This window comes from Streptomyces corallincola (assembly GCF_019104725.1).
GTDB lineage: Bacteria > Actinomycetota > Actinomycetes > Streptomycetales > Streptomycetaceae > Streptomyces > Streptomyces corallincola.
On record NZ_JAHRXF010000015.1, the window covers coordinates 1 to 115343 of the forward strand.

Below are 115343 nucleotides of genomic sequence, written 5' to 3' on the forward strand. Positions count from 1 at the left end.
AGAGGGGACGGGGGTTACTGATCGCTGGCGGGGGCATGGGGGGGCTCTGGCCGAACCTTTGCTCGGGGTAACGGGGGGTGATCGGCGGGGGGGCGGGGGGGGGGGGGGGGGGGGCGTGGGGGGGGGGGGGGGGGGGGGGGGGGGGGGGGGGGGGGGGGTGCCCTGATCGAAAGCAGGGGCGGGGCCGGGCGGCTGGGTGCCCTGATCGAAGGGGAGGCGGGGCGGTCGGGGCGCCCCAACCGGAGGGAGGTGGGGCGTTCGGGGCTCGAGACGCGGGGCGTGTAGCTCGTTCGAGGGACGGTATACGCGATATATCTTGTCTCCCGCGAACGCTTGCGCTATATCTTGATGAACGCCGTTCTGGCGGTGAGCACTGTTCTGCTACGGTGAACACCGTTCATTCGCGGTGCTGTCCGATCAGCCGTCCCTCCCGAGGAGTTACCGATGTCCACCACCGGTGTCGCGTCCGCCGAGACGCCCACCGACGCGCCCGCGCCCTACCTATGGCGCTGGGCCGCGCTCTTCGTCATCCTCGCGGCCGAGGTGATGGATCTCCTCGACGCCGTCGTCACCAATATCGCCGGGCCGTCCATGCGGGCCGACCTGGGCGGCAGCGCCTCCACGTTGCAGTGGCTGGCCGCCGCCTACACCCTGTCGATGGCCGTGGGCCTGGTCACCGGCGGGCGGCTCGGGGACATACACGGGCGGCGCACGATGTTCATGGTCGGAGCCGCCGGCTTCACCGTGGGCTCGCTGTTGTGCGCCGTGTCCGGCTCGCCCGAGATGCTGATCGGCGCGCGGGTCGTGCAGGGCCTGTTCGGCGCGGTGATGCTGCCGCAGGGGCTCGGCATGATCAAGGAGATGTTCCCGCCGAAGGAGTCGCAGAAGGCGTTCGGCATGTTCGGGCCGGTGATGGGCCTGTCCGCCGTGTGCGGGCCGATCCTCGCGGGCTGGCTCGTGGACGCCGACTACTTCGGCACCGGCTGGCGGATGATCTTCCTGATCAACCTGCCGCTGGGCGCCGCCGCCTTCCTCGGCGCGGTGCGCTATCTGCCGCGCGGCCGGTCGGCGGAGAAGCCCCGGCTCGACATCCCCGGCATGCTGTTGGTCTCACTCGCCGCGCTGCTGATCATCTTCCCGCTGGTCCAGGGACGTGAGTACGACTGGCCGGTGTGGACGTTCGTGATGATGGGCGCCGCGGTCGTCGTCTTCGCGGTCTTCGCGCGCTACGAATCCCGGCGCAGCAAGGCGGGTCGAGACCCGCTGGTCGTGCCGAGCCTGTTCCGCAAGCGCGGGTTCAGCGGGGGCATGGTGCTCGGGCTGGTCTTCTTCTCGACCATGCAGGGCTTCATGCTGGTCTTCAATCTCTACACCCAGATCGGCCTGGGGTACTCCCCGCTCAAGGCGGGCCTGGTGATGGTGCCCTGGTCCGGCGGCATGATCGTCGGCTTCGGTCTCGCCCAGGGCGTCGCCAAGTTCGGGCGTGCGGTGCTCCAGGCGGGCGCGCTGGTCATGGCGGTCGGTGTGTCCGGTGTCTGGCTGACCCTGCATCTGGCGGGCAGCGGGGTCGGACCGTGGCAGTTGCTCCCCGCGCTGCTCGTGACGGGTATCGGCATGGGCCTGCTGATGGCGCCCTTCTTCGACATCGTGCTGGCGAGCGTCGAGCAGCACGAGACGGGGTCGGCGTCCGGCACGATGACCGCCATGCAGCAGCTCGGCGGCGCCTTCGGTGTGGCCATCCTGGGCACCGTGTTCTTCGGTCTGCTGGGCGGCGGCATCGGCTCCGCCGTCGGTCACCACGCGGGCACGCTGCGCCGGGAGTTGACGGCAGCGCAGGTCGCGCCCGCCGTGCAGGACAGGATCGTCACCGATCTGCGCACCTGCGCCTCGGACCGCGCGGTCGCCAAGGACCCGGCGGCCACACCGGCGTCCTGTGCCCGGCTGGAGAAGGACACCCGGTCCGCCGTCACCTCTCCGCAGGCCGCGGCCCGGATACCGGTCGCCCTCAGGGACACCGCGACCTCGGCCTTCCAGAGCGGGTTCGGGTCCGTGATGCAGACGGTGCTGTGGATCGTGGACGGCATGCTGGTGCTGACCTTCCTGCTGGCGTTCCTCCTCCCCCGGCACGCGCGCCCCGAGGACGCCGAGGGCCACTGAGGTCCGGGGACCTGGACCGCGGGACCCGGTGGGCCGAGGAGGTTCGCCGGGTCCCGCGCTGACCACCCGGTGGCCCGCGGGGGTGTTCGGGGCGCGTACTGTGCGAGCGATCCGCCCTCGCACCGCCGTATCCCGCTACCGCCGTGTCCCTTGACCGCCGTACCTCGCACCGCCGTATCCCGTACCGCCCCGGAAGGACGAGTCACGTGCTCTCGTCGTACGCAGCCCATTTCGACACGCCCGCCGGGTACTTGGACTTCGCGCGGTTCGGGCCGCCGTCCCGTGACGCGGTGGCCGCCACGGCGCGGGCGCTGGAGGCGTCGGCCCTTGCGGGTCACACCACGGTGGACGACCTGATGCGGGCCGAGGTGACGGCGCGGGACACGGCGGCGCGGCTCGCGGGGACCGACGCGCGGCACACCGTACTGCTGCCGAACGCGTCCACCGGGTTGTTCCACGCGGCGTTCGGCATCCCGGAGGGGGCGGTGCTGGTATCGCGCACCGACTTCCCGGCGAACCACTACCCGTGGCGGCGGACGGCGGAGCTGGGGCGGGCGACGCCCCGCTGGCTCGACCCCGAGCCCGGCGCCGGGGTCACCCCCGGGCTGGTGCGGGCGGCGCTGACCGACGAGGTGGTGGCGGTGTCCGTCAGCGCCGTGGACTTCCGTACCGGGTTCCGGGCGGATCTGGCGGGGCTGCGGGAGGTCGTGGGGCCGGACCGGTTGCTGGTCGTGGACGCGATCCAGGGGTTCGGCGTGGCCGAGATGGACTGGGGGGCGGCCGACGTGGTGGTCGCGGGCGGCCAGAAGTGGCTGCGCGCCGGGTGGGCCACCGGGTTCGCCGCGCTGTCCGACCGGGCGCTGGAGGTTCTTCAGCCGGTGCTGACGGGGTGGACCGGAGTGGAGGAGGTCGGGGTGTTCGACGGGTCCGAGCATCCGGCCGCAGCCGACGCACGGCAGTGGTCGATCACCAACCTGAGCCCGGTCACGGCAGCCGCGTTCGCCGCCGCGCTCGGACTGGTGGAGCGGTACACGGTCGCGGCGATCGAGGAGGCCGTCGCCAGGACGGTGGAGGAACTGACCGAGGTCGTACAGCGGCACGGCGGCCAGGTGCTGTCCCCCGTCTCCCCCGCCCAGCGGGCCGGAATCCTGTCCTTCACCGTGCCGGGAGTCGAGCCAGGCGTGGTGGCAAAGGCGCTGCACGGCGAGGGAGTCACCCCGACGGTTCGGGCGGACTCGCTGCGGCTGTCCCCGCACGCGTCCACTCCCGCCGAGGCGGGCGAGCGGGTGGCAGCGGCGTTGGGTTCGCTGGGGCGCTGACGGAACGCCAGGTGCCAAGACCAGGTCCCTCGCCCCCACCCGGTCCCCGCCCCGCTCCCAGCCCGTCCCCGTCCCTGGTCCCTCGAATCAGATCGGGGCGGCTCAGATCGGGTCGGCTCAGCTCGGGTCGGATCAGGTCGGGTCGGGCTGGCTCTGCTCCGTGGGGTGCGGGGCAGGGGCCGGAGTCTGCTCCGGAGTCGTCAGGTTGCGTACGCCGGGAGAGAGCAGGGCTGCCAGCGTGGCCAGGACGATCAGGGTCGCGCAGCCGAGGAGTGCGGAGGCCGTGCCGACGGTGGACGCGACGGGTCCGGCGACGAGGAGCCCGAGCGGGGCGAAGGCGAGGGAGCCGAACCAGTCGTAGGAGCTGACGCGGGACAGGACCTGTTCGGGGACCTCCTGTTGGATCGTGGTGGCCCACAGCACGCCGAAGACGTCACTGGCGATCCCGGCGCCGAACATGGCGGCGGCGATCAGCCAGACCGGAGCCGCGGCGGCGAGCAGGGTGATCGGCACCGCGGACGCGAAGGTGCACAGGACGGCGACCAGGATGGGGCGGCGCACCCGTACACGGGCGGCGAGGCCCGCACCGGCGATGGTGCCCAGTGCCTGAGCGGCCACGATGACGGACCACGCGCGGGCGCCGCCGAGCCGGTGTTCGGCCATCAGCGGACCGAGTACGCCCGCGTTGGCGTTGAGCGCGGCGACGACGACGGCGTACTGCGCCACGACGGCCCACAGCCACTGCCGGGAGCTGAACTCCCGCCAGCCCTCGCGGAGATCGGTCCAGCCCGAGGTGGTCCCCCGTGGGCGTCCGGCCAGGCGCAGTCGGAAGGTCAGGGCGGCGCTGGCCACGAAGGAGGCCGCGTTGAGCGCCAGCGCCCAACCGGCTCCGACCAGGGCGACGGTCACGCCGGACAGTGCGAGGCCGAGCAGCATCGCGCTGTTGGTGCCCATGCGCAGCAGGCCGTTGGCCCGTTGCAGCCGGTCCCGCGGCACGATCAGCGGGACGATGCCCTCCATCGCGGGGGCGAACAGGGCCGTCGCGGTTCCGGCCGCCGTCGCCAGCAGGCACATCGCCACGAGCGGGGCGTGGCCGGTGAGCGTCATGGCGGCCAGTCCGGCGTATGCGGCGGCTCCCAGCACATCGGCCACGACCATCAGACGCGACCGGGACACCCGGTCCGCGATCACGCCACCCCACAGGACCAGCGCCAACTGCGGGACGGCCTGGCACGCCACGACCAGGGAGAGCCTGCCCGGACCGGCTCCGGGCAGAGCGAGAACGGCGAAGGCCAGGGCCACTCGGGCGAAGCCGTTGCCGAGGACCGAGACGAACCTGGCCGTGGCGAGGAGCAGGAAGGGACGGTCCCGCCGGAGCGGGACGGAGGGGAGGGCTGCGGTCACGAGGCGGGAGCCTACGACCTGCGGCGGAGGCGGTGGGAGGGGGTCACCGCAGATCGGTGGCCCCTACACACAGGACGGCCTGTTCCCACCGGTCGGCCGGTCCCACTCGGGATGGCCCATACGGGTCACCCGTACAGCTCTCTCCTCCGGTCCCCCTGTCCACCCTCCCTGTCCCCCTGTCCCCCTGTGAAGCTCGCAGGTTCGGAGATTCCTGAACGCTGGCAGGCCGGAACCTGCGCGTCAGTTAATGGTTGTGGCGGTCCCGAGCACTGGTTCCGGCGAAGCTGACGGGATCTTAGTTCCGAGTGTTTGCCATGCCGCGTCTGGCTGGCTAACCGGCAGGCCAGTGTGGGTTCGGTGTGCCGTCATCGCTCATGTGCGCCCGTTGCCAGATTTCGTTCCAGTTGAACGGAGTCTCGGGCGCGACCCGGTGCCGTTGCCCGCACGGACATGGCACCAGCGCCCTCGCGCAGCCACGGCACAACTCGACCCAACCGTGCCCGGTCGAGCTCAGCACTCGTGGTCCCTCATCCCCGCAAGCCGGGCAGCCGGGCGGCTCGGCACCGTTCAAAATCGCGTTCTGCCGCTGGACGTAGTCGGTCAGACGCAGCGACGGGTGGCGAACCGGGTCTTCGAACCAGGCGCGGTCGGGGCTTTCCCACCAGTTCCGCAGCCACCACGGCCGAGGGTTCGGTACAGCCCGCTGCCCAGCCTGTTTCTCCACCCGGCGCTGTGCGGCGTACTCGTCTGCCCGCAGGAGCCACAGCACCCGCGCCTCGTGCAGTTCCTCCACCGCCCGCGCCAGTGCGTCCGGGTCCGCCTCCAACCGACGGGGGATCGCGGCGCTGAGCGTGAGGTGGTGGTACGTCGCCCGCAAGCCGTAAGGAGCAAAAACGGTGAGGCAGGTACGCAACGCGAGGTGGCGCCGGTCAAGGGGAAGCCGGGCGTCGAGCACGCGCGCTCGGTGGGTCAGGAAACTGGTCATGGTGTAGGCGCCAGGTCCAGTGCCCGTGCCAGGGCGGCTGTGACGGCGGCAGCATGTGCCGACAGGTGTTGCTCGGCCCAGAACCCGGCAAGACCGAGGAAGTCCTGCACATCCTGCTGGGCGCCCGCGACAAGCCTGCGCATCTGGTCCACCGACAGCTCGATCACCGGGCTGCTGTCCGTCTCGTGGGCGTCGAGCGTCAGCCGGACTTTGTCGCCGAGGCGTTCGGCCATCGAGGACGGATCATGGCCGAAGTAGGAGCAGCCGGTGCCGTTGAGCACCTCCAGCCAGTCGCGCCAGGTTTCCAGGCCGTTGCAGCAGCCCGGCTCGACGAAGACGGTGTCGGTGGCGTCGTCCGTCACCCGGAACCCTCCGGGGGCGAACGGATCAGCATGGTGAGCAGCCCGTGCAGGAAGGTGCCGAGTGGGTCGGTCGGGCACGGTCCGTGTTCCTCCTCCGGCTGGAAGTCGTTGCAGCTGGCGATCTGCATAACCGCTGTGCCGACCTCCGTCGGAGTCAGCTTCCCGTTCAGCACGAGGTAGCCATACGGCTCGTGCTCTTCCACCGGCCAGAGCGCGAAGTCGTTGGCAGCGGAGATCTCCAGAACAGGTTGCATCACCAGCACATGGGGATGATGCCGGACCCACTGGTGCACCGCACCGGGCTTTCGGCTGGCATGGGGCTCGGAGCGGGCCCGCTACATGGGCAGTTTCGCGGTGCGCTCGGGAGAGGAGGCACCGCCACAGGGCATGGGCGGTCTGCGCGATGATCGTGAGAGGCCCTCATCAGCTTGAAGGGATCCCGCCCTTAACGCGGCGAAGGCGGTGTCCACCTTCCTTCGTGTCTCAGCAAGACGCTGGTCTCAGACCCTGGTGACGAGCGCGTGCGTCGGGAGCCGTCCGCGCTGCGGTGCTGTTCGCGACAGTAAGCGGCCGCCAGCGAGAAATGCGTTGCTCTGCCATTTGCCAGCCGTGATCATGTGCCGCATGCGATTCTTTCCCGCTACTGCGGACTCCACCGCCCTGGAGCGCGCCGCCGCGTACCCGGCCGACGGTCCCATCACCGCCCTGACCGCTGAGCGGATCCGCGAGGAGCTCGGTGCCAACCAGTTCCGCCCTGAATGGGTCTGGCTCGCCGAGGACGAGAACGGGCAGGTCCTCGCCCGCGCGCTGTGGTGGGGCCGCGCCGACAGCAAGCGCCCCATAGCGCTCGATTGCCTCCAGGTCCGCTCCACCGTCGCCGATCCGGTCGCCATCGCCACCAGGCTCCTTGACGCCGGGCACGCCGCCTTCGGCGCGCGCCCGCTGTACAACCTCTCTCTCCCAGCGGACTGGAGCAGCCGACCGGAACTGAGCGAGGCGGTGGCCTGGCGTCGCGAAGCGGGCCTGCGTGCAGGGCTGAACCGGGAGATTCAGCGCCTGCGGTACGAGTGGACTCCGGCGGCGGGACTGCCCGAGGCCGGCGATCGGCTGACGTTCCGTGAGGGCAGCGACGAGGAGTTCCTGGAGGCCTTTGTTCGGGTGTCGGCCGACAGCCTGGACCAGGCCACCCGTGACGAGCTGCGCACCAAGAGCGCCAGGCATCTGGCCGAGGAGGACATGAAGTTCTACCTCGACTGCCCTGGCGAGCGCTCCTGGTGGAGGCTTGCGGAGCTGCCCGACGGCACTCTCGCCGGACTGGCCGTCCCGTCGGCGACCCCGTACCACCGCAACGTCGGGTATCTCGGTGTCGTACCCGAGCAGCGCGGCAAGGGGCTGATCGACGAGATCCTTGCCGAGATCACCCGCTTCCACGCGACCGAACGCGCCGAGCGCATCACCGCGACCACCGACACCACGAACATCCCGATGGCAGCCGCCTTCGACCGCGCCAACTACGAGGTGACGGAGATCCGTATGGTTCTGGAGGCTCAGGCGCCCGTATGACGTGCCGCCGGGAACGGCGTTCTACCACCACGAGCCGCGATTCATCAGTAGCCCCGTCAGCGGCAGGGCAAGGGATGAGGCCGCCGGTGCCGTTCCCCTGCCCTGGGTCCGTTACCTCTGTCCGCCCGGGCCGTTCGACTGTGGTCAGGACGGGTTTCGGGGCCAGGGGATGCGGGTGGTCGCCGCTGTGACGACCAGGGCGGAGGCGGCGACGGTGGCCATGCCCAGGGTGAGGCCGCCCGCTCCGGCCACGAATCCAATGAGGGCGGGACCGGCCAGCAGCCCCAGTGTGCCCATCGCCGCCACCAGGGAGAGCGCTTCGGAGCCCTGTCCGGCGGCCGCGACGTAGACGCACGGGGTGATGGCCGCCGCGCCCAGGCCGACGCAGGCGAAACCCAGCAGGGTGGGCAGCACACCGCCGACGGCCAGGGATACCGCGAGGCCGAGACCGGCCAGGGCGCTGCCCGCCCGGACCACGCGGGCGTCGCCCCAGCGGGTGCGCCAGCGGTCCGCGCGGAGCCGGGCCAGCAGCATCATCACCGAGACGACCGCGATGCCCAGGGGTGCCACCGAGGGCGATGCCTTGACCACGTCCTTGAGGTAGAGGGTGGACCAGTCGTTCATCGCGCCCTCGGTGATCGTGCCGAACGCCATCGCACAGCCCATCAGGAGGGTCAGCAGGGACGGCACCGTCCACCGGCGGGCACGGCGGACCGGCCCCTCGCCCGGCATCGGCTCCTCGTCCGGTTTCGGCTCACCGCCCGGCTTCGGTTCCTCCGTCCGCTGCGGCTCGCCCGGCGTCGGCAGGCTCCGGCCCGCCCAGGCCAGCAGCCCGAGCAGCAGTACCGAGGCCGCCGCGAAGTGGACCGGGACGGAGGAGGTCAGGGCGGTGGTCGCCGAGGCCAGCAGGGCGGCGCCGAGGAGACCCGCGCTGAACACCGCGTGCAGCTGGGACATGGCGGTGCGGCCGTAGGCGGTCTCCAGGGCGGCGCCCTGGGCGTTCATGGCGACGTTGAGGCAGCCGACGGCCACCCCGTCGGCCGCCAGGACGACGAGGGCGAGGGGGTAGTTGGGGACGGCCGACAGGGCGAGCAGCACGGCCACCAGGCACAGGGCCGAGAGCAGTGAGAGCAGACGGGCGCCGAGGCGGCGCATCAGGAGGGTGACCAGCGGGAACGACACCGCCGCGCCCACCCCGCAGGCCATCAGCAGGACGCCCAACTCGCCCGCGCCGAGGTCCAGTCGGGACTTCAGCGCGGGCAGGCGGGCCGCCCAGGTGGCGTACTGGAAGCCGAGGAAGCAGAACAGCGCGGCCGTCGCCCACTTCGCGCGCCGGAATCCGGCCAGGTCGCTGCCGACATCCGGTGTGGTCGTCGTCATGCGCGGACCGCCTCCTTCTTCTCCGGTACGGCCACCCGTACCGACATGTAGACCGCGCCGGGGCCGTAACCGGCGGGCAGTGGTGTTCCGGGGTGGGGCTGGTACCCGTTGGCCCTCCAGAAGCGTTCGCGGCCCGCGAGCGCCACGAGGGAGATCGTGGTGTGGCCGAGGTCCCCGGCCGCGCGGGTCAGATGCGCCACCAGCGCGCTCCCCCGGCCGCGGCGGCGCAACGGCGCGCTGACCACCAGATCGTGCAGATGGAGGTTGCCCCCCGCCTCCGGCACCCCGAGCCCCCCGGCCGCCCCGAGGTCCCCGGTACCCCCGGCATACCCGGCCGACTCCCCCGCGCCCCGCACACCCCGGCCGTGCGCCCCCGCGCCCAGCTCCGGGCACCGGAAGCGCGGATACGGCAGGGTCAGGACGTACCCGGTGATCCGGCCGTCCGTCTCCAGGACGAAGCTCGTCGGGTGAGCGGCGTGTGCGCGGAGGGCGGTCTCGCCCTCCGTGAGGGCGGTGCCCGCGTACGCCTCCGCCTCCAGCCGCGCGATACGCGGCCAGTCGGACTCGGTGATCGGGCGTACATGCTCGCCCGCTCCCTCGGGGACGCGGCCCGTCTCCGTGTCGCTCATGTCAGTGCTCTCCTTCCGGGCCCGGTACGCACACGCACGGCAGCGGGCCGATGCCGTTGAAGCCCTGCGTGGTGTAGCTGGGGGCGTACGCGCCCGCCGAGAGGAGCCAGACCGGGTCCCCGGAGGCGAGGGTGCGCGGGACGGGGACGCGGAGGCGGCCGGAGCCGTAGGCGTCGTCGCTGTCGCAGGTGGGTCCGGCGACCACGGCAGGGACGAGGCCCGCCGGGTCCTCGTGGCCGGGGAAGACCATGCGATGGCTCAACTGGTCCATTTCATAGAGGCCGTTGTACTTGCCGACGCTCAGGTAGAGCCAGCGGGCGACGGTGCCGTCCGCGTCGGCGCGCTCGGTGAGCCGGGAGACGTGGGCGCGGACGGCGCCGTGGTCGGCGACGAGGTGGCGGCCGGGTTCCATGACGAAGGCGAGCGGTGCGGGGGCGAGCGCGGTGAGGTGTTCCATGCCCTCGCGGATCACCGCGAAGATCTTGTCCAGGGGTGGTTCGAGCGGGTTGCCGTGCCGGTCCAGGCAGCCGAGCGCGGGCAGGCCGCCGCCGAGGTTGACGTGGTCCGGCGCGATGCCGAGGCGGGCCAGTTCCTCCAGGGCCCCGGCGAGCAGGTCGAACGCCCGCTGCCACGCCTCGCCGGTCATCTGCTGCGAGCCGACGTGCACGGACAGCCCGGCCGGTACGAGCCCCAGCGAGCGGGCGCCCGCGAGCACACGTACGGCCGCCTCGGGCGAGGTGCCGAACTTCCGGCTGAGCCCCCACAGCGCGCCGTCCCCGCTGGTGGCGAGACGGCAGAACACCCGGGCGCCGGGCGCGTGCCGGGCGACTGCGGTCACGTCCTGGACGCTGTCGGTGGCGAAGGTGCGCACGCCGAGCCGGTGGGCGTGCGCGATGTCCGCGTCGGACTTCACGGTGTTGCCGAAGTGGACGCGGTCGGCGGGCACTCCGGTGGCGAGGGCCTGCACGATCTCGGCGGGGCTGGCCGCGTCGAACCCGGCGCCCCGCTCGGCGAGGCGGTCCAGCACCGCGTCCACCGGGCACGCCTTCAGGGCGAACCGGACGTCCACGCCGGGGAGTTCGGCGGTGAGCCGGTCGTACTGGTCCGCGATGCCGTCGAGGTCGTAGACGACGCGGTCCGCCGGGGCGGCGGCCAGGGCGGCGGCGAGCCGGGCGCTGATCTTCTCGGTCACCGGCCGCCGCCGGGGGTGCCGGAGGCGGGCACGGTGTGCCGGGCCGCCTCGACCAGCGCGGGCCACGCCGCCACGAGCAGGGCGTGGTCCTCGATGTCCTGACGGGCCTCCGCAATCAACTGGTCTCGTTGGGAGGCCAGTTGGTCCGCGAGTGCCGCGTACCGGCCGCCGAGTTTGCGGTAGGCGGTGTCGATGCGGTCGAGCCGCCACTCGTTCTCGGCGGTGTCCAGCGCGGTGCTCTCGCGCAGGAACTCCACGATCCGCTCGGGCCGTACGGCGCCGCCCGTGCCGGGTGCTCCGCGTCCGTCGAGCAGCGCGGGACCCTCGGCGGCCATGCGGGCGTAGACGTGGTGGAAGTAGAGCATCGAGAGCAGGAACTTCACGAAGCGTGTCTGGTACGCGGTGAAGCCCGCGTCGGTACGGCGTTCGGGGGTGTGGAAGTTCTCGATGTGCCGGTTGTGCAGGATGCCGGGGAGTCCGGCGTCGTGCACGAGGTGAAGCAGGAAGTAGTCGCTGCCGATGGTGTCGGTGGCCGGGGGCAGCGGGACGCTCTCGTACACGTCGCGGTGGAAGGCGATGTTGCACATGTCCACGCGCATCGGGTCCACGAGACCCAAGGTGACGTGGTCCCCGGTGAACGGGGTGGTGCCCGCGCCGGTGAAGGACTCCTCGACCAGGGCGCGCCGTTCCTCCGCCGAGGTGCCCGGCGCGGCCCACAGACCGACCACGTCGTGGTAGACGCTCTCGTCGCGGCGCCGCATGTCGCTGATGTCCACGGAGAGTTCACCGATGAACGACGCACCGGCCAGGGACACCGGGCGTCCCGCGAGCACGGGTTCGAGGCCCTCGTGCGGGACGGCCGCCATCGCGTCGGCGGCGGGGCGGCCGAGCCAGGGCAGCTCGTGGTGGACGGGGAACACCGGTGCCCCGTGATGGAGTTGATAGCGGCTGTCGGAGTCCCTGCGGTGCACGGAGTCGCAGCCGAGGGCCGACGCCAGCAGGAAGACGCGGTCGGTGCAGGAGCCGTAGGAGACGCCGTCCGGGAGCAACAGCCGGAGCAGGCGCTCCGGTTCGGGGTGCCCCGAACGCTGGATGGTCCGGCGCAGGAAGTCGCGTTGCAGGTCCTCGCCCAGGTGGTGGACGGTGACGCCCTCGGCCGGGTCCAACGCATCCAGGGCGCGAGCGTGTTCGGCGCGGGTGCGGTCGTCGGCGGAGTCCAGCACGAGGAGGCGGACCTCGGCGCCGAAGTGCTCGGCGGCGTACCGGGCTTCGGCGTGCAGGGCGGTGAGGGCCGGAGAGCAGGCCCGGTTGGTGGGCAGCGCGAGGCAGATACGGGTCATGTGCGCGGGCCCCCGGCTTCCGGCTGTATCGTTTCGGCGCCCACACCGGTGTCCACACCGGCATCCACACCCGCGCCCCCGCCAGCACCAGCACCAGCACCAGCACCAGCACCAGCACCAGCAGTGGCCGCGTCCCCGCGCCAGGAGTCCAGTCCCAGCAACTTCCGCCCCAGCGGGTTCAGTTCGGCGGCCCCGTACCGCAGTGCCTCCGGGCGTCGCGCGTCCCCCAGCAGGGTGCCGTTCCACTCGGGGGTGGCCAGGGTGCGCCAGGAGTGGACGCGGGAGTCGCGGAGCGCGGTGTGCTCCTCCAGCGCGGGCATCATCGAGAGGTACTGCACCGCGCGGACATCGTTGTCGGAGACGTTCGGTCCGACTCCGTGCGCGAGGGTGCCGTTGAAGATGAGCAGGTCCCCGGCCTGGAGGTCGGGCTGGACGACGGGGAACTCGGCGCGGTCGGCGCCGGGGCGGATCGGGTCACGCCCGGGCGGCTGGGCGAGGCGCCACTCCTCGAAGCGGCGGAACAGCTCGGGCGCGCACTGGAAGCCGCCGAGTTCGGGGCGGGTGTCGGTGAGCGCGACGATGCCCTGCACCCGCTGCGGCAGCACGGTGAGGGTGGTGTCCACGTCCCAGTGCAGCTCGATGTCGAAGCCCTCGTCGGTGGGTTCGATCAGCGAGCGCGAACGGGTGCGCACGTTGGGCGGGTTGAGGTTGAGGCGGTCCAGGGTGACCCACAGCTCGGGGGTGTCCCAGACGTCCACGAAGGCGTCGTAGACGCGGCGCGACTGGCGGCTGTCCCAGAGCAGTTGGTGCTGGTACGCCTCGACGAAGCCGTAGATGAAGAGGTGCTGGTCGAGTTCGGAGCGGAACTCCGGTTCCTCGTACCAGCTTTCGGGGCGGCCGGGGTCGAGACCCTGGAAGTCCCAGGCGAAGTCGAGGAGGGCTTTGGCCTCACCGGGGGTGATGGCCTCGCGGACGACGACGTAGCCGTAGGTCTGCCAGAAGGCGAAGTCCGCCTCGGAGAGGACCCGCAGGGGCTCGGACTTGGTCAGGTCGCGCAGGGGCGTCGGGGCGAGGTAGGTCTCGCCGTCGGCGCTGAAATAGGGACGGCCGGTGGCCGCGCGGTACAGGAAGGGGGCGGACTGGTGCATTCCGTCACTTTCGTGGTGGTCGGACTGTGGCACGCCCCCAACGTGGACTAGACCAATTGAGGTGTCAACGATTACCGGGCGGTACCCATGCCAAACTGCCGCCCAACTGCCGCTCACCGCCGCCCCGTCGGCCCGTCACTTCCCCTCACCGAGCCGCCCTGCCGGCCTGTCACGTCCCGTCACCCCGCAGCCCTCTCGGCCCGCACGCGAAAGGGGTCGGCACCGGAGATCTCCGGTGCCGACCCCTGCCCGGCGAAGGACGCCGGGACGCGAGGGCGCGGTGCTCAGCCCGCGACCACCGCCTCCGCCGCCGCCACTCCGCACACCCGCGCCGCGCCGTGCGTGGCGATGTGCGGGGTGCCGCGCGGCGGGGCCTGCGGGACGCCCATCTCGACGACGACGGTGTCGGGGCGGGCGGCGAGCAGGGTGTCCAGGGCAGCGCCCATCCAGTCGTGCCGGTGTTCGTCGCGGACCACGGCGACGATCCGGCGCCCGTCGGCGGCGGCGAGCGCCTCGCGGCCCGCGTCGCCGCCGCCGAAGCTGCCGCCGGTGCTGCCGGGCACCAGCCGGGCCAGCTCGTCGGCCGGACCCCAGGGGGTGCGGTCGCCGACGGCGATGTTCGGCGCCGGGTTGAGCTGGGCGACGTACACCGGGCCGGTGACCGGGGTGGCCGGGCCCGGACGGGTGACGGTCAGCGCGCGGCGGGCCGCGATCAGGCCGATCTCCGGTTCGGGCGCGGCGGCGGAGGCGGCCTCGCGGGTGGAGGCGGTCCAGCGGGCGAGTTCGCGGACCCGGCCCGCCGCGTCCGCGAGGCGTTCCTCGGGAAGTTCGCCGGAGCGGACGGCGCCCACCAGCGCGTCGCGCAGGTTGAGCACGGTGGCCTCGTCGCACAGGCCGCCGCCGACGCAGATGGCGTCCGCACCGGCCGCGATGGCGAGGACCACGCCGTGTTCGAGGCCGTAGGTGCCGGAGATGGCGCGCATCTCCATGCCGTCGGTGACGATGAGCCCCCGGTAGCCGAGTTCCTCGCGGAGCAGTTCGGTCAGGACCCGGCGGGAGAGGGTGCCGGGGCGGTCCGGGTCGAGGGCGGGCACCAGGATGTGCGCGCTCATCACGGCACGGGTACCGGCCGCGATCGCCGCCCGGAACGGCGGGAGTTCACGCGCGTAGAGGGTGTCGGCGTCCACGTCGATACGCGGCACGGCGTGGTGGGAGTCCACGTTGGTGTCGCCGTGGCCGGGGAAGTGCTTGGTGCAGGCGGCGACGCCGGTGGACTGGAGGCCCTCGACCCAGGCGCCGGTGTGCCGGGCGACCAGAGCGGTGTCGGCGCCGAAGGCCCGGACGCCGATGACGGGGTTGTCGGGGTTGGCGTTGACGTCGGCGGAGGGCGCCCAGTCGAAGTTGACCCCGCAGGCGGCGAGGCGGCGGCCGAGTTCGCGGGCGACGCTCCGGGTGAGGGCGGGGTCGTCCACGGCGCCGAGGGCGTGGTTGCCGGGGAAGGAGGAGCCGGTGCGCACGTCGAGGCGGGTGACGTCGCCGCTCTCCTCGTCGATGGCGACCAGCAGGTCGTCGCGTTCGGCGCGCAGCGCGCCGGTGAGCGCGGTGACCTGTTCCTCGGTGACGACGTTGCGGCCGAACAGGGCGACCGAGGCGAGGCCCTCCCCCAGCCTGCGGCGCACCCAGTCGGGGGCGGTGGTGCCGTCGAACCCCGGTTGCAGCACGGCGAGCGCGTCGCGGGTCAGGGTGTCGGGGCCTGTGGCGAGTGTGGTCATCGGCGGTGTCATCCCTTCACGGCGCCGTCGGTGAGACCGCTGACTGCCTTGCGTTGCAGGAAGATGAAGAGGATCAGGATGGGCAGCGCGAACAGGGACGAGGCGGCCATCGTGGCGCCCCAGTCGTCGCCGAAGGCGGTGCGGAACTGGGACAGCCACAGCGGCAGGGTCTGCTTGCCGATGTCCTTGTTGAGGATGAGGACGAGCGGGAACTCGTTCCAGGCGGTGATGAAGCCGAACAGCGAGGTGGCCATCAGGCCGGGCGCGAGCAGCGGAAAGATCACGCGGACGAACGCCTGGGTGCGGGTGCACCCGTCCACCATCGCGGACTCCTCCAGCTCCTTCGGCACGGCGGCGACGTAGCCGCGCAGGGTGAGGATGGTCAGCGGGAGGACCATCACCGCGTAGAAGGCGGTGAGCGGGACCAGGCTGTTCAGCATGTCGTTGTCGCGGACCAGCATGTAGATGGCGATGATCATGACTTCCCAGGGCGCCATCTGGGCCAGCATGAAGGTCACGATGAGTCCGCGCCGCCCCTTGAACCGCATCCGGGCCAGCGCGAACGCGGCGAACAGCGCGATCACCAGCGACAGCAGCACCGAACAGACCGTCACCGTGACCGAGTTGAGGACCAGGGTCCAGAAGTGGTCGGCGTGGACGGCCTTGGTGAAGTGGGAGAGCGTGACGTCCGTCGGGAACCACACCGGGTTCTCGGCGATGATGTCGCCGGTCGGTTTGAAGGCCGTGGCGAACATCCAGTAGACGGGGAACACGAAGCCGACGAAGAGGACGACGGCGATCGTGTTGGGCCAGATCCGGCCGAGGGCGGAACGCCTCACAGCTCGTCCTCCTCTTGCTTGAGCACCATGCGCAGGTAGTACGAGGTGATGACGAGCAGCACCAGGATGGTCAGGAAGGAGATCGCCGCGCCGACGCCGAAGTGCTGGTTGCCGACGCCCTCGACGAACGCGTAGATCGGCAGGGTCTCGGTGAGCCGGTCGGGGCCGCCCTCGTTCATGGCGAAGATCTGCGGGAACGCCTTGAAGACCCAGATGACTTCCAGGAACGTCGTGGCGTACAGGAAGGGCCGCAGGAACGGGAACGTCACCGAGGTGAAGCTCTGCCAGGCGCCCGCGCCGTCCAGCGAGGCGGCCTCGTAGAGTTCGCGCGGGATGGTGGTGGTGGCCGCGTACAGGTTGATGGCGACGAACGGGATCGACTGCCAGACGATGAGTACGGTGACCACGGCGAAGGTGGAGAACTGGGTGCCGAGCCAGTTGTAGTCGGCCATCGCGTGCCAGCCGAGCTTGTCCAGCACCCAGTTGGCGACGCCGAAGCGCTGGGCGAACAGCCACTGGTAGACGGTGGTGGCGGCGATGACGGGCATGGCCCAGGCGAGGACCAGGCCGAGCAGGAGCAGCAGCCTCATTCGCCGGCCGAGCCGGGCCAGCAGCAGGCCGATCAGGGTGCCGAGTCCCATGATCAGCACGACGTTGGCGGCGGTGAAGAACACCGAGCGCTCGACGACGTGCCAGAAGTCCGAACCGCCCAGTACCTCGGTGTAGTTGGCGACGCCGTTCCACTCGGTGAGGTGCTGGATGAGCTGCCGGGGGTTGAGGTTCTGGAACGACAGCATGCCGTTCTTGACCAGCGGCCAGCCGAGCAGGACGGCGGTGACCAGCAGGGCCGGGAGCAGGAGCAGATAGGGGGCGGCGGCGCCCCGGCGGGCCGGGGCGGCGGGACCCGCGTGCGCGCCGCCGGGCGGCGGCGCCGCCGTGGCCTTGCGGACAGCGGGCCCCCCGGCCGTGTCCGTGCCTTCGGTCTGCACTGACATTGCGTTGCCATCTCTTCCGTGGCCGGACACCGGCCGTACGAACGGCTGGGCCGGGGGCGCCCACGAGCGGCACCCCCGGCCGGGGTCATCAGTTCTGCTGGGCCAGACGCTTGTTGATCTCGCCCTCGACCTGCTTGGCGGCGTCCGCCGGGGACTTACCGTTGAGCACGGCCGTCATGTAGGACTTGATCGGGTTGGGGGTGTTCTCCACCGCGGCCCACTCGGGGATGAGCGGGGTGGTGCCGCCGCCCGCGGCGGCCGGGGCGGCGGCCTCGGCGACGACGTTGCCCTGGAGGTTGGACTCCAGCGACTCCTTGTTGGGGATGACGCCGTTCAGCTTGGCGAGCTGCCCCTCGAACTGGTCGGAGAGCGCGATCTTCAGGAACTCCTTGGCGAGCGCCTGCTTCTTGCTGCCCTGGGCGACGGCCAGGTTGGAACCGCCGAGGAAGACGCCCTCGGGCTTGTCCGCGGTCTCACCGGGGATGGTGAAGTAGCCGAGGTCCTTCTCGATGGACTTGTTGGCGGCGACCGCGGTACCGGCCTCCCAGCCCATGCCGATGAACGCGCCGGTCTTGCCCTTGGCGAACACCTCGGCCTGCTGCGGGGTGGCCTCGTCCTTGTCCTTGGGGGCCTCGGAGTAGGAGGCGTACTTCTTGTAGATCTCCATCGCGGCGCCCACCTTGGGGTCGGCCAGGTTGGAGACGTACTTGTCGCCCTCCTTCTTCACCAGGTCGGCGCCCTGGCCGATGGTCAGGCCGTCGAAGAAGTACCAGTTCTGGCCGGGCAGGTAGAGCGGCTCGGCGCTGGTCTTCTTGCCGATGGTGGCGAGATCCTTGAAGAACTCGTCCCGGGTCTTCGGGGTGTCCTTGATACCGGCCTGCGCCCAGATCTTCTTGTTGTAGATGACGACGCGGTTGGCGAAGTACCAGGGGGCGGCGTACTGCTTGCCGTCGAACTCCGAGGACTTGGAGACCGACGCGGTCCAGTCGGTGCCGATCTCCTTCTTCAGGTCGCCCAGTTCGGCGAGGCCGCCGGTGACGGCGTAGGCCGGGGTCTGGGTGTTGCCGACCTCCAGGACGTCCGGCGGGTTCGACTCGGAGAGGGCGGTGGTGATCTTCTGCTGGATGCCGTCCCACTTCTGGATCTCGAACTTGAGCTTGGCGCCGGTCTTCTTCTCGAACGCGGCCTGCACGTCCTTGCTCCACGCCGGGGGCGCCGAGCCGTCCATCGTCCAGACGGTCAGCGTCTGGCCCTTGAAGCTGTCGGGACCGGCGTTCTTGCCCGAGTCCTTGCCGTCGTCGCCGCCGCACGCCGAGACGGAGACCATCATGCCCGCGATCACGATCGCGGCAGCAAGCTTGCGCTTCACGTCACCCTCCTTAAGGGATGCCACTTATCCCCCCACGCCCTCGACGGTGACCTGCGTACGACGCTGTTGCACGTAGGGCTCGGGACCTGGCCACTAATGGTGTAGACCAGTACGGTGGAGCTTGGCCTAGACCTTTTGAGGTGTCAAGGGTGGTTCCGGAAGGCGTTGTCGGCCGTTACGAGAAAGTCACCGGAGCCCGCGCGTCCCCTTTCGGCCGGACCGGGCGGCGGTACGGCCGGACGGCACCAGTTGGACTAGACCATAGGGCGGTTGGTCGCTATAACGGGAGCCCCACGACAACGTCCCAGAACCCGACCCACCGAGCCGGGAAGGCAGGCATGGCCACCGACGTCAGCAGCGCCCAGCACCCCACGGGGGCGCCCCGCCGCGCCGCGCGCGTGCCGAAGTACTACCGGATCAAACAGCAGGTCCTCGCCATGACCCGCACCCTGGAACCCGGTTCGGCCATGCCCGCCGAACGCCTGCTCGCCGTCCGGCTCGGCACCTCGCGCACCACGATCCGGCAGGCGCTCCAGGAACTCGTCGGCGAGGGCCGCCTCGACCGCATCCAGGGCAAGGGCACCTTCGTGGCCCAGCCCAAGCTGTACCGCACGCTCCAACTCACCTCGCACACCGAGGACATGCGCGCCCAGGGACTCGAACCGGCCTCCCAGGTGCTGGACATCGGGGAGATCGCCGCGGACGCCTCCCTCGCCGGGCTGCTCGGCATCGAGGTGGGCGGCCGGGTGCTGCGCATCGAGCGGCTGCGGCTCGCGGGCCGCGAACCGATGGCCATCGAGACCACCCATCTCTCGGTCCGCCGCTTCCCCGGCCTGCGCGAGGCACTCGCCACCCGCTCCTCCCTCTACACCGCGCTCGCCGAGGTGTACGGCGTCCATCTCACCGAGGCCGACGAGACCATCGAGACCTCGCTGTCCACCCCGCGCGAGGCGCATCTGCTCGGCACCGACGTGGGCCTGCCCATGCTGCTGCTCTCCCGGCACTCGCACGACGCGGACGGGGTGCCGGTGGAGTGGGTGCGGTCGGTGTACCGGGGGTCCCGGTACAAGTTCGTCGCCGCGCTCAGCCGCCCGGCGGCGGGACGCCCCGCGCGGTGACCGGCGACGAACGGCACGGGGCGCCGGCGCCCGTGCTCGCCGCCGCGCTGGTACGGGCGCGGGAGGCGGCCGGGCTCACCCAGGGCGAGCTGGCCGAGCGGTCCGGGCTGAGCGTGCGCGCCATACGGAACCTGGAGACCGGGCGGACCGCGCGTCCGCGCAGACAGTCCCTGGTGCTGCTCACCGGGGCGCTCGGACTGCCCGCCCGGGAGGCGGGACGGCTGCTCGGCGCCGGGCACCCGGCCACCGCACCGGAGCCGCCCGCCCCGGCGGAACTGCCCGCCGCGCCCCGGCACCGGCTCGCCGGGCGGGGCGCGGTGCTGGCCGACCTGACGGCGCACCTCACCCGGCCCTCGCCGGGGCAGCGCTGGCCGGCCGTGGTCGTCGGGCCGCCGGGCGCGGGCAAGACGGCGCTGGTGTTGCGGGCCGCGCACGAGGTGCGGGGGCGGTTCCCGGACGGGCAGGTCTTCGTCGATCTGCATCCGGCGTCCCGGCTGCCCGTCACCGCCGACACCCTGGTCCGTCGGGTGCTGCGCTCGCTGGGCGGGGTCCCGGCGCCGGAGAGCCCGGAGGAGGCGCGCGCCCGGCTGCGGGACACGCTCAGCAGACGGCGGGCGCTGATCGTGCTCGACAACGCGGACAGCGAGGCGCAGGTACGGCCGCTGCTCGTGGACGACGCGCGGGGTGCCGTACTGGTGGCCGCCCGGTGCGAACTCTTCGCGCTGCCCACCCTGTTACGGCGTCGGATCGGCCCGCTGGAGCCGCAGGACGCCCACCGGATGCTGGCCGCGCAGGTGGGGGCGGAGCGGCTGCGGGCCGAACGGCGGGCCGGTGCCGCCCTGGTGGAGGCGTGCGCGGGGCTGCCGCTGGCGCTGCACATCGCCGGGCTGTGGCTCGCCGCCCGACCCGGCCGGTCGCCCGCCGACCTCGCGGACCGGCTCGCCGACGAGGGCGAGCGGCTGCGCGTCCTGCGCGTTGGGGACCTCTCGGTGTGGTCCAGCGTGACCGCGTACCACCGCGCCCTGCCCCCGCCCCTGCGCACAGCGCTGCGTCAACTACTGCCTGTGGCAAGGGACTTCGGGATCGAGGAGATGACGGCGCACGTCACGCCCGACCGGTCGCACGCGGTGGACCTCCTGGAAGAGCTGCTCCACCGCCAGCTGGTGGAACCCGGCCGCCCGGACCGCGCGGGCCGGGTCCGGCACCGGTTGTACGACGCGGTACGGCTGTACGTGGCGCACGGTGCGGCGGCCCGCAGGACGCGGTGACGAGGGCACGGACAGGTGTCGCGGGCGGGTCGCGCGGGACGGTTCCGGTCAGTCGAGGAAGGCGGTCTCGATCCAGCGGCGGACGGCGCGGGGGCGCATCCGGTGCAGACGGTCGGCGGTGTCCGCGACCTCCTGGGGGCCGCCCACCGAGAGGAACTTCTCGCGGACGAGGTCGGAGTGGGCGGCGCGGGTCTCGGGTCCGGCGGCGCCGACCGGGATCAGCCGGGTGCGGGAGACCGTACGGCCGTCCTTGAGGTGGACGGTGACGCGGGCGCCGGTGGCCTTGGTGGAGCGGGAGAAGTCGCGGCCGTCGGCGCGGGCGGCGCCGACCAGTTCGACCAGTTCGTCCCCGCCGAAGCCGCGCAGCCAGGGGGTGGCGAGGTCGCCCGCCTCCCGTACCGCCTCTCCGAACGGGGCGTCGGACAGGAAGAGTTCGCGGGTCATCTCGGTGTCGTGGGCGAGCCGGACCTTCTTGGCGAGCGCCCAGCGGCCGGGGTCGTCCAGCAGCGGCGCCGAGAAGTCGTCCACGGAGAACTCGCCGGTGAGCAGGGTGGTGGCGACCGGGTAGGGCACGTCCAGGACCAGCGCGCCGAGCGGGGAGCCGGGGCCGGTGACGTACTGCGCGGCCCGCTCCCCCGCGAACAGCGTGTACAGGGACGCCTCCACGACCACGTCGGCCACGTCCTCGGGCCGGAGCGCGCCGAGTTCGCGGTGGATCTCTGCCGCGCAGTCCACGGCCGCGTCGATGCCGGGGCCGCCGGGGTGCATCTTGAACGACAGCGTGTCGGTGTGCCAGCGGCTGCCGAGTCCCTTGGCGACGGCCTGCGGCAGCGGCACGGTGGCGAAGCGGGCGAGGAATCCGTCGCGGTGCTCCATGATGTCCGGCGCCCCGCGCAGCCCGGCGTAGGCGGCGTCGCAGGCGTCCATCGCGGTGCGTACCGGGGTGAAGGTGTTGAACAGGCGGGCGTCGCTGGCCAGGAACGCCCGCATCAGCGGCCAGTTGGGCATGGCGAAGGCCAGCCCGAAGGCGTCCTCGTACAGCCGGGCGGGGGCGCGGTCCACGTGCAGGCGTCCGGCGACGGCCCCCGCGAGATGGGTGTGCACGGCGCTCTGGCCGCGCAGCGGGCCGAGGGTCGCGGAGGCGGTGATGCGGGCCGCGCACTCGTTGGCGGCGACGACCGCCGTCAGCAGCGAGAGCCCGTCCAGTTTGCGGGCGTAGGCGAAGGCGAGCGGGACGGCGACCGTGGAGTTGGAGAGGTGGCCCGCGTAGGCGGTGTCGTCCAGGTTGAGCCAGGAGCCGAGCGCGGCGAACACCCCGGCGGCCTGGCGGGGGTCGCGCTGCATGGGGTGTCCGAAGGCGGCGACCAGTTTGCGGCCCAGGGGGTGCTGGAGTCCGGCGCGGATCGAGGCGATCTGGGAGAGCACCTGGCTCGCGGCGAGTTTCAGCACCCGGCAGGGTATGTCCGCCGGTTTCAACGTGGCTGCCCAGTGCGAGAGTTCGCGCAGCGGGGTGTCGGCGGGTGCGCGCCGCGACGCGGCGGTCCGGGAGGTGTGCGCCCGTGCGGCCCAGTCGTCGCAGAGGGCCCGGGCGACGCTCTCCCCGAGTACGGCGGTCATGAGGCGGCTGCCTTCCTTCGGGTTCGGACACACGGCGGTGGGAGCACCGTCGCCCCGGTGCTCCCACCGCCACGCGGGGGTCAGGCCGCCGGGAGCTTGTCCAGGAAGCCGTAGACGGCCTTGATCTTCCCGGCCTCGTCGGTGACGAGGACGTCGAAGCCGATGGCGACCGGCTCGGTGCCCGGCGCGGTCACCAGGCCCCACTGGAAGCGGGCCTGGTTGTGGTGGGCGTCCACGGTGCCGTGCAGTTCGAAGGAGAGGCCCTGGAACTGCTCGCGGGCACCGGCCACCACGGCGGCGAAACCGGCGTGGCCCTCGACCGCGACGAGCGGGTCGATGTAGGGGGCGTCGGCGGTGAACAGCTCGGCCACGGCGGCGGCCCGCTTGTCGGCGTCGGCCTCGTTCCAGATGTCGAGGTACTGCGAGACGGTGGTGGTCAGGTCGCTCATGCGGGTGTTCTCCTCATTCCTTGCGGTGGGCAGTGCGGGATGGATGGCTCACGGGGTCTTCGGAGGAGGGAGTCCTCAGTCGGCGGGTGCCCACACGGGCAGGGCGCCGGGCAGCACCTCGAAGGTGGCCTTCGCGCCGATGCCGTGCTGGTACTCCCCGTCGTGCTCCAGCGGGAGCCGGCCGCCGTCGGTGCGTTCGACGACGATCGTGCGGCCCCGGGCGTACACGGTCGCCGGGTGGTCCATGTGGGAGGCGTCCAGGGTGAGTCCGGGCACGTCGGCGGCCGGGACGTCGCCGCCGATGACGCACACGTCGAGCAGGCCGTCGTCCAGCAGGGAGTCCGGCAGCACGAGGAAGAGACCGCCCCGGTAGCGCCCGCCGCCGACGTTGGCGAGGACCGTCGGGCCCTCGTGCACGACCCGGCCGTCCACGGTGACCCGGCCGGGGTACGGCGGGTAACCGGCGGCGGTGTCGGCGAAGGCGCGGGCGTAGCGCTCGCGGCCGGTCAGCGGGAGGGCCTTCGCGGTGATCAGCGCGTCCGCTATGACGCCCGAACAGGCGCCCAGATAGACGTGGTTGCGGGTCTCGGCGAGGCGGGCCAGGTCCAGGCGGCGCAGACGGGCGGTGCCGCCGACCCCGCCGTCCGTGAGGACCGCCTTCAGCGACTCCGTCCAGGGCCGCTCGCCCCAGAGCATCTTGTACCCCGAGTTCCCGGTGCCGCCGGGGACGACCGCGAGCGTCGCGGTGCCCGTCACGGGCACCAGCCCCTGCACAGCCTCCCGGACCGTGCCGTCGCCGCCGATCACCACCACCAGATCCGGTGCCCCGTCGGGCCGCTGCAACGCCCGGCGCACGGCACACGTCGCGTCCCCCGGCGCCGTCGTCAGGTGCACCTCCGTGCGCTCCATGTGATCCGCGCACAGCCGTGCCACGTCCTCCACCAGCTCCGGGGAGTGCGTCCCCGACGCGGGGTTGGCGATGACGAGGGAGCGGGTCGGGGCGGTCTCTGCCATCGGGAACTCCTTCGTCGAACGGTCCGGTGTCCACTGTGCAGGGGGGCGCTGACGTGGGGCTGACACGGCGAGTGAGCTGATGTTCGGGGGCTGCCCGGGTGTGCGAACGCACAGCGCCGCGGAGGCTGCCCGGCAGGCCTCCGGGAACGCGAGGATGCGCGCGACCGGCCGGGGATCACTCCCAGGCGGGGGGTTCCAGGATCTGGAGGACTGCCGCGGCGAAGCTGAAGCCCTCGCCCGCGGCGAGCAGGAGGACGAGGTCACCGGAGGCCAACTCACCCTGGAGGAGAAGGTGTTCGAGGCCGATGAACTGGTCGGCGACGCCGACGTGGCCGATGCGGCGGCCGAGGTCCCAGGTGCTCTGCTTCTCGGTGAAGCCGAGGAGCTCGTAGTTCTCGGGCGACTGACCCCGGTGGATGTGGGGGACGACGACGCGGGCGATGTCCTCGGTGGTGGCACCGGCGTCCGCGAGGACACCGGCCGTGATCTCGCCGAGCGCGTGCTCGTACCGCTCCCAGGACCCGGCCGCCTCGGGCGTCACCGCGTGCTGCATGCCCCGTTCCCGCAGCCGGAGCGGGAGTTCGCGGCCGGGGGCGGTGCCGAAGGACTCCAGGCCCCGGTTCCAGCGCTCCAGGGAGTTGTCCGCCGCCGCGCGGACCGCGACCACGCGGGCGAAGCCCCGGCGGCCGGAGACCAGCAGGGCGCCGCCGCCGTCCGCGAAGATGAAGTTGTCCTGGAGGTTCCACCGGTCCACCCACGGCTCGGCGAACCGGTCGCCGCTAGTCAGCAGGGCCGCGGAGGTGAACCCGGCGCTGATCTGCCCGGCCGCGAGGTACAGCGAGCCGAGTCCGGCCGCGCAGCGCTGCTGCACCTCGAAGCCGACCGCCGCCGTACCGACCGTCTCATGGGCGACGTACGCGGCGACGGGCCACATCTCGTGCCCCTGGTAGCCGCAGAAGGAGTGCATGACCAGGCCGACCTCGGCCGGGTCGATGCCGCCGCGCGCGAGGGCGAGCCGTCCGGCGCGCACCGCCATCTCCGGGCCGGAGGCGTCCTCGGAGACGGCGACGGACTCGTAGCCGAGCGCGCTGTTCGCCGGGCCGACCAGTCCGGCCGCGACGGCGTCCGCCACCGGCCGGGCCTCGGGCAGCCAGGACCCGGCCGCCGCGACGAACACGTCGGAGGTGAGTCTCATGCCTCTCCCCCTCTCCGGGCCACGGCCCGCTGGAGCCGGTGGGCGAAGTGGGCGGTGACCGACTGGGCGTGCGTGTCGATGTAGAAGTGGCCGCCGGGGTACTCGGTGTGCCCGAAGTAGGACGGGGTGCGGTCGGACCAATGGGTCATCGCGTCGGCGTGTTCCTGGAGCGGGTCGGAACGCCCGCCGTAGGTGGCGAGCGGGCAGGCGACGGAGGCGCCGTCGTCGTCGTAGTCGGCGGCGACGCGCAGGTCGGCGCGGAGCGCGGGGACGACGAGGGCCAGCATCTCGGGGTTGTCGTAGATCTCGGCGGGGAAGGAGCCCAGCTTCTTGATCCACTCGACCATCTCGGTCTGCGGCATTCTGCTCTGTTCCTCGGTGGGCTTGAAGAAGCCCTCGGGGGACCAGCCGGACGCGCCTACCATGACCGGGCTGGGCCCGCCGTCCTCCTCCATGCGGATCGCGAGCCGGAACGCGAGCTGCGCGCCGAGGCAGTGCCCGAACAGCGCGAACGGGCGGTCGTCCAGGTCGTCGAGGACGGCCTCGTGCAGGGCGTCGAGCAGCGGCCAGAACTCCTCGTACGTCTCCTCGTCCCGGCGGTTGTGCCGACCGGGCAGGGTGACGGCCTGCGGGGCGATGTCCGGCGGGAGGAGCCGTTCCCAGTCGCGGTAGATGATGGCGCCGCTGCCCGCGTGGGGCAGCAGGAAGAGGCGGACGGAGGCGTCGGGCGAGGGGTCGGCGGGGTGGAACCACTGTCCCGCGCGGGACATGTCCTGGCCGATGGAGGCGATGGCACTGGTCACGGCTGGGTGCTCCCCACGGTGGTCGGGGCGAGGGCGCGCACGGCGGGCAGCAGCACCTCGGCGATCTCCTTCAACTGCGGCTCCGGATCGAGCGATCCGACCCGGATCACCAGGTGCCGGGCTCCGGCTCGTACGTACCCGCCGAGCCATTCGGCGCACTTCTCGGCGCTGCCCCAGGCGTACGCCTGGATGGTGCGCATCTGGTCCAGGGAGCGGCCGTAGTAGTGCGCGATGTAGTGCTCCAGCTCGGCACGGGCCGCGCCCTCGTCGGCGTTGACGGTGACCGTGGCGTACAGCGCGGGTGTCACCGCGTGCGCGCCGCGTCCGGCCTCCTCGGCGAGTTCGGCGATCCGGCGGCGGGCGCGGCCGTACGCCTCGACGTCGGGCAGGAAGGGCAGCCAGCCGTCGTAGCGGGTGGCGGCGCGGGCGAGGACCTTCGGGGTGTCGCTCCCGGCGAGCCAGAGCGGGGGGCCGCCGGGCACGGCGGGGGCGGGCAGCCGGTCGAGGTGGTCGGCCTGCCAGAACCGGCCCTGGAAATCCGCGGGTTCGCCCTCCTCGCCGGAGGCCCAGGCGGTGCGCCACAGCGCGGTGATCTCGTCCAGGCGGCCCACCCGGCCCTGGAAGGCGGCGCCGACGGAGGCGAACTCCTCCTCGGTCTCGGGCATCGGGAAGCCGGAGCCGAGCCCGAGGATGAGCCGTCCGGCGGCGACGTGGCTGAGGCTGGCGGCCATGTTGGCGCCGATCAGCGGGTGGCGCAGGGCCGGGGTGAGGGCGGCGGTGCCGACCTGGATGCGCTCGGTGGCGGCGGCGGCGGCCGAGAGGACCACCAGCGGGTCGAGGCGGGGGCGGGCGGTGAGGGAGTCACCGGCCCACAGCGAGTCGAAGCCGAGCGTTTCGGCGCTGCGGGCGAAGTCGAGCAGCGGGGCGGCGGCGTAGGTGCCGTTGATGGCCTGCTCGCGGGTGGGCAGCAGGACACCGATGCGCAGCGGGTGCGGGTCCGTCGCCGGCCGCGGGTCGGTCGCGGCCGGGCGGGCGGTGCCGCGCGCTCCGGGCTCGCCGCCGGCGGCGGAGGTGGAGGGCATGTGCTTCCTCTCGTTCTGATCCGACGTGCCGTTCGGATCGGACGTGATGTGTGGATCTGAGGTGCCGGGTGGATCTGAGCCGCTGGGTGGAGCTGACGCGCCGCGTTGATCCGGCGCGCCCCGCCCCGACCTGGCCTGACGCGCTGTCAGGCAATGCCCGCCTTCACGGAGTTGGGAGCGGCCAGCCGCTCCCGTACCGCGCGCCGGAGGATCTTGCCGGAGGGGTTGCGGGGCAGCGCCTCGACCACGTGGTAGGCGCCGGGGATCTTGTAGTCCGCGATCCGGCCGCGCAGGGAGAGCAGGAGTTCGCGCGGGGTGGCGGAGGTGCCGGGCCGCAGGACGACGGCGGCGTGGACGCTCTCGCCCCAGCGGTCGTCCGGGAGTCCGACGACGGCCACGTCGGCGACGGCGGGGTGCGCGGCGAGCGCCTTCTCCACCTCGGCCGGGTAGATGTTCTGCCCGGCGACGATGATGGTGTCGTTTATCCGGTCGCACAGGTGCAGATAGCCGTCCTCGTCGAGGTAACCGGCGTCGCCCATGTGCAGCCACTCCCCCACCAGGGTGCGGGCGGTGGCGTCGGGCAGGTTCCAGTAGCCGAGCATCCGGGCCGGGGTGCGTACGCAGATCTGGCCGATGGCGCCGGACGGCAGGGTCGCGCCGTCCGGGCCGACCACCTTGACCTCGTTTCCGGGGCAGGGCAGACCGACCGAGGTGAGCCGGGTGGAGCCGGTGTGGTGCGCCTCGGGCGGCAGGCAGACGGCGACGCTGCCGGTCTCGGTGCTGGCGTAGATCTGCGCGAACGCGCAGCGGAAGGTCTCCAGGCACTGCTTGAGCAGCGTCTCGGACATGGGCGCCGCGCCGTAGGCGATCTTGCGCAGGGAGGCGAACGCCTCGGGGGTGGCGCCGCGTTCGGCGGCCATCGCCTGGAGCATCGCGGGGGCGGCGAAGGTGGTGGTGACCCGGTGTTCGCGGATCAGCCGGACCGCCTCCTGGGGGTCGAACTGCGGCATGACCACGTTGGTTCCGCCCGCGTTGAACGTGTGCAGGAACCAGCCGATGCCCGCCACCCCGAACCCCGGCAGGGAGATCAGGCCCACGTCCTCGGGCAGCCAGTCGATCCACTCCACGCCCCGCTCCCGCCCGGCGTGCGGCAGCGTGAAGAAGCTGCGGTGGGCGAGGACGGCGCCCTTGGGCAGCCCCGTCGTACCGCTGGTGTAGATCTGGATCACCGCGTCGTCGGGGCCGGTGCCGGGGGTGAGGTCGGTCTCCGGCTGGTCGGCGGCCCAGGCGGGCAGTCCGGCACCGCGCTGCGGTTCGCCGTCGGCGTCGGTGCCGTCCACCCTGATCACCCGCCGTAGACCGCGCAGTTGGTGCCGTACGGTGGCGACGGTGTCCCAGAACTCGTCGTCCACGAAGATCAGCGCGGCGCCGGAGTCGCGCAGGATGTGGTCCACCTCGCCCGGTGTGAGCCGCCAGTTGACCGGCACCAGCACCGCGCCCGCCTTGGCGCAGGCGATCATCACGAGGTAGTAGTTCGCGGACTCCCGGCCCAGGTAGGCGACCCGGTCGCCGCGCCCGACCCCGGTGGCGCGCAGGGCGTGCGCGGCGCGGTTGCTGTCCCGGTGCAGTTTGTCGTACGTGGTGACGCGGCCCTCGCAGACGATCGCGGGGTGGTCGGGGCGGGCGCCCGCGTGGGCGCGGGCGGAGTGGTGGAGCGTCCAGCGCTCCCGGCGGGTTGCGGTGTCGGTCATGAGGAGTGTCCTCCGGTCCATCGGGCGGGCGGTCACGGCGGGGTGCACGGCAGGGGTCACGGCGGGGGTGTCCTCGCCCCCGGCGATCCGTCAGCAGGGGCCCAGCCGTTCGCCGAGGAAACCGGCGAGCCGTCGTACCGTCGGGTGGTCGTGGGTGAGCGAGGCCGGGAGGGGCAGCCGGAACGCCTGCTCCAGACCGGACTTGACCTGCTGGGCCATGAGCGAGTCCAGGCCCAGCGACACGAACTCGGTATGCGGGTCGAGTTCGTCGCCCTCCTCCAGGTGGAGCACGGCGGCGACCCGGTCACGGACCACGGCGGTGACGGCGGCGGCCCGTTCCGCGGGCGGCAGCGCGGTGAGCGCGGCGAGGTCGAGCCCGCCGTCGTCCTCGGGTGCCTGCCGGGCGAGTCGGTCGAGGAAGAGGTCCCCGGTGACCCGTCCGGCCATGTAGCGGTCCCAGTCGAAGTCACCGACGACGCGCTGCCCGCCGGACCGGTCCCAGAGGGCGGCCAGGGTGTTCAGCGCGCGGGTGGGCGAGAACAGGTGGACGCCGCCGCGTTCCAGTTCCCCGATCAGTACGTCGTCCATCCGGGCGGACATGCCGACCCGCGACCAGGAGCTCCAGTTCAGGGCGAGTCCGGGCAGACCCCGGCGGGCCCGCCAGTCGGCGAGGCCGTCGAGCGCGGCGTTGCCCGCCGCGTAGTGCCCCTGGGCGACGAAGCCGCCGAGCACCGAGGAGACGGAGGAGTAGACGACGAAGAACTCCAGGTCGGGGAAGGCGTGTTCGGTGGCCTCGTGGAGCAGCCAGCCGCCGTACGCCTTGGCCGCGAGCTGGCCCTCGATGTCCTCCCAGGTCAGCTCGGAGATCAGCCGGTCCTCGTACGAGCCGCCCGCCGCGTGCACGATGCCGCCGAGCGGACGCGGGCCGTCCTGGAGGTGCCGGACGAGCCGGGCCACGTCCTCGGGGCTGCCGAGGTCGGCGCGGACGATGTCGGTCTCCGTGGTGGTGGAGAGTTCCGTGAGCAGGTCGGCGGCCTCGGGTGCGGGCCTGCCGCTCCGGCTGACCAGGGTGAGGTGGCGGGCGCCGAGCCCGGCCAGCTTGCGGGCGGTGGCCAGGCCGAGACCGCCGAGACCGCCGGTGACGAGGTAGGTGCGGTCGGGGCGGAGCCGGTCCGGGGTCCGGTCGGCCGGGGCCGGGCGGGCGGCGGCGGGGTCGTCGGGCAGTGCCACCCAGGCGGGTACGGCGGGCCCGGTCAGTGTGGTGCGCAGCGCCTCGCCGGTCTCGTCCAGCGCGAAGTGCCGTGCGCCGTCGCCCGGTTCGGGCAGCGGAGCGTGCACTACGGAGGCGGCCGGGACGGTGAGTGTGGAGCGGAACGTGCCGTCGTGCCGGACCAGGACCTCGTCGCCGGGGGCGAACCCGGTGCCGGGGGCGGCGGTGAGGACCGTGCCGTGGGCGCTGCGGCCGAGGAGGGGCGGGAGTTCGTCGTCGGCGGACCCGCGGGGGGCGGTGCCGTCGGGGGCGTACGGCTCCCGTTCGGGGGCGCCGGAGGCGGCGGGCCGCCCCGGCGATCCAACCCCTGCCGATGCCGGTGCCGCCGAGTCCGCCCCGGCCGACTCCGCGGACTCCGCCCGCTCCGACTCCGCCCGCTCGGCGCGTGAGGTGTCCAGTGCCTCCCGCGCGTCCTCGGCGGTGAGTCCGACGAGCCGGACCCGGACCCGGACCTCGCCGGTACCGGGGGCGTGGGTCTCGGCGGGGGCGAGGGCCAGGTCGGACAGGTCGCCGGACTCGGCGGCGCGCAGCTCGAACTCGCCGGTCCAGGGCAGCGGTTCGTCCCCGGCGAGCAGTCGTCGCACATAGCGGCGGCCGGGCCGGTGGGCGATCTGGAACTCCCCGGCCGGTGCGGTGCGCCACTCGTCGGGCAGCGGGGTCAGCTCGCTGCCCGGCGCGAGGTCGAGCAGCGTGGCCCGGATCTGCGGGTACTCGGTGAGCAGCACCCGGCCGAAGCCCCACAGGGTGGCGGCGGCGAGATGCCCGCCGTCGCCCGCCGGGTCGCCGGGCAGCGCCTGCGCGCCCTGGGTGACCAGCCACAGCCGGGGCGGCACGGACAGCCCGGCGGCGTCCAACGCGCCGACCACGGCAAGGATTTCGCGGTAGTTCTGCTCGCACTCGGCACGCAGCCGGTCCACGGACATGGGGTCGGTGCCGGTCCGCCAGATCCGGCACACATCGGTGACGGTCGGGTCGGCCAGGGCGTCCTTCAGTCCGGCGGGGTCGGCGAGCCAGGTGACCTTCAGGCCCGGCTCGCCCGCGAGTGCGGCGGCGCGGGCCGGGGTGCGGTCCAGCAGGACGACGTGCCGGGCCGGGCCGGGGTTCCCGGTGGCGGGCAGGGCGCGGCGGACCCACTCGGGCCGGTGCAGGAAGCGGCGGCGCCCGGTGCGGTTGTCGGGGCGGGTCAGGCGCACCCCGAGGAGTTCGGCGACCGGGTCGCCGTTCTCCAGCAGCAGCACGTCCGCGAGGCGCCGGTCCTGTTCCTCGCGCACCCGGGCGAGGACGCGCAGCCGCTCGCCGCGCGGCTTGCGGAAGTGCCGTACGGACGCGACGGCGCGGGGGACGAACACCGGGCCCTCGGGGTCGAGGACGACCAGGGCCTGGGCGGCGGCCTCCAGCAGGTCGGCGGGCACGTGCTCGACGGCGGAGGCGTCCCGGCCGGTCAGCTCGCCGGTGACGAGGCCGCCGTCGTGCCGGGCGACGCCGCGCAGCAGCCGCATCCGGTCGCCCTGCGGGCGGCCCACGGAGGCGAGGTCGGTGTAGATGTCCCGGTCGTCGATGTGCTGCTCGCCGGACGGGAGTTGGGCATCCAGTTCGAGCAACTCCGGTGCGGGTACCGCCGGTTCACCGTCGGAGGCGACGCGGGCGGTGGCGTGGATGTTCTCCTCGCCGCCGACGACCGTGAACACCTGGACCTCGGCGCCGCCGTCGGGACGGGGACGCCAGCGGCTGGTCAGCACGGTCACCGTCTCGGGGGCAAGCTCCAGCGGGGCGTGCAGCTCCAGGTCCCGTACGGCGGAACGGGTGTGGCCGCGCACCGCGTCCTGGAGGGCGAACAGCAGGTCCACGAAGGCACCGGCGGGCAGGACGGTACGGCCGCCCTCGGTGAGGTCGGCGAGCGCGCCCAGTTCCTCGGGGGTGAACTCCGCGGTGAACTCCCTTACCCCGCTGGCAAATCGCTCCTCGGCGCCGAGCAGCGGGTGGCGGGCGGCGCCGTTCGCGGCGGTGCGGCGCGGGGTGGCGGTGGGCAGCCAGTACCGCTTGCGCTGGAAGGCGTAGGTGGGCAGGTCCACGCGGGCGGGGACGGGGCGGCCGGCGTGGTAGCCGGTCCAGGAGACGGGGAGCCCGGCGGCGTAGTAGTCCGCGAGGGCGGTGAGGGTGGTGGCCGTGGTGGTGTCGCGGCGGCGCAGGCTGGCCAGCCACAGGTGGTCCTCGACGGTGACGCCGCGCCGGGCGAGCGCGGTGAGTCCGGCCTGCGGGCCGATCTCGATCAGCGCGTGACGGCCGCGCCGGGCGACGGCGCGGATGCCGTCGAGGAAGCGGACGGGCTCCCCGATGTGCCGCACCCAGTAGTCGGGGGTGCCGATCTCCCGGAAGCGGGCGAGGCGACCGGTGACGTTGGAGACCAGGCCGATCGTCGGCTCGCGGAAGGTGATGCCGTCGAGGGCGGCCCGGAACGCGTCGTACACCTCGGCCATCAGCGGGGAGTGGAAGGCGTGCGAGACCGTGAGCCGGTCCACCCGCACCCCGCGTTCGGTGAGGATGCCCACGACCTCGTCCAGGGCGGCGGTGGCGCCGGACACCACGGTCTGGTCGGGGGCGTTGATCCCGGCGACGGCGAGGTCGGCGCGGCCCTCCAGCAGCGGGGCGACCTCCTCGACGGGCGCGGCGACGGCGGCCATGCCGCCCTCGGCGCGGACCGCCTGCATCAGCCGGGCGCGGGCGGCGACCAGGGTGACGGCGTCGGGGAGGTCGAACAGGCCCGCGACGGCGGCGGCGACGACCTCGCCGATGCTGTGCCCGATGAGCACGTTGGGGCGTACGCCCCAGGCCAGCCACTGCTGGGCGAGCGCGTACTCCAGGGTGAACAGGGCGGGCTGGGTGAACTCGGTGCGGTCGATGGCTCCGGGGTCGTCGGCGGTGCCGAGCAGCAGCTCGCGCACCGAGCGGCCCAGGTGCGGGGCGAACAGTTCGTCGCAGGCGTCCACCCGGTCCCGGAACACGGGGAGTTCGGCGTAGAGCGCGGCGCCCATTCCGGCGTACTGGGAGCCCTGGCCGGTGAACATGAACGCGGTCTTGCGGATACCGGACGGGCCCTCGTGCTCGGCGCCCGCGGCCCGGTCGAGCAGCCGGGCGAGCGCGGCCCGGTCCGCGACCGGGGCGGCGACGCGGTACGGGTGGTGGGTGCGGGTGGTGTTGGCGCTGTGGGCGACGGCCTCGACGGTCAGCTCGGGGTGCTCGTCGAGCAACGCCCGGTAGGAGGTGGCGAGTTCGGCGAGGGCTGCGGCGTTCTTCGCGGAGAGGGTGAACAGCGGGGCGGCGCCCTTCTCGGTGTGCGCGCCGATGCCGGTGTCCGCGGCGTCGTCGGTGGGCGCCGCCGGGGTCCGGGGTGCCTGTTCGAGGACGACCGCGCCGATGGTCCCGGCGAAGCCGAAGCTGTTGACGACCGCGCGCCGCACCTCCGCCTTCCACGGCTCGGGCTCGGTCGGCACCCGCAGCGGGTAGAGGTCCCAGGGGATGCGCCCGGAGGGGTTCTTCAGGCCGACGTGCGGATAGACGGTCTCCGCGCGGAGCTGGAGCACGGTCTTGATGACGCCGACGATGCCGGAGGCGGGCTCCATGTGCCCGAGGTTGGTCTTGACCGAGCCCACGAGCACCGGGTCGTCCTTGGTGCGGGTGTCCACGAACACGTCCCCGATGGCGCCGAACTCGATGGGGTCGCCCAGCGGGGTGCCGGTGCCGTGCGCCTCGACGTAGCTGATGTCCTCGGGGCCGAGGTGCGCGGCGGCCAGGGCGCTGCGGATGACCTTCTCCTGCGCGGGCCCGTTGGGCACGGTGAGTCCGGCGCTGTCGCCGTCCTGGCCGACGGCGGTGCCGCGCACCAGGGCGAGGACGCGGTCGCCGTCGCGTTCGGCGTCGGAGAGCCGTTTGAGGACGACGACGCCGCAGCCCTCGGCGCGCGCGTAGCCGTCGGCGGCCTCGTCGAAGGTCTTGCAGTGGCCGTCCGGGGCGAGCATCTGGGCGTTGGAGAACATGACCGGGATGCGCGGGTGGTGCAGGGCGTTGACGCCGCCGCACAGCGCGAGGTCGGTCTCGCCGCCGCGCAGCGCCTGCACGGCGAGGTGCAGCGCAACCAGGGACGACGAGCAGGCGGTGTCCACGCTCATGCTCGGGCCGCGCCAGCCGAGGAAGTACGACAGCCGCCCGGAGAGCGGGAACATGGTGATGCCGGAGGCCAGATGGCCGTCCAGCTCCTCGTAGGGCAGCGCGTCCAGCTCCAGGGCGTAGTCGATGGAGCTGGCGCCGATGTAGACGCCGCCGTTGCCGCGCCGCAGCGGGGCCGGGTCGATACCGGCGTGCTCCAGGGCCTGCCAGGCGGTCTCCAGCAGCAGCCGCTGCTGGGGGTCCATGTAACGGGCTTCCTTGGGCGAGATGTTGAAGAATCCGGCGTCGAACAGGTCGATGCGGTCGAGGAACCCGCCACCCGAGGCGATGATCTTGCCCTTGTCGTCGGGGCCTTCGGGGGTGAAGGCGTCCACGTCCCAGCGGTCGCGCGGGATGGGTCCGATCCCGCTGCGTCCCTCCGCGAGGAAGGCGTCGAACTCGTCGGGCGAGCCGCTTCCGCCGGGGAACCGCAGTCCGATTCCGACGATGGCGACCGGCTCGGGGGGCTGTTCCGAGTGGGAGAGCGGCATGGCGGGGCTCCTCAAGCTTCCTGGACGGCCTGGGTCAAGTGGTCCACGAGGTGCGCGATCGTCGGCTCGTTGAAGAGGACGTTCACGTTGATCGACAGGTCCAGGAGCTGTTCCAGGCCCTGCCGTATCTCGGTCAGCCGCAGCGAGGTGAGGCCGAGGTCGAAGTAGCTGACGTCGAGCGGGATGTCGTCGGCGTCGTCGATGAGCAGGACGGTCTGGAAGCGGGCCAGGACGAGGGCCTCGATCTCCTCGGCGCGTTCGCCGCGCGGCAGCTCGCGCAGCCGTTTCAGGGTGCTGTCCACAGGTGGCATGCGGTCATGCAAGCAGCGCCGGCTGACGCACCGCTGACGGCCGGTTCCATGCGGCCGACGGCCGGAAACCGGCGGCCCGGCAGGGGTGGTACCGGGGGTGGGGCGGGTGTGGTGCGGGGTGCCGGACGCGGTCAGTCGGGTGTCAGCGCCGGGTCAGATTCCGCTGCCACGCTCCAACTGCTTCAAGAAATCCACACGCCACACCCGAAAGGCTGACGATGCTTCTCGAAGCCGCGCAGGAGGACGGTGCCGAGGCACCTTCCGCATTCAAGAGCTACGACCTCTACATCGCGGGCAAGGACGTCGCAGGTGACGGGTGGGTCTACACCGTCAGCGGGCGGTCCCTGCTGGAAGACGTGTTCACCAGTGTGAGCCTGAAGCGCTCGCTGGAGCAGGACCCGGAGTCGGAGGCGGCCAAGCACCCCTACGTGGTGGGGCGTTGCGCCATCGCGGACGACTCCGCCATCGACCTGGCCTCGCAGGCCGCCGCCGCCGCGGCCCCCGACTGGGCGGCCGTGCCGCTGGAGCGGCGGATGGAACTGGGCACCCGGTTCCGCGAGGAACTGATCAAGCACCAGGACGAGTTCCTCCGCATGCTGGTAGCGGAGTCCCACCCGGTGAAGCTGGCCCGCTGGGAGCTGAGCTGCCTGCTGCAGATCTACTCCCCCGGCTCCCTCCGCTGGTACGCGAAGCAGATGCGGGTGGAGAAGGAGTACAACGGCCGCAAGCTGATCCTGCACCGCCAGCCGGACGGGGTGGTGGCCTTCAACCCGCCGCAGAACGCGCCCCTGCCGTCGGCGGCGCTGTCCGTGCTGGCGCTGATGGCGGGCAACGCGGTGGTGGTGCGCGCCCCGCGCAGCATCGCGCTGTCCACGATGTGGCTGCTGCGGGAGATCGTCGCCCCGCTGCTGGAGGAGATCGACGCACCCGCCGGGGTCCTCAACGCCGTGTGCTCCAACCCCAAGCAGACGATGGACCGCTGGATCGCGGACCCGCTGATCGACGACATCTTCTACATCGGCGGCAGCCAGGAGGGTCTGCGCTTCGAGCAGAGCTGCGTGGCGCACGGCAAGAAGCCGATCCTCGAACTCGCCGGGAACGACGGCATCGTGGTCTGGAAGGACGCCGACGTGACCTGGGCGGCCGAGGCGATCACCGAGGCGTTCTACGGCTCCGGCCAGATCTGCATGGTGCCCAACTACGTACTGGTGCACCCGGAGTTGGCGGACGCGCTGATCGCGGAGGTCAAGGAGCAGGTCAAGGGCATCCGGCCGGGCCTGCCCGAGGAGGAGGACGTGCTGCTGTCGCCGGTCCGGCGCAGTGAGCGCTTCTTCCGGCTGCTGCGGCAGGCGCTGGACAACGGCGCCGAGCTGGTCACCGGAGGCAACCGCATGGAGGTGGACGGCACGGTCTCCGAGACCGGGGTGTTCCTCCAGCCGACGGTGGTCCGGGTGGACGGCCTGGACCGGGCCCGTACCTACGACGTGGTCCGCGAGGAGACGTTCTTCCCGCTGGTGCCGATCGTGGTGCCCGAACGGGACAACGACGACGCCCTGCTCGAATCGTTCCTGCAGTTCGTGAACAGCAACGACTACGGGCTGCGCAACTCGCTGTGGTCGCGCTCGGACCACATCATCGAGACCTTCGTGCGCCGGGTCGTCAACGGCGGTCTGCTGAAGGTCAACGACTCCCACATCGGCTTCCTGCCGTATCTGCCGAGCCACGGCGGCACCGGCCGCACCGGCGGCGCGTTCGGCGAGGCCAACTACCCGATGCTCAAGACCTCCCACGTGCAGGGGGTCAGCATCGCCCGCGACGTCAGCCCGTACGACGCGGTGTTCGGCGCCTGACCGGTCCGGCGCCCGCACTCCCGGCCCGCCCGCCCCTCTCGAAGTCCCGGAGGTCTCCGTTGCGTTCCCTCGATGCTGCCCGTGCCGTCTGCGAGCGGTTCCACCCCGGTCTGCTCAAGGAGCTGGAGCAGATCCCGTACGCCGAGCGGGAGCGGCCCGGCGGGCCGGTGATCGACCTGTTCCGCATCCACGGCGGGGTCGGCCTGCTCATCCCCGAGTCCTACGGCGGCAACGGCGCCGCCCCGCTGGAGGCGCTGCGGGTGCAGCTCGCGCTCGGCGCGCTGTCGCCGTCGCTGGTCGCGGCGGTCTCCATGCACCACTTCACCGCCGCCATGCTGTACGCGCTGGCGGTCAAGGCCGGACGGCTCACCGCCGAGCAGACGGATCTGCTGCACCGGATCGTCCCCGAGCAGCAGGTGATGGCGTCCGGCTGGGCCGAGGGCCGTACCGCGCAGAACATCCTGAAGCCCGCCGTCACCGCGCGGCCGGTGGAGGGCGGGTTCCTGCTCTCCGGGTCGAAGAAGCCGTGCAGCCTGTCCGGTTCGATGAACCTGCTCACCGCGTCCATAGCGATCCACGGCGAGGACGGCGGCGAACCGGAACTGGCGCTGGCGCTGGTCCCGGCGGACGCGCCCGGCATGAGCGTGCACCCGTTCTGGGGCAACGAGCTGCTGGCCGCGGCCGAGAGCGACGAGGTCCGCCTGGCGGACGTGTTCGTGCCCGCCGGGATGGTCGTGCGGGCCGGTGCGGACGACCCGACCCGGCTGGACGACCTCCAGTCCGCCGGGTTCGTCTGGTTCGAGATGCTGATCTCCGCCGGGTACGCGGGGTCGGCCGCCGCGCTGGTGGAACGGGTGCTGGAGCGGAAGCGGGGCAGCGCCGAGGAGCGGGCCGCGCTCGCCGTGGACATGGAGGCGGTGCTCGCGCTGCTGGAGAACGTGGCCCGCGCGACCGGTCCCGAGCCGGGCGACGAGGAGTCGGTGGCGCGGGTGCTGGTCGCCCGGTACGCAGTGCAGAAGGCGCTGCCGGACCTCACCGCCCGCGCGCTGGAACTGCTCGGCGGGCTGGACTTCATCTCTGGGTCGGCCGCCGCACAGGCCGCCGCCGCGACCCGCGCGCTGGCCTTCCACCCGCCCTCGCGGGCCGCCGCCGCCGACCCGCTGCTCGCGTACCTCGCGGGCGGACCGCTCGTGCTGGCCTGAACCCTCCCCCCACGAAAACGACTTGGAGTCCCACGTGACCGTCATCCAGGACGCACCGGCGGAGCCCGCCGCCGCCGACGCCGAGGCGGAGGTCCTCCGTCTGTACCGGGCGCACCTCAGCAAGGGCCGCGCCACTCTCGCCGAACTGTTCGGCAGCCACATGGAGACCGCCTCCGAGGGCGCGTGGCTCACCACGGCCGACGGCGAGCGGTTCCTCAACGCGGGCGGCTACGGCGTGTTCATCATGGGCGCCCGCCACCCCATCGTGATGGAGGAGGTGGAGCGGCAGCTGCGCACCCACCCCACCGCGACCCGCATCCTGCTGGAGCCGACGGTGGCGTACGCCGCCGAGGCGCTGGTGTCCGTGATGCCGCCCGGTCTGGACCGGGTGCACTTCGCGCTGTCCGGCGCGGAGGCCGTGGAGACCGGGCTGAAGCTGGCCCGCGCGAACGGCTTCAAGCGGACCGTGTCGATGCGCGGCGGCTACCACGGCAAGACGCTGGGCGCGCTCTCCGCGACCGCGAAGGACGTGTACCAGGCGCCGTTCCGCCCGCTGGTCCCCGACTTCCTGCACCTGCCGTTCGGCGACGCCGACGCGCTGGAGGAGGAGCTGCGGGCGCACCCCGGCGAGACCTGCGTGATCCTGGAGCCGGTCCAGGGCGAGGGCGGGGTGATCATCCCGCCCAAGGGCTACCTCAAGCGCGTCGAGGAACTGGTCCGGGAGTACGAGGGGTTCCTCATCCTGGACGAGGTGCAGTCCGGGTTCGGGCGGCTCGGCGAGTGGTGGGGCGCGGACGTCGAGGGCGTCGTGCCGGACGTGCTGCTCACCGGGAAGGCGCTCGGCGGCGGGGTGATGCCGGTGTCGGCGGCCGTCGCCACCCGCAAGGCGTTCCGCCCCTTCGACAAGGACCCCTACGTCCACACCGCGACCTTCTCCGGGCAGCCGGTGCTGATGGCGGCGGTGCGCGGCGCGGTCCGCGCGGTGAAGGAGGAGCGCCTGGTCACCCGTGCGATGGACCTGGGCGCCCGGCTGCTGCCGCGGATCACGGAGGTCGCGCGGCGCAACATCCCCGAACTGGTCGTGGACGTCCGCGGACGCGGCCTGCTGATCGGCGTGGAGCTGGTCGAGGCCGGACTCGCCGGTGAGCTGCTGATCGAACTGTTCAACCACGGCGTGGTCGCCAACCACTCGATGAACGGCAGCTCGGTGGTGCGGTTCACCCCGCCCGCCGTGCTGTCCGACACGGACGCGGACTTCCTCGTGAACTCCTTCGACCTCGCCACCCGCGACCTCGTCCGGGGCGCGGCCAAGATGCCGGAAAGGCGGTAACCGATCGTGCGGCACGTCGAACTGGAAGCCCTGGTACCCGCGGAGCAGGCCGAGCAGGTCCTGCACGCCGTGCGGCGCTGGGAGCGCTATCCCGAACTCGCCCCCCACGTCAACGCGACCACCGTGCACGCCGCGTGGCCCGAACCGAAGGCGTCCTCCAGCTGGGAGCTGCACTTCCGCAGCGGCCTGCTGCGCTGGACCGAGGACGACACGGTGCTGCCGGAGAGCGGTGAGATCCGGTTCGAGCAGTCCGACGGGGACTTCGACTCCTTCACCGGGGTCTGGTCGTTCCGGCAGGACGGCGCGGACGTCGCGGTGCGCTTCGACGCGGACTTCGACTTCGGCATCCCGAGCCTGGAGGGCATCCTCGACCCGATCGCCGAGCGGGTGATCAAGGAGACGGTGGCCTGGGCGCTGACCGGGCTCTACCCCGAGGTGCGCGTCCTGGGCGGCATCGAGCTGACCGAGCCCGCCGTCGCGGGCGCCTGAAGCACCCGGAGAGGCACGGAGCTGAACTCATGGACCAGGCGAACCCCTTCGAGACCCCGCGCACGTACTCGCTGCACCGCGCCGAGTACCTGGTGGGCCTCGCCGTCACCACCGGAATGATCGTCTACCACTTCGGTGACATCCGCTGGCTGCCGGCGATCGGACTCTTCCTCTACATCGACCTGATCGGCTACATCCCCGGCGCCATCGCCTTCAAGCGAAGCGGCGGGCGGCCGATCCCCAAGGCGTACTACGTCCTCTACAACGTGATGCACAGCCTGATCACCCAGGGCGCGGTCGCCGCGCTGTGGTGCTGGCTGGTGAAGCCCGAGTGGGCGCTGCTGGTGCTGCCGTTCCATCTCTTCGGCGACCGGGGCCTGTTCGGGAACTTCATGAAGTCGTTCGCGCTGCCCTTCGAGCCGGTGCGCCAGCCGGGCTATCTGCGGCTGCTGGACGACCTGGGCCTGAAGCACCCCAAGCCGGTGGGCCATGTGATGGACCCGGTGCCGGTCGGGCACGTGCCCGCGCGGGCGGCCGGCCCGGTCGCGGAGCGGGCGAAGGAACCGGAGGCGGTGCGATGACCACCGCCACCGGTGTCCGGCGCCCGGTCCGGCAGGACCCCGACGAGCGCCGCCGCGCCCTCTACCACCTGGCCTCCCCGGTGTCGGTGCTCACCACCGGCCCCGAGGACCGGATGCACGGCACCACCGCCAGCACGGTCACCCTCGTCTCGCGCTCGCCGCTGCTGGTGGGCGTGGTGCTGCGGGCCGGGTCGTCGTTCGCGCGGCTCGCCGCCGCCGAGGGCCGGTACGCGATCAATGTGCTGGGCGCCGAACAGGCCGACGTGGCACGGCGGTTCGCGCACAGCGGGCGCCCGGACGGGAACGCGGCGTTCGACGGGCTGGCCTGGACGTCCGACGGATACGCGCACGCCCCGCTCATCGCGGGCGCCCTCGCCCACTACGTGTGCCGGTTCCACACCGCGCACACCGCGGGCGACAGCGAGCTGCTGCTCGGGTACGTGGTGCGGGCCACCGCCGACCGGGGTCTGCCGCTGTTCAGCTACACCGGCGGGCTGTACGCCGGTTCCCTGCGCCCGGCGAAGGAGGCCGCCGCATCATGACCGCACCCGTGGCACCGGAGGCGGACTGGGAGAAGGCACCCGGTCTGCTGGACGGCGCGAAGGAACTCACCCTCGGCCCCGAGGAGTGCGACCTCGCCTACTGGTTCACCTCGGTGGCCCAGGGCACCCTGCGCGACCGGGGGGCGACCGGCCACCACGCCGACGCGCTCACCCCGGACTTCCTGAAGAACCCCGGCCCGCTGCGCGAGGCGCTGGTGCTGGAGTTCGGCTTCCGCGCGCTGGCCGAGGAACTGGCCACCCGGCTGCTCGGCCACTACGTCTCCCGCGCGCCGGGCATCCCGGAGATGGAGTTCTACGCCACCCAGCTCATCGACGAGGCCCGGCACGCACGGGTGTTCCGCCAGCACCTGGTGGACCTGGGCGTCCCGCAGAAGACGCTCCTCGCGGAGATCGACGCGATGGCCCGCGACTACCGGGCACGCGTACTGGACCCGGTGGTGGACTTCACCCTGGACATCGTCCGCGACCAGGGCGACTTCGCGGGCGGGGTGGCGGTGTTCGCCATCATCATCGAGGGCGTCCTCGCCCCGGCCGCCGAACTGAGCGAGCGCAAGTGGACCCCGCTGTCCCCGGCGACGGGGGAGATCTCGCGCGGCACCGCCATCGACGAGATCCGCCATCTCACCGTGGCCAGCACGATCCTGCGCGACCACGTCCGCGCCCACCCCGAGTACGAGCCCCGGCTGCTGGAGATCCTCCGGTCGGGCGTGCGGCTGTGGGACGAGATCCCGGACCGGGAGTTCGTCATCCACCGCGAGGAGCTGTTCCAGCAGGGCATGCACGCGCACGCCGACCTGATCGGCGACTACGAGGTGTGGCCCGGCGTCAAGCTGCTGGACACCACCGCCGAGCAGCGCTACGACATGGCGGAGCAGTGGACCGACGAGATGGCCGAGGTCCGCATGGCGTACATGGGCCTGCCGCTCGGGGTGCTCTCCTCGGAGGGCGGCGCATGAGCACCGGCCGGGCGGCGGTCGTCACCGGCATCGGGTCGTACGTCCCGCCGAACGTGGTGACCAACGACGACCTGGCCGGGCGGCTGGACACCTCCGACCACTGGATACGCACCCGCACCGGCATCGCCCGGCGCAACGTGGTCTCACCGGGCACCTCCACCGGGGACCTCGCGGTGGAGGCGGGCCTGAGGGCACTGAAGTCGGCGGGCGACGAGCGGGTGGACGCGGTGGTGCTGGCCACTACCACGCCCGACCAGCCGTGCCCGGCGACCGCCCCGCAGGTGGCGACCCGGCTGGGGCTCGGGCAGGTGCCCGCCTTCGACGTGGCGGCGGTCTGCTCGGGGTTCCTGTACGGGCTGGCGTCGGCGGCCGGGCTGATCGCGTCGGGGGTGGCGGAACGGGTGCTGCTGGTGGCGGCCGACGCCTTCACCACCATCATCGACCCGACCGACCGCACCACCGCCGTGATCTTCGCGGACGGCGCGGGCGCGGTGGTGCTGCGGGCCGGGGAGCCGGACGAGCCGGGCGCGGTCGGCCCGCTGGTCCTCGGCAGCGACGGCGAGCTGAGCCATCTCATCGAGGTCCCCGGCGGCGGCTCCCGGCAGCGGTCCTCCGGCCGTCCGGCGGCGCCGGGGGACGAGTTCTTCCACATGCTCGGCCGGGAGACGTACCGGTTCGCGGTCGAGCGGATGACGGCGACCTCCCTGGAGGCCGCCGGGCGGGCCGGGTGGCGGCTGGACGAGGTGGACCGGTTCGCCGCCCACCAGGCCAACGCCCGCATCCTGGACGCCGTCTCGGACCGGCTGGGCATCCCGGCCGACCGGCGGCTGAGCAACATCGAGACGGCCGGGAACACCGGTGCCGCCTCCATCCCGCTGCTGCTCGCCGAGGCCACCGCCGAGGGCAGGCTCGCGGCGGGGCACCGGGTGCTGCTCACCGCGTTCGGCGGCGGGCTGGCCTGGGGCGCCGGAACCCTGGTCTGGCCCGAGCTGCAAACGATCTGACCGACCGTCACCCCTGTTGTAACCCAACTCAGCGGTACGCGCGGCGCGTACACCCCGAAAGGAACCGACATGCTGGAGCAGCTCAAGGAAATCCTGTCCAACAAGCTCAAGGTGTCGCCCGAGTCGATCACCCCGGACGCCACCCGTGAGGACATCGAGCTGGACTCGCTGGCCGTGGTCGAGCTGTCGCTGCTGCTGAAGTCCGAGCTGGACCTGGACATCAGCGACGACGACCTGCTGGAAGCCGAGACCGTGGCCGACATGGTCCGGCTGATGGAGGAGCGGAGCGCGAAGGTCTGATGGCAGCGATGGACATCGCCGTCACCGGACTCGGCCTGGTCACCCCCGGTGGTATCGGGGTCGGGCCGAGCTGGGCGGCGGTCTGCGACGGCAGGCCGGCCGCCGCCCTCGATCCGGACCTGGCGGACAACCCCGTACGGATCTCCTGCCGTGTCCCCGGTTTCGATCCCGAGGCACTGCTCAGCGCACGCCGGGCGCACCGCCTGGACCGGTTCGTGCAGTTCGCGCTGGTCGCCGCGCACGAGGCGGTGGCCGACGCGGGTCTGGACCCCCGGACCTGGGACGGCGCGCGGGTCGGCGTGGTGCTCGGCTGCGCCGACGGTGGCCCGGGCACCGTCGAGAAGGAACACCACGTGCTGCGCGAGCAGGGCGCGGACCGGGTGTCGCCGCTGCTGCTGCCGATGCAGCTGCCGAACATGCTGGCCGGTCAGACGGCCATCGAGTTCGGGGCGACGGGACCGAACCTGGTGGTGGCGACCGCCTGCGCCTCGGGTGCGACCGCCATCGGCACGGCCCGTGACCTGCTGGCGCTCGGCCGGTGCGACATCGTGCTGGCCGGTGGCAGCGAGGCCATGATCACCCCGCTGGTCATGGCCGGGTTCGCGCAGATGGGCGCGCTGTCGAAACGGCACGACGACCCGGCGTCCGCGTCCCGTCCGTTCGACGTGGACCGGGACGGTTTCGTCGCCGGTGAGGGCGCCGGAATCCTCGTGATGGAACGGGTCGCGGACGCCCGGGCCCGCCGGGCGCACGTGCACGCCCGGATCGTCGGGTACGGGGCCACGGCCGACGCCCACCACATGACGTCGCCGCACCCGGACGGCGCCGGTATCGAGGCGGCCGTGCGCGCGGCCCTCGCCGACGCGGGCGCCGACCCGGACGACGTGCAGCACGTCAACGCCCACGGGACCTCGACCCCGCTGAACGACCTCTCCGAGGCCCGGATGATCCGGCGGACCCTGCGCGGGGACCCGCTGGTCACCTCCACGAAGGGAGTCACCGGTCATCTGCTCGGCGCGGCGGGCGCGGTCGAGGCCGCGTTCGCGGTGCTGAGCGTGGAACGCGAAGTGATCCCGCCCGTCGCCAACCTGGTCATGCCCGATCCCCGGATGGAGATCAAGCTGGCCCAGACCCGCACCGAGATGCCCGTGGACCTGGCGCTGAGCAACTCGCTCGGTTTCGGCGGGCAGAACACGGCCCTGGCCATCGCGCCCGCCTGACCCGCTCCGGTCCACCCGCCGGGGTGCACGGACAGCCGCCCGCCGGTCCCAGGCGGGCGGCTGTCGCCGTCTCCCCACCCCCCGGCCGATCCGTCAACTCCCCTTTTCCTCCTTGGAGTTCGTTATGTCCACCCCTGGCTCACCGCCCGCCGCCGGACGGCTCGGCACCGGGCACATCCTCTTCCTGATCGTCGCCGCCGCCGCTCCGCTGTCCGCGATGGTCGGCACGGTGCCGCTGGCGTTCGCCTTCGGCAACGGCGCGGGCGTGCCCGCCGCGTTCCTGTTCGCGGGCGTCACCCTGCTCTGCTTCTCCGCCGGTTACGCGGTCAGCGCCCGCCGCACCGGCGGCTCGGGCGGCTTCTACGCCTCCGTCGCCGACGGCCTCGGGCGTCCGCCCGCGGTCGCGGCCGGGTACGTGGCGCTGCTCTCCTACACCTGCGCGACCATCGGACTGGCCGGTGCGCTCGGCTACTTCACGCATCTGGTGTTCGCCGCGCACGGCATCACGGTCGCCTGGCAGTGGTGCGTGGCCGTCGGCCTGGCGCTCACCGCGGTGCTCGGCTACCGGGAGATCGCGCTCAGCGCACGGGTGCTGGCGCTGCTGATGCTCGGCGAGATCGGGGTGCTGGCCGCGCTGGACGGGGCGATCCTGTTCCGGCACGGCCTGGACGCGCTGCCCGCCGCCTCGTTCACCCCGCACATCGCGACCGGGCACGGCGCCGGGGTCTCGCTGATGTTCGCGTTCGTCTCCTTCATCGGCTTCGAGTCGGCCGCGCTGTACGGCAAGGAGGCGCGCGACCCCCGGCGCAGCGTCCCGCGCGCCACCTACGCGGCCGTCGTGCTGATCGCCGGGTTCTACGCGCTGACCAGCTGGCTCGCGGTCGGCGCGGTCGGCACCGGCCGGGTCCGGGAGGTCGCGGGCAAGCAGATGGGCGACCTGTTCTTCACCCTGGGCGACGACTTCCTCGGTACGGCGGGCAGCACCGGGCTCCAAGTGCTGCTCTGCACCAGCCTGTTCGCGGCGACGCTGGCCCTGCACAGCGCGGCCGGCCGGTACGCGCAGGTGCTCGCCGAGGACGGGCTGCTCCCGGCGGGGCTGGCGGCCGGGCACCCCCGGCACGGCTCCCCGCACCGGGCGAGCCTGGCGCTGAGCGCGGTCACCGTCGTGGTGGTCGCCGGGTTCGCGCTGGCCGGGCTGGACCCGTACGCCGATCTCACCACCAGCATGCTGGGCCTGGGCACGCTGGGCATCGTCGCGCTCCAGGCGCTGGCCGCGCTGTCGGTGCTGGGCCTGCGGCTGCGCGCCGGGTCCGGGCACTGGTGGCGGGAGACGCTGGCGCCGCTGCTGGGCTTCGCGGGGCTGGCCGCCTCGGTGTGGCTGGTGGTCGGCAACTTCGACATGCTCACCGGCTCGCCGTCGCGGGTGATCGCCCTGCTGCCCTGGCTGATCGTCGTCGTCGCGCTCGGCGGGCTGCTGTACGCCGTCCGGCTGCGCGCCGTACGCCCCCTGCGGTACCGCCTGCTCGGCACCCGCCACCTCGTCCCCGCCGGGCCGGAGCCCGTCCCGGCCGCACCCGCCGCCCTGTCAGGAGAGTCCCGTGCATGACCCGAATGAGCTGATCGCGGCCGGTGACGAGGCCGTACGCCGTCTCGCGCGCCGTCGGCACACCCTCGACCTGGCCGCCGTGGACACCGCGCTGCGTGCCCGCTCGGCGTCCCAGGGCGAGGTGACCCGGCTGCGCACCGAGCTGAACCGCACCGCGAAGATCCGCCGTTCCGGGCCGCCCACCGAGGCGGAGAAGGAGGCGGCCCGCGCGCTGCGCGCCGAGGTGCAGCGGGCCGAGTCCGCCGCGCGGACGGCCTCCGCCGAGCTGACCGAGCTGCTGCTGGGCATCCCCAACCTGCCGCTGGACGCGGTGCCGGACGGCGACTCGGAGAAGGAGGCGGTGGAGGTACGGCGCGGTGGCCCCGAGCCCCGCCCGGCCGAGGGCGCCCGGCACCACGCCGACCTCGGTGAGTCGCTCGGCATCCTCGACGCCCCGGCCGCGGCCCGGCTGTCCGGCGCCCGGTTCGGCCTGTCGCGCGGCGCGGGGGCCCGGCTGGAGCGGGCCCTCGGTGACTTCTTCCTCGACCTGCACACCCGCGAGCACGGCTACACCGAGCACGCGGTGCCGTTCCTGGTCGGCCGGGACACCATGACCGGCACCGGGCAGCTCCCCAAGTTCGAGGAGGACCTGTTCCGCACCCAGGTGGGCGACCGGGAGCTGTTCCTCATCCCGACCGCCGAGGTACCGCTGACCAACCTGGTGGCCGGACGGCTCCTGGACGCCCGCGAGCTGCCGTACGCCTTCACCGCGCGCACCCCCTGCTTCCGCGCGGAGGCGGGCGCCTACGGCCGGGACACCCGGGGTGTGCTGCGGCTGCACCAGTTCGAGAAGGTGGAGCTGGTCCGGATCTGCGCGCCCGAACAGGCGCAGGAACAGCTGGAGTTGATGGTGTCGCAGGCCGAGGAGTGCCTGCGCCGCCTGGAGCTGTCGTTCCGCACGGTGCTGCTGCCCGCCGGGGACATGGGCTTCTCGGCGCGGATGACGTACGACATCGAGGTGTGGCTGCCGGGCGGCGGGGCGTTCCGGGAGATCTCCTCGGTGTCCGACTGCGGCACCTTCCAGGCCCGCCGGGCGGACATCCGGGTGAAGGGCGCCGACGGCCGCAAGACGCCCGCGGCGACCCTCAACGGCTCGGCGCTGCCCATCGGGCGGACGGTGGCCGCGCTGCTGGAGCAGGGCGCCCAGGACGACGGTTCGGTGCTGCTGCCCGAGGCGCTGGTCCCGTACACCGGGTTCCGGCGCATCCTGCCGGGCGGTGCCACCGCGTAGCGCGCGGGCAACGGGAAGGGGCGGGAGCTTCACGGCTCCCGCCCCTTCCCGTTGCCCGTGGCGCCGGGGCCCGCGGGTCAGGCGCCCATCATGTGCACCCCGCCGTCCACGTGGACGATCTCGCCGGTGGTGCGCGGGAAGAAGTCGGACAGCAGGGCGACGACCGCGCGGGCCGCCGGGTCCGGATCGGTCAGGTCCCACCCGGCCGGGGCGCGGCCGGTCTCCCACACCTCGGCGAGCTGGGCGAAGCCGGGGATGGACTTCGCGGCGACCGAGCGGAGCGGCCCGGCGGCGACGAGGTTGGAGCGGATGCCGCGCGGCCCGAGGTCACGGGCGAGATAACGGCTGGTGGACTCCAGCGCGGCCTTGGCGACGCCCATCCAGTCGTAGTGCGGCCAGGCCACGGCCGCGTCGAAGGTCAGCCCGACGACCGAACCGCCGCGCGGCTGAAGCAGCGGCAGGCAGGCGGTGGTGAGGGACTTCAGGGAGTACGCGGAGACCCGCACCGCGGTGGAGACGTCCTCCCAGGCGCCGTTGAGGAAGTCGAAGGCGCCCTCGGGCCCGTACGCCACGGAGTGCACGATCCCGTCGAGCGAGTCGGCGTACGCCCCGATCCGCTCCGCGAGGGTGTCCAGGTGCCCCTGGTCGGTGACGTCCAGCTCGATCACCGGGGCCGGTTTGGGCAGCCGGGCGGCGAACCGCTCGACGAGGGAGAGCCGTCCGAACCCGGTGAGCAGCACCTCGGCGCCCTCCTCCTGGGCGATCCGGGCGACGTGGAAGGCGATGGAGGCGTCGGTGACGACGCCGGTGACCAGAACGCGCTTGCCCGCGAGAATCCCGCTCATACGGCCCGCACCCCCTGGGGCGCGGCGGCGACCAGCGGGGAGTCGTGGTCCTGCGGGCCGACCGCTCCGGCACCGCCGGGCGTGCCGAGGGCGGCGAAGAACACGGCGTTGGAGTCGGCGTGACCGGCACCCCACTCGGCGGGGAGGTCGTCGGCGTAGTAGATGGCGTCCACCGGGCAGACCGGTTCGCAGGCGCCGCAGTCCACGCATTCGTCCGGATGGATGTAGAGGGCGCGGCGGCCCTCGTAGATGCAGTCCACGGGGCATTCCGCGACGCAGGAGCGGTCCTTGACGTCGGTGCAGGGCGGGCCGATGACGTAGGCCATCGTCAACTCCTCGGGTGGATGGGGGGTTTCACTGGACCGGGGCGCCGGTGGTGCGTTCGCCGAGGAACAGCACGGTCGCGGCGAGCACGGCCATCGCGGCGGCGATCACCCCGAACAGCGCGCCGGGGCCATGCGCCTCCAGGACGGGCAGCAGGACGAACGGCAGCGCGGCGGCGCTGAGTTTGGACAGCGAGTAGGCGGCGCCGGAGGCGGTGGCCCGGATCGCGGTGGGGTACTGCTCGGACAGGTAGACGTGCGAGACGCTGGAGAAGACGTTGCTGAACAGGGTGTAGGCGAAGCCGCAGGCGACGATGAGGGCCGCCGACTCCGCGTAGGCGAAGCCGAGTCCGGCGACGACCATCGCGGCGGAGGACAGCGCGACCAGCGTGCGTCTCTCCATCCGGTCCACGACGGGCAGCACCAGCGCGGAGCCGACCGGGTAGCCGAGGAAGGACAGCGCGGTGAAGCCGAGTCCGGCGACGATGCCGTACCCCTTGGCGGCGACGATCTGCGGGGCGAGGGTGCCGAAGCCGTAGTAGCCGACGACCGACAGCACGCAGAACAGCCAGAGCACCAGGGTGCGGCGGAGCAGCGCGGGCGCGAACACGTCCTTCAGGCGGCTGTGCGCGGGGGCGGCGGCCGGAGCGGCGGCGGGCGGGTCGAGCGGCAGCCCGCGCACCGCGGCCTCCGCCTCCATACGGGAGACGATCCGCTCGGCCTCCTCGGTGCGGCCGGTCGCGGCGAGCCAGCGCGGGGACTCCACGAGCTGCCGCCGCAGCACCCACACCACGGCGGAGCCGAGCGCGCCCAGCACGAACAGCCAGCGCCACCCGGCCACCCCGAGCGGGGTCAGCGGTACGAGCCACAGCGCGGCGAACCCGACGGCGGGCACCCCGCAGAAGGCGAGGGTGTACGCCCAGGCGATGAACCGGCCCCGCTTGCGCGCGGGCAGCACATCGGCCAGGTAGCAGTCGGAGAGGGCCTGTTCGGCGCCGATGCCGACGCCCGCGAGGAACCGGGTGACGATCAGCCAGGTGGCGTTCGGGGAGAACGCGCCGAGCAGTGAGAACACCGAGTAGATGGCGAGGTTGATCAGGAAGGCCCGGCGGCGGCCGAACCGGTCCGCGATCCGGCCGAGCGTCAGGGAGCCGATGAACTGGCCGACGAACACGGAGGCGAGGACGAGTTTCAGCGAGGTCGCGCCGAACGCGAAGTCGCTCTGGAGCACTTTGCCGATGGTGCCCGACAGGTTGTTCTCGAAGGTGTCGAAGAACAGGCCGATGCCGATCACGGCGGTGAGTCTGCGGTGCAGCGGGGTGATCGGCAGCCGGTCGAGACGGGCTCCGATCGGCGCGGGAGCGGTGACACCGCCCGCCGCTGCGGTGGTCTGGGACATGGGGCGGGCTCCTCTTCAGGACACTTCAGGGCATGTTCGGGGGTGCGCCGCGCGGGGCGGGCAGGGAGACGCCCGGACCGCGGGCGGGTCCGGGCGTGCGGCCCGGAGGCCCGGTGTGGGGGATGTGGGGGGGGGTGGGGAGTGCGTGGGGGGGGGACGGCGGGGGTGGTCAGGCGGCGGCTTCCGTCTCCCGGCGCCGCAGCTGCTCCTCGACGTCACCGCGCCGCACCGGCGCGCTGACCTCGTGCAGATAGGAGGCGACCTCGCGGTACGACGCCCAGAACCCGACCTCGTGGTACGGCACGCCGCGTTCGGCGCAGTAGGTCATGGTGAGTTCGCGGGCGCGGCCCAGGTTCTTCTGCGGCATGGCCGGGAACAGGTGGTGCTCCACCTGGTAGTTGAGGCCGCCGTAGAGGAAGTCGATCAGCAGGCTGGGGCGGATGTTGCGGGAGGTGAGGACCTGGCGCTCCAGCCAGTCGAGGGTCTCCTCGTCGCCGTCGCGGACCTCCATGCCCTTGTGGTTGGGGGCGAAGATCATGCCGAAGTAGACGCCGAGGGCCGCGTGCTGGACCAGGACGAAGGCGACGGCGAGCACCGGGGAGAGGAAGGTGAAGACGAGACCGAGGTAGACGGCGGCGCGCAGCACGATCAGGAAGGTCTCCAGCGCGGGCCGCTTGGTCTTGCCCTGCGCGATGGACAGCGCGGCGGTGCGCAGCATCTTGAAGCCTTCGAGGACCAGCAGCACGAAGAACAGCGTGGACTGGTAGCGGACCACGAACTTCTGGGTGCCCTTGCGGGTCGGGTACTGCTTGAGGTCGAAGATGGCGGTGCGGCGGCCGATGTCCGGGTCCATGTCAAGGTGGTTGGGGTTGCTGTGGTGCCGGTTGTGGTGGTTGACCCACCAGCCGTAGCTGACCCCGTTGACGAGGTTGGCGTGCACGTACCCGACCGCCGAGGCGGCCTTCTTGCTGCGGAACATGGCCTTGTGCCCGGCGTCGTGCCACATGAACGCCGACTGGCCGCCGCACAGGCCCATCCACAGCGCGGTCAGCAGCTGCCACCAGGAGTCGCCCAGGGTGAAGAAGGCGGCGAACCCGATGAGCAGCAGGGCGGTGTTGAGGGCGAGGCGGCCCACGTAGTAGCGGGGGTCGAGGTCGAGCAGCCCTTCGGCCTTGACCCGCTTGAGCAGTTCGGCGAAGGTCGCCGAGGCACCGGTGCGCGGTCCGGCCGCGCCGCCGCCGGCGGCGGCCTGCGCCAGGGCCTGTTGAGTGTGCGGACGCTGCATGTGTCGCTCTCCTTGGCAGAAGTGCCCGGATCGGGCGGCGGCGCCGCTGCCCCGCGGCCTGCGGGCGCCGCGATTCGGCAGGGCTCCGGCAGGCGGTCGCCGTCGCGGGGGGCGGCACCCCGGCGGGGTCGTCCGGTGGGGCGGACGGCGCCCGTGGGGTGCCGGTGCCCGCCCGGCGGGACCAGGGGGACGGGGGCACAGTGCGGTGCTCCCGGCCCGGCCCGGACCGCCGGGCGAACGTGTGTCCAGCGTTCCGTGGAGCGCTGATGTGGCACTGATGCCGGTCTGATCGCGCCCGGCGCCTTCCCGGACGCCCCGGTCCCGCGCGCGCCGTTCGCGCGCGGCGCCGGTTCTCAGGCGGCGGCCTCGGCGCGCAGCCGCTCGTCCAGGGCGCGGACGGCCGCGTCGGCGGACTCGGCCACCGCCGCGTCGTCGGGGGCGCCGATGACGGCCATCAACTGCTCGACCACGGCGTGCTGGAGTTCCTCGGTGGCCTGGCTCATGACGGGTCTCCTTCTCTGTGGTCCTCTCCGCCGGTCACGTTGCGACGGAGTGTCGGATGCGAACTGATGGAACGTCAGAACGCGTTGCAGGCACGGAAGATGTGCGCGAACCCGGGCAGGGACGCCTGCGTCCCGTCGAAGGCGACGTACTCGGGGATCACCTCGTCGGGCGCCCACTTCTGCTTGTACGACAGCTGCGTCTGCGCCGGGTACAGTGCGGCGCCCTCGGCCCACAGGGCGTGCATCAGCCACTGGAACGCCGGGCTGTGACCGTCGAGTTCGTACCCGGCGTCGAGTCCGGTGAACGGGGTGAAGCCGAAGTGCAGCCAGGCGACCCCCTCGGCGCGGAACACCTCGATGGCGTGCGCGTTGATGGCCTCCATCAGGCCCGGCGAGCCCTCGGGGACCCGGCGGCTGAGGTCGTGCATCCACCCGGCCCGGCTGCCGTACACCGGGGAGTACGAGATGTAGGCGACCGGGGCGCCCTCGATGGTGCCGACGAACAGACGGCGGTGGGCCTGCGCGTCGCCGCCGATCTGGCCGACCAGGAACTCCAGTTGCTGCGCACCGCCCTTGGAGCCGAGCCACGCCTTGTCGATGGCGGCGATGCCGTCCTGCCAGTCGGCGGCGGCCACCTCCTGGATCTGCAGACCGTTGCGGTGGGCACGGGAGATCTTGTTGCGCAGCTGCATGAACCTGGTGCCGCGCAGCGTGAAGTCCGCGAGCCGCACCGCCCAGGACGCGCCGACCTGGTTGACGGTGAACCCGAGCGCCGCGTACCGCTCGGCGTCGGCACGCTGGAGCTGTACGCCGACCAGGGTCAGCCCCTCGTCCCGGACGTACGCGCGGAACGCGTCGAGCAGGGTGCCGTAGTCCTCCCCGGCGGCGAACGGGCCGCCGAACTGGACGGCGTACCCGCCGGTGCGCCGGTAGACGATCACACCGTCCGCGCCGGGGACGGTGAACGTACTGTTCCCGCTGTTGAGCGTGAGGAACGAACTCGGGTTCTCGCTCGCCGTGTGGGTGCGCACGGCGTCCAGGACCGGGCTGTCCGAGACGGTTTCCGTGGTGGTCGCGGTCATTCGCGTACCCCTTTCCGGAGTGAATTCCAACGAAGGGAGTACAGCACCGACACACTGTCCGGGAAAAGGCCCGCAGGGAATTCGTTGCGCACGTCAGAAGCGTGTCAGTATTCCGTCAGCGCGCACTGCCAGAGTGCTCCTCGTGAACGGCGCGGAAATCGGGCCGGACATGGGGAGAGGTGCCCGGAGCGGCTGATCGGGGACCTGGTGCTCTCACGGGAGCACCGCATGAGGTCGGGCCGGAGACGGCCCGCGCAGGTTCGAATCCTGCCCTCTCCGCCGACGCGACAGGAGAACCTCAGGAAAGCACCAGAAAAGGGAGCGGCCACGGCACCGGAATTCCTCACAGGAATTCCGGGCGACCCTTCCCGCACCGTTCGGGAAATCTTCTCCGCTGTCCGCCGGTGTGCCGGGAGGCGGCCGGGTGCATTTCACGGCTCCGCCGGTCCACCCCCGTCCCGGCGGAGCCGCCACCCCGGCGGGCCGTCCGGCGAGGACGCCCGCCGGGGCCGGTCCGTGTTCTCCGGGTTCCCGGGGTCACGGGTTTCCGGGGTGACGGGTTCCCGGGGTTCCGGCACTGTCGCGCGGCACGGCGCAGGACAGGACGCACGTTCGCCAGAACCGTCACCGAGGGGGCAGACATGCTGAGGTTCTCCATTCTCGGCGCACTCCAGATCCGTACCGCCGCCGGTCCGGCGGACGTCGCGGGCGATCTCCAGCGCACCCTGGTGCAGTCGCTGCTGGTCAGCGAGGGGCAGCCGGTGTCCGGGGAGGCGCTGGCCGAGGAGATGTGGGGCGACCGGGTGCCCGACAACCAGGCCAACGCGCTCCAGGCGCATGTCAGCCGACTGCGCCGCAGACTCCGTGAGCTGGAACCGGACCGGCCCGCTGCACGGGTCACCATGCACCCGGCGGGCTACCGGCTGGTCGTCGGCGAGGGCGAGCTGGACGCGGCCGAGTTCACCCGCGCGGTCCGGCTGGCGGAGTCGGCGGCGCCGTCCGACGCGGAGCGGGCCGCACGGCTGCTCGGGGACGCGCTGGCGATGTGGCGCGGCCCGGTGTTCGGCGGGTTCACCGCCGGGACGCTGTGCCAGCTCGCGGGCGCCCGGTACGAGGAGTACCGGATGCGGGCGATGGAGCTGCGGTTCGACGCCGAACTCCGGCTCGGGCGGCCCGCGTCGCTGCTCGCGGAGCTGCACGAGGCGCACACCGGGCATCCGTTGCGCGAACGGTTCTGCGAACAGCTGATGATCGCCCTGTACCGCGCGGGACGGCAGGCGGACGCCCTCGACGTGTTCCGCCGGATGCGCCGCCTGCTCGACGACGAACTCGGTATCCAGCCCTCCCCCGCGCTGCGCCGCGTCGAGCACGCGATCCTCTCCCACGACCCCGCCCTGACCGGCGACCTCCGCCGCCTCCAGCCGGTCTGACGGCACCGGGCGGGGCCGCGCCGGACAGGGATCGCGGCCCGTGGGCCCGCCGTCAGTCCACCGTCAGCCCGCCCTGTCACGGTGGACGGGCAAGGCGACCGGAACAACCCACCCCCCTATCTTCGGAGGCCCCATGACCACGAGCCAGACCCCGGCGCGGGCGGCCACGCGCACGCCCGGCCAGGGCGCAGCGGCCCGCCCGTTACGGACCTTCCTCGCGCTGGACGCGGCCGTCACCCTCGTCAACGGCCTGGTCTACCTGCTCGCCGCCGGACCGGTCGGCGAGCTGCTGGACCTCGGCACCGGACTGCTGCGCGGCATCGGCGCGTTCCTCACCGTCTACGGCCTGCTGGTCGCGTGGCTGGCGAGCCGCCCGGTGCCGAACACGTTCGCCACCAAGGCCGTCATCGAGGCGAACGCCCTGTGGGCGGTGGCGTCGGTGCTGACCGCCGTTCTCGGCTGGTTCGGCCCGAACACCGTAGGCACGGTGTGGACCGTGCTCCAGGCGCTGGTCGTCGGCGCGTTCGCGGTGCTCCAGGCGAACGGGCTGCGCAGGCTCGGCGGCTGACGAACCGTACCCGTACGGGGCGTTCCCGTCAGGCGCGTCCCGTGAGGAACGTCCCCAAGGAAGCAGGGCAGACATGAGGTCCCACGTCGAGGAGTTGGCGGGCATCCGCGCGGGTGTGCTCGCCGGACCGGGTGAGAAGGCGACCGCGGCGCAGCGCGCCAAGGGCAAGCTGACCGTGCGCGAGCGGATCGCGCTGCTCCTCGACGAGGGGTCGTTCCAGGAGGTCGAGCAGCTCCGGCGGCACCGGGCGACCGGCTTCGGCCTGGAGGCGAAGAAGCCGTACACCGATGGTGTCGTCACCGGCTGGGGCACGGTCGAGGGCCGTACGGTCTTCGTCTACGCGCACGACTTCCGCATCTTCGGCGGCGCCCTCGGCGAGGCGCACGCCGCCAAGATCCACAAGATCATGGACATGGCCATCGCGGCGGGCGCCCCGCTGGTCTCCCTCAACGACGGCGCGGGCGCCCGCATCCAGGAGGGGGTGACCGCGCTCGCGGGCTACGGCGGCATCTTCCGCCGCAACACGGCCGCGTCCGGGGTGATCCCGCAGATCAGCGTGATGCTGGGCCCGTGCGCGGGCGGCGCGGCCTACAGCCCCGCCCTCACGGACTTCGTGTTCATGGTCCGCGAGACCTCGCAGATGTTCATCACCGGACCCGACGTCGTCAAGGCGGTCACCGGCGAGGAGATCAGCCAGAACGGCCTGGGCGGCGCCGACGTGCACGCCGAGACCTCCGGCGTCTGCCACTTCGCCTACGACGACGAGGAGACCTGCCTGGAGGAGGTCAGGTACCTCCTGTCGCTGCTCCCGCGGAACAACCGGGAGACCCCGCCGCCGGTCCCCTGCGACGACCCCGCCGACCGGCGCTGCGACGCGCTGACGGACCTCGTCCCGGAGGACGGCAACCGGCCGTACGACATGACGCGGGTCGTCGAGGAGATCGTGGACGACGGGGAGTACCTGGAGGTGCACCAGCGCTGGGCGCGGAACATCATCTGCGCGCTGGCCCGCCTGGACGGCCAGGTCGTCGGCATCGTCGCCAACCAGCCGCAGTCACTCGCGGGCGTCCTGGACATCGAGGCGTCCGAGAAGGCGGCGCGCTTCGTGCAGATGTGCGACGCGTTCAGCATCCCGATCGTCACCCTGCTCGACGTGCCGGGCTTCCTGCCGGGCGTCGGCCAGGAGCACGGCGGCATCATCCGGCACGGCGCGAAACTGCTCTACGCCTACTGCGACGCGACGGTACCGCGCATCTCCCTGATCCTGCGCAAGGCGTACGGCGGCGCCTACATCGTCATGGACTCCCAGTCCATCGGCGCCGACCTCACCTACGCCTGGCCCACCAACGAGATCGCCGTCATGGGCGCCGAGGGCGCGGCCAACGTCATCTTCCGCCGCCAGATCGCGGACGCCGAGGACCCCGAGGCGATGCGCCAGAAGATGGTCAAGGAGTACAAGGCCGAGCTGATGCACCCGTACTACGCGGCCGAACGCGGCCTGGTGGACGACGTGATCGACCCCGCCGACACCCGGTCCGTCCTGATCGGGGCGCTGGCGATGCTGCGCACCAAGCACGCCGAGCGCCCGGCACGGAAGCACGGCAACCCCCCTCAGTGAGGCAACTCCCCTGATCCAGACGGAGGTTCGCATGTCCCCCACATCCGCACCGGCCCCCCTGCCGACGCCCGTCCCCCCGATCCGGGTGGAGAAGGGCGAGGCCACCCAGGAGGAACTGGCCGCGCTCGCCGTCCTGTTGTTCAGCCGCGCCGCCCTGCCCGACGACGGCACCGAGCCCGCCACCCCGGGTACGACCTCCTGGCGCCCGCACGCCTACCACGCACCGCACAGCTGGCAGCGTTCGTAGGAACCACCGGGCTCCACCGCACGGCACCGGGCGGCCGGCGCATCCCCGTGCGCCGGCCGCCCGGAGGTCCGGGGTGGTGCGGTCACTGCTGGACGAGCGTGACGTCCCGCTGCTGGGCGGCGTGGAACGAGGGCAGCAGGAGCACACCGCCGGAGCGGAGTTCGGTGACGGTCGCCTCCACGTGTGCGGCGCCGGACTTCACGGCGTCGGCCGAGACCCTGCCGGAGTTCTCCCAGCGGTGCTCGGCGCCGTCGCAGCGCGCGGCGGTGCCGCCGATGCCGTGCTGCACGCGGGGGTCGCCCTGGCTGACCGAGGAGCTGACGAAGGCCAGGCCGGTCGCACCGGTGCAGCGGTACGTGCCGGAGAGGGTGACGGTGCCGTCGGCGGCGATCCGGCCGGTCGGATCGACGGTGACCGTCTCACCGGGTCCGGCGGCGGCCGGGGCGACGGCGGCGGCGCACAGCAGTGCGGCGGCGCCCAGGGCGGCGGCGAGAGCGGGGCGTACGGGCATGGGAGACCTCCCGGTCCGGGGTGTGGGGGCCTCCACTGCTACCGGCTGCGCGGGCCGCCGCCGGTGACCGTCACCCATGCGGTGGCGCGTCGGCGGCCGTCCGGGCGTGCGCCCGCCGGGCCGGGGTCACGGCAGCACGGCGAGTCCGTCCAGTTCGACCAGCGCCTCGGTGTCCCAGAGCCGCGCGACCTCCACGACGGCCATCGCGGGGTAGTCCCGGCCCGCCAACCCGCGCCAGATGGCACCCAGTTCGCGGGCGTGGGCGCGGTAGGCGGCGAGGTCGGTGGTGTGGACGGTGACACGGGCGAGGTCGGCGGGGGTGCCACCGCACGCGGTGAGCGCGGTGAGCAGGTTGCCGAGGGCGCGGGCGAACTGTTCCGGGAGGGCGGTGCCGGTGATCGTGCCGTCGTGGTCCAGCGCGGTCTGTCCGGCGAGCAGCACGATGCGGGTGCCGGTGGCGACGACGGCGTGCGAGAAGCCGGTGGGCGGGGAGAGGGCGGGCGGGTTGACGCGGTCGGCGGTCACCGGGCCTCCTCGGCGTGACGGGCGTACAACCGCTTGGCGATGATGTCCAGTTGGACTTCGCTGGCGCCCTCGTAGATGCGCGGGGCGCGGACCTCGCGGTAGAGGTGTTCGAGGAGGTGGCCGGTGCGCAGGGCGCGGGCGCCGTGCAGTTGGACGGCGCTGTCCACGACGTACTGCGCGGTCTCGGTGGCGAGGAGTTTGGCCATCGCGGCACGGCCGGGGACGCCGGGTCCGCCCGCGTCGTGGGCGGTGGCCGCCGCGTAGACGAGCAGCCGGGCCGCCTCGGTGCGCAGCGCCATCTCCGCGACCCGGTGGGCGACGCTCTGGAGGGCGCTCAGCGGGCCGCCGAAGGCGTCGCGGCGGGCGGTGTGCGCGACGGTGGCGTCCAGCGCGGCCTGGGCCATGCCGACCGCGAACGCGCCGACGCTGGGCCGGAACAGGTTCAGGGTGGTCATGGCGACGGCGAAGCCCTGTCCCTCGGTGCCGAGCAGGTCGCCGGGGCCGACGGGGACGCCGTCGAAGTCGAGGGTGCCGATGGGGTGCGGGGAGAGCATCTCCAGGGCGGCGCCGGTGAGTCCGGGCCGGTCGGCGGGGACCAGGAAGGCGGTGACGCCGCGCGCGCCGGTGCCGGGCGCGGTGCGGGCGAACACGGTGTACAGGTCGGCCTCGGGCGCGTTGGAGATCCAGCACTTGGTGCCGGTGAGCCGCCAGCCGCCGTCCCGGTGGGGTACGGCGGCGAGCGCGAGGGAGGCGGCGTCGGACCCGGCGTCCGGCTCGCTCAGCGCGAACGCGGCGACCGCCGTGCCGTCGGCCACCGGGGGCAGGACGCGCGCCCGCTGGGCGGGGGTGCCGTACGCGTGCACGGGATGGGCGCCGAGGCCCTGGAGGGCGAGCGCGGTCTCGGCGCCGGTGCAGCACCGGGCCAGGGACTCGCGCATCAGGCACAGATCGAGCGCACCGGAGGTGAACAGCTTTTTCAGCAGACCGAGTCGGCCCAGTTCGGCGAGCAACGGCCGGTTGACGCGGCCGGGTTCGCCCTTCTCGGCGAGCGGGCGCAGCCGCTCGGCGGCCAGTCGGCGCAACTCGGCGCACCAGGCGGTCTGTTCGGCGTCGAGCGCGAACGCGGACACGGCCGTCCTCCCTCCGGGGCCGGACCCGGCGACCGCCCCCACCCCGACGTTATCGCGGAGCGTTGACTGCCGTCACCAACGCGATACGCTCGAACGCGCGTCACCGGCCGGAGGGGGAACCGGGCGCCGGAGGTCTCCCGCTCGCGCGCCGCCGCCCGTCCCGACATCCGTCACGGCCAGCAGGGGGCGAACCCGTCATGCATGTCACGGCCCACCTCGACACCTTCGCGCGCGACCACCTCCCGCCGCCGGACGAGTGGCCGGACCTCTGCTTCGACCTGCCGGAACTCGCCTATCCACAGCGGCTGAACTGCGCGGCGGAACTCCTCGCGGACACCCCGCCGGACCGGCCCGCGTTCCGCACCCCGGACGGGGAGGTGTGGACGTACGGCGGGCTGCGGGAGCGGGTGGACCGGATCGCGCACGTGCTCACCGCCGGGCTGGGCGTCGTGCCCGGCAACCGGGTGCTGCTGCGTGGTCCGACCACCCCGTGGCTGGCCGCGTGCTGGCTGGCGGTGCTGAAGGCGGGCGCGGTCGCGGTGACCGTGCTCGCGCAGGCCCGCCCGCGGGAACTGGCCACGGTGTGCCGACTGGCCCGCATCGGCCACGCGCTGTGCGACGCGCGGGTGCTGGACGGCCTGCTGAGGGCGGAGGTGCCGGGGCTGGCCGTCACCCCCTACGGCGGGGACACCCCGGACGACCTGCTGCGCCGCCCCGCGCCGGACACCCCGTTCCCGGCGGTGGCGACGGCCGCCGACGACGTGGCGCTCATCGCGTTCACCTCCGGCACCACCGGCCGCCCCAAGGGCTGCGTCCACTTCCACCGGGACGTGCTGGCCGTCGCGGACACCTTCTCCCGCCATGTGCTGCGCCCGGTGCCGGACGACCTGTTCGCGGGCAGCCCACCGCCGGGCTTCACCTTCGGCCTGGGCGGTCTGGTGGTGTTCCCGCTGCGGGCCGGAGCGTGCGCGCTGCTCCTCGAACAGGCTTCCCCGCGGCACCTGTTGGCGGCGGTCGCCGAGCACCGGGTGACGGTGCTGTTCACCGCGCCGACCGCGTACCGCACGATGCTGGAGACGCTGGACGGGTACGACGTGTCCTCGCTGCGGCGCTGCGTCTCGGCGGGCGAGAACCTCCCGGCGGACACCTGGCACGCCTGGCACGAGCGGACCGGGCTGCGGCTGATCAACGGCATCGGCACGACCGAGCTGCTGCACATCTTCCTCTCGGCGGCCGACGAGCGGGCACAGCCCGGTACGACGGGCGTTCCGGTGCCGGGCTGGCGGGCCCGGGTGCAGGACGCGGACGGCGCGCCGGTGCCGGACGGGGTGCCGGGGCTGCTCGCGGTGCGCGGCCCGGTCGGCTGCCGCTATCTCGCGGACCCCCGGCAGCGGGAGTACGTGCGGGACGGCTGGAACATCACCGGGGACACCTGTGTCCGCGCATCCGACGGGCGGTTCCGGTTCGTGGCCCGCGCCGACGACATGATCGTCTCGGCCGGGTACAACATCGCGGGCCCGGAGGTGGAGGACGCGCTGCTGCGCCATCCCGACGTGGCGGAGGCGGCGGTCGTCGGCCGCCCGGACGAACGGCGCGGGCAGGTCGCGGTGGCCTACACCGTGCTGCGGCCGGGCGCGCGCACCGGCGAGGACGCGCTGCGGACCTTCCTCGCGGCCGAGCTGGCGCCCTACAAGTGCCCGCGCGTCTTCGTGTTCCTGGACGCGCTGCCGCGCACGGCGACCGGAAAGCTCCGGCGGTTCCTGCTGCGGAGCGAGGGTGACCAGCGGTGACGGTGCCGGGCAGTCGTATCGACGGCCTAAAATGATCAACGTGTCCGAGCAGCACGCCCCCAGGTCCCTCATCGTCACGCTGTACGGCGCGTACGGCCGCTCCGCCCCCGGTCCGGTACCGGTCGCGGAGCTGATCCGGCTGCTGGCCGCCGTCGGGGTGGACGCGCCGTCCGTACGGTCCTCGGTGTCCCGGCTGAAACGCCGGGGCCTGCTGCTGCCCGCCCGCACCGCGGCGGGCGCGGCCGGGTACGAACTCTCGGCCGAGGCACGGGAGTTGTTGGAGGACGGCGACCGGCGCATCTATCCGTCCGGCGCGCCGGAGGACGTGGGCTGGGTGTTGGCGGTGTTCTCGGTCCCGGAGTCGGAGCGGAACAAGCGGCATGTGCTGCGCTCCCGGCTGTCCGCGCTGGGCTTCGGCACGGCGGCGCCCGGCGTGTGGATCGCCCCGGCGCGGCTGTACGAAGAGGCCCGGCACACGCTGTGCCGACTGAAGCTGGACGCCTACGTGGACTTCTTCCGGGGCGAGCACCTGGGTTTCGCGGCCACCGCCGAGGCGGTGGCCCGCTGGTGGGACCTGGCGGCCGTCGCCCGGGAGCACGAGGACTTCCTCGCCGCGCACGCGCCCGTGCTGGAGGCGTGGGAGCGGCGCCCGGACACCCCGCCCGAGGACGCCTACCGCGACTATCTCCTCGCGCTGGACTCCTGGCGCCGACTGCCGTACGCCGACCCCGGTCTGCCCGGGCGGCTGCTCCCGGCGGACTGGCCGGGCGCGCGCTCGGCACAGGTGTTCCGGGCGCTGCACGAGCGGCTGCGGGACGCGGGGGCCCGGTTCGTGACCCCGCGCCCGCCGGGCTCGTAACCCCGGAGGACTCGGGTTTCGCGGCCCGGGGCCACCGGGACCGTCCGGCCCTCCGGTGGCTCAGCTCCTGAGCGGCACACGGGGCCCGGGGGTGTCCGTGCGGCCGGTGCGGGGGCGCCTGCTGCCCGCGCGGTACGGGTCCGGCCATACGGCGCCCGGCCCCTCGTAGCCCTGCTCGGCGGCGGCGTGCAGGGTCCAGTTCGGGTCGTACAGATGCGGGCGGGCCAGGGCGCACAGATCCGTGCGCCCGGCCAGGATCAGGGAGTTGACGTCGTCCCAGGAGGAGATCGCGCCGACCGCGACGACCGGGACGCGTACCTCCTGGCGGATGCGTTCGGCGAACGGCACCTGGTACGACCGTCCGAACGCGGGCCGTTCCGCGGAGACGACCTGGCCGGTGGAGACGTCGAGGGCGTCGGCGCCGTGCGCGGCGAAGGCGCGGGCGATCTCCACGGCGTCGTCGGCGGTGTTCCCGCCCTCGGCCCAGTCGGTGGCGGAGATCCGTACGGTCAGCGGGCGTTCCTCCGGCCAGACCGCGCGGACGGTGTCGAAGACCTCCAGCGGGAACCGCAGCCGCCGCTCCGGTGTGCCGCCGTAGGCGTCGGTGCGGAGGTTGGTGAGCGGGGAGAGGAACCCGGACAGCAAGTAGCCGTGCGCGCAGTGGAGTTCGAGCAGATCGAATCCGGCGCGGGCGGCCCGTAGCGCGGCCTGCCTGAACTGGTCGCGGATGTCCGTGAGTTGAGCGCGGGAGAGTTCGCGGGGCAGCTGTCCGCCGGGCCGGTAGGGCAGCGCGGAGGCGGCGGCCAGTTGCCAGTTGCCCTCGGGCAGCGGTTCGTCCATGCCCTCCCACATGCGCCGGGTGGAGCCCTTGCGGCCGGAGTGCCCGAGCTGCACGCCGATGGCCGTACCGGGGGCGCTGCGGTGCACGAAGTCGGTGACCCGCCGCCACGCCTCGGCCTGCCGTCCGGTCCACAGTCCGGTGCAGCCGGGGGTGATGCGGCCCCGCTCGCTGACGCACACCATCTCCGTCATCACCAGCCCGGCCCCGCCGAGCGCGCGGGCGCCGAGGTGCACGAGGTGGAAGTCGCCGGGCAGGCCGTCGGTGGCGGAGTACAGGTCGGTGGGCGAGACGACGACCCGGTTGCGCAGGGTCAGGCCGCGCAGCCGGAACGGGGTGAACATGGGCGGGGTGCCGGGCGGGCAGCCGAACTCCCGCTCCACGGCGTCGGTGAAGGCGGGGTCGCGCAGCCGGAGACCGTCGTGGGTGACCCGGCGGCTGCGGGTGAGCAGCCCGAACGCGAACCTGCGCGGCGGCTGGTCCACCCGGCGGGCCAGCTCCTCGAACCACTCCAGGCTGGCCCGCGCGGCCCGCTGGGTGGAGGCGACGACCGGCCCGCGTTCCGCCTCGTACGCGGTCAACGCATCGGCGGTGGAGGGGTGTTCGCGCAGCCGGGCGGTGAGTGCGACGGCGTCCTCGACGGCGAGCCGGGTGCCGGAGCCGATGGAGAAGTGCGCGGTGTGCGCCGCGTCCCCGAGCAGGACGACGTTGCCGTGCGACCAGCGCGCGCAGGTCACCGTGCGGAACGTCCGCCAGTGGGGGTCACGGGTGCGCAGCGGGCGTCCGCCGAGCGCGTCCGCGAAGATCTTGGCGCACCGCTCGGCGGACTCCCGCTCCCCGGCGCGGTCGAACCCGGCGGCCCGCCAGACCTCCTCGCGCATCTCGACGATCACGGTGGAGGCGTCCGCGCGGTAGGGGTAGCCGTGCAGCTGCATCACCCCGTGCTCGGTCTCCGCGATCTCGAAGCGGAACGCGTCGAGGGCGAAGTCCGCGGCCATCCAGACGTACCGGCACCGGTGCTGCTCGGTCCGGGACCGGAACACCTCCGCGTACGCCTCGCGGGTCGCGCTGCCCGCGCCGTCGGCCGCTATCACGAGGTCGTGCCCGGCGGCCAGCCGGTCGGCGTCCGGGGCCCGGTCACCGAAGCGCAGCCCGACCCCCAGGGAACGGCACCGCTCGTGCAGGATCTCCAGCAGCCGCCGCCTGCCGAGCGCGGCGAACCCGTGTCCCCCGGACCGCAGCCGCACCCCCCGGTGCACGATGTCGATGGCGTCCCAGCGCACGAGGTCCCGGCCCAGGGCCGCGTACACGACCGGGTCGGCGTGCTCGATCCCGCCGAGCGTCCCGTCGGAGAGCACCACCCCGAACCCGAACGTCTCCGCGGCCGGGTTCCGCTCCCACACGGTGACGCTCCGGGCCGGGTCGAGCCGCTTGAGCAGCGCGGCGGCGTAGAGCCCACCGGGACCGCCGCCGATCACGGCGACACTCCGGGCGGGGCCGTCGGGCGCCCGCCCGGTCACTTCGGGGCCCGCTTCCCGGTGAAGGCCGCGTGGAACTCGGCGTAGTCCTCGCCGGTCATCAGCAGGGCCTGGGTGGCGGCGTCGAGTTCGACGGCGGCGGCGAGCGGCATGTCGAGTTCGGCGGTGAGCAGGGCCTTGGTCCGGGCGTGGGCGAGGGCGGGGCCGTCGGCGAGGCGGCGGGCCAGGGCGTGGGCGCGTTCGTCGGCGCGGCCCTCGTCGGTGACCTCGCCGAGCAGGCCGATCCGCTCGGCCTCGGCGGCGCCGACCGGTTCGCCCAGCATCAGCAGCCGGGTGGCATGGCCGAGCCCGACCACACGGGGCAGCAGATAGGCGGCGCCCATGTCACCGCCGGAGAGGCCGACGCGGGTGAAGAGGAACGCGAACCGGGTGGTGGGGTCCGCGATCCGGAAGTCCGCCGCGAGCGCGAGGACGGCACCGGCACCGGCGGCCACCCCGTGCAGGGCGGCGACCACCGGGAACGGGCACTCCCGCAGCGCCCGGACGACCTGCCCGGTCATCCGGTTGAAGTCGAGCAGCGCGGCGGTGTCCAGGGCCAGCGTGGCACCGATGATCTCGTCCACGTCCCCGCCGGAGCAGAACCCGCGCCCCTCCCCGGCCAGCACCAGCGCGCGCACCGCCCGCTCACGGGACAGCTCCGCGAGCAGGTCCCGCAGGTCGGCGTAGGCGCCGAAGGTGAGCGCGTTGAGCTTGGCGGGGCGGGCGAGGGTGACGGTGGCGACCCCGTCCTCGACGCGCACCCGCAGATGCTCCCAGTCGGGGGTGCGGGCGGCGGAGCCGGTGAAGGGACTCATGGCGTGCGGACCTCCTCGGGCGACGGTGCCTCACGGAGCGCGACGGTGCGCCATCCAGAAGTTAACACGCGTTTGTGACTGTCGTCACGAGTGCGCGACAGACCGTACGCCCGCCGCACCGCCGCCGCACCGCCATGACAGCGCCGCCGGGCAGCCGCCGTACGACCCCCGGCGCCGCTCCGGCCGGGTCACATGTGTCACAGCACGGCGACGGACGGGTCACAGCGCGATCCGGGGTGCGGAGCCGGTCGTACTGGTGGGTAGGCACGGGCTGCCGGGGCCGTCCGCACCGGCCGGTGCCCATAGGCGGCCTTCACGGCCGGGCCCGTACCATTCCCCTAGCCGAAAGCAGGGCAGCCTGCTCCATGAACGGAATCACCGTGCACGATCACCCCGTCGAACCGGCCTCCTGGCGCATCGCCCTGCCGCACACCGCCGCCGCGGTGCCGGTGGCGCGCGCGCTGGTCCGGTCGGCGCTCGCCGAGGTGGGACACACGGCGGACCGCGACACCGCCGAGCTGCTGACGGCGGAACTCGTCGCCAACGCGGTGGAGCACACCGCCGGGCGCGGTCCGATAGAGCTGGTGGTCGAGGTGCGGGCGACCGGCTGCCAGGTCGAGGTGCACGACCCGGACCCGTCGCCGCCCGGCCATCTGACCCGCCCGGTGATCGAGACGCCGGACGTGTGGCAGGAGGGCGGGCGGGGCCTGCTGCTGATCCGCTCCCTCAGTTCGTCCTGCGGTCACCGCCCCACCCCGTCGGGCAAGGCGGTGTGGTTCACCCTTCCCGCGCTGCCGGTGCGGCGCCGGGCGTGACCGTGCCGCCGGGCCCGGCCATCGTGGAGTGCCGACGGCCGTAGCCGAGGTAGACGAGCAGCCCGACGACCAGGAACACCGCGAACTGCACCCAGGTGTGCCAGCCGGTCTCGTACATCAGGTAGAGGCAGCACGCGATGCCGAGCAGCGGCGAGAGCGGGTACAGCGGCACCCGGAAGCCGCGCGCGAGGGCGGGTTCGCGGCGGCGCAGCGCGAACACCACGACGTTGACGACGGCCATGACGGCGAGGGTGCCGATGGTGCACAGGTTCACCGTGGCGTCCAGCGGCACGAACGCGGCGATCACCGCGAAGACCCCGGAGACGACGAGGGTTCCGGCGACCGGGGTGGCGGTGCGCGGGGAGACCTTCTCGAAGACGTGCGGGACGAGTCCGTCGCGGGACATGGACATCAGGATGCGGGTCTGGCCGTAGGTCACGGCGAGCACCACGGAGGCGATGGCGACGACCGCGCCGAACGCGACGACGGCGCCGCCGAGGTCGGAGCCGGTGACCGAGTCCACCACGTAGGACAGCGCGGCCGAGGTGGTGGCGACCTTGTGGCTGCCGACGGCGCCGATCGCGGCGAGCGCGACCGCGCAGTACAGCAGCGTGACCAGGCCCATGCAGACCAGGACGGCGACGGGGATGTCCCGGCGCGGGTTCTTCGCCTCCTCACCGGCGGTGGTGATCGCGTCGAAGCCGATGTACGAGAAGAACGCGGCGGTGGTGCCCGCGCCGATGCCACCGAACCCGGCCGGGGAGAACGGCGTGAGGTGGCCGTGCTGGAACGCGGTGAAGCCGATGGCGCAGAACGCGACCAGTACGACGAGCTTCACGGCGGCCATCACGGCGGTCGCGCGGGCGCTCTCCCGCACCCCGCGCACCAGCAGCACGGCGGCGAGCGCGATCACCAGCACGGCGGGCAGGTTGACGACACCGCCGTCACCGGGCCCGGCGGACAGGGCGGCGGGGAACCGCCATCCGACGAGGCTGTGCAGCAGCTCGTTGACGTACTGGCTCCAGCCGACGGCGACCGCCGAGATCGACACGCCGTACTCCAGCAGCAGGCACCAGCCGACCAGGAAGGCGCTGGTCTCGCCGAGCCCGGCGTAGGCGAAGGAGTACGAGGAGCCGGAGACCGGGATGGCGCCGCCCAGCTCGGCGAAGGAGAAGGCGGTGAAGACGCAGGTGATCGCGGCGAGCACGAAGGAGACGACGACGGCCGGACCGGCGCTCGCCACGGACTGGGACAGACCCACGAAGATGCCGGTGCCGACGACGGCGCCGATCCCGAAGCAGATCAGCTGGAAGAGGCCCATCGTCCGCTTCAGGCCGTGGCCCTCGCGGTCGGCGCCGGACTCCGCGACGAGGAGGTGGGGGGACTTGATGCGTGGAGCGGGCATTGCGGGTGGTGCTCGTTTCTGGTGGCGCGGGGCACGGTCCGGGGTCGTCCGGACCCGTCCTGGGCGGCACGGCACGGGGTGGGGTGGGCCGGCCGCCGGTCAGGATACGTGCCGGTGGTGAGACGGGAGGTAAGACCCGCTATCGGGCGGCGAGGGTGGCGACCAGGACCGCCTTGATGGTGTGCATACGGTTCTCCGCCTCGTCGAAGACGACGGAGTGCCCGGACTCGAAGACCTCGTCGCTGACCTCCAGCTCGGTCAGGCCGTGCCGGGCGTGGATCTCCCGGCCGAGGGCGGTGCCGAGGTCGTGGAAGGCGGGCAGGCAGTGCAGGAAGCGGACGTCGTCGTTGCCGGTGGCGCGCAGCACGTCCATCGTCACGGCGTACGGGCCGAGCAGCGCGATCCGCTCGTCCCAGACCTCCTTGGGCTCGCCCATCGACACCCACACGTCGGTGGCGACGAAGTCGGCGCCGCGCACGCCCTGGCGCACGTCGTCGGTGAGCGCGATCCGGGCACCGGAGACGGAGGCGAGCCGCCGGGCCACCTCGACCACGGTCGGCGCGGGCCACAGCACCTTCGGCGCGACGATCCGGACGTCCATGCCGAGCAGGGCGCCGGTGACGAGGTAGGAGTTGCCCATGTTGTAGCGGGCGTCCCCGAGGTAGGCGAACGCGGTCCGGGAGAGCGGTTTGGCGGTGTGCTCCGTCATGGTGAGCACGTCGGCGAGCATCTGGGTGGGGTGCCACTCGTCGGTGAGCCCGTTGTAGACGGGCACGCCCGCGTGGGCGGCCAGCTCCTCGACCACGCCCTGCCCGTGCCCCCGGTACTCGATCGCGTCGTACATCCGGCCCAGCACGCGGGCGGTGTCCTTCACGGACTCCTTGTGTCCGATCTGCGAACCGGCGGGGTCGAGGTAGGTGGTGTGGGCGCCCTGGTCGGCGGCGGCGACCTCGAACGCGCAGCGGGTGCGCGTCGAGGTCTTCTCGAAGATCAGCGCGATGTTCCTCCCCGTGAGGTGCCGGGTCTCGGCACCGGCCCGCTTGGCGGCCTTCAGCTCGGCCGCCAGCTCGACCAGACCGCGGAACTCCCCCTCGGTGAAGTCCAGTTCCTTGAGGAAGTGGCGGCCCGCGAGGGCGGTCGGGACGGTCGCCATGAGGGCACTCCAGGGGTACGGGGAAAGGATCGTGGAATACTATACGCCGCCCAGTATTTCTATACGGTCACCGGGTCGTCTCACACCGGGTCCCGCTCCACCGGACAGCTCATGCAGCGCGGGCCGCCCCGCCCCCGGCCGAGTTCGCTGCCGGGGATCTCGATCACCTCGATGCCCTGCTTGCGCAGATGGGTGTTGGTGGTGGCGTTGCGCTCGTAGGCGACGACGACACCGGGTTCGACCGCGAGGACGTTGCAGCCGTCGTCCCACTGCTCGCGCTCGGCCGCGTGCACGTCCTGGGTGGCGGTCAGCACCCGGATCTCCCCGAGCCCGAGCGCGGCGGCGATGGCCCGGTGCATGTGCTCCGGCGGATGGTCGGTGACCTTCAACTCCTTCTCCCCGACGCCCGGTTCGATGGTGTACGAACGGAGCATGCCGAGTCCGGCGTACTGGGTGAAGGTGTCGCCGTCGATCATCGTCATCACGGTGTCGAGGTGCATGAAGGCGCGGGCCTTCGGCATGTCGAGGGCGACGATGGTGTGCGCGGAACCGGCCGCGAACAGCTTGTGCGCGAGCATCTCCACGGCCTGCGGGGTGGTCCGCTCGCTCATCCCGATCAGCACGGCGCCGTTGCCGATCACCAGCACGTCACCGCCCTCGATGGTGGAGGGGTAGTCGGCCTGACCCCGGGACCAGACATGGAACGGCTCGGCGGCGAAGAGGGGGTGGTGCCGGTAGATCGCCTCGAAGTGCACGGTCTCGCGCTGCCGGGCGGGCCAGCGCATCGCGTTGATGGAGACGCCGTCGTAGATCCACGCCGAGGTGTCGCGGGTGAAGAGGTGGTTGGGCAGTGGACCGAGCAGGAAGTCGTCCAGTTCCATCACATGGAAGCGGACCGAGGTCGGCTCGGCGTGCCCGGCCAGGAACTCCCGCTTGGTCATGCCGCCGACCAGCGCCTCGGCCAGTTCCTCCGGCGGCATCGCCTCGAAGGCGGCGCGCAGATGATCGGTGGCGAGGGGGCCGTACTCCTTCTCGTCGAAGACCCGGTCCAGCACCAGGGTGCGGGCCTCGGGGACGGCGAGCGTCTCGGTGAGCAGGTCGCCGAAGAGGTGGACGGCGACCCCCCGGTCGCGCAGCACGTCGGCGAACCCGTCGTGCTCGACGCGCGCCCGGCGCACCCAGAGCAGGTCGTCGAAGAGGAGCGCGTCCTTGTTGCTGGGCGTGAGCCTTTTGAGCTCCAGGTCCGGGCGGTGCAGGATCACCCGGCGCAGCCGCCCGGCCTCGGAGTGGACGTGGTATGCCATGCCTCCATCCTGGCCGGAGCCGACCGGGTTCACGCCCTTCTCGGCCGTTTCCGGCACTTCTTGTTCTCGTCCTCTTGACGATAAACGGCCGTCCCGCTTATCGTCTCTACGACGAAAAGCGAGGGGTTCTCTCATGGCCGACATCACCCGGCGCCTGGGCTGGCGCCATCTGCGGGGCGCGCCGACCGCGCACGTCCGGCACCACCGCTCCGGCACCCTGGCGCACGACGGGCCGGGTCTGAGCTTCTGGTTCCGGCCGCTGGCCGCCGCGCTGTCGGAGATCCCGGTGGACGACCGGGAACTGGCGATGACCTTCCACGCCCGCACCTCCGACTTCCAGGACGTGGCGGTGCAGGCCACGGTCACCTACCGGATCGCGGACCCGGCGGTCGCCGCCGCCCGGCTGGACTTCTCCATCGACCCGGACACCGGCGCCTGGCGCGGCACCCCGCTGGCCCAGCTCGGCACGCTGCTCACCGAGAGCGCCCAGCAGCACGCGCTGGCCGTCCTCGCCCGGACCCCGCTGGCCGAGGCGCTGGTGAACGGCGTGACCTCGGTGCGGGAGCGGGTCGCGGCGGGACTCGGCGCCGAACCCCGGCTGCCCGCCACCGGCATCGAGATCGTCGCCGTACGCGTGATGGCGCTGCGGCCCGAGCCGGAGGTGGAGCGGGCGCTGCGCACCCCGGCCCGTGAGCAGATCCAGCAGGAGGCCGACCGCGCGATGTACGAACGGCGGGCGGTCGCCGTCGAGCGGGAGCGGGCCATCGCGGAGAACGAACTCGCCAGCAAGATCGAACTGGCCCGCCGCGAGGAGCGGTTGGTCGAGCAGCGCGGCACCAACGCGCGCCGCGAGGCCGAGGAGCAGGCCGCCGCCGACGCGGTCCGCGCGACCGCCGAGGCCGAGCGCACGGTACGGCTGGCCGACGCGGAGGCGTCCCGTTCGGTACGGCTCGCGGAGGCGGAGGCCGCCCGCGCGGTCAAGCTGGCCGAGGCGGACGCTGCCCGGACGGCCGCCCTCACCGAGGCGGAGGCGGCGCGCACCCTGAAGCTCGCCGAGGCGGACGCCGCCCGCACCGTACGCGCCGCCCGCGCCGAGGCCGAGGGCGCCCGCGAGACCGGCGAGGCACGCGCACGGGCCCAGGCGGCCTGGCTGGCCGTGCACGCGGAGGCGGGCGTGTCCGGCGAGGCGGTCCTCCGGGCGCTCACGGCGGCCCGGCTGGCGGAGAACCTGCCGCGCATCGAGAGCGTGACGCTGTCCCCGGACGTGCTGACGGGGCTGCTGAACCGGCTGGGGGCGGGGACGGCCGACTCGGCCGACTCGACTGCGGGAGAAGCGAGTTCGAGCAACTCGGCGCCGGATGGGACCGGTTCGGGCGATACGCGTCCCGCCGGAGACTCCCGGTGAGCCTCGCCCCACGCGCCGTACTGGTCCACCGGACCACGGAGTACGAGGAGTTGGTGGCCCGGCACGGGACGCACGGGCAGGCCGCGTTCTTCCTGTCCTCGCGGGGCCGGGACATCACGGAGGTGGCCGCGCGGCACGAACGGGACGGGCGGGCGCTCGCGGAGGTGGCCGCCGCCGTGCCGCTGGACTGGCGGCAGACACGGGTGGAGCGGGCCGACCTGGACCGCTTCCCGTTCGCCCCGGAGGACGTGGTGGTCGTCGTCGGGCAGGACGGGCTGGTCGCCAACGCGGCCAAGTACCTGACGGGTCAGCCGGTGGTCGGGGTGGACACCGACCCCGGCCGCAATCCGGGCGTGCTGGTCCGGCACCGGCCGGGCGACGCGGGGAAACTGCTGCGCGCCGCCGGTGCGGCCGGGGCGCGGGTGGACGAGCTGACGATGGTGGAGGCCGTCGCGGACGACACCCAGCGGCTGGTGGCGCTGAACGAGATCTACCTCGGGACGCCCGGTCACCAGACCGCCCGCTACCGCCTGGGCCTCGACGGCGACGGGGGTGTCGCCGAGGCCCAGGCGTCCTCCGGGGTGCTGGTCGGCACCGGCACCGGGGCGACCGGCTGGCTCCGCTCGCTCTGGCAGGAGCGGGGCGGCCCGGTGGCGCTGCCCGCGCCGACCGAGGACCGGCTGCTCTGGTTCGTCCGCGAGGCGTGGCCCTCCCCCGCCACCGGCACCGCCCTGGTCGCGGGGGACCTCGCCGCCACCGCGCGGCTCACCCTCACCGTGGAGTCCGACCATCTGATCGCCTTCGGCGACGGCATCGAGTCCGACGCGCTGCATCTGACGTGGGGGCAGACGGTCCGGGTGGGGGTGTGCGGACAGCGGCTGCGGCTCGCGGTGTGAGGGGGGGCAGGGGGCGCGCGGCGGAGGCGAGGGACGGGACCGGGGCCGCTGCCCGGCGCGGCCGTAGCGGCGCTCGTGACCCAACTCACCTGCCCCGGGCGTCGGTTCGCGCCGGGGTGCGCGGCGCACCGGGCGGGGGCGAACGCCGCACGGCGACCCCGTACGCCCTACCGGAGATCACCGGCGCCCGGAAATGATGAGCGCACCGCACAGAGACCCGATGAGCCGCGCCCCCCTGCCCCACGCCGGGCGGACGGCACGGCGGAAGGAGCTCGGATGTTGCTTCTCGTCTCCCCGGACAGTGTCGAAGAGGCCCTCGACTGCGCGAAGGCCGCCGAACACCTGGACATCGTCGATGTGAAGAAGCCCGACGAGGGTTCGCTCGGTGCCAACTTCCCCTGGGTCATCAGGGAGATCCGCGCCGCCGTCCCGGCGGCCACCCCGGTCTCCGCCACCGTGGGCGACGTGCCGTACAAGCCGGGCACGGTGGCCCAGGCGGCGCTCGGCGCGGTGGTCTCCGGTGCCTCGTACATCAAGGTCGGGCTCTACGGCTGCACCACGCCCGAGCAGGGCATCGACGTGATGCGGGCGGTCGTCCGGGCGGTGAGGGAGTACAGCCGGGAGGCGCTGGTCGTGGCCTCCGGGTACGCCGACGCCCACCGGATCGGCTGCGTCAACCCGCTGGCGCTGCCGGACATCGCGGCCCGCGCCGGGGCGGACGCGGCGATGCTGGACACCGCGATCAAGGACGGGACGCGGCTGTTCGACCACGTCCCGCCCGGGATGTGCGCCGAGTTCGTGCGGCTGGCGCACGCGGCCGGGCTGCGCGCCGCCCTCGCGGGCAGTGTCCGGCAGGCGGACCTGGGCGCGCTGACCCGGATGGGCACGGACATCGTGGGCGTGCGCGGCGCGGTCTGTGAGGGCGGCGACCGGAACGCGGGGCGCATCCGGCCGCATCTGGTGGCCGCGTTCCGCGCGGAGATGGACCGGTGGGAAACGGCCCGCCGGGACGGGGCGGACCTGTCCGCCGAGCCGGTGGTACCGCCCGGCCCGGCGGACCCCGCCGCTCCCGTGTCCCCCGCCGTTCCCTCCGTCGGCTGACGCCCGGAACCGGGATGCCGGAAACCGCGCGCACGGCCGCGTCGTTCGCCGTCATCGATCCGGCCACCGGCGAGCCCTTCGCCGAGGCCCCCGACCGGCGGCCGGAGGAACTGGACGCCGTGGTGGACCGGGCGCACCGGGCCTGGACCGGCTGGCGTGCCGACCCGGCCGCCCGTACCACCGCGCTGTACGCGGCGGCCGACGCCGTGGAGGCGGCCGGAGACCGCCTCGCCCCGCTGCTCACCCGTGAGCAGGGCAAGCCGCTGGCCGAGTCGTACGCGGAGGTCGCCCGGACGGCGGCCCGGCTGCGGTACTTCGCGGAACTGGCCCCGAGAACGCGGCGGATCAGCGACGGGCGGCCGGTGCGCGGCGAGGTCCGCTGGCGTCCGCTCGGTCCGGTGGCGGCGATCGTGCCGTGGAACTTCCCGCTCCAACTCGCGGCGGCGAAGTTCGCGCCCGCGCTCGCGGCGGGCAACACGGTGGTCCTCAAGCCGTCCCCGTACACCCCGCTCGCCACCCGGCTGCTGGGTTCCGTACTCGCCGCCGTCCTGCCCGAGGACGTGCTGACCGTCGTCACCGGCCGCGAACCCCTCGGCGCCCGGCTGGTCTCCCACCCCGGCATCCGGCATGTCACCTTCACCGGCTCGGTGCCCACCGGGCGGGCCGTCGCCGCGGCGGCGGCCGGCTCCCTCGCCCGCGTCACCCTGGAACTGGGCGGCAACGACGCGGCCGTGCTGCTGGACGACGTGGCGGTGGAGGCGGTCGCGGACCGGCTGTTCTGGGCCGCGTTCCGCAACTGCGGCCAGGTCTGCATGGCCGTGAAACGCGTCTACGTCCCGGCCCGGCTGCACAGCGAGGTGGTCGAAGCCCTCGCCCAGCGGGCCACGTCCGTCGTCGTCGGACCCGGACTGGACCCGGACACCCGGCTCGGCCCGGTCAACAACGCGCCCCAGCTGGCCCGCGTGGAGCAGCTCACCCGGCGGGCCCTGGCCGACGGCGCCCGGACGGCGGCGGGCGGTCACCGGATCGACGGGCCGGGCCACTTCTTCGCGCCGACGATCCTCACCGGCGTACCCCCGGACAGCCCGGTGGTGACCGGCGAGCAGTTCGGCCCGGTGCTGCCCGTGCTGCCGTACCGGACCCTGGACGAGGCGGTGGACGCCGCCAACGGCACCGGGTTCGGGCTGGGCGGCTCCGTGTGGGGCACCGACCTGGACCGGGCCGAGGCGGTGGCCGACCGGCTCGAATGCGGCACCGCCTGGATCAACCACCACGCCGAACTCTCCCTCGCCCAGCCCTTCGCCGGGATCAAGGACAGCGGGGTCGGCGTCGCGGGCGGCCCCTGGGGGTTCTACGGCAATCTGCGGCCGTTCGTCGTGCACCGCCCGGAGGAGACATGACGACGCGCTTCCGGGCGGCGGTGCTGCGCTCCCGCGAGGACCCGTTCGGCGTCGAGGAGGTGATCCTGCGCTCGGGACCCGCCGAGGGCGAGGTCCTGGTGCGGATCGCGGGGTGCGGGATGTGCCGTACCGATCTCGCGGTCCGCAGGTCGGGAGGGCGCAGCCCGCTGCCCGCGGTGCTCGGCCACGAGGGCGCCGGGGTCGTGGTCCGCACCGGTGGCGGCCCGGACACCGCGGTCGGCGTCGGTGACCATGTCGTCCTCAGCTTCGACTCCTGCGGGCACTGCCGGAACTGCCGGGGCGCGGCCCCCGCCTACTGCGACTCCTTCGCCTCCCTCAACCTGTTCGGCGGCCGGAAGGAGGACACCCCGCGCCTCACCGACGCGGCCGGGCGGCCGCTGGCCCCCCGCTGGTTCGGCCAGTCCTCGTTCGCCGAGTACGCGCTCGTCCCGGCCCGCAACGCCGTACGCGTCGATCCCGCTCTGCCCCTGGAACTGCTCGGGCCGCTCGGCTGCGGGTTCCTCACCGGCGCCGGAGCGGTGCTGAACACCTTCCGCGCCGGACCCGGTGACACCCTGGTGGTGCTCGGCGCGGGCGCGGTGGGACTGGCCGCCGTGATGGCCGCCACCGCCTCCGGCGCGTTCATCGTCGCCATCGACCACAACCCCCAACGCCTCGCGCTGGCCGAGCGGTTCGGCGCCGTGCCGCTGTCCTCCGGCACGATGGGACTGCCCGAGCGCGTACGACGGCTCACCGACGGCGGCGCCCGGTACGCCCTGGACACCACCGCCTCTCCCCCGCTGATCAACGACGCGCTCCGAGCGCTGCGCCCCACCGGCACCCTCGGCCTGGTGGCCCGGCTGCACACCGCGCTGCCGCTCGAACCGGGCACGCTGGACCGGGGGCGTGCCGTCCGCCACCTCTGCGAGGGGGACGCCGTGCCCAGCCTGTTGATCCCCCGGCTGACCGCGCTCTGGCAGGCCGGGCGCTTCCCCTTCGACCAGTTGATCCGCACCTACCCGCTGTCCGGCATCGACGAGGCCGAACGCGACTGCGACGCGGGCCGCGTGGTCAAACCCGTACTGCTCCCGGAAGGAAGAGACCGATGAGCGAGACGTACGACATCACGGACCCGGCGCGGACGGAACGGGACGGCACGGACGGGGTGGACGGGGTGGACGGGGTGGGCGGCACGGACGGGGTGGACGGCGGTGTGGGTGTCACCGCCCTGCTGGTCGCCGCCGCGCGGGCGATCGAGACGCACCGCGCCGACAGCCTGGCCCGTGACGCGTACGCGGAGCACTTCGTGCGGGCTGCCCCGGTGTGCGCCGGGTGGCCGGTGCGCGTCGAGGAGGTGCCGGACGGGGACGCCGATCCGCTGTGGGGCCGGTTCGCCCGCTACTTCGGCCTGCGCACCCGCGTCCTGGACGACTTCCTCCTCGGCTCGACCGCCGCCGGTGCCGCTCAGGTGGTGCTGCTGGGCGCCGGGCTGGACACTCGTGCCTTCCGGCTGGACTGGCCGTCCGACTGCGTGGTCTACGAGATCGACCGGGCCGGTGTACTGGCGTTCAAGCACCGGGTGCTGGACGGGCTGGCGGCCGGGCCGCGGGTGAGGCGGGTACCGGTGCCGGTCGATCTGCGGGACGACTGGGTCACCGCGCTGACCTCCGCCGGGTTCGACCCGGCCGCGCCGAGCGTCTGGCTGGCCGAGGGGCTGCTGTTCTACCTTCCGGCGCCCGTCGAGACGTATCTCATCGACACCGTGCACCGGCTGGCCGCCGGGGGCAGCGCGCTGGCGTACGAGGCGAAGCTGGAGAAGGACCTGCTGGCGTACCGGGACAGCGCGATCTACACCGCGACCCGCGCGCGGATCGGCATCGACCTGCTGGACCTCTTCGACAAGGGGCCGCGGCCCGACTCGGCGGGCGCCCTGGCGGCGCGGGGCTGGACCACCACCGTGGAGACGCCCTTCGACCACACCCGCCGCCACGGCCGCGGCCCCCTCCCCGAGCCGGACGACGCGCTGGAGGGGAACCGCTGGGTCTTCGCGCGCAGACCCCGGCCGTGACGGACGCGTCCGGCCGGAGCCGGAACCCCCGGATTCGCCACCGGGGGCCACCGGGGGCCACCGGGGGCCATCGGTCCATGACCGGGCCCCGCCGGTCTACAGCCGGGGGTCCACCGGCTCCGACTCCAGGGCCAGGACGCCGAACACCGCCTCGTGGACCCGCCACAGCGGCTCGCCGTCCGCGAGCCGGTCCAGGGCCTCTAGGCCGAGGGCGTACTCCCGGACGGCCAGCGAGCGCTTGTGGTGGAGGAAGCGCTGCCGCAGCCGGTCCAGGTTCTCCGGGCGGGTGTACTCGGGGCCGTAGATGATCCGCAGGTACTCCCGGCCCCGGCACTTCACACCGGGCTGGACCGGACGGCCCTGCTCGGAGCGGACCAGCGCGCCGAGCGGTTTGACGACCATGCCCTCACCGCCCCGGCCGGTCATCTCCAGCCACCAGTCCACGCCTGCGCGGACCGACTCCGGGTCGCCGGTCTCGACGTACAGCCGACGGGTGGTGTGCAGCAGACCGGTGGGGTCGTGCTCCACCAGCCGGTCGATCAGCGCGAGTTGCTCGTCGTGCGGGAGCCCGGCGAGGCTGCGGCCCTGGACCGCGAGGAGCTGGAACGGGGCGAGCCGGACGCCGTCCAGGCCGTCGGTGGTCCAGCAGTAACGGCGGTAGGCGTCGGTGAACGCCGCCGCGTCGGACGCGCGTTCACGCTGCCGCTCCAGCAGTCCGGCCACGTCGGCGCCCCGCCCGGCGGCGGCCTCCAGTGCGGCGAGCGCGCCGGGGAACACCGCCCCGGCCGCCGCGCCGACGGCCGCGTACTGACTGCGCAGCAGCCCCGAGGCCTTCAGCGACCAGGGCATCAGCTCCGCGTCCAGCAGCAGCCAGTCGGTGTCCAGCTCCGCCCACAGCCCGGCGCCGTCGAGCGCGGCGCGCAGTCGGCCGAGGACCTCCTCCGTGACCGCCGCGTCGTCGAAGAACGGGCGCCCGGTGCGGGTGTAGAGCGAGCCGGTGGGCCCGTCCACGCCGAACCGCTTCCGTGCGGTGTCCGCGTCCCGGCAGACCAGGGCGACGGCCCGCGAGCCCATGTGCTTCTCCTCGCACACAACCCGCGCGACCCCGTCGGCCGCGTACTGCGCGAACGCCTCCGCCGGGTGCTCCAGAAAGCCGTCCTCGCGGGAGGTCGGGGTGGGCGCCATCGTCGGCGGGAGGTACGGCATCAGGCGCGGGTCCACGGCGAAGCGGCTCATGACCTCCAGGGCCGCCGCCGCGTTCTCCTCCCGGACCGCGACCCGCCCGGCGTGCCGGGTCTCCACGCCCCGGCGGCCGTACACGTCCGCCAGGTCCAGCGGGCGGCCCTGGTGTCCGCCGGGCGCCTCACTGCGCAGCGGCCGGGCCGGTTCGTACCAGACCCGCTCGGCGGGTACGTCCACCAGCTCGCGCTCCGGCCAGCGCAGCGCGGTCAGCCTGCCGCCGAACACGGCACCGGTGTCGAGGCAGATGGTGTTGTTGAGCCACGTGGCCTCGGGCACGGGTGTGTGGCCGTACACCACAGCGGCCCGGCCCCGGTACTCCTCGGCCCACGGGTAGCGCACGGGCAGCCCGAACTCGTCGGTCTCGCCGGTGGTCTCGCCGTACAGCGCGTGCGAGCGGACCCGGCCGGACGTACGGCCGTGGTACTTCTCGGGCAGACCGGCGTGGCAGACCACCAGGCGTCCGCCGTCGAGGACGTAGTGGCTGACCAGGCCGTCGAGGAAGGCGCGGACCTCGGCCCTGAACTCCTCGCTCTCGCCGTCCATCTGGGCGATGGTCTCCGCGAGCCCGTGGGTGTGCTGGACGTTGCGGCCCTTGAGGTGACGGCCGTACTTGTTCTCGTGGTTGCCCGGCACGCACAGCGCGTTCCCGGACGCGACCATCGACATCACGCGACGCAGCACGCCCGGTGTGTCGGGGCCCCGGTCCACGAGGTCTCCGACGAACACGGCGGTACGGCCGTCGGGGTGGACGCCGTCCGCATACCCCAACTCGGCGAGCAGGGACTCCAGTTCGCTCGCACAGCCGTGGATGTCACCCACGATGTCGAACGGGCCGGTGAGGTGGGTCAGGTCGTTGAACCGCTTCTCGGTGACGACGGTGGCGCGCTCGGCCTCCTCCTCGCCGCGCAGCACATGCACCTTGCGGAACCCCTCGCGCTCCAAGCTCCGCAGGGAGCGCCGGAGTTCGCGGATGTGCCGCTGCACGACCCGGCGCGGCAGCTCGGCCCGGTCGGGGCGGCCCGCGTTGCGGCGGACGCACACCTCCTCGGGCATGTCGAGCACGATGGCGATGGGCAGCACGTCGTACTTCCGTGCCAGCTCGATCAGTTGACGGCGGCTGTCCTGCTGGACGCTGGTGGCGTCCACGACGGTACGGCGGCCCGCGGCCAGGCGCTTGCCCGCGATGTAGTGCAGCACGTCGAAGGCGTCGCCGCTGGCGCTCTGGTCGTTCTCGTCGTCCGCGACCAGGCCCCGGCAGAAGTCGGAGGAGATCACCTCGGTGGGCTTGAAGTGCCGTTTCACGAAAGTGGACTTGCCGGAGCCGGAAGCACCGACGAGGACGACGAGGGAGAGGTCGGTGACGGGCAGCACCCGTCCCGGTGCGGACTCGGTCATGCGGCCTTCGCCTCCTTCTCGCCGGTGGGGCGGTTCTCGTGGGTGGGGTGGTTCTCGTGGGCGGGGTGGTCGCCGGTGGGGTTCCTGCCGCCGGGTCCGTGCTCGTCGGTGCGGTGGAAGACGGCCAGCTGGGTGGGCGGGCCGACCTCGGGGTCGTCGGGGCCGACGGGCTCGAACTCGGCCCGGTAGCCGTGCCGTTCGGCGACGGCCCCGGCCCAGGCACGGAACTCGGCGCGGGTCCACTCGAAGCGGTGGTCGCCGTGCCGGGTGTGTCCGGCGGGCAGCGACTCCCAGCGGACGTTGTACTCGACGTTCGGTGTGGTGACGACGACCGTGCGGGGGCGGGCGTGCCCGAACACCGCGTACTCCAGGGCGGGCAGCCGGGGCAGGTCGAGGTGCTCGATCACCTCGCTGAGCACGGCGGCGTCGTACCCCTTGAGCCGGTTGTCGGTGTACGCCAGCGAACCCTGGACGAGGGTGACGCGGGACGCCTGCCGTTCGCCCATGCGGTCCAGCTTCAGCCGCCGTCCGGCGATGGCGAGGGCGCGCACGGACACGTCGAGTCCGACGATCTCGGTGAACCGGGGCTCCTTGACCAGCGCGCCCACCAACTGCCCCTGTCCGCAGCCGAGATCGAGCACCCGGGCGGCGCCGCTCGCACGCAGGGCGGCGGTGATGGCCTCCCGGCGCAGCACGGCCAGCGGAGTCGGCTTCTCCTCCGTCTCGGTCTCCTCCGCGACCGCGTTGTCCAGGGCCTCGACCTCACTGTCGTCGGACTCGGCCAGCCGGACCAGCTCCAGCCGCTCCAGCGCGGTGCGGGTCAGCGCCCAGCGCCGGGACAGGTAGCGGTCCGCGATCAGCTTCTGCTCCGGGTGACCGGGCAGCCAGCCCTCACCGGCACGCAGCAGCTTGTCCACCTCGTCCGGGGCGACCCAGTAGTGCTTGGCGTCGTCCAGCACCGGCAGCAGTACGTACAGATGGCGCAGCGCCTCGGCCAGCGTCAGGGTGTCCGAGGCCAGGGTCAGCCGGACGTAACGCGAGTCGCCCCACGCGGGGAACTCGGCGTCCAGCGCGACCGGTTCGGCCTCCACCGTCCACCCCAGCGGCTCGAACAGCTTCCGTACGAGGCCGGGCCCGCCCTTCGCGGGCAGCGCGGGCACCTCCACGGTGAGCGGCAGCGGCGCCGCGGCACGCTCCGGCAGCGCCCTGCACACGCCGCGCAGCGCACTGGAGAAGACGGCGCTCAGCGCGACGGCCAGCAGCGAGGACGCCGCGTACGGGCGGTCGTTCACGTACTGCGCCAACGCCGCGTCGGGCGCTCCGCCCCGCTCCTTCTTCCGCCGGACCAGCGCCACCGGGTCCACTTCCAGCAACAGCGCCGCCGTGCACGCCTCGGCATCCGCCCGTGGATAGAAGACGTGCGCCGTCCCGTGGGACGTGCTGAACATCTGCGCCTTCCCGGGATGCTTGTGCAGCAGGAACCCGAGGTCGGTCGCGGGGCGGTCGGCTGTACCGGTGGTGGAGATCGTCAAGAACACGAGGCGATTCTGCACGGGGGGTGCGCGTGCCGACCAGTGCTTTTCAGCTCCCGGGCCGCGCGCGGGCGTGCCGTGCCCGCGGCCCACGGCACCGCCGTCACAGTTGCTTCCGCGCACGCAGCTCCGCCACGTACCCGAGCCCGATGGCCGCGAGCGCGGCGCTGAGCGCGAGGGCGGCGGCCAGGGCGTTGGCCCAGAAGATCCAGGGGTCGCCGGGGTAGCTGGTGCCGTCGTCGAGGACGCAGTCGAAGCGGAGCGGCAGCCAGGAGTGCCGCTGTCCCACGACATGACCGGCGCGCGGATCGTCCCGGCACTCCTGGGCGGGAGTGGAGTCGGCCCCGTGGGACGACTGGCTCACCGCCGCCGAGACGGAGAAGGCACCGGTGAGATAGGCGATCAGGGCACCCGCGGCACCCGCCCACGCCCACCAGCGCAGCAGATCCGTCCGCCAGTCGGGGCGGCGGCCGGGCAGCGCGACGGAGACGGCCTTGCCCAGGACGACGAGCGCCCACACGGGCGCGAGGAACTGCGCACCGGAGCCGAGCAGACCGAGGACGACGAGGAGCAGCGAGTCAACCATCGCCCGAGGGGATCAGCCCCGCCGCCCAACTACCGTGGTGGAGGCCACAGTTCCGGCCACAGTACGGTCACAGAGGCGGCGGGGTGGCGTCCTGCGCTACGCCAGCTGCGACTGCACCTGCCCGGAGATCAGCTCCAGGTGGTCGAGGTCGTCCAGGTCGAGGATCTGGAGGTAGATCCGGCGGGCGCCGATCTCCGCGTAGCGGCCGATCCTGTCCACCACCTCGGCGGGTGAACCGGCGAGACCGTTCTCCTTGAGTTCGTCCACCTCGCGGCCGATGGCGGCGGCGCGGCGGGCGACCTCCTGGTCGTCGCGGCCGACGCAGACGATGAGGGCGTTGGAGTACACGAGGTCGTCGGCCTTGCGCCCGGCCTCCTCGGCGGCGGCCCGCACCCGCCCGAACTGCCGCTCGCTGTCCTCGATGGAGGCGAACGGGATGTTGAACTCGTCGGCGTACCGCGCGGCGATGCGCGGGGTGCGGGAGGCGCCGAGGCCGCCGATCAGCACCGGGATCTTCGGCTGGACGGGCTTGGGCAGCGCGGGCGAGCCGGTGAGGTCGTAGTGGGTGCCGTGGAAGTCGTAGGTCTCCCCGGCGGGGGTGCCCCAGAGGCCGGTGACGATCTCCAGTTGCTCCTCCAGGCGCGCGAACTTGTCCTTCGGGAAGGGGATGCCGTACGCCCGGTGCTCCTCCTCGAACCAGCCCGCACCGATGCCGAGTTCGACCCGGCCGCCGGACATCTGGTCCACCTGCGCGACCTGGATGGCGAGCACACCGGGCAGCCGGAAGGTGGCGGCGGTCATCAGCGTGCCGAGCCGGATACGGCTGGTCTCGCGGGCGAGTCCGGCGAGGGTGAGCCAGGCGTCGGTGGGTCCGGGCAGCCCGTCGCCGTCGCCCATGCGGAGATAATGATCACTGCGGAAAAAGGCGTCGAACCCCAGGTCCTCGGTGGCCTTGGCGACGCTGAGGAGGGTGTCGTAGGTGGCGCCCTGCTGGGGCTCGGTGAAGATGCGGAGTTCCATACGTCCATCCTGCACGCCGGGCCCGCCGTCAACGGCACCGGTACCGCCGGGCGTGGCCGTCCCCGGTCGGGTGAATTCCGCCCGGCGCCGCACGGGCCCGCCCGCCGGACGAGTGACCGGCCCCGTCGATGATCGTTGGCCCGCTTGGTGCCGGACCCCTCCGGCACTCGCGCCGCGCGGCCCCCGCCGTCGGCGCGCGCCGTCACACCGGCCCGGCCCCCGTCCGGGCCCGCGCCGGAGGCCGAGGAGTCCGTCGTGTCCGAAGAGCCCGCCCCCACCCAGAACACTCCCCGCCCGAAGGGCCTCCTGGAGCAGATGGAAGAACTGATGGCGGCCCTCAACGCCGACCTGTCCGACCTCCAGCTGAAGTCGGGCTTCCCGCCCAAAGCGCCCCAGGACGCCTGAGCCGCCGCTCACCGGAGCGCGGGGCCCGCGCGCCTCGGCGGGCGCGATCCCGGTCAACTCGACCTCGTGACCGGCCGCTTCGCGCGTCTCACGGACGGCGGGGTCCGGCGGCGACTCCCCGATGTCCACGCGAGCGTCGGGCAGCGCCCACCTGCCGTTGCCGGCACGTCGCCGGGGCAGGACGCGTCCGGCGGTATCGACCACCCGGCGTCCCACTCCGGAGCCGCCCGGCGGGGGGTCACACCTCGGACGGACTGTCCTTCGCCTCCCTCGCCGACGCCTCCTCCCGGGCCGCCAGCCTGCGGAGCATCTCCATCACGCGGTCGCGCGACTCGTCGGCCGCGTCGATCGCCTCCATGCACTGCCAGTAGGTGGTCTCGTCGGCGGCCGAGCTGGCGAGGCCGACGAGGGCGATGCCGACCTCGCCGAGCAGGTTGCCGAGGCAGAGGAGGGTGCGGCGGGGGTCGTCGAGCCGGGTGAGGCGGGCGGCGAGCATCTGGGCGGGGTCGAGGTCGGGAGGGTCGAGGACGCCGCAGCCCCGCCCGGCGAGTTCGGTCAACCCCAGTGCCTCGCCGCGCAGTTCGGGCGGACCGGAGACGGCGAGGCGGCTGCCGATCGCCTGCGCGAGGGCCTGGGCCTGCCAGACCTCGGTCATCATGTCGCGCCCGTCCGCGCCCGCCACGAGCGCGTATCTGCTCGTCTCGATCAGCCGTACCGCGTCCATGCCCTGTCCCCGTCCCGCCGCCGTCCCTCACCGCACACTGCGTGAACTCCCCTGTTCACTACCCAGCGTGAGGGCACCCGAGACGAAAAGCCAGAGAATTTCGGAAATCACCGGACAACAATTCGGATGCGCCCCAGGCGTCAACTGCGGAGCGTCACAACGGAGTCGTACGGTCCACTCAGGCGGGTTCCGCCGCGAGGCCGGGCGCGGACCCGGCCGCCGCCCCACCCGTCACGCCCCCTCCTCCCCGCCCCGTACCGGAAACCGCTTCTCGTTCCGGTCGATCTTGGCCGACAGCGCCGCCAGCGGATCGACGTCCAGCACGGCGCAGAACTGAAGGAGATAGGCGAGCACGTCGGCCACCTCGTCGCGCACCCGGTGGGCGCTGTCCGGGTCGTCCATCACCCGGGCGGACTCCTCGGGGGTCAGCCACTGGAAGATCTCGACCAGTTCGGACGCCTCCACGCTGAGCGCGGCGACGAGGTTCTTGGGCGTGTGGTACGGCTGCCAGCGGCGCGCCGCCACGAACTCGGTGAGCCTGCGCTGGAGTCCGGGGAGATCGAGGTCAGAGTGTTCCGTCACGCCCCAGGTGTACCACCGTGACCCCCTCGGTCCCGGCCGCCCAGGAGGCGTCACTGACCGCCGCGACACAGCGGACGTGCCCCCGCTCACCCATCCTGGCCGCCGTCCGCAGCAGCGCGGCCCGCTGCACCGGGTCCAGGCTCCGGTCGAACCCGTCGGCCAGCACCGTGAGGGTGCGCAGCGCGTCCGGCACCTCGCCCGGACCGTCCATGTCCAGCACGCCGGGACCGGTTAGCAGGACCAACGCCAGTGCCACGTAACGGAGTTCGCCATCCCCCAGGCGGGCCAGCTCGGTCCGCGCGCCGTGCCCCCGGTCGAGCAGGGCACGTACCGTACCGTCGGACAGCGGCTCGGCCAGCAGGTCGGCCACCGGGGCGGCGCAGCCCGCGTCCAGGCTCTCCACCAGCAGGGCGTGGCGGCGTCCGCACTCGCTGCGGGTGCGCCACAGCACGTCCGCGAGGTTGTCGCAGCCCGCCATCAGGCGGCCGGTGCCGGTGGGCACGGGGGCGTGCATGTACTCGGGGCGCGGGTCGCAGGGGAAGACCGAGCGCAGCGCGACCACCATCTGTTCGGCGGCGGCCAGCACCCGCCGCTGCCCGTCGGTCTTGCCCGCCACCCGCAGCGGCAGCAGCGCGGTGCCCAGCCGGTCGTCCGGCAGCGGGGCGCGGGTCACCGGGGCGGCCCCGGCGGTGTGCCACGCGGCCTGCACCGCGCGCCGCCCCGGATCGCGCAGCGCGGTCTCGAACAGGACGACCCCCCGCGCGCTCAGCCGCTCCCCGACGATCCGCAGCTCGGGCTCGGCCTGTACGGCGATGTCCAGCCGGACCGGTCCCTCCGCGCCGTCCGCCGTACAGCCGATCCGGAAGCCGCGCCTGCCCTGCGCGTCGGGCCGGGCCCGGTCGGGAATCCGGGCGGCCGGGTCGGGGAACGCCTCCACCAGCGGCGCTCCCCCGCCGAGCCGGGCCAGCGCCTCGTACGCACCGAGCGCGGTGGACTTGCCACTGCCGCTGGGCCCCGCGAGCAGGGTGACGGCGCCGAGCGGGAACTCGGCGCGCCGGTGCCCGGCGTAGGCGGAGAGCCGCAACTCGGTGATCCGGGCCCGGAGATCGGGCGCACCGGGCGGCCCGTCGGCCACCACCGGGGCGCCGATGTCCGGCATGGGCCCCGGCACCCTGCTGTACTGCGCGGGAACGACCGGCTCGCCCGTACCGGACGCCACGGGTCCGGCGGGCGCGGAAGACACGACCATGAGCGGACGGTACGGCTCCGCCCGCCCGCCGAACCGTTTCGCCGCCTCCGCCTTCCTACGAACGGGCGACCGGCGGACCCGAAAACCTCCCGCACGCCCGCGCGCGGGCCTCAAGAGGAGCGCAAGATGCGCGGGGCGCACGGGGAGCGGGGGTGCACGGGGTGCGCGGGGTGCGCGGGGTGCGCGGGGTGCGCGGGGTGCGCGGGAAGCCTGCGAAGCGTGCGACGGCGCGTACGGACGACGAGAGGCGCACGAACGCGCTCCGGTCACCCCCGGCCTGCCCGCCCCGGTCACCCCCCGGCCTGCCGCGCCCAGGACTACCCCGCCCCCTCCATCAACCCGCTCACCTCGGTCCCCGGCGGGGTCAGCAGGAACACGTTCCGGTCCACCCGGTGCATCCCGCTGCCCAGACCGAAGACGACGCCCGTGCTGAAGTCCAGTACCCGCTTGGCGACATCGCCCTCCGCGCCGGACAGGTCCAGCAGGACCGGCACCCCGGACATCAGGGTCAGGGCCACGTCGCGGGCGTCGGCGAACACATTGACCCGCATGACGACGAACCGCCGCCGGGTCTCGGTCTCGGCGTCGGGGAGTGAACGGTGTCCCACGGCCGACGGCCAGGCGTCCCTGCCGCGCAGCGGCACCACCTGGGCGAGCCCCTCCCACTGTTCGTCGGTGACGTCGTAGCGGCTCACCGGTTCCCCCCGACCTGACTCGCACTCCATGCCTGCACCAGCCAATTCTTACGCCAAGTCACCCGTTCAGCCCAACAACGACACGGTCCGCCACTCCGTAGGGGCGTCACTTCCACCCCACACCGGAACACTTGTGCGGATAGATCCGGTTCTTACCCCCCTCTCAACGGACTCTTCACGAGGCGTCACACCCCGCTCACCACCCGCCACTAGCGTCCGGTGCCGTGCATGCGGCAGAGACACGGGTGACGACCCCCGCCCGGCGACCCCGGTGGGCGCTGCCCGCGACCGGTGAGCGCGGTGGCGGCGATGGTGCGGCGCCCGCGCAGTGGCACCGGGTGCTGACGCTGCTCGCGGTGGTGAGCCTGTTCATCGGCACCCGCTCGGTGTGGACCGAGGCGTCGGTCCACCGCCTCGCGCTCGCCGCCGTGATCTCCGGCTGCTACGCCGCGATCCTGGCGACGGGCGTGCTGGCGCTGACGGTCCGCCGGACCCGGTCGCTGGCCCGCGTCGATCTGCTGGTGCTGCTGACCGCCCTGACCCTGACCGGCTGCGCCTGGGCGCTGGCCCACGCGGGCGGCGACGAGGCGGCGCTGACCACGCAGGCCGCGCGCCAACTGGCCGCCGGACGACCGGTGTACGGGCAGCCGTGGCCGTGGCTGTTCCACGGCCGGAGCATCGCGCTGACCCCGACGATGAGCGGCGGCTACGACTACACGTACGGCTATCCCCCGCTCGCCCCGCTGCTGACCGCGCCGCTGCTGTGGACCGGGCACGGCGGCACGCCCGCGACGGCGATGGCCACGCTGGCGCTGGGGGTGGGCGCGGTGCTGCTGTGGCGGATGCTGCCGGTGCCGTGGCGGTCGGCGGCGACCGCCGTCTGCCTGGGCTTCGGCTTCCTGCCGTCCTACGCCCGGCAGGGCTACCCGGCGGTCCCGGCGCTGGCGCTGCTCGTCCCGGTGGTGGTCGGCTGGCCGCGCATCGGGCGCGGCGGGCGACTCGGCCGGGCGGGGATCGCGCGGGCCGTCTGCCTGGGCGCGGCATGCGCGGCCCAGCAACTCCCCTGGTTCGTCACGCCGTTCCTGCTGGCCGGGCTGTACGCGGTACGGCGCGGGGAGTCCGGCGGGCGGGTCGCCACGCGGATGCTGCTGCGCTTCGTCGGGCTCGCGGCAGGCACCTGGCTGCTGATCGACGCGTACATCGTCGTACGGGAGCCGGGGAGCTGGCTGCGCGAGGTGGCGCTGCCGCTGACCCAGGACGCGATCCCGCACGGGCAGGGCCTGGTGGGCGCCTCGTTGTACTTCACCGGCGGCGGCGACCGCATCGCCTGGTACGGGCACGCGGGCATCCTGCTGGCGCTCGCGCTGGTCGCCCTGTCGGTGCTGTTCGCCCGGAGCCTGGGTCCCGCCGCGACCGTGCTGCCCTGGTGCGCGTTCTATCTGGCGACCCGCTCCCAGGACGGCTACTACCTGCTGATGACCCCGCTGTGGCTGGCGGCGGCGGTCTCCGCACCGACCTCGGAGTTCGCGGAGGCGTGGCAGCCGCGTCCACGCTGGCTGCGGCACCGAGGGGCTCTGGCGGGCGCCGCCGCACTGCTGGTGCTCCCCGCCCTGACGGGCTCGGCCCTCGCGGTCACGGGCCGCCCGCCCCTGCGGATGACGGTCACGGCGGCACCGGAAACCGGCGCACGGACACTGACCGGTCTGACAGTACGGGTCACCAACACCGGCGACACCCCGCTGACCCCGCACTACATGTTCGCGCGCGGCCAGATCATGAGCCGCTACTGGCCCCAGCGACACGGCCCGACCACAATCCCGGCCCACACCACGGCCACCGTCACCCTCCGGCCCCCCGACGGCCGCCTCCCCCTCCCCCGGGCCCGCCTCCGCCTCCGCGCCTTCACTCCGACCCCCCAGACCCTGTCCACGGTGGTGGTCCGCACGGACGAACTGGAGCGGCTGCGCTGAGCGGGGCCGGGGAGCCCGGCCCAGTCGGCGGTGCCGGGTTCCGCGACCCACTCGGCTCGGAGCGCACACCGCGAGCAGCCCGCCCTGGTCCGGCTCGTCCGGCCGCGCCCGCACCGCCGCTCGCCCGCACCGCCGCTCGCCCGCGCCCACACCCACGCCCCCGGCCCGCCCCGCCAACCGGGTGAGAGGTGCGGCTCACAGGGGCGGGGAGGGGAAGGTCACAGGGGGTGGTCGGGTGACAGGTGAGCGGGCTGACCTAGCATCCGAGCATGACGGTCCTGCCTGACGACGGGCTCTCGCTGGCCGCCGAGTTCCCTGCCGCGACACATGAGCAGTGGCAGCACCTCGTGGAGGGTGTGCTGCGCAAGTCGGGCAAGGATGTCTCGGGGGACGCGGCCGAGGATGCCCTGTCCACGACGTTGGAGGACGGGCTGCGCACGCGGCCCCTCTACACGGCGCGCGATGCCGCGCCCGAGCCCGGCCTGCCGGGCTTCGCGCCGTTCACGCGCGGGGGGCGCCCGGAGGGGAACTCGCCCGGCGGCTGGGACGTACGCCAGCGGCACGCGGCGCCCGTCGAGGGGGCGGTGCTCGCGGACCTGGAGAACGGCGTGACCTCGCTGTGGCTGGTCCTCGGGGAGGGCGGCATTCCGGTGGCCGGGCTGGAGGGCGCGCTGGACGGCGTTCTCCTCGATCTGGCCCCGGTCGCGCTGGACGCGGGCGCCGCGACCGAGGAGGCGGCGGCCGTGCTGCTGCGGCTGTACGCGGAGCGGGGCGTGGCTCCCGAGGCGGCGCGCGGCACGCTGGGCGCCGATCCGCTGGGCTGGGAGGCCCGTACCGGCGAGGCACTGGACGTCGCACCCCTGGCCGCGCTCGCGGCGCGCACCGCCGAAGCGTGGCCGCACCTGCGGACGATGACCGTGGACGCGCTGCCGTACCACGAGGCGGGCGGCTCGGCGGCACAGGAGCTGGGCGCGTCCCTCGCCACCGGTGTGGCCTATCTGCGGGCGCTGACCGACGCGGGCCTCAGCACCCAAGTGGCCCTCGGGCAGCTGGAGTTCCGGTACGCGGCGACCGCCGACCAGTTCCTGACCGTGGCCAAGCTGCGCGCGGCCCGGCGGCTGTGGGCGCAGGTCGCGGAGGCCTGCGGGGCGCCGGGCGCGGGCGCGCAGCGGCAGCACGCGGTGACCTCGCCGGTGATGACGACCCGCCGGGACCCGTGGGTGAACATGCTGCGCGCGACGGTGGCGACGCTGGCCGCCGGGGTGGGCGGCGCGGACGCGGTGACGGTGCTGCCGTTCGACCACGCGCTGGGCCTGCCGGACGCGTTCGCGCGCCGGATCGCCCGCAACACCTCGACCATCCTGGTGGAGGAGTCGCACCTGGCCCGGGTCATCGACCCGGCGGGCGGCTCCTGGTACGTGGAGCGGCTCACCGACGAACTCGCCCACGCGGCCTGGGAGTTCTTCCGTTCCCTGGAGAGCGACGGCGGTCAGGCGGCCGTGCTGCGCTCCGGGCGGCTGCGCGAGGACCTGGCCCGCACCTGGCGGGAGCGCTCCCGGAAGCTGGCCACCCGGCGCGAACCAGTCACCGGGGTCAGCGAGTTCCCGTTCCTCGCGGAGAAGCCCGTACCGCGCGAGCCCGCGCCCGAGGGGCCGTCCGGCGGGCTGCCGAGGGTGCGCCGCGACGAGGCGTACGAGGAGTTGCGGGCCCGTTCCGACGCGCATCTCGCGGCGACCGGGGCGCGGCCCCGGATCTTCCTGGCGACGCTCGGCACGGCCGCCGAGCACACCGCGCGCGCCGGTTTCGCCGCCAACCTGTTCCAGGCGGGCGGCATCGAGCCGGTCACCGGGGGCCGGTTCGAGGACAGCGGCGCCGCCGAGGCGGTGCTGTGCTCCAGCGACGCCCGGTACGCCGAGGAGGCCGAGCGGGCCGCCGAGGCGCTGCGCGCGGCCGGGTGCGGGCACGTGTTCCTCGCGGGCCGCCCGGCGGAGTACGCCGGTGTGGACGCCCACGTCTTCGCGGGCTGCGACGCGGTCGCCGTACTCTCCGCGACCCTGGACCGGATGGGAGTGGCCCGATGACGATCCCCGACTTCACCGGCGTCGAACTGGGCACGCCGTCCGCGCACGGCGGCCCCGAGGACTGGGACGCCGCCGTCAAGGACGCGCACGGCGGCGCCGACCAGGTGTGGGAGACCCCGGAGGGCATCGGTGTGAAGCCGCTGTACACCGGGCGCGACCTGGAGGGCCTGGACTTCCTGGAGACGTACCCCGGCATCGCGCCGTATCTGCGGGGCCCGTACCCGACGATGTACGTCAACCAGCCCTGGACGATCCGGCAGTACGCGGGGTTCTCCACCGCCGAGGAGTCCAACGCGTTCTACCGGCGCAACCTCGCCGCCGGGCAGAAGGGCCTGTCCGTCGCCTTCGACCTGCCCACGCACCGGGGCTACGACAGCGACCACCCGCGCGTGACCGGTGACGTCGGCATGGCGGGCGTGGCCATCGACTCGATCTACGACATGCGGCAGCTGTTCGACGGCATCCCGCTGGACCGGATGAGCGTGTCGATGACGATGAACGGCGCCGTGCTGCCGGTGCTGGCGCTGTACATCGTGGCCGCCGAGGAGCAGGGCGTACCGCCGGAGAAGCTGGCCGGGACCATCCAGAACGACATCCTCAAGGAGTTCATGGTCCGCAACACGTACATCTATCCGCCGAAGCCGTCGATGCGGATCATCTCCGACATCTTCGCGTACACCTCGCGGCGGATGCCCCGGTACAACTCGATCTCCATCTCGGGCTACCACATCCAGGAGGCCGGGGCGACGGCCGATCTGGAGCTGGCGTACACGCTCGCGGACGGCGTGGAGTACATCCGGGCGGGGCGGGAGGCGGGTCTGGACGTGGACGCGTTCGCGCCCCGGCTGTCGTTCTTCTGGGCGATCGGCATGAACTTCTTCATGGAGATCGCCAAGTTGCGCGCGGCCCGCCTGCTGTGGGCCAGGCTGGTCGCGCAGTTCGAGCCGGAGAACGCCAAGTCCCTTTCGCTGCGCACCCATTCGCAGACCTCGGGCTGGTCGCTGACCGCGCAGGACGTGTTCAACAACGTGACCCGCACCTGTGTGGAGGCGATGGCCGCCACCCAGGGGCACACCCAGTCCCTGCACACCAACGCGCTGGACGAGGCGCTCGCGCTGCCCACCGACTTCTCCGCGCGCATCGCCCGCAACACCCAGCTCCTCATCCAGCAGGAGTCCGGCACCACCCGTGTCATCGACCCCTGGGGCGGCAGCGCCTACGTGGAGCGGCTGACGTACGACCTGGCGCGCAAGGCGTGGCAGCACATCCAGGAGGTGGAGGCCGCGGGCGGCATGGCGCAGGCCATCGACGCGGGCATCCCCAAGCTCCGGGTGGAGGAGGCCGCCGCGCGCACCCAGGCCCGGATCGACTCCGGGCGGCAGCCGGTGATCGGCGTCAACAAGTACCGGGTGGAGACCGACGAGCAGATCGACGTGCTCAAGGTGGACAACTCCTCGGTGCGGGCGCAGCAGATCGAGAAGCTGCGGCGGCTGCGCGCCGAGCGCGACGAGAGCGCCTGCCGGGCCGCGCTGGACGCGCTGACCCGCGCCGCCGGGGGCAGCGGCAACCTGCTGGAGCTGGCCGTGGACGCGGCCCGCGCCAAGGCGACGGTGGGCGAGATCTCCGACGCCCTGGAGAAGGTGTACGGGCGGCACGCGAGCCAGATCCGTACGATCTCCGGGGTGTACCGCAACGAAGCAGGCGAGTCCCCGTCGGTGGACCGCACCCGCGCCCTGGTGGACGCCTTCGACGAGGCCGAGGGGCGCCGCCCGCGCATCCTGGTCGCCAAGATGGGGCAGGACGGCCACGACCGGGGCCAGAAGGTGATCGCCACCGCCTTCGCCGACCTCGGTTTCGACGTGGACGTCGGCCCGCTGTTCCAGACCCCGGCCGAGGTGGCACGGCAGGCCGTCGAGGCGGACGTGCACGTGGTCGGGGTGTCCTCGCTGGCCGCCGGTCACCTCACCCTCGTCCCGGCGCTGCGCGAGCAGTTGGCCGAGGAGGGGCGCGCGGACATCATGATCGTGGTCGGCGGGGTGATCCCGCCGCAGGACGTGCCGACGCTGCTGGAGATGGGCGCGACGGCGGTGTTCCCGCCGGGCACGGTCATCCCGGACGCGGCGCACGATCTGGTGCTGCGGCTGGCGGCGGAGCTGGGGCACGAGCTGGCGCCGGGTGCGGACGGTGCGGGTGCGGACGGTGCGGGTGCGGGTGACGGGCCGGATGCGGGTGACGGCGTTCCGGGCGCGGGCTCCGGTACCGGCTCCGGCTCCGGTCGGGAGAAGTAGCGGCGCGCATGGCAGCCATCGATCTGGACGCGTACACGAAGGGCGTGCTGGACGGCAGGCGGGCGGTCGTCGCGCGCGCCATCACGCTGGTCGAGTCCACCCGGCCGCAACACCGGGCGCAGGCGCAGGAGTTGCTGACCGCGCTACTTCCGCACAGTGGCCGGGCCCGGCGGATCGGGGTGAGCGGGGTGCCGGGCGTCGGGAAATCGACGTTCATCGACGCCTTCGGCACGATGCTGACCGGGCTCGGGCACCGGGTGGCGGTGCTCGCCGTGGACCCGTCCTCGACCCGCACCGGCGGCTCGATCCTCGGCGACAAGACGCGCATGGAACGCCTCGCGGTGGACCCGCACGCCTTCGTCCGGCCCTCCCCCAGCGCGGGCACGCTGGGCGGGGTCGCCAAGGCCACCCGTGAGTCGATGGTCGTGATGGAGGCGGCGGGGTACGACGTGATCCTGGTCGAGACCGTGGGCGTCGGGCAGTCCGAGACGGCCGTGGCCGACATGGTGGACTCCTTCCTGATGCTCACCCTGGCCCGCACCGGCGACCAGCTCCAGGGCATCAAGAAGGGCGTGCTTGAGCTGGCCGACGTCATCGCCGTCAACAAGGCGGACGGCCCGCACGAACGCGACGCGCGTTCCGCGGCACGGGAGTTGGCGGGCGCGCTGCGCCTGATGCACGGCAGGGACGCGTTCTGGACGCCACCGGTGCTGAGTTGCAGCGCGCGGGAGGGCGCGGGTCTGGACACCGTGTGGGAGCGCCTGGAACAGCACCGGACGCTGCTCGACTCCAGCGGGCGACTGGCCGCCAAACGCCGTGAACAGCAGGTGGGTTGGACCTGGAGCATGGTCCGCGACGACCTCCTCGGACGGCTGCACTCCCACCCGGCGGTCCGTGCGGCGGCGCCCGGTCTCGAACAGCGCGTCAGGGAAGGCACGTTGACGGCGACCAGGGCGGCGGAGGAGATCCTGCGGGCGTTCACGGGCGACGAGTGAGAACAACTCCGTTGTCCTGTCGATGAGTTGATTCCTCGGCGAGGCCCTGCCGGGAGAAACGGTCTCCGGCACCGTCCTGTCGTGCGGACCGGAAGCGGCTCGCCCGACCGCCCCGCATCCCTGCCCCCGGCACCCCTGCCCCCGGCACCCCTGGCGCGCTCGTCCTCCGCCCCGCTCGCGCCGGGGCGGAACGCGCGCCGTCGGGGCAGTGGGCCCCCGCCCGGTTGCCGGTGGGCGGGTGGGCGCGCAGGCTCGACGGTGAGGGGGGGCCGCGCGGTGCGGGCCGGGCCGCGCGGGGAGCGTACGGCCGCCTACGCGGTGGTCGCGGCGGAGCGGGCAGGTCGCGGCCAGGGCGTGCGTGCGCGGACGCGCGCGGGTCCGGACGACCGGCGCCCCCGCTTCCGCGCTCTCCCGGTCCCGTTCCCGGTCCGCACTCGCATCCGGCTCTCGGCCGTCTCCTCCTGGAGGTCCCCATGAGCGATCTGCCCCCGCCGCCCGCCCCCGTCCTGGAACCGGCGGCGAAGGAACTCACCGAGGCCACCGCACCCCACCCGCGCATCTACGAGGTCCCGCCCGAGCAGGGCCGGGGCATCCTCGCCGGGCTGCAGAGCGGGGAGGGGGTGGCGAAGCCCGAGGTGGACGAGGAGTGGGTGGCGGTCGATGCCGGGCGGTGGGGCACCGTACGGACACGGATCGTGCGGCCGAAGGGTGCTTCCGGGCCACTGCCGGTGATCTTCTACATCCACGGCGCGGGCTGGGTGTTCGGCGACGACACCACGCACGACCGGCTGGTGCGCGAGCTGGCCACGGGCGCGGGCGCCGCCGCCGTGTTCCCGGTGTACGACCTGGCGCCCGAGGCCCGCTACCCCACCCAGATCGAGCAGAACCACGCGGCGGCCCGCTGGGTCGTGGCCGAGGGCGCCGCGCACGGTCTGGACGCCTCGCGCATCGCGGTGTGCGGCGACTCGGTCGGCGGTGACATGGCCGCCGTGCTGGCGCAGATGGCGAAGGACCGGGGCGATGTGCCGCTCGTCGCGCAGATCCTGCTGTACCCGGTGACCGACGCGCGGTTCGACACCGCGTCGTACACGCAGTTCGCGGACGGGTACTACCTGACGCGGGACGGCATGATCTGGTTCTGGGACCAGTACACGACCGACCCGGCGCAGCGCGACGAGCGGTACGCCTCCCCGCTGCGCGCCTCCCTGGACGACCTGCGGGGACTGCCGCCCGCCCTGGTGATCACCGACGAGGCGGACGTGCTGCGCGACGAGGGCGAGGCGTACGCGGCCCGGCTGCGCGAGGCCGGGGTGCCGGTGACCGGCGTACGGGTGCTCGGCATGGTGCACGATTTCCTGATGCTGGACGGCCTGCGGGACTGCCACGGCACGGCCGTCGCGCGCGGGATCGCGGTCGGCGCGCTGCGGCGGGCAGTGCACGGGAGCTGACCCCCGCGCCCCCGGCCGTACGACCGCCCGCGCGGCCGGGGGTTCAGCGGCGCAGGATGCCCGGCGCGTCCGGCGCGGTGGCGGTGGCGACCAGTCCGCCGGGGGTGGGACGGCCGCGCAGCAGGTCGGCCACGGCGGCGGAGGCCAGCGTGTGCCAGGTCGGCAGGCGGCGCAGCATGGCGTGGTCGGTGTCGTCGAGCAGGACCATCCCGGCCGGGGAACCGGCCGCGCGGGCGGCGAGGACGTAGCGGGCGGAGTCGTCGGGGCTGGTGATCCGGTCGTCGGCGCCGTGCAGGACCATCAGCCGGGTGCCGTCCAGGTGCCCGGCGGGTTCGCCCGGCGGCAGCCAGGGGGCGAGGCCGAGCACCCCGCGCACGGCCGGGTGCCCGGCGATGCTCAGGGCGACCCGGCCGCCCATCGAGTGGCCGACGAGGACCACGGGCACGGGTCCGAGCCGCGCCTCCAGCTGGTCAAGGGCGCGGCGGGCGTCGTCGGCGGCGGCACCGTCGTTCCAGCCCCGGTGGCGGTAGCGGACGTCGGCGAGCAGGACGTGGTGCAGGGGGACGCTCCCGGCGACCGCGCGCAGCAGGGGCCGCATCCGCAGTGCGGCGAGGTGCCAGGGCCGGGAGGCGCTGTGGTCCTCGGCCCGGCCGCCGTGCAGGAAGATCACGGCAGCGCGGGCCGTGTCGGGCACATGCCGCTCGACCAGTGCGGTCCTGCCGCCGAGAACTGCGTCCGTCGCCAAGGTGCCGTACTCCTCGTGTGCCGCGTCCGTGGGGTGCCGGGGGGAATCCGTAGCGGAGGTGGGGAACGGATTGGCCCGGCCGCCGGCCGGTTGTCGGACGGTACGGCATCACGGTGGACCGATCGTCGGACGGTACGGCACGACGGCGGGCCCGTGGGCGGGAGCGGGCCGGGACGGGCACCGGAGCGCCGGGGTCACGGCGGGGCGTCGCCGCGCGCCCGCTCGGTGCGCAGCACCTCCTCGATGTCCCCGAGCCGGTCCATGCCCTGGACGGCGCGGGCGGTGCGCGAGTTGCCCGCGAGGACCGCGCGGTGCCGGTGGACGAAGGACCAGTAGCCGGTGGTGAAGGGGCAGGCGCGCGCACCGGTGCGGTCGCCGGGCCGGTACGCGCAGCCGCCGCACAGATCGCTCATACGGTGGAGGTAGGCGCCGCCGGAGGTGTACGGCTTGGTGGTCATCCGGCCGCCGTCGGCGTACTGCGACATGCCGACGACGTTCGGCAGCATCACCCAGTCGTAGCCGTCCACGAAGCAGCGGTGGAACCAGTCGGTGACGGCGCGCGGGTCCCAGCCGCGCTGGAGGGCGTGGCTGCCGAGGACCATCAGGCGCGGGATGTGGTGGGTCCAGCCGGTGTCGCGGACCTGGGCGAGCACGGTGGCCATGCAGCGCGCCTCGACGGCGTCGGCGTCGAGTTCGAGGAACCAGCCGGGCAGCGGCGCGTGGTGGCGCAGGGCGTTGCGGTGCCGGTAGTCCTCGCCGAAGTACCAGTAGAGCTGCCAGACGTACTCCCGCCACCCGGCGACCTGCCGTACGAACCCCTCGACGCTGTTGACGGGGGCGTCCCCGGCGCGCCAGGCGGCCTCGGCGGCCTCCACCACCTCGGCGGGGTCGAGGAGGCCGAGGTTGAGGGAGGAGGAGAGCAGGCTGTGGCTCAGCACCGGGTCGGCGGCGAGCAGGGCGTCCTCGTGCGGCCCGAACCCGGCGAGCCGGTGCGTGATGAAGCGGCGCAGCGCGGCACGGGCCTCCCGGCGGGTGGCGGGGAAGACGCGGGGCGCGTCCCGGCCGACGAAGCGGATGCCGTCCTCGCGTTCCCAGCGGTCGAGGTCGGCGCGGACCTCGGCGTCGATGTCGTCCTCGCGGGGCCGGTAGGGCGCGGGCGCGCCGAGCGTGGCGGCGCCTCTGGGCGGGGGTTCCCGGTTGTCGTGGTCGTGGTTCCAGCGTCCGCCCGCCGGTTCGCCGCCGTCCATGAGGAGGCCGTGGGTGCGGCGGGTCCAGCGGTAGAACTCCTCCTGGAGCAGCCGTTTCCCGTCCCGGCCGTCCGCCCAGGCCCGGAAGTCGTCGTGCGGGACGAGGAAGCCGCGTGCGGGCAACACCCTTACTTGGTCGAGGGAGTTGACGAAGTCCAGCGCGGCGCGCGAGGTCGGGTGGTGCGCGGTGAGAGGCGTGTCCCCGACGGCCTCCCGCAGCCCCTCCCGGTATGTCTCCGCCCGGACGTACCGCACCCGGTCACCGAGTTCCGCCGCGCGGTGCCGCATCGCGCTGAGCACCAGGTGCGCCTTGGCACGGTGGAACCGGCGCCGCCGGAACACCGCGCGCGACTCGACCATGACGACGGGCGCGTCCCGCTCGGGGCCGTCGTCACCGGGGGTGAGGAAGTGCGGTCCGAGCTGATCGCCGAACAGCCAGTGGGGGTCGGGCATGGGGCGGCACTCCTGTGTTCGGCTTACGGGCATCTCGCACGCCGCCCACCCTGCGCCGGACGGCGGCGGTCACCGGGGGTGGCGCGCCGGGGGGAGGGCGTTGTGACGCGCACGGGTGAGAGCCGGTGGCACTGGTGTCGGCCCGGTGTCCTCCCGGCATCCGTCCGTTGTCCGCCCGCTGTGCGGCGCGGAGGGCGCGGGGGGCGCGGGGGGCGCGGGGGGCGCGGGTACAGTGGCGGGCTCATCCGATTCATCCATGTCTCGGGCCCCGCGGCCGGACCTCTCCCGGTCGCCGCCGGAAGTGACGGATACATGGCTCTGGTGGTGCGGGACCGTACGTTTCTCGATGTCCTCGGCGCCACAGCACGGAAGGATCTGTTCCGGATCAGCGCCGAGCGGACCTTCCGGGCGGACGAGCACCTGCTGCTGGAGCAGGACGGGAGCAGCCATGTGCTGGTGCTGCTCGCGGGGTGGGCCGTGGTGTCCACGGCCACCGACCGGTCCTCCGCCCGGCTGATCCTGGCGTTGCGACGACGCGGTGAACTCGTGGGCGAGATGGCCGCGTTGGGCGGCATCGCACGCAGCGCGACCGTCACCGCGCTCGGCCCGGTACGCGCCCTGGTGGTACCCGGCGCCCGGTTCCGCGCGTTCGCCGGGGGCGACCCGGAGGTGTCGGCGCTGATCATGGCGCAGCTCGTCTCCCGGCTGCGCACCGCCGACGAGGAGCGGCGGACGCTCGCCTCACTGACCGTCCTGCAGCGGGTCGCCGGGCGCCTGCTGGAGCTGACGGAGGTGCAGCGGACGGCGGACGGTGTCCCGGCGGGGCGGGACGCGGGGCGGCCGGGCGACGACGTCCCCGTGCTCGCGCAGTTCGCCCAGCACGATCTGGCCGATGCCGTGGGCGCGACCCGCGAGGCCGTCGCCAAGGCGCTGCGGCTGCTGCGGGCCGCCGGGGTCGTCCGCACCCGGCCCCGGCGGATCGAGCTGATCGACCACGACGCGCTGCGCCTGCTGGCGGCGGGCGGGAACATCGAGATCCCGGCTCCCTGAACGGTCCCGCACCCCCTCCCGGCACGCCGGGGACCCCCGTACGCCCTCCCGGCACCCCGCACACCCTCCGGCGGATGCCCCTGTCCAAACCCCCCTGAATATGCGTATGTCAAGAGGTGCGCACGGTTGTGTGGAAGTGCGGGGCGCATTTCGGGCCAGCGTGCGCGGCGCGCGTTTTTCGGCGCGCGATCCATGTGCTGCCACCGGATGTGTAAACGACCACATCGTGCGGCAGCGCGAGCCGCCATGCTGACGTTCGGTCACTGCACGACAGGGGGGTGGGCAGATGGCTGACGGAGCCGTCTACAAGACCTTGATGAGCGTGGACACCCGGGGGTCGGGCGGGTACCTCGACGGTGCGAAGCGCCGGATGCGGGCCCAGATATACGAGCTGGCCCACGCGTCCTTCGCCGCGTCGGGTGTGGCGAAGACGCTGCTGCATCTGGAGGACCGGGGGGACGGGTTCATCGCCGCCGTGGACGCGCGCGTCCCGCCGGTCCGGCTGCTCGGCACCTGGCTGGCCGAGCTGCACCAGCGGCAGCGGGTGCGCAACGAGGACCTGGCCCGCCCGCTCGGGCTGCGCGTCGGACTGCACGTGGGTCCGGTGGAGCACGACAAGGATGGGGTGTCGGGCCACGCGATGGACCTGGTCTGCCGACTGGCGGACTCCGCGGCGGCGCGGGCGGTGCTGGAGCGCTCCGGACGCGATCTGGTCCTGGTGGTCTCCGCCTCGCTGCACCACGAGGTGGTCCGGCACGGCGGACGGTTCGTGGAGCCGTCGTCCTACCGCCGGGCGCGGGTCGCTCTGAAGGAGGGCCCGGTCACCGCGTGGTTCCACGTACCGGGGGAGACCCGTCCGGCGGTGCCGGGTGACGAGGGGTTCGGCATGCTTCCCGAGGACGCGCCTTCGGGGGAGAACGGGGGCGGCGCGGCCACGGGGGCCGGGACGGAGGGCGGCCGGACGGGGAGGGACACGGGGCACATCGCCCCGGCCCCGCCCGGGCCCTCCGCCCACGGGGACCGCCGGGCGCCCGAGGCGGAGGCGTGGCCGGGGGGACCGGGCTCCGGCGCCCACTGGGACATCACGGTGCGGGGTGGCACCAGCGTCGTCCAGGACCGCGCGACCTTCCGGGGACCGGTCAGCTTCGGGGGCGGCGGGGGCGCGGGCCAGGAGGACTGGCCGGGCGACGACGACGGCAACGGCCGTACGGGGGAGACGCGTTGAGCGACGAGGGCGAGTACGGGGGTGCGGGGGAAGCGGGGTCCGGCGGCGGGGGCACTCCCCCGGCGGCGGACCGGTGGCGGGCCGGGGACGGACCGGCGCGGCAGGACGGCGACCGGCGGGCCGACGACGGGCCGGGCGGGGACGGCGGCGGGGAGGCGGGGAAGGACGACGACGGTCGGGACCGGCCGGACGGGGACGACGGACGCGAGCACGCGGAGCGGCGGGACCGCCAGGAGGAGCGTTTCCGGGAGGCGACCGGCGATCCGCTGGCCGACTCCGGGATGCCGGGCGAGGCGCGCGCGGCGGCCCGCGTCCAGCGGGCCGCACGGGCCCGGTTCGACATCCGGGGCAACAGCAGCGTGTTCGACCGGACCAGCTTCGACCGCGCGCACTTCGGCGATGTGTACATCGGCGGGCGGGACACGGCGGCGCCGGTCTTCGGGGACGTCCCGGAGGACGAACTCGACCGGCTGCGGCAGGTCTACCGGGCCCCGGCGGGCTATCCGGCGCTGAAGCGGGTGCTGCACGGGCGCCGGGTGCTGGTGCTGGGCGGGCCGCCCGGCACCGGTCGCCTCACCACCGGGCTGTGCCTGCTGGACGAGGTCACCGCCGCCGCCCGCCGCCCGGCGCCCGGCACCGGCGGGGCCGTACCGGAGGCGCCGGAGCCCGACGGCCGTGCGGTCACCGGTGCCCTGGTCCGGGGCCGGGTCACCCGGCTCGCCCCCTCCGACCTGGGACGGCTCTCCGCCGACCCGGACGCGGTGGCGGGCGGAGTACTGGAGGGCGGCGGCCTGCTGATCCAACTCCCCGAGAACGCACGGGACTTCCCCGCGCCGCAGGAGCCGCACCTCGACGCGCTCGCCGCACGCCTCGCGGCCAGGGGGGCGTACGCGGTGCTGGTCGTCTCGCCCACCTCGCCCGCCGCCCAGCTGCTGTCGGGTCGCTACGGCGTGGTGTGTCCCCCGGCACCCGCCGGGGAGCTGCTGGAGTGGCAGCTCGTGCGGCAGCTCGCGGACTGCTCGGACCCGGACGCGCTGGGCCGGGGCGAACAGATCCTCAAGCACCCCCGGTTCCTGGACGCGCTGGGTATCGCGCCGGAGGCGCTGCGGCCGTCCGAGACCGAGCTGGTCGCGGAACGGGTGGCCCGGCATGTGCGGGGCGAGCTGCGCCGGGACGAACTCCTGGACGCCTGTGGCCGGATCGCGCGCCAGCAGGCCCGCGAATGGTTCACCGGGGCCGCCGACCCACTGCCCCCGGCCGCAGCACCGGGCCGGGACGGAGCGGAGGGGCCGGTGGACACCGCCGCGCCACGGGTGCGGGAGGCCGCGTTCCGGATCGCGCTCGCGGTGCTGGACGGGGAGGCGGTCAGCTCGGTGGCCGACGCCGCCGAACTCCTCACGCAGCAGATCCTCGCCGTACGCATGCCCGGCCGGGCGCACGGGCGGCCGGTGTTCGCGGAGGACCTGGACGGACTGGTCGCCGCCTGCCGGGCCGAGACACGCGTCGGTGAGGAGGAGTCGGTGGGCGGGGTGCCGGTGCCGGTGCACATCGTCGCGTACCGGGGCGAGGCGCTGGCGGGCTCGGTGCTGGCCGAGGTCTGGCACCGGCACCACGCGGCGCGCGGCCCCCTGGTGCGCTGGCTGCGCGAGCTGGCGGGCGACCCCCGGCCGCAGGTGTGGGTGCGGGCCGCGGTGGTGGCGGGCGAACTGGCCACCGCCGACCTGGGGTACGGCTTCGCGGAGTTGATCCGGCCGCAGGCCGTCGCGCGGGACACCCGGCGCCGTTTCTTCGCAGCGACCGCGCTGGGCCAGGCCGCGGGCCGGGAACCGTACCGGTCGGCGGTGCGCGGGGTGGTCGTGGACTGGGCGGACGCCCCGGTGCCCGCGCTGCGCTGGACGGCGGCGCTGGCCCTCGGCTCCGGACGGATCGTGGACGACACCCGCCTGGCCCTGGAGCTGCTGTGCGGCATCGGCGCCCGGGACGAGGGCGCGCAGGCGCTCGTCGCCTCGTACAGCGCGGCCCGGCTGGTGGCGGGCAGCCGGGCCGGGGAGGCGGCCACCGTGCTGCGCGAGTGGTCCGAGCACGGCTCCGCCGAGCAGCTGAACCTGGCGATGCTCTGTGCCGTACGGCTGTTCTGCGCGCGGACGGACGACATGTGGCAGGCGGAGGAGAGTGACGGCCCCGGCGCACCGGCGGCGGACACGGTCACCTCCGCCCCGGCGTCCGTCGGCCGGGTGTGGGGGCCGGGCGGGGTGCGGATCGCGGGCCGGGGCCCGGTCCGGGCGGACGGCGCGGGGCAGCGCGGCCGGGCGGGGCACGGGGACCGGCCGCCGGTGCCGCGCGCGCCGGTCGGGGTGACCGGCGCGGAGCTTTCCCGGCGGGCGCACTGGCCGCTCGCGCTCGCGGTGGCGGTGACCGTGGAGAGCGCGGCCGAGCCGCTGGCGGACCTGCTGTGGCGGGCGCTGGCGAACCGGCTGTCGCACGAGGCGGCGACCGAGGGCCTGGCGACCTGGTTGCGGGCCGCCGAGGCGGACGCGGCCGTACCGGACCGGGCGGGGCGTGCCTATGTGTTCGAGCAGGCCCCCGGCAGCGAACCGGCGGACGGTGCGCGGCGCGGGGAGATCCTCGGGGCGCTGCTGTGGCTGCTGCCCCGGATGATCCGCGACCGCCGGGACGCCGAGCGGCTGCGCTGGCTGCTGCGGCTGATGGCGGACGCGCCCGAGGAACCGATGACGTCCGCCTTCGAGCGCCATGTGGTGGCCGCGATGGCGGCGACGGGACGCGGCCGGGACGGCCGGGGGGAGGAGCAGAGGTGACGGCGGAACAGGCAGAGGAACTGGTCATCCCGGAGAACCTGGCCGGGCCGTTCCTGCGCGAACGGATCGTGCAGGGAAGGGGGTTCAGACACGCGGGGGCGCAGGTGGCCTCGGTGGTGTACTACCAGGACGGCGGGCACAGCGTGATCACGGCGCGGGGCGCCGACCACGGCGACCGGCTGGGCCGCTGGTCCCGGCCGAGCACCGTCTGCGAGGTGGCCTGCGGGCGGCACACGACCTCGTTCGCGCTGAAGCTGCCCGCGCACGGCTCGGCGACCTTCTTCGAGACCCGGGTGAAACTGCGCTGGGAGGTGACGGACTACCGGCTGGTCGTGGAGAAGCGGCTGTTCAGCGTCGAGGAGGACCTCGGCCCCGAGATCGTGGACCGGCTCCAGGGCGTCTCCACCCGGTACTCCGTGGACCAGGCGCACGAGGCCAACCAGGCGGTGCGGCTGGACATCGAGGCGGGCCGCTGGGCCGACCTCGGGCAGGAGGTGGGGCTGCGCACGAAGGTGTTCGTGGAGGTCGGCACCGACCGCACCCAGATCGGCTTCGTCGTCCAGACCCGCAAGGACGACGCCGAGGCCCAGCGGGTGGCCCGGCGCTTCCGGGGGTTCGCCGCCATCGCGCAGGGCAGCGACACGGAGAAGTACGCCTATCTGATGGCCTCCGGGACCGGCGCCGAGGTCGGGCGGCTGGTCAAGATGATGATGGAGAGCCAGGCAGAGGAGCAGCGATCCAACCGGGAGTTCCTGGTCCGGATGGCGCACGAGGGACGGCTCAACACCCCGGAACTCGACGCGTATCTGCGGCGGACGGCGCTGCGCGGCCCGGCGGCCGAGCAGTCCGCGATCCCGGCCGACCCGCCCCGCGCCGCACTGCCGCCCTCACCCGTCACGCACACCGCCGAGTCCGGGTCCGGGGCATCGGGGCGGGACTGGCCGGACACCCCGGCCCCCGGCCCCGCCCCCGCCGGGCGGGCACCGGCGGAACCGGTCCGGACCCCGCCCGAGGAGGACGACTGGTGGGGCGAGCCGCAGGACACGGCCGCACACCTGCCCGCCGCGCCCGCCGGACCGGACGACGGGTACGGCCCGCCCGCGCACACCCGCCACGACGATGACCCGCGGGCCGGAAGGTCCGGGGCGGGATCGCGTTCGTGGGACGACGAGGACGACGACATCTGGTCCGGTCCGGTGGACGGCGGCCGGGGCGGTGGCCGGTGACGGCGGCGCCCGGCACCCCGGCGGCCACCGTCCCGGAGGCGCGGTACGTCGCGGAACGGCTGCTCGCCACGGTCCGCGAGGACACCGGGCGGGCTGACGTGAAGGCGTCGGTGCTGCTGTCGGTGGCGCTGGGAGTGCCGCCGCTGGTGACGGGGCTGGGACGGCATCCGCCGGACCACCCGGCCGTGCTGTGGCTGGTGCTGGTCGGGGCGGGGCTGCTGATGTGGCTGGCGGGGTCCCTGTCACTCGTTCGGGCGATGCTGCCGCACAGCGGAACTGAGCGGGTAGGCCCTGGCATCACCTTCTTCGCCGACGTCGTCGCGGTGCACACGGCGTCCGGGGCGCGGGGCGTGGCCGACGCGGTCGGCCTGGCGGGCGGGGACGTCACGGCCTGGCTGCTGACCCAGGCCGTGGACAACAGCCACATCCTCGTCAGGAAGTACCGGTGCATCCGCTGGGGAGTCGGATGGCTGGTACCGGGGGCGCTGTCGGCGACGGCAGGGCTGCTGCTCGGCTGACCCGGCGCTCCCAGGGGGGTGGCGGGCCCGCACACGGCTCATGCGCCCGACATCCACGCATATGAAGTGACACTTGAGGGGGGACGACGTGGACGCACACGACACCGCACCGGCGCGCGGGGGCCCGGCACGCGGAGCAGACGGCGCGGGAGGCGCGGGAGGCGCGGGAGGCGCGGGCGGGAACACGGGACGCGCCGGGGACAGGGGGCGCGTGGAAGCCACGAGGGCCCCCCGGGCCACAGCGGCCACGAGGGGCACGCGGCGTCCCCCGACATCCGCCACCCGCGCGGCACTTGGCGCCCGTACCGGACTCCGCACCCAAACGGCACTCGGAGTCCGCCGGGCCGCCGCGGTGCTGACCCTGGTGCTGATCGGGCAGACCACGCTGGGCCAGGCCGCACTGCCCGCACCGCTCGCCCCGGCCGCGTCCGGTGCCACGGACGCCGTGGACCTGGCCGTGGCGGTGGACGAGTCGAGCAGCCTGAGCCAGGCCGACATGGAGCGGGAGCGGGACGCCGTCGGGCGGATCGCGGTCGGGGAGATCTCCCCGGCGTCGCGGATGACCGTCCTGGGGTTCGCCAGCGCCGACAACGACGACCAGAGCCCGGTGGACGAGGTCTGCACGACCACCGAACTCGACGCGGTGGCGCGGGAGAAGATGGACGGCTGCATCGGCAGGCTGGCCCGGCGCGGTGCGGGACAGGGCACCGGGACCGACTTCCCGAACGCCGTCCGGCAGGCGGTGACCCGGCTGAGCGAGCACGGCGGCAGCCGCCCGCGCATCCTCTTCCTGCTCACCGACGGCAGGCTGGACGTGACCGGCAGCCCGTCCTACGGCACCGCGGACAACCGGCAGAAGAACGGCCGCCGCGCGCTGACCGAGGCACTGGCCGAGGCGCGCGCCGCCAAGGTGCAGATCTGGCCCCTCGGTTTCGGTGACATCGACATGGACGCGCTCCGGGCGATGGCCGAGGGTGGCTACCGGGGCGGCTGCACCGACCTGGACGCGGCCCGCCCCCGCGCGGACCGGGCGACCGACTCGCAGACCCTGGGCGACGCCGTGCAGCGTGCCTTCGCCGGGGCCCGCTGCCTGGTCACCGATCCGCCGCGCAAGGACACCCCGCCCGCCGACATCTCCGTACCGCTGTCCCCGCTGGCGACGCTCGCCACCATCGTCGTCTCCAAGGGCGACCGCGCGGTGCGGGCGACGTACTACGACCCGCGCGGCCGGAAGGTCGAGCCGGGCGGCTGGTCCGACGGTTCGGCGTTCACGCTGGCCGGGTCCGGCGGCGAGGTGGAGTCGCTGCGGGTCACCGATCCCCGGCCGGGGCGCTGGCGGGTCCGCCTGGACGCGCCGAAGGGCCACCGGGACCGGCTGGCCAGCGTCTCCGTGCAGTGGCGGGGTGCCGTGCGCTCCTCGATCGTGATGACGCCCGCCGCGCCCCGCCCCGGTGAGCGGGCCCGTGTCGAACTGACCTTGCAGACCCGCGACGACAAGGGCATCGGGGACCCGGCGGACCTGCGGCGGCTGAAGGTGTCCGGGCGGCTGACCGGTGACGGTTTCGCGCCCGAGAGGCTCGCGCTCTCCGACGACGGGGAGAACGGCGACCGGAAGGCCGGGGACGGCCGCTTCACCGGTACCGTGACGATCCCCAGGGGGGCGACCGGCGCGCTCAAGGCCGTCGGCGTGCTCGGCGCGGTCGGACTCACCACCGACCACCGCCCGTTCCTGACCCGCACCGCCTCGGCCAACCCCGAGGTGCGGGCCGGGCTCCGGGTGTCCGACGCCGAGACGCACCCCGGCGGCAGCGTGCCGTTCCGGCTGCTGGCGTCCAACGACTCGGACCGGCCGCGCACCCTGCGCCTCGCGCTGCGGGACACCGAGCCTGGCACGGTCGCCCTTTCGCTCACCGAGGTCGTGCTCGCGCCCGGCGCCTCCGTGGACCGTGCCGGACGGCTCACCGTCGGCGCGCGGCTGAGCCCGCGCGAACTGACCGCGCGGATGGAGGTGTCGGACGCGGACGACTCCGCCCGGCCGCTCGACGCCAAGCTGGTGACGGTGGCCATCACGCCGGTGCCGACCTGGTGGCAGCGGCTGTGGAACGCGTGGTGGTGGGCGCTGATCGCCGGTGCCGTGCTGCTGGCCGCGCTGGTCGGCTGGTCGGTGTGGCACCGCGAGCAGACCCGCGAGGGTGTCTCGCCGGGCGGGCTGCTGCTCCGGCTCACCGTGTCGGACGACTCGGGCGAGCGGACGACCAGCGAGATGGCGGTGCCCCGCAGGCGCGTCCCCTGGTACCGGTTCGACGTGTCCGACCCGGACGGCGCCGGACCCCGGCTGGTCCCCCGGCCCACTGGGCGGTACGCCGTGCAGCGCGATCCGCGCACCGGGGTCCGGCTGCGCACCCCGGACGGGCGCGACCAGTCGTATCCGCTGGCCCGTGACATCCCGCTGGAGGGCCGGGTCCGGCTGCGGGTGGAGCGCGGCGCGGGCGGCCGTTCCCCCGGCCGTCGGCCGGGACCGCCCCGGTGGCTCGCGGACCTGCTGCCCGGGCGGCGCAGGACCGCCCCGGCCCCGTCCGACCGGCGGGACAGGGACAACCTCGGCGGCCGGGACACCTACGGCGACGAACCCGACGCGCGCTCTCCGTACGGGAGTTCCTCGCCGGGCGGCTCCTCGCGGGGCGGTTCCTCGCGCGGCTCCTCCTCGTACGACGACGAGTTCGACGAGGCCACCTGAGAGACGCACGGCGGGCGGCAGGGCCGTCCCGCACCCAAGCCCACGGCAGGCCCGGCCACGGGACCCGGGGTCCATCGAACGCCCGGTGCCACGCGCACCGGACAGGGGGGAAACGAAGCGATGAAGATCTTCCAGCCGATGCTGTTCGTCGGCCTCGGCGGTACCGGCGGTCTGATCGGCGCCGAACTGGAGCGGCGGCTGCGCGCCGAACTCTGCGGCCCGGACGGCACCGCCCTCACCAGCAACGGCCGACTGCCCTACGAGCTGCCCGGCTGCCTGCAGTTCGTGTACGCGGACTACAGCGAGGCGGAGCTGGGGCGGCTGCCGCACCTGAGCGCGGACACCGCGCTGCGGCAGGCGTACAGCCGCACCTCGCGCGCCACGCACGATCTGCTGCCCGCCGACTTCGACAGCTCGCAGGAGGTGACCCGGATGCTGCGCGCCATGCTGCGCGACGAGGTGTCCGGCTGGCTGCCCCCGCACGACAGCACCGAGCCCCGGATCAACCCGCTGCGCAACGGCGCCGGGCAGCTGCCCACGGTGGGCCGTGCCGCGCTGTTCGCCACCCTGGCCGGCGGTCCCGCGCCGGTCCTGACCCCGCTGCACCGGGCCATCGACGCCATCGCCGGTTCCGGCGGGGAACTCCAGGAGGTGGGCGGGGACCGGATCAACGGCTGTGACGTCTTCGTGGCGTTCTCGGTGGCCGGGGGCACCGGCGCGGGCATCTTCCTGGACTACCTGCACCTGATCGGGCAGGCGTTCAAGGACAAGAAGTTCCGGGGCGCCCGGATCTATCCCCTGGTCGTCATGCCGTCGGCGTTCCCCGAGGCCAAGGGCGGCGGCCGGGAGGCCGAACTCAACGCGGCCCGCGCGGTGGTGGATCTGTCCCGGCTGGTGGACGAGCAGAACGCGCCGCGCGCCGAGGCGGCCCTCGGCGACACGGCCCAGTACGGGGCGCTGCGCATCCGGTACCCGCAGACACACCCGGTGTCGCTGCGGCCGGGCACCGTGCCCACGGCGTTCCTGTTCAGCCAGACGGCCGCGATCCGTCCCGAGGACCTGCGCCGCTCCATCGTGTCCCTGGTGGTGTCCCTGGTCGGCACCGACCTGAACCTGGGTGAGGTTGGGGGCGGTGGACGCGACGACGACTACCAGACCTTCGCCAGCAACTTCGTCAACGGTGACATCAGCCGCCGTACCCGGTCCGCGACCGGGATCGGCCGCAAGGGCATCTCCACCAGCCTGGTCGCGTCGATGACCGCGCCGCTGGACGAGCTGGCCGAGCTGGTCGCGGCCCGGATGCTGGCCCACGCGGTGACGGGGCTGACCGACCCGGCCGCCCTCGTACCGCACGAGACGGCGCCGCTGGTGAAGGAGATGTTCACGGCCTCCGGGCTGGGCGAGCTGTGGCGCCGGGAGCCGCTGGAGGTGTCCGAGCCGGACCCGCTGCCGCTCGGCAGCCACCACATCGAGACCGCGCTGCGGGACCGGCTGGAGCAGTTGCGTCAGCTGCTGGGCGACCTCGAACGGCAGGTGACGCACCGGATGCCGACGCTGGTGGAGGGGTTCTCCCCGCGCGCCGCGGCCGAGCAACTCCTGCTGAAGACGGACCTGTTCACCCTGGGGCGGGTGGTGTCGGGCGTGCCGGGCGACTCCGGCGCGGTGGCCCGGCTCGGCTTCCTCGGCATGCTCGACAACCGCCGCCAGGACCCCGCGGCGCCCGCCGGGATGGACATCCAGCCGCCGCCGGTACCGAGGATCAAGGGCCGGATGGTCGGCCCCCGGCTGCGCTGGACCGACGACGAGGTGGCGGGCGTGCTGGAGGAGCAGGACCGCTGGTACAGGTGGCGGGCGCGCACCGTCTGGCACCGCGCGTGGAGCGAGCACGAACCCCGCTGGCGGCAGGCCGCGAACCAGCTGCGCAACGACGTGCACGCGGTGGGCGACGCGTTCCGCAAGCACGTGGACGACGAGCCGCGCGCCCACGCCGCGCAGGTCAAGGAGCTGTACGACGACCGGGCGGGCGTCTCCTACCTGCTGCCCCCGCAGGGCAACCTGGGCCGCTTCTACCAGGCGCTGATGGAGCGGCTGGCGGAGAGCCACCAGCTCGGCCCCAACGGCGACGAGGCGGCGCTGCTGCACCGGCTGGTCGATGCCGAGCTGCGCCGCAGCGCCTTCGCGGCCGGGCGGCTCTCCCCCGACGCCGCGGTGTCCGAGGTGAAGGCCGCCTTCAAGCACCGGGTGCAGCGGCTGTTCTCCGAGCGTCCCGACGGACGGCAGGCCCGCGCGCTGCTGCCCAGGATGAGCACCCTGCTGGCCGCCGAGGCGGGCGACACCGAAGCCGCCCAGCAGGTCAGCACCCGCGCGCTGGAGCAGTTCCGGTACAAGCTGGCGGGGATGCTCCCGGCCGCGTTCACCCCGGAGGGCAACGGGCGGCTCAAGGTCCTCATCACCTATCCGGGGGCGCGCCGGGTGACCGTGGACGAGTATCTGGAGAAGCATCTGCGGCTGCCCCAGGACAGCCAGCGGACCATCGAGTTCCGGGCGGTGGACACCGATTCCATCTCCGTGGTGCTGTTCCGCAGCGAGATGAGCCTGACCGACGTACCGGAGGCGCGCAAGGTGCTGCGCCGGTGGGCCGGGGCGCGGGCGAGCCGGGGTACCGAGGACGTACTGCGGTGGCGGCAGCGGCTGGGGTACCGGGACGAGTGGCTGGCCAGCACGCCCGACGACCGGACGCACATCCTGCACCGGCTGCTGTGCGCGCTGTGGAACGGCCAGATCGACTACCTGGGCGACCCGGCCTCCCCGGAGCAGTTGCGAATCCGCCTGCACGACGACGCCGAGCCGGACGCCCCGAGCATCGAACTGACGCTCACCGGAGGGCAGTACGGCCTCTCCAGCTGGGCGAGCCTGCTGCGGGCGTACGAGGACTGGGCGCTGCTCCAAGAGGAGAACATCGTGCAGAGCTTCTGCAAGGTGGTGATGAACACGCTGCCGCGCGGGCTCGGTTCCTCGGGCAGCGAGCCGTCGGAGCTGTATCTGAAACTCGTCCACGAGGTGGCGCCGCGTCAGCTGCGGCTGCTGGACGAGCAGGAACGCCGCTACGGCCCCCGAGTGGCCCACCGGACGCGCCGGTTGCGCGAGTTCTGGGGGGAGGCCCTGCCGGACGCGCTCGACCTGCCGTTCCCCGAGGGGGAGGACGGCGCTCTCCGGAACCTTCGCGAGCTGGAGGCGGGGATGCGCGAGGGACGGGACATCGAGGGCGGCCTCTGGGACGGCGGCGAGGAGCGCCGGGCCCCCTCCGACCGGGACCGGCGGCAGCGGCCCGCCGACCGGCCGCGCCCCGCGCCGGTGGACGGGGGCGGGCCCGGTGAACCGTACGGGGCGGGGCCGCACCGGGCGGACGGCTGGGACGTGCCCGCACACGGCCGGACCGGCTCCGGGGGCGGGCGGGGCGGTGTCCCGCCCGCCCGGTCCGGACCCGTGCCCGGTACCGGGGTCCCTGTCACCCGGCACGGCGACGACGGCCACCGCGAGGCGGACTGGCCCGCGGCGGCCCCGCACGACGAGCGGACCCGGCACTGGCCGGACGGCCCGTACCCGGCCGCCGGGGGCGCGGTGGACCGTACCCGGCCGGACGGGGACCGGACCGCGCCCCCGGAGCCGGGCCGGGTCCGGCCGGTGCCGTCCGCGCCACTCGCCGGACGGCCCGTGGTGCAGCAGGCACCGGCCGGGCGGCCGGTGACCGGTCCGGTGCCCGCGCGGGCACCGGAGTACCCGCCGTTCCAGCGCGCGGCCGAACCCGATCCGGGCTGGCCGAGTGCCGGTCCGGCGGCGCCCTGGGGCATCTCGGACACGGACGGGGACGCCGACTGGCCCGACGACGAAACCACGTCCGGCGGCGACGGCGACGACCGCGAGAGCTGGGAGAAGCACGCGTGAACGCGACGGGGAGCCCGGTCGCCGTACTCGACTTCCGGGACGGCCGGGACGTACCGGTGGACGGCGCGGACCTGCGCCGCCGGGTGGGCGCGCGGCTGCCGGACAGCGGCCGGGCCGACGCCGGGGACCTGCGGTTCCTGGTGGTGGACGAGCCGGGCGGGCTGACGGCACACGCCGGGGCGTACGAACTGGTGGCCGCCGCGCCCACGTTGGGCGCGGTACGGCTGCTCTGCCTGGTGGTCGGCGACCTGGAGCGGCGGTCCTCCCCGGACGCGCCGCACCCGGACGGCGGGGGGTATCCGGACGGCGGCGGGTATGCGGACGGCGGTCCGCGCGCGGGCGGGGCGGGGCGCAGACTGCGGCTGGCGTCCGTGCTGCGGTCCTCCGGTACGGCCGTGCTGTGGGCGGCCGATCCGCGCGCGGGGCACGACCCGCGCACCGCCGACCCGGCCGGGGAGACGGAGGCGGCGCTGGCCGCGCTGACCGAACTGCTCCGGGTGCCGGAGATCTTCGACGAGGTGCTGTCCGAACTGCGCGACGCCCCGGTGTCGGTGGCCACGCTGTCGCTGCGCGTGCTGGAGCACGACCTGACCCCGGACGCGCGGGACAGCGCGTGGGCGGGCGCGCTCGCCCGGTTCGCCGGGAGCGACGTACCGGTGACCGGGGCACCCGTCGAGCGGGAACTCCCTTCGGGGCTGGCCGAGTTGCTCGGTCCGGGTCCCGAGCGCCCGGCGGCTGCGCTGCTGCGCCGGGGCGGCCCGGCCGAGGCGGCCCGCGCCGCCTGTGTACGGGCCGTGGACGACCTCGCGGAGGCGCGGTCCGAACTGGACTCCGCACGAGCACTTCTGACGGGTCGCCAGATCGCTGACAGGGTGCCCTCGGCGGTGGGACGGGCCGTGGACGCGCTCGGCCGCTACCGGGACGTGGTGGCGGGGGTGCTGCGGGACAGCGGCTCCCCCGGTGTCCCGCCCGGCGACGCGCTGGCCCGGCTCGCCGACGGGGGTGTGGTGCTGCCGGAGGAGGCGTGGGTGCGCCCGTCGCGCGGTACGGAGACCGACGAGGGGCTCCGGCGCTGCACCGCGCGCTGGCTGACCTCGGGGCTGCCGCTGCGCGCGGTCGCCGCCCAGTTGTCGGCGCTGGCCGAGCGGATGGCTCCGACGCCGTCCGCCGCCCGGCTGCGGGACCTGGAGCGCGCCTGCCCGGACGGGTCGCTGGCGCGGGTGTCCGCCGAGCGGCCCCTGTACTTCGCCCGCGCCGACGCCGTCCGTCTGGGGCTCACCGCGCTGACGGCGTTCCTGTGCGCGCTCGCGCCGTGGCCCGGCACCCTGCTGGCGCTGCTTCCGGCGGCGGTGTTCCTGCTGGGCGGCGCGCTGGCCGGGTCGGTCCGGCCGGGCCGTGCGGCGGGCGGCGCGATCCACCGCGCGGACACGGCCCGTGCCGTGGCCCTGCTGGTCGGCGCGGGGGCGGCAGCCGGTCTGGTCCGGCTGGTCGCCGTGCCCCGCGAGGTGGTGCTCGGCGGGGTGGTGGCAGGGGTCCTCTGCGCGGTGCTGTGCGTCGGGGCCTGGTGGCGCCGGGGCGTGGCCGACTGGTGGGAGGCGACCGGAACCGCGGATCTCGGGCCGTGTCTGGCGCGGGTGGACGCCGTCCTGGCGGACGCGTTGCGCCGTCAGTGGTGGGCGGCGGAGGAGCGCACCCGTTGCGCGGACGGCGCCCGGACGCTCGCGGCGGTGCTGCGGGGCGCGGCCGTCGAGGCGGACGCGGGGTACCCGGTGTCCGGGCCGCCGTACGGGTCCGGCGCGGGACCGGCCGGACCGGACGCCTGGACGGACCCGGCGTGGACCGCACCCGGCTGGTCTCCCGACTGGGAGGAGCCGTCGTGGACGGGCGGTCCGGCTACTTCCGGGCCCCGGCCGGACCCGTCGTGGCCGGACGACGACTGGCCCGACGACGCCCCGGCCGCCGAGGCGCCGTCCGGCGGCCGGGGCGAGCCCCCCGCGCCGGTCGTCCCGCGCGACCTGCCACGGGTGGACCCGCCCTGGCTGCACCGGGGTCCGGGCGAGGGCGGCCCGGAGCTGGTCACCACCCTCGTCGCGGATCTGGCCGACGCGACAGTCGCTGCGTTGCGCGGCCACACCGCCACCGGCGGCACCACGCCCGGCGCCGTGCCGCCGGGCGGTGCGCCGACCACCCTGGAGGCCGCCGTACGCCGGGCCATCACGGCGGCCGGGCTGAGCCTGCGGGACAACGGAGTGGTGCCCAGCCCGTCGTACGCCCGGCAGGACCGGGTGCGCGGTGACGCCTCGGCGCTGCTGGGCATCGGGGCGCACCGGGTCCGTGACGTGCTGGACACCGGTTCCGAGCAGGGCAGACCGCTGCTGCTGTGCCCCCCGGCCCAGCTGACGCTGCTCAGCCGGGACCCGGCCGACGCCCGGTCCATCGCGTTCGCCCCGCAAGCGGTACGGCCCGTGGTGGAGGTACGCACCGGGGGTCCCGGCGCCGGTCCGGCCCCGATGGTGTGGACGGCGTCCGGCCGCTTCGCGGGCACGCTGCGGCTCGTCCCGCTGCGCGCGGGCGTGGTGGAGAACGTGCGCGGCGGCACGGAGGGGACCGCCGGTACGGTCCCGGACTCCGGCGAGGAATGGGCGCAGCGGTGAACCGCACCCGTACGACGATGACCGACCGCGCCACGAGCGCCCGGACGAACCCAGTGGGGATCTCATGGTGAACGACCACCGGCCCGCATCGCACCACCCGAACCCGTACGGCCGGATGCCGGAACCGGAGCACCCCGCGCCCGGCGCCCGGACGGCCGCCCGCTCGGACGCCCCCTACGACGGCGACGGCGAGCACGCGCGGCACCGCGAGTACGGCGGCCGGGAGACCGGCGGCGGCCCGGCCGCGCCCGGCGAACCGTTCGTGGAGCTGTCGTACATCTCCCCGCAGGGCACCACGCACCGGGTGCGGGCGCGGTTCGAGGCGGACCGGCCGCGCCTGGTCCGGCCGCCCGCGCTGGCCCGACGGGTCCACTTCGCGGACGGCAGGACGTATGTCCAGGTCAGGGTGGCGGAGGAGGCGGGCGCAGACCGGCAGGCGCACGCCCTGCTCCAAGCGGAGATCACCGCCGCACTGGCGCTGTACCGGGCGTACACGGGCACCCGGTTCCTGAGTCTCTTCCCCATCCCCATCGGCTACGACGTCAACACCCCGGCCCCGTTCGTGCTGTACAAGGTGCCGATCGGACGCCCCATGTCCGGGCCCTCCGAGCGGCTGTTGCTGGACGAACAGCGGGCCGTGGAAGGCCAACTGGTGCTGGCGGTCCTGTTGATGGACGCGGTCGGCCTGGTGCACCGGGGCATCGTGCCGGGCGCGGTACGACGGGGCGCGGAGGGCGTGCAGCTGTGGGACCTCGGCTCGGTCGTCCGGACGGGCCAACCCCGGGTGCCGTACGGCATCCCGCCGTACGCCTCGCCCGAGCAGCGGGCCGGGGAGGGGCTGACGGACGCGCGGGACGCGCTGTGGAGCGTGGCGCAGGTGATGTACCAACTCGTCACCGGCAGGCAGGGCAGCTCAGACGGACCCCCGGCCGATCTGGCCGCGCAGCGGTCGGTGCAGGAGACCCTGGGCATGGTGTTCGCCAAGGTCGCGGGCGAACGGCCGACACCTCAGGCCCTGCTGAAGGCCCTGGGCCCGCCCGGTCTCGTCGCCGAGGCGGCGGGTGTGCTGCCGTCGGACCCGCTGCGGCAGCACCGCCGCGAGTTCGACGAGATCCTGCGCCGCAAGCACGCCTCGCTCACCCCGGAACCGCCCGCGCACAGCCCGTACTTCGCGGACCTGGAACACCCGGCCGACCAGAACGGCTTCGGTCCGGACGGGCCGCGCTACGGCGACGGGCCGCCGGAGCAGTTCACCGGCTACGAGTATCCGCCCCGCGAGCGCGGGCGGCTGCGCACCTGGATCAGCGGAGGCCGCACCTCCGGCACGAACGAGCCCGGCGGGAGCCGGCCGGAAGGAGACACCCGCCGATGAACACCCCCGTGCCGGGCACCGCCCAGGAGATCCTGTGCCCGTACTGCCTGGAGGTCATCTCCTACGACGAGCAGCAGTTGTTCGTCCGTAACGACAAGGAACTCTTCGAGGAACTGCGTCTGGACCGGCGAACCAGTCCGCTGACCCTCGCGGACACCCTCCACTCGGCCTATCAGCGGTGCGGCAACTCCGGTGGCGGGCAGGCCCATTACATCCCGGTGCCGTATCTGACCAACGGCAGCCCGCTGACCGTGGCGATGGTCGGCGACTCCGCGACCGGCAAGACGCATCTGCTCACGCAGATGATCGCGGAGATCGCCGACGGCGGTCTGAAGCGCTACGGCGTGCAGATGCAGTCCGTGAACCCGCGCGACCACCAGACGTTCATGACCGAGCGGGTGGAGCGGCTGCGGTCCGGGACGATGCTCGAACACACCCGCAGCGCAGGTGAGTTCGCCCCGTTCGTGGACGCTCTGCTGCTGACCCGCGCGGGCGGGGTCACCCGGCCGGTGGCCTTCTTCGACCTGGCCGGTGAGGATCTGCGCCGTACGGACGCGCTGACCCGGTTCATGGTGGGCGTGGACGCGCTGATCTTCGTGGTGGACCCGCTGCGGGCGCTGCCGATGCCGTATCTCGACGCGCTGCGCGGCCAGTTGGGTCACACGCGAGGCGGCGACCCGGCGTTCCAGACCGTGCTGGACCGGCTGCCGCGCGGGGGCGGGCAGTACCTCGGGGTGGCGGCTGCGGTGGTGGTCAACAAGAGCGATCTGGTGCGGTTCGAACCGCCGGTGGACCGCTGGCTGGGTGAACCCCCGCCGCCGGAAAGGGAGATGGCCGAGCGGTTCCGGATGGAGAGCCAGGACGCGTACGCGTTCCTGCGCTGCCACACGGGTCAGGCATGGGTCAGTCCGTTC

At 73.7% G+C, this 115343-nt stretch carries 92 protein-coding genes and 1 tRNA gene (1 of these 93 running past the window's edge); 47 read left to right on the forward strand and 46 right to left on the reverse strand.

Going from position 1 to position 115343, the window contains the following annotated elements:
* Window positions 1–444: 444 nt before the first annotated feature.
* Both KUM39_RS12510 and KUM39_RS12515 read left to right on the forward strand, forming a co-directional pair.
* Window positions 445–2157 (forward strand): MFS transporter, encoded by a 1713-nt coding sequence (locus KUM39_RS12510; protein ID WP_217785647.1) that lies wholly within the window; start codon window positions 445–447, stop codon window positions 2155–2157.
* A gap of 206 nt (window positions 2158–2363) precedes the next feature.
* Window positions 2364–3476, forward strand: coding sequence for an aminotransferase class V-fold PLP-dependent enzyme (locus tag KUM39_RS12515; protein ID WP_217785648.1), 1113 nt, complete (start codon window positions 2364–2366; stop codon window positions 3474–3476).
* Between the two features lie 132 nt (window positions 3477–3608).
* Here KUM39_RS12515 and KUM39_RS12520 read toward each other — a convergent pair whose 3' ends face one another.
* From KUM39_RS12520 to KUM39_RS28160, 4 genes are all read right to left on the reverse strand, one after another.
* The gene (locus KUM39_RS12520; protein ID WP_308288110.1) at window positions 3609–4880 is read right to left on the reverse strand and encodes an MFS transporter; all 1272 of its coding nucleotides are present in this window, start codon (window positions 4878–4880) and stop codon (window positions 3609–3611) included.
* Between the two features lie 331 nt (window positions 4881–5211).
* Window positions 5212–5865, reverse strand: coding sequence for a hypothetical protein (locus tag KUM39_RS12525; protein ID WP_217785649.1), 654 nt, complete (start codon window positions 5863–5865; stop codon window positions 5212–5214).
* Window positions 5862–6227 (reverse strand): hypothetical protein, encoded by a 366-nt coding sequence (locus KUM39_RS28155; protein ID WP_246620038.1) that lies wholly within the window; start codon window positions 6225–6227, stop codon window positions 5862–5864. Before KUM39_RS28155 ends, KUM39_RS12525 begins: the two co-directional genes overlap by 4 nt.
* On the reverse strand, window positions 6224–6481 hold the full coding sequence (locus KUM39_RS28160) for a hypothetical protein (RefSeq protein WP_246620039.1): 258 nt from the start codon (window positions 6479–6481) through the stop codon (window positions 6224–6226). Before KUM39_RS28160 ends, KUM39_RS28155 begins: the two co-directional genes overlap by 4 nt.
* Before the next feature lie 370 nt (window positions 6482–6851).
* Here KUM39_RS28160 and KUM39_RS12535 point away from each other — a divergent pair, with 370 nt between their 5' ends.
* Entirely contained in the window at window positions 6852–7790 is a 939-nt protein-coding gene (locus tag KUM39_RS12535) for a GNAT family N-acetyltransferase (RefSeq protein ID WP_217785650.1), read from the forward strand.
* A 144-nt stretch (window positions 7791–7934) separates the two neighbouring features.
* On the opposite strand, the gene KUM39_RS12540 is transcribed toward KUM39_RS12535, so the two are convergent.
* The 9 genes from KUM39_RS12540 to KUM39_RS12580 all read right to left on the reverse strand — a co-directional run bounded on the left by KUM39_RS12540 (window position 7935) and on the right by KUM39_RS12580 (window position 18454).
* Window positions 7935–9170, reverse strand: coding sequence for an MFS transporter (locus KUM39_RS12540; protein ID WP_217785651.1), 1236 nt, complete (start codon window positions 9168–9170; stop codon window positions 7935–7937).
* Window positions 9167–9799 (reverse strand): GNAT family N-acetyltransferase, encoded by a 633-nt coding sequence (locus KUM39_RS12545; RefSeq protein WP_217785652.1) that lies wholly within the window; start codon window positions 9797–9799, stop codon window positions 9167–9169. The genes KUM39_RS12540 and KUM39_RS12545 overlap by 4 nt, the downstream gene beginning before the upstream one ends.
* 1 nt (window position 9800) lies before the next feature.
* Window positions 9801–10991, reverse strand: coding sequence for a type III PLP-dependent enzyme (locus KUM39_RS12550; protein WP_217785653.1), 1191 nt, complete (start codon window positions 10989–10991; stop codon window positions 9801–9803).
* A complete protein-coding gene (locus tag KUM39_RS12555; protein ID WP_217785654.1) occupies window positions 10988–12331 on the reverse strand; it encodes a DUF6271 family protein in 1344 nt (447 codons plus the stop codon). The genes KUM39_RS12550 and KUM39_RS12555 overlap by 4 nt, the downstream gene beginning before the upstream one ends.
* Entirely contained in the window at window positions 12328–13479 is a 1152-nt protein-coding gene (locus tag KUM39_RS12560; RefSeq protein WP_217785655.1) for a phytanoyl-CoA dioxygenase family protein, read from the reverse strand. Before KUM39_RS12560 ends, KUM39_RS12555 begins: the two co-directional genes overlap by 4 nt.
* Window positions 13480–13763: 284 nt before the next feature.
* Window positions 13764–15251 carry a glycoside hydrolase family 3 protein gene (locus KUM39_RS12565; RefSeq protein ID WP_217785656.1) on the reverse strand — a complete coding sequence of 496 codons (1488 nt, stop codon included), beginning with the start codon at window positions 15249–15251 and terminating at the stop codon, window positions 13764–13766.
* Between the two features lie 8 nt (window positions 15252–15259).
* Window positions 15260–16090 carry a carbohydrate ABC transporter permease gene (locus tag KUM39_RS12570; protein WP_217785657.1) on the reverse strand — a complete coding sequence of 277 codons (831 nt, stop codon included), beginning with the start codon at window positions 16088–16090 and terminating at the stop codon, window positions 15260–15262.
* Window positions 16087–17085 carry a carbohydrate ABC transporter permease gene (locus tag KUM39_RS12575; protein WP_217785658.1) on the reverse strand — a complete coding sequence of 333 codons (999 nt, stop codon included), beginning with the start codon at window positions 17083–17085 and terminating at the stop codon, window positions 16087–16089. Before KUM39_RS12575 ends, KUM39_RS12570 begins: the two co-directional genes overlap by 4 nt.
* Window positions 17086–17173: 88 nt before the next feature.
* Window positions 17174–18454: an extracellular solute-binding protein gene (locus KUM39_RS12580; protein WP_217785659.1), complete on the reverse strand. Its 1281-nt coding sequence runs from the start codon at window positions 18452–18454 to the stop codon at window positions 17174–17176.
* 338 nt (window positions 18455–18792) lie between these two features.
* On the opposite strand from KUM39_RS12580, the gene KUM39_RS12585 reads away from it, so the two are divergent.
* Both KUM39_RS12585 and KUM39_RS12590 read left to right on the forward strand, forming a co-directional pair.
* The gene (locus tag KUM39_RS12585) at window positions 18793–19572 is read left to right on the forward strand and encodes a GntR family transcriptional regulator (protein WP_217785660.1); all 780 of its coding nucleotides are present in this window, start codon (window positions 18793–18795) and stop codon (window positions 19570–19572) included.
* Window positions 19569–20840 (forward strand): AAA family ATPase, encoded by a 1272-nt coding sequence (locus KUM39_RS12590; RefSeq protein WP_217785661.1) that lies wholly within the window; start codon window positions 19569–19571, stop codon window positions 20838–20840. Before KUM39_RS12585 ends, KUM39_RS12590 begins: the two co-directional genes overlap by 4 nt.
* A 48-nt stretch (window positions 20841–20888) precedes the next feature.
* Here the strand turns inward: KUM39_RS12590 and KUM39_RS12595 are convergent, their stop codons facing one another.
* The 9 genes from KUM39_RS12595 to KUM39_RS12635 form a co-directional block, all read right to left on the reverse strand.
* Entirely contained in the window at window positions 20889–22457 is a 1569-nt protein-coding gene (locus tag KUM39_RS12595; RefSeq protein ID WP_217785662.1) for an MmgE/PrpD family protein, read from the reverse strand.
* Window positions 22458–22537: 80 nt separating this feature from the next.
* Window positions 22538–22906, reverse strand: a complete 369-nt coding sequence (locus KUM39_RS12600; RefSeq protein WP_217785663.1) for a nuclear transport factor 2 family protein — start codon at window positions 22904–22906, stop codon at window positions 22538–22540.
* Between the two features lie 75 nt (window positions 22907–22981).
* Entirely contained in the window at window positions 22982–23920 is a 939-nt protein-coding gene (locus KUM39_RS12605; RefSeq protein WP_217785664.1) for a diacylglycerol/lipid kinase family protein, read from the reverse strand.
* A gap of 175 nt (window positions 23921–24095) precedes the next feature.
* Complete coding sequence (locus KUM39_RS12610; protein ID WP_217785665.1) at window positions 24096–25115, reverse strand: ketoacyl-ACP synthase III family protein; 1020 nt, start codon at window positions 25113–25115, stop codon at window positions 24096–24098.
* Window positions 25112–25885 (reverse strand): thioesterase II family protein, encoded by a 774-nt coding sequence (locus KUM39_RS12615; protein ID WP_217785735.1) that lies wholly within the window; start codon window positions 25883–25885, stop codon window positions 25112–25114. Before KUM39_RS12615 ends, KUM39_RS12610 begins: the two co-directional genes overlap by 4 nt.
* 29 nt (window positions 25886–25914) lie before the next feature.
* Window positions 25915–27000, reverse strand: coding sequence for an LLM class flavin-dependent oxidoreductase (locus tag KUM39_RS12620; protein ID WP_217785666.1), 1086 nt, complete (start codon window positions 26998–27000; stop codon window positions 25915–25917).
* Between the two features lie 146 nt (window positions 27001–27146).
* Window positions 27147–28751: a fatty acid--CoA ligase gene (locus KUM39_RS12625; protein WP_217785667.1), complete on the reverse strand. Its 1605-nt coding sequence runs from the start codon at window positions 28749–28751 to the stop codon at window positions 27147–27149.
* Between the two features lie 90 nt (window positions 28752–28841).
* On the reverse strand, window positions 28842–34715 hold the full coding sequence (locus KUM39_RS12630; RefSeq protein ID WP_217785668.1) for a type I polyketide synthase: 5874 nt from the start codon (window positions 34713–34715) through the stop codon (window positions 28842–28844).
* 11 nt (window positions 34716–34726) lie between these two features.
* Window positions 34727–35026 carry an acyl carrier protein gene (locus KUM39_RS12635; RefSeq protein WP_217785669.1) on the reverse strand — a complete coding sequence of 100 codons (300 nt, stop codon included), beginning with the start codon at window positions 35024–35026 and terminating at the stop codon, window positions 34727–34729.
* Window positions 35027–35244: 218 nt separating this feature from the next.
* On the opposite strand from KUM39_RS12635, the gene KUM39_RS12640 reads away from it, so the two are divergent.
* The 12 genes from KUM39_RS12640 to serS all read left to right on the forward strand — a co-directional run bounded on the left by KUM39_RS12640 (window position 35245) and on the right by serS (window position 47397).
* Window positions 35245–36876: an aldehyde dehydrogenase family protein gene (locus KUM39_RS12640; RefSeq protein WP_217785670.1), complete on the forward strand. Its 1632-nt coding sequence runs from the start codon at window positions 35245–35247 to the stop codon at window positions 36874–36876.
* Between the two features lie 59 nt (window positions 36877–36935).
* Complete coding sequence (locus KUM39_RS12645) at window positions 36936–38078, forward strand: acyl-CoA dehydrogenase family protein (RefSeq protein ID WP_217785671.1); 1143 nt, start codon at window positions 36936–36938, stop codon at window positions 38076–38078.
* A gap of 34 nt (window positions 38079–38112) precedes the next feature.
* A complete protein-coding gene (locus KUM39_RS12650; protein ID WP_217785672.1) occupies window positions 38113–39408 on the forward strand; it encodes an aspartate aminotransferase family protein in 1296 nt (431 codons plus the stop codon).
* Between the two features lie 6 nt (window positions 39409–39414).
* Window positions 39415–39897, forward strand: coding sequence for a type II toxin-antitoxin system RatA family toxin (locus KUM39_RS12655; RefSeq protein ID WP_217785673.1), 483 nt, complete (start codon window positions 39415–39417; stop codon window positions 39895–39897).
* Window positions 39898–39926: 29 nt separating this feature from the next.
* Window positions 39927–40478, forward strand: coding sequence for a hypothetical protein (locus KUM39_RS12660; RefSeq protein WP_217785674.1), 552 nt, complete (start codon window positions 39927–39929; stop codon window positions 40476–40478).
* The gene (locus tag KUM39_RS12665) at window positions 40475–41020 is read left to right on the forward strand and encodes a flavin reductase family protein (RefSeq protein WP_217785675.1); all 546 of its coding nucleotides are present in this window, start codon (window positions 40475–40477) and stop codon (window positions 41018–41020) included. Before KUM39_RS12660 ends, KUM39_RS12665 begins: the two co-directional genes overlap by 4 nt.
* On the forward strand, window positions 41017–41997 hold the full coding sequence (locus KUM39_RS12670; RefSeq protein ID WP_217785676.1) for a ferritin family protein: 981 nt from the start codon (window positions 41017–41019) through the stop codon (window positions 41995–41997). The genes KUM39_RS12665 and KUM39_RS12670 overlap by 4 nt, the downstream gene beginning before the upstream one ends.
* On the forward strand, window positions 41994–43001 hold the full coding sequence (locus KUM39_RS12675; RefSeq protein WP_217785677.1) for a beta-ketoacyl-ACP synthase III: 1008 nt from the start codon (window positions 41994–41996) through the stop codon (window positions 42999–43001). Before KUM39_RS12670 ends, KUM39_RS12675 begins: the two co-directional genes overlap by 4 nt.
* A 69-nt stretch (window positions 43002–43070) precedes the next feature.
* The gene (locus tag KUM39_RS12680; RefSeq protein WP_129306015.1) at window positions 43071–43301 is read left to right on the forward strand and encodes a phosphopantetheine-binding protein; all 231 of its coding nucleotides are present in this window, start codon (window positions 43071–43073) and stop codon (window positions 43299–43301) included.
* Window positions 43301–44521, forward strand: a complete 1221-nt coding sequence (locus tag KUM39_RS12685; protein ID WP_217785678.1) for a beta-ketoacyl-[acyl-carrier-protein] synthase family protein — start codon at window positions 43301–43303, stop codon at window positions 44519–44521. Before KUM39_RS12680 ends, KUM39_RS12685 begins: the two co-directional genes overlap by 1 nt.
* A gap of 124 nt (window positions 44522–44645) precedes the next feature.
* On the forward strand, window positions 44646–46127 hold the full coding sequence (locus KUM39_RS12690; protein WP_217785679.1) for an APC family permease: 1482 nt from the start codon (window positions 44646–44648) through the stop codon (window positions 46125–46127).
* Window positions 46120–47397: a serine--tRNA ligase gene (gene serS, locus KUM39_RS12695; protein WP_217785680.1), complete on the forward strand. Its 1278-nt coding sequence runs from the start codon at window positions 46120–46122 to the stop codon at window positions 47395–47397. The genes KUM39_RS12690 and serS overlap by 8 nt, the downstream gene beginning before the upstream one ends.
* 77 nt (window positions 47398–47474) lie before the next feature.
* On the opposite strand, the gene fabI is transcribed toward serS, so the two are convergent.
* The 6 genes from fabI to KUM39_RS12725 form a co-directional block, all read right to left on the reverse strand.
* Window positions 47475–48242, reverse strand: coding sequence for an enoyl-ACP reductase FabI (gene fabI, locus KUM39_RS12700; protein WP_217785681.1), 768 nt, complete (start codon window positions 48240–48242; stop codon window positions 47475–47477).
* The gene (fdxA, locus tag KUM39_RS12705) at window positions 48239–48568 is read right to left on the reverse strand and encodes a ferredoxin (protein ID WP_217785682.1); all 330 of its coding nucleotides are present in this window, start codon (window positions 48566–48568) and stop codon (window positions 48239–48241) included. The genes fabI and fdxA overlap by 4 nt, the downstream gene beginning before the upstream one ends.
* Before the next feature lie 28 nt (window positions 48569–48596).
* Window positions 48597–49964 carry an MFS transporter gene (locus tag KUM39_RS12710; protein ID WP_217785683.1) on the reverse strand — a complete coding sequence of 456 codons (1368 nt, stop codon included), beginning with the start codon at window positions 49962–49964 and terminating at the stop codon, window positions 48597–48599.
* 169 nt (window positions 49965–50133) lie between these two features.
* Complete coding sequence (locus tag KUM39_RS12715) at window positions 50134–51249, reverse strand: fatty acid desaturase family protein (RefSeq protein ID WP_217785684.1); 1116 nt, start codon at window positions 51247–51249, stop codon at window positions 50134–50136.
* A 353-nt stretch (window positions 51250–51602) separates the two neighbouring features.
* Window positions 51603–51752: a hypothetical protein gene (locus tag KUM39_RS12720; protein ID WP_217785685.1), complete on the reverse strand. Its 150-nt coding sequence runs from the start codon at window positions 51750–51752 to the stop codon at window positions 51603–51605.
* A gap of 74 nt (window positions 51753–51826) precedes the next feature.
* Window positions 51827–52834, reverse strand: a complete 1008-nt coding sequence (locus KUM39_RS12725) for a DUF2156 domain-containing protein (RefSeq protein ID WP_217785686.1) — start codon at window positions 52832–52834, stop codon at window positions 51827–51829.
* Between the two features lie 173 nt (window positions 52835–53007).
* On the opposite strand from KUM39_RS12725, the gene KUM39_RS12730 reads away from it, so the two are divergent.
* The 5 genes from KUM39_RS12730 (at window position 53008) to KUM39_RS12750 (ending at window position 56697) form a co-directional block, all read left to right on the forward strand.
* A tRNA-OTHER gene (locus KUM39_RS12730) sits at window positions 53008–53113 on the forward strand.
* A gap of 362 nt (window positions 53114–53475) precedes the next feature.
* A complete protein-coding gene (locus KUM39_RS12735; RefSeq protein WP_217785687.1) occupies window positions 53476–54264 on the forward strand; it encodes an AfsR/SARP family transcriptional regulator in 789 nt (262 codons plus the stop codon).
* Between the two features lie 133 nt (window positions 54265–54397).
* The gene (locus tag KUM39_RS12740) at window positions 54398–54832 is read left to right on the forward strand and encodes a hypothetical protein (RefSeq protein WP_217785688.1); all 435 of its coding nucleotides are present in this window, start codon (window positions 54398–54400) and stop codon (window positions 54830–54832) included.
* A 73-nt stretch (window positions 54833–54905) separates the two neighbouring features.
* Window positions 54906–56450 carry an acyl-CoA carboxylase subunit beta gene (locus tag KUM39_RS12745; protein WP_217785689.1) on the forward strand — a complete coding sequence of 515 codons (1545 nt, stop codon included), beginning with the start codon at window positions 54906–54908 and terminating at the stop codon, window positions 56448–56450.
* 31 nt (window positions 56451–56481) lie between these two features.
* Window positions 56482–56697, forward strand: a complete 216-nt coding sequence (locus tag KUM39_RS12750) for an acyl-CoA carboxylase subunit epsilon (protein ID WP_217785690.1) — start codon at window positions 56482–56484, stop codon at window positions 56695–56697.
* 82 nt (window positions 56698–56779) lie between these two features.
* Here KUM39_RS12750 and KUM39_RS12755 read toward each other — a convergent pair whose 3' ends face one another.
* The 3 genes from KUM39_RS12755 to KUM39_RS12765 all read right to left on the reverse strand — a co-directional run bounded on the left by KUM39_RS12755 (window position 56780) and on the right by KUM39_RS12765 (window position 58863).
* On the reverse strand, window positions 56780–57208 hold the full coding sequence (locus KUM39_RS12755; protein ID WP_217785691.1) for a DUF6299 family protein: 429 nt from the start codon (window positions 57206–57208) through the stop codon (window positions 56780–56782).
* 126 nt (window positions 57209–57334) lie between these two features.
* A complete protein-coding gene (locus KUM39_RS12760; protein WP_217785692.1) occupies window positions 57335–57733 on the reverse strand; it encodes a RidA family protein in 399 nt (132 codons plus the stop codon).
* The gene (locus tag KUM39_RS12765) at window positions 57730–58863 is read right to left on the reverse strand and encodes an acyl-CoA dehydrogenase family protein (protein ID WP_217785693.1); all 1134 of its coding nucleotides are present in this window, start codon (window positions 58861–58863) and stop codon (window positions 57730–57732) included. Before KUM39_RS12765 ends, KUM39_RS12760 begins: the two co-directional genes overlap by 4 nt.
* 197 nt (window positions 58864–59060) lie before the next feature.
* Between KUM39_RS12765 and KUM39_RS12770 the strand changes: the two genes are divergently transcribed.
* Window positions 59061–60653 carry an AMP-binding protein gene (locus KUM39_RS12770; protein ID WP_217785694.1) on the forward strand — a complete coding sequence of 531 codons (1593 nt, stop codon included), beginning with the start codon at window positions 59061–59063 and terminating at the stop codon, window positions 60651–60653.
* A gap of 31 nt (window positions 60654–60684) precedes the next feature.
* Entirely contained in the window at window positions 60685–61512 is an 828-nt protein-coding gene (locus KUM39_RS12775) for a PaaX family transcriptional regulator (protein WP_217785736.1), read from the forward strand.
* Between the two features lie 60 nt (window positions 61513–61572).
* Here the strand turns inward: KUM39_RS12775 and KUM39_RS12780 are convergent, their stop codons facing one another.
* Entirely contained in the window at window positions 61573–63870 is a 2298-nt protein-coding gene (locus tag KUM39_RS12780; protein ID WP_217785695.1) for a bifunctional salicylyl-CoA 5-hydroxylase/oxidoreductase, read from the reverse strand.
* Window positions 63867–64682: an enoyl-CoA hydratase family protein gene (locus tag KUM39_RS12785; RefSeq protein WP_217785696.1), complete on the reverse strand. Its 816-nt coding sequence runs from the start codon at window positions 64680–64682 to the stop codon at window positions 63867–63869. Before KUM39_RS12785 ends, KUM39_RS12780 begins: the two co-directional genes overlap by 4 nt.
* A gap of 365 nt (window positions 64683–65047) precedes the next feature.
* On the opposite strand from KUM39_RS12785, the gene KUM39_RS12790 reads away from it, so the two are divergent.
* The gene (locus tag KUM39_RS12790) at window positions 65048–65497 is read left to right on the forward strand and encodes an ATP-binding protein (protein ID WP_217785697.1); all 450 of its coding nucleotides are present in this window, start codon (window positions 65048–65050) and stop codon (window positions 65495–65497) included.
* Here KUM39_RS12790 and KUM39_RS12795 read toward each other — a convergent pair.
* The 3 genes from KUM39_RS12795 to KUM39_RS12805 form a co-directional block, all read right to left on the reverse strand.
* Entirely contained in the window at window positions 65460–66902 is a 1443-nt protein-coding gene (locus KUM39_RS12795; RefSeq protein ID WP_217785698.1) for an amino acid permease, read from the reverse strand. The genes KUM39_RS12790 and KUM39_RS12795 overlap by 38 nt on opposite strands.
* 139 nt (window positions 66903–67041) lie before the next feature.
* On the reverse strand, window positions 67042–68055 hold the full coding sequence (gene argF / locus KUM39_RS12800) for an ornithine carbamoyltransferase (protein WP_217785699.1): 1014 nt from the start codon (window positions 68053–68055) through the stop codon (window positions 67042–67044).
* A gap of 80 nt (window positions 68056–68135) precedes the next feature.
* The gene (locus KUM39_RS12805; protein ID WP_217785700.1) at window positions 68136–69359 is read right to left on the reverse strand and encodes an arginine deiminase; all 1224 of its coding nucleotides are present in this window, start codon (window positions 69357–69359) and stop codon (window positions 68136–68138) included.
* A 133-nt stretch (window positions 69360–69492) separates the two neighbouring features.
* Here KUM39_RS12805 and KUM39_RS12810 point away from each other — a divergent pair, with 133 nt between their 5' ends.
* The 6 genes from KUM39_RS12810 to KUM39_RS12835 all read left to right on the forward strand — a co-directional run bounded on the left by KUM39_RS12810 (window position 69493) and on the right by KUM39_RS12835 (window position 76229).
* A complete protein-coding gene (locus tag KUM39_RS12810) occupies window positions 69493–70764 on the forward strand; it encodes an SPFH domain-containing protein (protein ID WP_217785701.1) in 1272 nt (423 codons plus the stop codon).
* On the forward strand, window positions 70761–71660 hold the full coding sequence (locus KUM39_RS12815) for an NAD(+)/NADH kinase (RefSeq protein WP_217785702.1): 900 nt from the start codon (window positions 70761–70763) through the stop codon (window positions 71658–71660). Before KUM39_RS12810 ends, KUM39_RS12815 begins: the two co-directional genes overlap by 4 nt.
* A gap of 276 nt (window positions 71661–71936) precedes the next feature.
* Window positions 71937–72761, forward strand: coding sequence for a (5-formylfuran-3-yl)methyl phosphate synthase (locus KUM39_RS12820; RefSeq protein ID WP_246620040.1), 825 nt, complete (start codon window positions 71937–71939; stop codon window positions 72759–72761).
* Between the two features lie 14 nt (window positions 72762–72775).
* Window positions 72776–74161: an aldehyde dehydrogenase family protein gene (locus tag KUM39_RS12825; protein ID WP_217785703.1), complete on the forward strand. Its 1386-nt coding sequence runs from the start codon at window positions 72776–72778 to the stop codon at window positions 74159–74161.
* Window positions 74158–75270 carry an NAD(P)-dependent alcohol dehydrogenase gene (locus tag KUM39_RS12830; RefSeq protein WP_217785704.1) on the forward strand — a complete coding sequence of 371 codons (1113 nt, stop codon included), beginning with the start codon at window positions 74158–74160 and terminating at the stop codon, window positions 75268–75270. Before KUM39_RS12825 ends, KUM39_RS12830 begins: the two co-directional genes overlap by 4 nt.
* Entirely contained in the window at window positions 75267–76229 is a 963-nt protein-coding gene (locus KUM39_RS12835; protein WP_217785705.1) for an SAM-dependent methyltransferase, read from the forward strand. The genes KUM39_RS12830 and KUM39_RS12835 overlap by 4 nt, the downstream gene beginning before the upstream one ends.
* Before the next feature lie 96 nt (window positions 76230–76325).
* On the opposite strand, the gene KUM39_RS12840 is transcribed toward KUM39_RS12835, so the two are convergent.
* The 4 genes from KUM39_RS12840 to KUM39_RS12855 all read right to left on the reverse strand — a co-directional run bounded on the left by KUM39_RS12840 (window position 76326) and on the right by KUM39_RS12855 (window position 82004).
* Window positions 76326–78866 (reverse strand): polynucleotide kinase-phosphatase, encoded by a 2541-nt coding sequence (locus tag KUM39_RS12840; RefSeq protein ID WP_217785706.1) that lies wholly within the window; start codon window positions 78864–78866, stop codon window positions 76326–76328.
* Complete coding sequence (locus tag KUM39_RS12845) at window positions 78863–80404, reverse strand: 3' terminal RNA ribose 2'-O-methyltransferase Hen1 (RefSeq protein WP_217785707.1); 1542 nt, start codon at window positions 80402–80404, stop codon at window positions 78863–78865. The genes KUM39_RS12840 and KUM39_RS12845 overlap by 4 nt, the downstream gene beginning before the upstream one ends.
* A gap of 97 nt (window positions 80405–80501) precedes the next feature.
* Window positions 80502–80984, reverse strand: coding sequence for a hypothetical protein (locus KUM39_RS12850; RefSeq protein ID WP_217785708.1), 483 nt, complete (start codon window positions 80982–80984; stop codon window positions 80502–80504).
* A 96-nt stretch (window positions 80985–81080) separates the two neighbouring features.
* Window positions 81081–82004 (reverse strand): LLM class F420-dependent oxidoreductase, encoded by a 924-nt coding sequence (locus tag KUM39_RS12855; protein WP_217785709.1) that lies wholly within the window; start codon window positions 82002–82004, stop codon window positions 81081–81083.
* Window positions 82005–82259: 255 nt separating this feature from the next.
* On the opposite strand from KUM39_RS12855, the gene KUM39_RS12860 reads away from it, so the two are divergent.
* Window positions 82260–82409: a hypothetical protein gene (locus tag KUM39_RS12860; RefSeq protein WP_217785710.1), complete on the forward strand. Its 150-nt coding sequence runs from the start codon at window positions 82260–82262 to the stop codon at window positions 82407–82409.
* 238 nt (window positions 82410–82647) lie between these two features.
* Here the strand turns inward: KUM39_RS12860 and KUM39_RS12865 are convergent, their stop codons facing one another.
* From KUM39_RS12865 to KUM39_RS12880, 4 genes are all read right to left on the reverse strand, one after another.
* On the reverse strand, window positions 82648–83133 hold the full coding sequence (locus KUM39_RS12865; RefSeq protein WP_217785711.1) for a DUF6099 family protein: 486 nt from the start codon (window positions 83131–83133) through the stop codon (window positions 82648–82650).
* A gap of 231 nt (window positions 83134–83364) precedes the next feature.
* Window positions 83365–83715 carry a nucleotide pyrophosphohydrolase gene (locus tag KUM39_RS12870; protein ID WP_217785712.1) on the reverse strand — a complete coding sequence of 117 codons (351 nt, stop codon included), beginning with the start codon at window positions 83713–83715 and terminating at the stop codon, window positions 83365–83367.
* Window positions 83699–84874: an AAA family ATPase gene (locus tag KUM39_RS12875; RefSeq protein ID WP_217785737.1), complete on the reverse strand. Its 1176-nt coding sequence runs from the start codon at window positions 84872–84874 to the stop codon at window positions 83699–83701. The genes KUM39_RS12870 and KUM39_RS12875 overlap by 17 nt, the downstream gene beginning before the upstream one ends.
* A gap of 407 nt (window positions 84875–85281) precedes the next feature.
* Complete coding sequence (locus tag KUM39_RS12880) at window positions 85282–85659, reverse strand: cell division protein SepF (protein ID WP_217785713.1); 378 nt, start codon at window positions 85657–85659, stop codon at window positions 85282–85284.
* Window positions 85660–85937: 278 nt separating this feature from the next.
* On the opposite strand from KUM39_RS12880, the gene KUM39_RS12885 reads away from it, so the two are divergent.
* From KUM39_RS12885 to KUM39_RS12905, 5 genes are all read left to right on the forward strand, one after another.
* Window positions 85938–87629, forward strand: coding sequence for a hypothetical protein (locus KUM39_RS12885; protein ID WP_217785738.1), 1692 nt, complete (start codon window positions 85938–85940; stop codon window positions 87627–87629).
* A gap of 269 nt (window positions 87630–87898) precedes the next feature.
* Complete coding sequence (locus tag KUM39_RS12890) at window positions 87899–89710, forward strand: methylmalonyl-CoA mutase family protein (RefSeq protein ID WP_217785714.1); 1812 nt, start codon at window positions 87899–87901, stop codon at window positions 89708–89710.
* Window positions 89707–91998, forward strand: a complete 2292-nt coding sequence (gene scpA, locus KUM39_RS12895) for a methylmalonyl-CoA mutase (protein WP_217785715.1) — start codon at window positions 89707–89709, stop codon at window positions 91996–91998. The genes KUM39_RS12890 and scpA overlap by 4 nt, the downstream gene beginning before the upstream one ends.
* Before the next feature lie 8 nt (window positions 91999–92006).
* Window positions 92007–92993: a methylmalonyl Co-A mutase-associated GTPase MeaB gene (meaB, locus tag KUM39_RS12900; RefSeq protein ID WP_217785716.1), complete on the forward strand. Its 987-nt coding sequence runs from the start codon at window positions 92007–92009 to the stop codon at window positions 92991–92993.
* A 473-nt stretch (window positions 92994–93466) separates the two neighbouring features.
* On the forward strand, window positions 93467–94441 hold the full coding sequence (locus KUM39_RS12905) for an alpha/beta hydrolase (RefSeq protein ID WP_217785717.1): 975 nt from the start codon (window positions 93467–93469) through the stop codon (window positions 94439–94441).
* Between the two features lie 43 nt (window positions 94442–94484).
* Here KUM39_RS12905 and KUM39_RS12910 read toward each other — a convergent pair whose 3' ends face one another.
* Entirely contained in the window at window positions 94485–95186 is a 702-nt protein-coding gene (locus KUM39_RS12910) for an alpha/beta fold hydrolase (RefSeq protein ID WP_217785718.1), read from the reverse strand.
* A gap of 194 nt (window positions 95187–95380) precedes the next feature.
* Complete coding sequence (locus KUM39_RS12915) at window positions 95381–96886, reverse strand: cryptochrome/photolyase family protein (RefSeq protein WP_217785719.1); 1506 nt, start codon at window positions 96884–96886, stop codon at window positions 95381–95383.
* A 312-nt stretch (window positions 96887–97198) separates the two neighbouring features.
* On the opposite strand from KUM39_RS12915, the gene KUM39_RS12920 reads away from it, so the two are divergent.
* From KUM39_RS12920 to KUM39_RS12965, 10 genes are all read left to right on the forward strand, one after another.
* Window positions 97199–97936: a Crp/Fnr family transcriptional regulator gene (locus tag KUM39_RS12920; RefSeq protein ID WP_217785720.1), complete on the forward strand. Its 738-nt coding sequence runs from the start codon at window positions 97199–97201 to the stop codon at window positions 97934–97936.
* Window positions 97937–98222: 286 nt separating this feature from the next.
* A complete protein-coding gene (locus KUM39_RS12925) occupies window positions 98223–99161 on the forward strand; it encodes a nucleotidyl cyclase domain-containing protein (protein WP_217785721.1) in 939 nt (312 codons plus the stop codon).
* Complete coding sequence (locus KUM39_RS12930) at window positions 99158–101977, forward strand: hypothetical protein (protein WP_217785740.1); 2820 nt, start codon at window positions 99158–99160, stop codon at window positions 101975–101977. The genes KUM39_RS12925 and KUM39_RS12930 overlap by 4 nt, the downstream gene beginning before the upstream one ends.
* Complete coding sequence (locus KUM39_RS12935; protein ID WP_217785722.1) at window positions 101974–103203, forward strand: alanine and proline-rich secreted protein Apa; 1230 nt, start codon at window positions 101974–101976, stop codon at window positions 103201–103203. Before KUM39_RS12930 ends, KUM39_RS12935 begins: the two co-directional genes overlap by 4 nt.
* The gene (locus KUM39_RS12940; protein WP_217785723.1) at window positions 103200–103721 is read left to right on the forward strand and encodes a Pycsar system effector family protein; all 522 of its coding nucleotides are present in this window, start codon (window positions 103200–103202) and stop codon (window positions 103719–103721) included. The genes KUM39_RS12935 and KUM39_RS12940 overlap by 4 nt, the downstream gene beginning before the upstream one ends.
* 352 nt (window positions 103722–104073) lie before the next feature.
* Window positions 104074–106458 (forward strand): vWA domain-containing protein, encoded by a 2385-nt coding sequence (locus tag KUM39_RS12945; RefSeq protein WP_217785724.1) that lies wholly within the window; start codon window positions 104074–104076, stop codon window positions 106456–106458.
* A gap of 120 nt (window positions 106459–106578) precedes the next feature.
* Entirely contained in the window at window positions 106579–110403 is a 3825-nt protein-coding gene (locus tag KUM39_RS12950) for a tubulin-like doman-containing protein (protein WP_217785725.1), read from the forward strand.
* On the forward strand, window positions 110400–113057 hold the full coding sequence (locus tag KUM39_RS12955; RefSeq protein WP_217785726.1) for a hypothetical protein: 2658 nt from the start codon (window positions 110400–110402) through the stop codon (window positions 113055–113057). Before KUM39_RS12950 ends, KUM39_RS12955 begins: the two co-directional genes overlap by 4 nt.
* Window positions 113058–113121: 64 nt before the next feature.
* Complete coding sequence (locus KUM39_RS12960) at window positions 113122–114429, forward strand: protein kinase family protein (protein WP_217785727.1); 1308 nt, start codon at window positions 113122–113124, stop codon at window positions 114427–114429.
* On the forward strand, window positions 114426–115343 hold the 5' portion of the coding sequence (locus tag KUM39_RS12965; RefSeq protein ID WP_217785728.1) for a hypothetical protein. Its footprint extends 180 nt past the window's final position; the window shows 918 of its 1098 coding nt (coding positions 1–918); its start codon is at window positions 114426–114428; its stop codon lies beyond the right edge, outside the window. Before KUM39_RS12960 ends, KUM39_RS12965 begins: the two co-directional genes overlap by 4 nt.

Bases quoted from the DNA above. Each gene is read 5' to 3' on its own strand.
- KUM39_RS12510 (WP_217785647.1), top strand. From the start codon at position 445: ATGTCCACCACCGGTGTCGCGTCCGCCGAGACGCCCACCGACGCGCCC.
- KUM39_RS12525 (WP_217785649.1), bottom strand. From the start codon at position 5,865: ATGACCAGTTTCCTGACCCACCGAGCGCGCGTGCTCGACGCCCGGCTT.
- KUM39_RS28160 (WP_246620039.1), bottom strand. From the start codon at position 6,481: ATGCAACCTGTTCTGGAGATCTCCGCTGCCAACGACTTCGCGCTCTGG.
- KUM39_RS12535 (WP_217785650.1), top strand. From the start codon at position 6,852: ATGCGATTCTTTCCCGCTACTGCGGACTCCACCGCCCTGGAGCGCGCC.
- KUM39_RS12540 (WP_217785651.1), bottom strand. From the start codon at position 9,170: ATGACGACGACCACACCGGATGTCGGCAGCGACCTGGCCGGATTCCGG.
- KUM39_RS12545 (WP_217785652.1), bottom strand. From the start codon at position 9,799: ATGAGCGACACGGAGACGGGCCGCGTCCCCGAGGGAGCGGGCGAGCAT.
- KUM39_RS12555 (WP_217785654.1), bottom strand. From the start codon at position 12,331: ATGACCCGTATCTGCCTCGCGCTGCCCACCAACCGGGCCTGCTCTCCG.
- KUM39_RS12560 (WP_217785655.1), bottom strand. From the start codon at position 13,479: ATGCACCAGTCCGCCCCCTTCCTGTACCGCGCGGCCACCGGCCGTCCC.
- KUM39_RS12565 (WP_217785656.1), bottom strand. From the start codon at position 15,251: ATGACCACACTCGCCACAGGCCCCGACACCCTGACCCGCGACGCGCTC.
- KUM39_RS12575 (WP_217785658.1), bottom strand. From the start codon at position 17,085: ATGTCAGTGCAGACCGAAGGCACGGACACGGCCGGGGGGCCCGCTGTC.
- KUM39_RS12585 (WP_217785660.1), top strand. From the start codon at position 18,793: ATGGCCACCGACGTCAGCAGCGCCCAGCACCCCACGGGGGCGCCCCGC.
- KUM39_RS12595 (WP_217785662.1), bottom strand. From the start codon at position 22,457: ATGACCGCCGTACTCGGGGAGAGCGTCGCCCGGGCCCTCTGCGACGAC.
- KUM39_RS12600 (WP_217785663.1), bottom strand. From the start codon at position 22,906: ATGAGCGACCTGACCACCACCGTCTCGCAGTACCTCGACATCTGGAAC.
- KUM39_RS12605 (WP_217785664.1), bottom strand. From the start codon at position 23,920: ATGGCAGAGACCGCCCCGACCCGCTCCCTCGTCATCGCCAACCCCGCG.
- KUM39_RS12610 (WP_217785665.1), bottom strand. From the start codon at position 25,115: ATGAGACTCACCTCCGACGTGTTCGTCGCGGCGGCCGGGTCCTGGCTG.
- KUM39_RS12615 (WP_217785735.1), bottom strand. From the start codon at position 25,885: ATGTCCCGCGCGGGACAGTGGTTCCACCCCGCCGACCCCTCGCCCGAC.
- KUM39_RS12620 (WP_217785666.1), bottom strand. From the start codon at position 27,000: ATGCCCTCCACCTCCGCCGCCGGCGGCGAGCCCGGAGCGCGCGGCACC.
- KUM39_RS12625 (WP_217785667.1), bottom strand. From the start codon at position 28,751: ATGACCGACACCGCAACCCGCCGGGAGCGCTGGACGCTCCACCACTCC.
- KUM39_RS12630 (WP_217785668.1), bottom strand. From the start codon at position 34,715: ATGCCGCTCTCCCACTCGGAACAGCCCCCCGAGCCGGTCGCCATCGTC.
- KUM39_RS12635 (WP_217785669.1), bottom strand. From the start codon at position 35,026: ATGCCACCTGTGGACAGCACCCTGAAACGGCTGCGCGAGCTGCCGCGC.
- KUM39_RS12640 (WP_217785670.1), top strand. From the start codon at position 35,245: ATGCTTCTCGAAGCCGCGCAGGAGGACGGTGCCGAGGCACCTTCCGCA.
- KUM39_RS12660 (WP_217785674.1), top strand. From the start codon at position 39,927: ATGGACCAGGCGAACCCCTTCGAGACCCCGCGCACGTACTCGCTGCAC.
- KUM39_RS12665 (WP_217785675.1), top strand. From the start codon at position 40,475: ATGACCACCGCCACCGGTGTCCGGCGCCCGGTCCGGCAGGACCCCGAC.
- KUM39_RS12670 (WP_217785676.1), top strand. From the start codon at position 41,017: ATGACCGCACCCGTGGCACCGGAGGCGGACTGGGAGAAGGCACCCGGT.
- KUM39_RS12675 (WP_217785677.1), top strand. From the start codon at position 41,994: ATGAGCACCGGCCGGGCGGCGGTCGTCACCGGCATCGGGTCGTACGTC.
- KUM39_RS12680 (WP_129306015.1), top strand. From the start codon at position 43,071: ATGCTGGAGCAGCTCAAGGAAATCCTGTCCAACAAGCTCAAGGTGTCG.
- KUM39_RS12685 (WP_217785678.1), top strand. From the start codon at position 43,301: ATGGCAGCGATGGACATCGCCGTCACCGGACTCGGCCTGGTCACCCCC.
- KUM39_RS12690 (WP_217785679.1), top strand. From the start codon at position 44,646: ATGTCCACCCCTGGCTCACCGCCCGCCGCCGGACGGCTCGGCACCGGG.
- fabI (WP_217785681.1), bottom strand. From the start codon at position 48,242: ATGAGCGGGATTCTCGCGGGCAAGCGCGTTCTGGTCACCGGCGTCGTC.
- fdxA (WP_217785682.1), bottom strand. From the start codon at position 48,568: ATGGCCTACGTCATCGGCCCGCCCTGCACCGACGTCAAGGACCGCTCC.
- KUM39_RS12710 (WP_217785683.1), bottom strand. From the start codon at position 49,964: ATGTCCCAGACCACCGCAGCGGCGGGCGGTGTCACCGCTCCCGCGCCG.
- KUM39_RS12715 (WP_217785684.1), bottom strand. From the start codon at position 51,249: ATGCAGCGTCCGCACACTCAACAGGCCCTGGCGCAGGCCGCCGCCGGC.
- KUM39_RS12720 (WP_217785685.1), bottom strand. From the start codon at position 51,752: ATGAGCCAGGCCACCGAGGAACTCCAGCACGCCGTGGTCGAGCAGTTG.
- KUM39_RS12725 (WP_217785686.1), bottom strand. From the start codon at position 52,834: ATGACCGCGACCACCACGGAAACCGTCTCGGACAGCCCGGTCCTGGAC.
- KUM39_RS12735 (WP_217785687.1), top strand. From the start codon at position 53,476: ATGCTGAGGTTCTCCATTCTCGGCGCACTCCAGATCCGTACCGCCGCC.
- KUM39_RS12740 (WP_217785688.1), top strand. From the start codon at position 54,398: ATGACCACGAGCCAGACCCCGGCGCGGGCGGCCACGCGCACGCCCGGC.
- KUM39_RS12745 (WP_217785689.1), top strand. From the start codon at position 54,906: ATGAGGTCCCACGTCGAGGAGTTGGCGGGCATCCGCGCGGGTGTGCTC.
- KUM39_RS12750 (WP_217785690.1), top strand. From the start codon at position 56,482: ATGTCCCCCACATCCGCACCGGCCCCCCTGCCGACGCCCGTCCCCCCG.
- KUM39_RS12755 (WP_217785691.1), bottom strand. From the start codon at position 57,208: ATGCCCGTACGCCCCGCTCTCGCCGCCGCCCTGGGCGCCGCCGCACTG.
- KUM39_RS12770 (WP_217785694.1), top strand. From the start codon at position 59,061: ATGCATGTCACGGCCCACCTCGACACCTTCGCGCGCGACCACCTCCCG.
- KUM39_RS12775 (WP_217785736.1), top strand. From the start codon at position 60,685: ATGATCAACGTGTCCGAGCAGCACGCCCCCAGGTCCCTCATCGTCACG.
- KUM39_RS12785 (WP_217785696.1), bottom strand. From the start codon at position 64,682: ATGAGTCCCTTCACCGGCTCCGCCGCCCGCACCCCCGACTGGGAGCAT.
- KUM39_RS12790 (WP_217785697.1), top strand. From the start codon at position 65,048: ATGAACGGAATCACCGTGCACGATCACCCCGTCGAACCGGCCTCCTGG.
- KUM39_RS12795 (WP_217785698.1), bottom strand. From the start codon at position 66,902: ATGCCCGCTCCACGCATCAAGTCCCCCCACCTCCTCGTCGCGGAGTCC.
- argF (WP_217785699.1), bottom strand. From the start codon at position 68,055: ATGGCGACCGTCCCGACCGCCCTCGCGGGCCGCCACTTCCTCAAGGAA.
- KUM39_RS12805 (WP_217785700.1), bottom strand. From the start codon at position 69,359: ATGGCATACCACGTCCACTCCGAGGCCGGGCGGCTGCGCCGGGTGATC.
- KUM39_RS12810 (WP_217785701.1), top strand. From the start codon at position 69,493: ATGGCCGACATCACCCGGCGCCTGGGCTGGCGCCATCTGCGGGGCGCG.
- KUM39_RS12820 (WP_246620040.1), top strand. From the start codon at position 71,937: ATGTTGCTTCTCGTCTCCCCGGACAGTGTCGAAGAGGCCCTCGACTGC.
- KUM39_RS12825 (WP_217785703.1), top strand. From the start codon at position 72,776: ATGCCGGAAACCGCGCGCACGGCCGCGTCGTTCGCCGTCATCGATCCG.
- KUM39_RS12830 (WP_217785704.1), top strand. From the start codon at position 74,158: ATGACGACGCGCTTCCGGGCGGCGGTGCTGCGCTCCCGCGAGGACCCG.
- KUM39_RS12835 (WP_217785705.1), top strand. From the start codon at position 75,267: ATGAGCGAGACGTACGACATCACGGACCCGGCGCGGACGGAACGGGAC.
- KUM39_RS12840 (WP_217785706.1), bottom strand. From the start codon at position 78,866: ATGACCGAGTCCGCACCGGGACGGGTGCTGCCCGTCACCGACCTCTCC.
- KUM39_RS12850 (WP_217785708.1), bottom strand. From the start codon at position 80,984: ATGGTTGACTCGCTGCTCCTCGTCGTCCTCGGTCTGCTCGGCTCCGGT.
- KUM39_RS12855 (WP_217785709.1), bottom strand. From the start codon at position 82,004: ATGGAACTCCGCATCTTCACCGAGCCCCAGCAGGGCGCCACCTACGAC.
- KUM39_RS12865 (WP_217785711.1), bottom strand. From the start codon at position 83,133: ATGGACGCGGTACGGCTGATCGAGACGAGCAGATACGCGCTCGTGGCG.
- KUM39_RS12875 (WP_217785737.1), bottom strand. From the start codon at position 84,874: ATGCCGGACATCGGCGCCCCGGTGGTGGCCGACGGGCCGCCCGGTGCG.
- KUM39_RS12890 (WP_217785714.1), top strand. From the start codon at position 87,899: ATGACGGTCCTGCCTGACGACGGGCTCTCGCTGGCCGCCGAGTTCCCT.
- scpA (WP_217785715.1), top strand. From the start codon at position 89,707: ATGACGATCCCCGACTTCACCGGCGTCGAACTGGGCACGCCGTCCGCG.
- meaB (WP_217785716.1), top strand. From the start codon at position 92,007: ATGGCAGCCATCGATCTGGACGCGTACACGAAGGGCGTGCTGGACGGC.
- KUM39_RS12905 (WP_217785717.1), top strand. From the start codon at position 93,467: ATGAGCGATCTGCCCCCGCCGCCCGCCCCCGTCCTGGAACCGGCGGCG.
- KUM39_RS12915 (WP_217785719.1), bottom strand. From the start codon at position 96,886: ATGCCCGACCCCCACTGGCTGTTCGGCGATCAGCTCGGACCGCACTTC.
- KUM39_RS12920 (WP_217785720.1), top strand. From the start codon at position 97,199: ATGGCTCTGGTGGTGCGGGACCGTACGTTTCTCGATGTCCTCGGCGCC.
- KUM39_RS12925 (WP_217785721.1), top strand. From the start codon at position 98,223: ATGGCTGACGGAGCCGTCTACAAGACCTTGATGAGCGTGGACACCCGG.
- KUM39_RS12950 (WP_217785725.1), top strand. From the start codon at position 106,579: ATGAAGATCTTCCAGCCGATGCTGTTCGTCGGCCTCGGCGGTACCGGC.
- KUM39_RS12960 (WP_217785727.1), top strand. From the start codon at position 113,122: ATGGTGAACGACCACCGGCCCGCATCGCACCACCCGAACCCGTACGGC.